We start from the raw sequence: 115,343 nt of genomic DNA, 5'->3' as shown, positions 1-115,343 counted from the left end.
GATTATAAAGAATAGTCGCGATAATACCGACTAAAAGTGCTATTTCAACAGACCATATTCCGATAACCTTTGAAGTATCAATGCTTGGAAAACTCATCCCAATTGACGCAAAATCGAAACCATTTGGATACCATTGTGGAATTAGCGTTGTAAATACCTTGTTTAAAACAGCAACTAATATAACAGGAACAAAAGCAAAAATCTTACGTCCGATACTTTCTTGTTCCGCTAAATTAATGGTTACTTCATTTTCCTCTTTGATTGTTCCGAAGCTATCATAACCTTCTCCAGCCTTTTCTGCTTTTATACGACGAGAGTTTAAATACCACATTCCTAGTACGAAGATAAAAATGGCTCCGATAATCCCAAGCGTAGGTGCAGCATAAAGATCTGTTTTAAAGAAGGAGGTTGGAATTACGTTTTGTACTTGCGGTGAACCAGGCAATGCATCCATTGTAAAGGTGAATGAACCAAGCGCAATTGTTCCTGGAATTAACCGCTTTGGAATATTTGATTGTCTAAAAAGGTGTGCAGCAAATGGATAGACCGCAAATGCTACCACCACTAAGCTAACTCCACTATATGTTAAAATAGCAGCAAGTAAAACGATGGCTAACATTCCTCTTTTTTGACCAACGACTTGGACGATGGTAGAAGCAATAGATTTAGCAAGTCCTGACATTTCTACTACTTTACCAAAAATGGCTCCTAATAAGAAGATTGGAAAATAAAGCTGAATATATTCAACCATTTTCCCCATAAATACATTCGAGTAAAAAGGTAGAATCCATCCGGGTTCTGTCAATAGTACAGCGAATAACGCACAAATAGGTGCAAAAATGATAACCGTAAATCCTCGATATGCAATAAACATCAACATTCCGAGTGCTAATAAAATAATTACTAACTCCATAGTTTTTTCCCCTTTAACTCATGATGTATTTCTCTACGTAAGGGAACTTTAATAACAAAACCTAAACCGCTTACAAACACAATCTAAAAAATTATTATTTCACTTAGTTGTTTGGTGAAAGTGAGAAGCTTATTCCCACTTTCACCTGCTTATGGTTGTGTATTTTTGTTCCCAACATTATCTATTAATCATCTAACTTTTTAGCGATTCTTACTTTTGGCAATTTCCGCTGCTACTTCAACGATCATATCCTCTTGACCGCCTACTACTTTACGTTTTCCTAATTCTATTAATATATCTCGAGAATCTACACCATATCTCTCAGCAGCACGTTTTGAATGAAGGGCAAAGCTTGAGTAAACACCCGCATATCCAAGTGTAAGGCTGTCTTTTGTAATTTCTTGCGGCACTGGTAAAAGTGGCGCGATGATGTCTTCTGCTAAGTCCATCATTTTATACAAATCTACCCCCGTTTTGATTCCCATCCGTTCACAAACGGCTACCAGTACCTCTGTTTGTGTGTTACCAGCACCGGCACCTAAGCAGCGAACACTGCCGTCAATGCGGGTAGCACCTTCTTCAATGGCTACAAGTGTATTCGCCATCGCCAACGATAAATTGTTATGACCATGGAAACCAATGTTAATACCTACAGATTGTTTAAGTGCACGAATTCGTTCGCGAACTTGACCTGGAAGCAGATAACCTGCTGAGTCCACTACATAAACCGTATCCGCTCCATAGCTTTCCATTAATTTTGCTTGTTCTACTAATTTGTCGACCGGAGCCATATGATTCATCATTAAGAATCCAACAGTTTCCATCCCTAATTCTTTTGCATAGGCAATATGCTGTGGAGCCACGTCCGCTTCCGTAACATGAGTCGCGATACGAGCCATCTTTGCACCTAAATTTGCTGCTTCTTTCAATTCGTGTAACGTACCGATACCTGGCAATAAGAGGACAGCAATTTTGGACTTATCTGCAACAGATACTGCAGCTTCGATTAATTCCATTTCATTTGTACGAGAAAGACCGTATTGCAAGGATGATCCAGCTAAGCCATCTCCATGAGATACTTCGATATATGGCACATTTGCATCATTCAATGCTTTTGCTACTGTAAGTACTTGGTCAACTGTATATTGGTGAGAGACTGCATGACTTCCATCTCGTAAGGCAACCTCAGTGATAAGAATATCTCTTTCGTTCGTCATTTTATTTTCCCCTTTCTACCGCTTAAACGGTTTCTTTCTTTAATAGATTTTTAGCAAACTCTTCGGCAATTTTCACACCGGCAGCCGTCATAATATCAAGGTTACCTGAATATTTAGGAAGGTAATCACCAGCACCTTCTACTTGAATAAAGATTGTTACTTTATTTCCTTCGAAAATAGGTTCCGTACGAAGCTGATAGCCTGGAACATAGGATTGAACTACTTCTGTCATTTCAGCAATGGATTTTCTGATACCCTCTTCGTCCATTTTTCCTTCTTCTACAAGGGTATAAACAGTATCACGCATCATGATTGGCGGTTCAGCAGGGTTTAAAATCATAATAGCCTTCCCTTTTTTAGCCCCTCCAACCACTTCTATCGCACGTGAAGTTGTTTCAGTAAATTCATCGATATTCGCACGCGTTCCAGGACCTGCACTTTTACTTGAAATCGTCGCAACGATTTCAGCATATTCTACTGGGCTTACGCGATTTACAGCGTGAACCATTGGAATCGTTGCCTGTCCGCCACATGTAATCAAATTGATATTTTCTTTTTCTAAATGCTCGTCAATGTTAACAGCCGCACATACATATGGACCAACAGCAGCAGGAGTCATATCAATTACTTTTATACCTGCTTCTTTTAACACTTTTGCATTATAAAGATGAGCTTTTGCAGAAGTTGCGTCAAATACAATATCAGCTTCTAATGTTGGGTCTGCAAGAAAACCATCAATACCGGTGTCTACCCCTGCATAACCCATTTCTCTCGCACGGCGTAATCCGTCCGATTGCGGGTCAATCCCAATCACAGCAGTCAACTCTAGTAATTCAGAGCGACCAAGTTTAATCATTAAATCAGTACCAATGTTACCTGAGCCAAGAATAGCCACTTTTACCTTTGACAATATAATTCTCCTCCTAGAAATTAATTTTTTATATGTTTTTTACACGAGCTGATTTTTTATAAGACGTTCCCTTTAAAACCTAAAGATCTTGAAATCTCAGTTGCAGCTTTCTTAATCCCCGCTATTACTTTAGGAAGCTTTTCTTCATCAAGTCTCATTTTAGGTGCAGCACAGCTTATTGAAGCGATTACATTTCCTTTATGATTGAAAATCGGTGCGGCAATACATTTGAGTCCCAGCTCGATTTCTTCATCATCAACCGCGTACCCAGTCTCACGAACAGAAACTAATTGCTTTTTAATTTGATTAACATCGGTCATCGTGTACTCTGTAAAAGCTTCTAAACTTGCTGCTGATAACAGTCTATCAACCTCTTTTTCGCTTAAGTGAGCAAGTATTGCCTTTCCCACACCTGTACAGTGAACCGGGGCTCTTTTTCCAATATGGGAGTATATCGTAAGAGCTCTTGGACCTTCTACTTTTTCAATATAAATAACTTCATCTCGCTGTAATGTAACTAAGTGAACGGTTTCATTTACTTCGTCGGCTAATTCTCTAATAATCGGTCTGGCTATGTTTCCAATATCAAGATGTTTACCCACGAAGTTACCTAATGTGAAAAGTTTTATCCCGAGCTTATACTTCAAATCCTCTGGATTCTGTTGAAGATATCCTCTATGTTCCAAAGTCTTAATAATTCCATGAACGGTGCTTTTGGATAATTGAAGCTTATCACTAATCTCTTTAACACTTAGTTCTGGGCTTGAGGTCAAAAACAATTCAAGGACATCAGCTGCCCTTTCAATCGATTGAATTAAACGTTCAGACATTACAATCCTTCTTTCATTCGCCATTGTCGAACGGCGTTCGTAAATTTTCTAATCGATGTTTTTATACTACATCGCAACTACTAGTATGTCAATAAAATTGAATTCATTATTCTTAAAAGCCCGCTCCAATTCTATTGCAAATAAAAAAGAGCTCACTTTTTTAGAATGAGCTCTTTATAAAATATTAAATTATTTCAAACTGTTTAAACCCCGTTTGATCCGGTATAAAATCCAATTTTTTGTTTCGAAAATAATGACATTCACCTTTGTCGATGATGAAATTTAAATCATCTTTTACTATCTCGCTATCATTTTCTTTAATAGAGTCTTCTAAAGTTAATTTCACTTTCATGAAACAGCTTTTACGCATTTGTAATCGGATAAACTTAACAGAATTTGATAATTCCAACCGATTTTGTAATTCTGTTTTTGCAGCCTCTGTTAGAGTAAACAACGTTAACCCACCTTTAACTCTATATATTAAAAAAACTAACCAATAAATAAGCAATCCATTTGGTTTGAGGATGATTTCGAATATTCTCTAGCAATCCCTTAATAATTGCCCGGCCAAATGTTGGTTCATGCAACTGCTGTTTTAACAGTATTAATGATTCCTTTTCTACAGACTCTTCCATTTCTTCAATTTCTTGATCCATTAGTGAGACAATTTGCTCTTTTGTTAATTCCTCTAATGCCGGTTCTTCAAACACTTTGATTAGCCCTTTTGAAATAAAGGGAACGGTGGAGTGTCTTGCAAGCAGATTTGTTTTTTCCACCAATGATGTTGACAACAAATCCAAATCTAATGGGACGTTATAAAACAAAAATAGCTGAGAATACATACTCATAAAACCTTTGATACAAAACACTAAGTCATATTTTATCTCTTTTACTTTATCATCTCCATACAAACGCTCCACCATCGAAAGAATACTTTTATCCATTAATCTGTCGTAGTAACGCATTTTTAAGATAAAATCCTCATTAAAGGAACGAGATTGTTCCTTAATAAGTATTTTCCCAAAATCAGAATGCTTTTGAAATGAGTGGAATATCGAATAATAAAATTTAAATAGAAGATTTTCCTCATCCTTTGCATTTCTGACTAGATAGTCAATTTCAGAGGTAAATTGAATCATAAAGTGATCGATAATCTCGATAATCAATTCATCTTTCGACTTAAAAGAAAGATAAAAAGCACCTTTAGAAATGCCGCAATGTTCTGTGATTTGCTGGACAGATGTGGCCTCAAAACCTTGTTTAGCAAAGAGCTCTAATGCCTTTTCCATAATTAATTGTTTTTTCATCATTTATTCAACGCTCCTAAGTTCAATCATTGACAGATGACCGGTTAGTCAGTATTATAAATAAATGGGCTAGATAAGTCAATTTAGGGTAGGTGAAAGTGTGAAAGGTTTAGTCAACTTTGTTCTAGGAAACAAACTGGCAGTATGGTTACTTACAATAATTATAACAGTTTCTGGTATTTATTCAGGTACAAAAATGAATATGGAGACAATTCCAGATATTTCAATACCATACTTAATGGTCATGGATGTATATCCAGGAGCAACTCCAGAGCAGGTAATGGAAGACGTATCCAAACCTTTAGAGAAAGCGATAGAAAACCTAAAGGGTGTAAAATCCGTTTATTCTAATTCAAACGCAAATATGTCGAGTATTCAAGTTGAATATGAATACGGTGAAGATATGGACGAAGCAAATCGTGCATTAAAATCTGCATTAGAAGCAGTTAAGCTTCCAGAAAATGCACAAGAACCGATCATTACAGCCATTAGCATGAACATGATGCCAGTTATGGCACTAAGTATAAGTAGTACAACAGAGGATATCGTTGAATTAACATCAACTGTTGAGGATATTATCCTTCCAAAGATCGAGAAAATTGATGGTGTTGCCTCTGCCACCATTACAGGTCAACATATCGAAGAAGTTCAACTTACGTATAACGAAGCAAAGATGGCTGAATATGGCTTAAAAGAAGATACTGTAAAGCAAATGATTCAAGCAAGTGACCTTGCTGTTTCATTAGGTCTTTATGAATTTGAAGAGGGCGAACAAGCCGTAGCAATAGATGGGAAGTTTATGACAGCGGATGAACTAAAGGAAATGCTTATTCCCGTAACACCATCTGCAAATCAACCTTCACCATTTGTGAAGCTTAACGATATCGCTGAAATTGAAGTAGTTGGTAAAGTACAATCGATTTCACGTACGAACGGTGAAAATGCGATTGCGATTCAAATTGTCAAAGGTCAACAAGCAAACACTGTAGATGTAGTAAACAGTGTGAAGGATTTAATCGAGGAACAAAAGGAAAAAATTGATGGCCTGGTCATCGAAGTATCACTCGACCAAGGTGCACCAATTGAAGAATCCGTTAAAACAATGGTTGAAAAAGCACTATTTGGCGGTTTAATTGCAGTATTAATCATTCTTCTATTCCTACGTGATTTTAAATCAACCATTATTTCGATTGTGTCGATTCCAGTATCCATTTTCATGGCATTATTGCTGCTTAACTGGATGGAGATAACTCTCAATATTATGACGCTCGGTGCCGTTACGGTTGCCATCGGCCGTGTAATCGATGACTCCATCGTAGTAGTTGAAAATATTTATCGACGTCTCCATTTAAAAGAGGAAAAATTATCAGGGCGTGCGCTTGTCCGTGAAGCGACCATCGAAATGTTTAAACCTATCCTGTCATCAACATTAGTTACAGTTGCAGTATTTGCACCACTTATCTTTGTTGGCGGTATGGTCGGCGAGCTATTTATGCCCTTCGCATTAACCATGACATTTGCTCTTGGCGCTTCGTTAATTGTTGCGATTACAATCGTTCCAGCGTTGTCTCACTTCTTATTTAAGAAAAAGTTATATGGTGAGAAGACAGAAAGCAGCCATAAAGAAGTTGGTAAATTAGCGAACTGGTACAAAGGTGTCCTTGGCTGGACGCTAAACCATAAGGTGATTACGTCGATAATTGCTGTTGTTCTATTAGCCGGCAGTTTGGGATTAACACCATTAATTGGTTTTAGCTTTATGGGCAGCGAGGAAGAAAAGGTTATGTACTTAACGTACACACCGAAAGCTGGCGAACTTAAGGATGAAACCTTAGCAAACGTTGCAGCAGTAGAAGAAGAAATGCTTAAACATGACGATATCGACATCGTTCAGATTTCTGTAACGGAAGCTGGAGATCCGATGGCTGCAATGATGGGCGGTGGCGGAGATGGTGCGTTAATGTACCTTATTTTTGACCCAGAAATGGAAAACTTCCCGGAAGTCCGTGAAGAAATCGAAGATTATGTGTTTAATATCGGCCAGTCAGGGGAATGGAAGTCACAAAACTTCGCTCCTACATCGATGGCTTCCAATGAAGTCTGCTACACGTTCTACAGTGAAGATTTAGATAAACTAAATGAAGCTGTAAAAATGGTAGAAGGCGTTCTGAGCAAAAATGATCGCCTTGAAGATGTTTCTTCAAGCGCTGAGGAAGCATTCATTGAATATACATTCAAAGTTGAACAAGACGAATTGCTGCAGTATGGTTTAACAACTGGTCAAATCGTTATGATGTTAAACCCAACAAAGACACAAGATGTATTAACGACGGTTGAAAAGGACGGCAACGAATTAGAAGTAATCGTTCAGCAGGAACAAGCTGCACAGCCAAAATCAATTGACGACATTTTAGCAACCCCAGTTCCGACAGCACTTGGTACGACAATGCCACTTTCTGAACTGGTAACAGTTGAAAAAGGTACAACATTAAATACACTTGCACGCAGCAAAGGCGAATACTATGCAACGGTTTCAGGAACAATCCTTGATAAGGATATTTCAAAAGCAACTGCAGAAGTAGATAAAGAAATTGATAAGTTAGATCTACCGAAAGGTGTTACCATCGGTGTTGCCGGTGTTCAGGCAGATATGACGGAGACGTTTACACAGCTTGGTATGGCTATGCTTGTAGCCATTGCGATTGTATACTTTATCCTAGTTGTAACCTTCCGTGAAGGTGTCGCACCGTTTGCGATCCTATTCTCATTACCATTTGCAGTAATTGGTTCTTTTGTTGGTTTATTAATCGCAGACGAAACCATTTCTGTCTCAGTCATGATGGGACTATTGATGTTAATTGGTATCGTTGTAACGAATGCGATTGTACTCGTAGACAGGATTATTCATATGGAACGTGATGGGTTGACGATGCGTGAAGCAGTACTTGAGGCTGGCGCAACACGTCTGCGTCCAATCCTAATGACGGCTATCGCAACAATCGGTGCATTAATTCCACTAGCAATCGGCCAGGGCGGCGGCGGTTTAATCTCCAAAGGTCTTGGTATTACCGTAATCGGCGGTTTAACAAGTTCAACGTTATTAACACTAATTATTGTGCCAATCGTTTATGAAGTATTATCTAAAATGTTTAAGAAAAACCGTAAAGATATTATAGAAGACTAATTTTAAAAGCCCTGCAAGGTAATATAAACCTAGCAGGGCTTGTTTTTTGTTATTTGTTTTAAAAGGATAAAAAATCGCATTAAATCGTTTCTATTTTTACTTGCAGAGGTGAACAGCCTTCCTCATCAAAAATAATCAATTCGTTTTCCTGGTATAAAATACTTGCAGGGATTTTATATTCTTCTTGAGGTCCGATTTGCCAGTATCGGCCTAAACAAAAACCATTCACCCAGAAAGTACCTTTCGATAACCCATCCAAACGTATCTTCACTTTTACATTATCAGTAGATTGCAATGATGTTGTAAAGGTGGTTTTATACCAACATGGTTCAACCTTTTCCTTACTAAATCTATAATCAATCTTTTGCCAATCCTTCGGTTGGTTTAAAAGTGCAGCACTTTGTATTGTCCAATTTTCAATTTGTTTTGTTTCCTTATATAAATAAAGCTTTAATTTCGAAATTCCTTTGAGCCCCTGCCCATCAAATTCAAATTCATTAAAACCATCATTTAAGAGATGACCTGCATCAGCCACTCCATATGGTGCATCAAAACGATTCCAAGCCGTTTCGTTCGTTATGAGCATGACTGGAACTCCATTATTCAAGCGCAATCTTTGAAGTCCTTCTCCAACAAGGATGGCTTTATCAAAGCCTTGATCATTGACAAATTCCTTTAAAAACGAAATTCTTCCCTCGATTTCCGGAACATTTCTTAATGAATGTGCTTTACCGATACCTTCTACTTTCCAGCCATCTAATAAGTCAACAACAATTCCATCAAGACTAGGTGACTCACTTATTCCCTTCGGTTCCCCTAAAGCTTGTGTGAAATTGTAATGACCCATATTTTGAACCAGGAAGCGAAGGCTATTATTGCCTTTTTTAACAGGAAGCTCGATAGAAGCTGCCCCTAAATCATTTGCAAGTCCGATATATTGATTGTTAAGGAATACTCGTGCTGGATCTTCAATTCTTGGGAAAATTAACGTTTTTTGACCCGTTTCGTTCGATTTAAACTGTGCCGTATACGATAAATATCCACTCCATTGTCCAAATGAACTAAAGTCCAGCGGTTTAACAGATTCCCTGCTTATAGACTCATCCATTTTTTCTGACGCCTGATACCAATCTGCTAATGAAAATGTAACCTCCGCTTCAGCATCAATGATTTCGCCATCGTTCTCCACCGTCTTTCGATCATTGACGATGATTTCAAAACAGTCATTTTTACTATCCTTAATGGAAATTACCTGTGATTTTGAGCCGTGAAATAATGTGAATTGCAATTCTCCACTATTTAGCTTTTCATAACGCTGCGGATATGGACAGGAAATCGAAAGTTCATCAACATCTTTTACTTGTAAAACCAGTGAGGATTGCTGCCCAGTTTCATGGTAGACCGTACCGTTATTATTTGAAAAACCAGTTGTATATCCAGTGAGTGCTGAAATCTTCACTGTTTTCCCGGCTAATTTTCCTGCTTTTATATTCTTTACGACAGGTAAAATTCCATCTGGCTCAATGGTAATACTGAGTTGATATTGATCCTCTGGGCTATAAAGTTTGTGAATGGCTCGCTCCGATTTCGAATGGGTAAGAAACGTAATACTTCCAGCTTTACTCTGTACTGTTTTGCCTTGCAGCCCTTCAGGAAGTGCGGTACACTCTTCAATTGTCGTAGGATTTGTTAATACCGGTTCGACCCAATCAATAAAGCTGTGAACTCGTTTTATTACCTGATACTTCGGTGTTTCTTGTAAATATTCCGTTAGGGGTGCATCATAATCATACGATGTGATCATAAATGTATGTTCACCAATCGTACGCCCGCCCCAATGGTCGAAATTCGTTCCTCCGAAAAACATATAATAGTTAATTGCTGTGAACCCTTCTCGCAGCAATTCATATAAAGCTTTTTCTAACATCCCAGCTGTTTTTTGATTAGCTTTCGGTCCGCCCCATTGTTCAAACCAACCAACCCAGAATTCAAGAACTCCTTTTGGCTGGCCTTCGAATCTCTCATCTAATATTTTTGCATGTTCATTTGCATGAGACCAAAAGTTCCGGAACTCAACCGCTCCCTCTACGCCTCCATAACAGGTTACTAATGGAACATTAATCCCTCTTGTAATGAGTCCGTCACGTAAATATTCCATATACTTTTTATCTGGTTTTCCAAGTGCTTGAAACTCATTTTCAACTTGAACCATGATGACTGTACCTGAATTCGTGATCAAATGAGGAAGAATCCGCGGTACTAATTCGTCAAAATACCGATCTACATAGTGTAAAAATGGTTCATGATAACAGCGGTATTTCATATTTTCCTTGGAACTCAGCCACCATGGCAGACCACCGAAATCCCATTCCGCACAAATGTATGGTCCTGGCCGCAGAATGACATACAGATTTCTTTCTTCACACTTCTTTAAAAAAGTTCCCAAATCTTTATCGTTTGCAAAGTCCCATACACCCTCTGCCTCTTCATGCCAATTCCAAGGAATATAGGTTTCAATACAATTACAGCCTGCTTTTTTTACTTTATCTAGCAGTTCATCCCACTCTGCTCGAGGCAGGCGGAAATAGTGAACAGCCGCTGACTTAATGAAAACCCGATTCCCATCAATAATCCAGCTATTTTTATCAAATTGAATACTCGCCATATTGGCTCTCCCCTTCTATAACCACTTTTTGCTCTTCTACATGAGCAAATACCTTCAAAGCTGTTTTCGTTACAATAAAACAATACAAGCTTCCGCTAAAGAAAAATATTGAGCCAGGAAGCAGCAATAAGATGAATCCAATGACCGCCCCGGAAATAATCATGATAACTGTTTGAATTGGGTGTATAAAAGTTAATAAGAATGCTGTTTTTATATATTGAAAGAATGATAAGTCATAATGGACATAGAGTGGTATAAAATATAGGACAACGGCGAAAAATACCAGCGATAATCCGGCAGATAGGATGGAAAGAAAGGTAAATGGCCATCCATCTAGGGATTGAAATAACATTACATCCAGAAAAAAAACAGCAGCAACAAGTAATAATAAGTAACCGTAAAGATTTGCTTTCACAAATTCTTGCTTATATTTATTCCAAAACAAATTAAAAATTGGTACCTCTTCTTCTTCTTCCATAATCAGCTTCCTCATGACGGCAAACATGGCAGCCGTTGCGGGCATGATACCAATTAGCACAAACCCGAGCAGTGAAAACAAGATCCATAAAATGTTTGTATAGGCAATCATCATGACTTTCTCTGAAACTCGATATATCCCTGAAAGCATTCCCTTCGTTTCCATCATCACCACTCCTCTTTTTTAAGTTAAATCTGTCTCTCATGCTAGTACTATTTAATAAGAATCACTTCTTCCTCTGCACCTTTTCTTTTGATGAGAACAATCTCGCCAAAAATCTGAGTCCCGTCAATACAATAAGACATTCGGTGCAGGGATGGCTTTTTATGACAAACGATGATTAAATGCTCCTCTTGCAGATGAGGCATATAAATTTTAATGGCTTGTGCATCTTTGGGGTCAACAATTTCTCCAAATAAATCATAAACTTCAACTGTTTTCACAGTGGGGATTTCGTTTTCGGCTGGTTTCTGCGGATAGATAAGCTGCAGCAAAGCCGTTGGCCCCGTTGATTTGGTTTCATAGTGAACACTGATGTTTTTTTCAACCTGATTGTATTCATACGAGATATTCCCCTCCTTCATTACAGCAGTAACAGAAGTTGGGCTGATCGGAATGAGATGGAGATTTGCTTCCTTTTCATTTTTGGTAACGTAGCTTTTTGTGGTTTCATTTAACTCGATTTCACCAGGTGAAAAGTGAAAGCTCTGTGAGAAGATATGTTCACCTTTACAGTCGAACTCATCCACCAGCAGCCAGTAAAATGGCTTTACAAAAACAATTCTTCTGCGGGTATAAACCGGGTCGTCTAAATGCAGGTAACCATCATGACTGCCTTCAACATAATCAAACTGTTCATTGCTAGTCCACTTTGTCATGAGTGGAGCTGCAATCCTGCCAAAGCCCCAAGTGTCGATACACTCCGTAAATTCTACTCCATCCACGAGAGAGGTATTATGAGCCATTGCGCTTTTTAATTCCCTTCTTAAGGGATAACAATCACTATAATTAAATCTGCCGAGGTCCGTTAAAAATTCTTTTCCGTAGGCATGAACGTCTATATGAAAAAGATCCGCGTGTCCATGGCCGCCACCTAACTGTCCACAGTGAAAATACAGATATAGGGCATCTTCTTCCCATCCGGAGCGCATGAAAAAGTTTCCTGAATCCTCAAATCCAATGGAAAGATCCCTTGGTTTCTCTGCAGGAAGCTTTTGGTAAATATCTATACCCTCTAACCCAAATTCCATTAAGTTTTCAAAATCGATTGCTGGAAAACCACTGAATTTTAAATGGGGATCCCTTAATAGGATAGCCGCCCGAGTAATGATATCCCTTAGGTCGAAGCTGTCACTATCCCCCTTCATCGGCTGATGATGATTAGGTTTCGCCATGAAAACATCTGCATAAGCCATTTTTCTTGTTGCTTCTATTATTAATGGATCGATATCAATTCCATTGTTTTGGCTAAGGTGAACCGTATTTAAATAACATAAAAGAACTTCGTTATGATACATGGGTGACTGCTCCCAATGCATTCCATCTTTCATAATTTGGAGACGTGCAGTCTTCTTTAATCGCTCTAAACTTAAAGTTTGCCAAATGCTGGCATGATTACATTCTTGTAAAAAAATTGATAATTCAAATAAAACTTTGTTCTCAATGACACCCCAGTTACTAATCGCTTTCCAATTCGAAAATTCATCAGCTAGATATTGAGCATGTTCATATAAAGAAAGAAGCATTTTTTCAAAAAGCTCGGTAGTGAAATGGGGACTATTTTTGAAATAATCATAGGCTTTTATCCAGTTGCCGCTCCTTATGCCTGCATCAATGGTTCGCCATGTCAGCGTTGTCGAATTTGATTGTTTAGGATTGGAATCAATCCAATCCGAGAGCAGTTCACAGAAGCTTTTAGCATATCGTTCATTCCCTGTTAACAGGTATGCTTGACCAAGCGGGATAAAGTAACGATGCCTGTTTAACATATACGTCCATTCTGGATCTTCAGATGGGATATAGGTCCAATCGATTTTTGCTTTGAACGTGACAGGGATGTTAGACCGTTCCATGTCCCATGCTTCTTGAAATACAAACACCCGATTGACTACTTGCTCAGCTACAGCACCTACCCGTTCAACATCCTCGCGATAATGCCTTTTTGCCAGCATTACAAGAAGTTCCTTTTCATCATCAGGAAAAGATAAAGGAGGCTTGACTCTATGATTATTCATACCAGTAGCCTTTATGATTTTTCTCAAAACGCATTAAAGCCTCAAGATAATAGTAATCTCCCCAAATCATATAATCATCGATCGCTAGATTACCTCGAACATGATAGGAGCCATGCTTTAGAAGCCCTTCCGCATCTTTTTCATTAATTGTCGAATAATTATCAACAAGTGACTTCATCATTTTAATGACAGCCTCTTCAAAGTATTTTCGATCCGAGTCGTCTTTATTTAAATGGCTGATTATTTCAAGTAATCCACATGCTGCAATTGCGGTTGCTGAACTGTCACGAGGTGTACTTTCTTCTACTTGTGCATTAAAGTCCCAATAGGAGACATAATCTTCTGGTAAATGTTCAATAAAATATTTTGCCACTCTTTTTGCTGTAGTTAAATAAAGTGGATTTTTCGTATAGTGATAGGAAAGGGCAAATCCATAGATTCCCCATGCCTGGCCACGTGTCCATGTCGAACCATTTGTATATCCTTGATGGGTTGATCCACCGATGGGCTCCCCTGTTTCTTGGTTAAAGAAAAACGTATGATAGGAACTGTCATCACCACGAACAAGATAGCGCCTGCTTTTTTCCGCTTGAGCTTCCGCTACATCCCGATATTTAGGATCTCCTGTCTGTTCACTCGCCCAATAGAGAATCGGAAGATTAAGCAGACAATCAATAATGATTCTTCCGCCTTCTTTTTCATCGTTTTTTTGCCCCCACGCTTGCAGATATTGACCTTTTTCACGCCAACGGCTGAGCAGCTTATCTGCAGCCTGCAAAGTTAGTTCTCTTGCTGCCTCGTTTTTTTCGATCATCCATTGGGCTTTAGAAGAAAGCGAATACAAAAATCCAATGTCATGATGATCGAGAACAATATTTTTATTTAAGCGATTTTGAAAGCTTTCAACCGTTTTTTGGGCCTTTTCTTTAAAAATTGGATCATTAGAATATTCATAACACAGCCATAACATACCTGACCAAAAGCCATCGGTCCAATCGTCATTATCGTTCAACTCATATTTTTTGCCATTCATGCTGACATGGGGGAATAAATCACCAAAATGGTCAATATTATTTGTCGTTTTTTCGACTGCATCTTCAATCGCAAATTTCCACATGAATACATTCTCCTAACATTTCAACTTAGATCAAAACTTTTTTCTACTAACCTTTTATACAAAGTGTAATGGGAAACGAGGTTATGTAATATGTGAGATTTACAGAAAAATGTGCACTATTTTTACCTATGAAATGATTTATTTAGTTTTGCCAAAAAGAAGGAGAGAGACATTTCGTGTCTCCCCCCTAGTTATACTAATTGCGATATTCAAATGGTATTAGCAAAGTGATCATAAAAGCAAAATTCATCTAGGAAAGTTTAAGGAAATTAGAAATATCTTCAAGCAACATTTTTGCAAAGGTTGTATCAATCTCTTTACCGGATAAGGCTCGAATTTGATTTTCCAATGCATTTAAACTATTTCGTGTTTGTTGATCTTCACTCTTTCCATTTTGGATGTTGTTTACCTTTGATAGAAGACTAGTAGCTATCCCTTCATCCGTAATCCATTCCTTCTCCCTTCCATAATTAATTGCCTCATCTAAATGATCAATATCCATTTTAACCTTTAGCCTAATGGTTTCGTTCGTAACATTTCCAGCCCGATCGGTTGCGGTAACCTCAATAGTATGATCTCCTATAGATAGTGAAAACGGTTGTATTTCTGGAGTATTTACCACCACTCCATCTAACGTGAATTCTTTACGAGATACACCGCTAAAGGAATCAGAAATCTCAAGCTCCGGATTGACTGAATCTGTACGATAGAATTCTAGTGATTCTGGTGCTAGTACGGTAGGGGATGTTTTATCCACAAATTTGATGGAATGTGTTTTCCCTATCGAACCGGCAACATTCACTTCAACCTTTAGTGTTGGAGATGTTTGTAGAACTGTAATTGTGTCATCCTTTTTATCTACTTCTATGCCTGTTTTGTTTAATTCCACGATAACTTTATCTTGTTTTTGCGTTGGATCAGATACAGAAAGAGTCAACCCATTACTTTCTTCTTGTACCATGACAGATGCAGGGCTTTGTACGGTAATAAAGTCTACTGTTTCTGCTTGATAAAAGTTTGCCGCTGTTATCCCAAGTGTCTTTTCTCTTACTGCTTGAACTGCTGATGTATTTGCAAGGACAATTACATTAGCATCACTACTATATCTTTCTGTTTGGGTAACATCTTTATTGGGGAGAAGTACATACGAATAGGAAGCATCTATAGGCATTTTCCCATGATCAAACGCTAAACTTAAATAGTTTCTTGTAATAGGTTCAGTGGATCCGCCATTATTAATCTCGTTCCAAGTCCCTGTTCTCGATTCACGTAATCCATACAGACTAGTTGATTCAGGGAAATAATAGCCAATATCTGAGCTTTGAACACTTCCCTCTAAGTGAGCCCATTTAACACTGTTTAAGGTCTCAGAATTACCGAGTTGATTTAACTTTTCTTCCCCATTAACGGTCAGCTTATTGTCTCCATTATTATTCAATTGTCGATTTTCAATAATTGTTTCTACCTTAGACTCACCTGAGCTCGAAATACCTGCTCCTAAGGCAACAATCTCATCATCGAACATAAACCAGGATTTTTTTCCTTGTAATGAACTACCAGTCAGTTTTTCAAGGGAGAAATCCATTCCAGCAGTACCATAAATTCCATCGAGAGTAGACCCCCCAACCCATGTTCTTGGGTTATAGTAACTTTCCCAATCCTTCAACGTTCCTTTTGATTGATCAGTTGTTGTACCCGGTAATCGATAACTGTCTACGGTTGGCCAATAAGCATTACTGAATTGCTTTAGGTCATTGTTATATAAATAAGTAGCACCAGCTCCTGTATACCAACCTTTTTTATTTTCTCCATTACCATACTCAAAACCTGAAATTCTATCAGAAAACATACCAATCCCAAAACCAAATCCAGGACGAAGATGAACGACCCGATCCATTCCTGCAAAGACTTGATTCTTTACTAACTCTCCCCTAGGCTCAATCGTAGGATCACTCATTAAAGAATTCAAAAGATTGATTTGATAAATCGATAAACCATTAGCATAATTGGTAAATGTGGTATCTTTTTGAATCCACTCTTTGACCATTCGTTTAATAGCGACTGCCTTCTCAACAGGAGCAGCATCAGCCAAACGAAGTAAACTTAAAATTGTTGCTCTGCCAGTTGCATGTTCATTCGTGCTTTGCCTTGAAATACCTCTTCCCGAAACCATGTCCATCATGGCGCCATTATAAATAAGTGGTTCAAAGGAATCGGTTACCCAGTTAAACACATTACTAACAGTCGGGTCTTTGACATCCCATGGCGAATCTTTTAACAAATACAACATATCAGCTGTACGACCCAGCCAAGTTGCTCCGTATCCGCCCGTATACGCAATATTATAGTGTTGAACAAGAGAACCGTCCCTATAAACACCATCCCCGCTATTCACGTAAAGATATTCTTTACTAATTGAATCACGGCCCTGCAATACTTTCGCACTATTTTTTCCAATTACTCCGCGAACAGATACAACAAGAGCCTTATCCAAAAGGTTGGCACCTGTTTCACGGAAGTCTGGATTATTAAGAGAAGCTCGTGTCGTAGGATCCGGAACAAACCTATCAATTGCTTTTATATACTTATTAATTTGAGTGGAAGATAAATCGTCATACATTAACACAACTATATCATTCAACGCTTGAGGGGTTCCAATTTCCCAATCCCACCAATTTCCATAAACATTTTTATTTTCATTGTAACGATAGGTATACAACCAATCCAATCCACTAAGAATATCTTCCTTTAACGTTTGATTACCATACAAAGATGAACCTTCGATAGAATATGCAAGAGCCATATCTTTTAATCGTTGGTAGGAATTAGTAATTTGAGATGAATCAGTTGTACTTGCTCTATCATTCCACAAGGACGTGCGATTATCTGACTTATTCATCGTATCCCATAAACCTGTTCCAGCATCGTTTGTAACTTTTTCTACTAAACTGCGAATATAGTTGACCGCATCCTGATCGTTAGGATTATATTGTTGGTTGCCCGTTAGTTCATTAAACCAATTGACTCGGAGCTCTTCATAAAATTCTATATCCTCAGCAGAATCTACGCTTACTAGACACTCTGCAATAAATCCACCATCTTTTGATGTTGCCTTAATAGTTGTAACCCCTGGGGCTGCTGCTGTAACAAGGCCCGTTTCGTTAACCCCTGCAACATCAGGGTTGGAAGATGTCCAAAAAACGGTTTTGTCCGTCACATCGGCAGGTGTAAATACCGGAGTTAAGGTCATTGTTCTCCCTATTTCTAACGTAACAGCATTTTCCTGTAACGTAAAATCAGTCACTTTTTTTACTGTTTCCTTCATTGTTACATCATCCATCCATGCTTTACCTTTTGCCGTTTCAAAAAATAGCTCTATTCGTACCTTACTTGCACTTTGTGGAATAGCTAAATTTAATTCCTTTAAGCTCCAGTCATGTGTTCCTTTTATTTTTTCAGTAGCTGGTCCATCACTAACTTTTTTACCATTACTATCAAAATACTGTGTTCGGACAAACAGTCCTCCCCATGATGCTTCAATATTTTCTGTTTTGAACCAAAATGATATTTGATAGTTTCGGCCTGATTTGACGGCAACATCTTGTAGTACATCCGCTCTGCTTATCTGAGAAGCATTGATCGAAATGGACTTCCCACCCTCATGATAGACCTCAGAATCAATCGTTAACACTGGATTACCACTCGGAATCCAAATATCCCAAATTGCAGGCCCAATATTATTTGCCCAATTAATGTTACTGGTTGTTATCTCAAACCCACCGTTTTGTATTAAATTCATTTTTTGTGTTTCTTCAGCTGCAACTTTTTTCACAGGTAAAACCGAACTTATAATAAAGAAAATAGTCAAACAAATACTCATTGCTTTATGCACCTTTTTTCCCCTCCGTTCTAGAATTAAGTGTGATTACTAGTTTCACACTCTCCAACAGTAACCGCTTACAATTAAAATTCTCCTTTCTTTTTTTCTAAAGTTTACTATTGAAAAACAGGGGGAAGGTGTAATATTCTTTGAATTTTAGGGAAAATTTTGACTCTTTTCTTTAACTTATCTTTTTCTATCGAAATATAATTAGATCGTAACTAATAACCTACTTTTGATCGGTACTCCCTCGGCGTCATTTTCGTATATTTTTTAAATACTTTCGAAAAATAAGTTCGATCTGAATAGCCGCATTTTATTGCGACCTCTTCTACTGATTCTCCCGTTTGCTCAAGGATTTTTATGGCGACACCGATTTTAAAACGATGAACATAATCGGTAAAATTTTCGCCCGTCAATCGTTTAAAATAACGGGAGAAGTAACTTGGGTTCATATATAAATGAGCGGCCACATCTGTGGATGTAACATTCTCAGAAAGATTCTGAACAATGTACTGATCAATTTCTTGTAACTTGGGCTCTCTGCTGCTGGCTCCGTCCATTTTTCCATTCCATTGAATAAGCTGTGTAAGCTTGTTTTCTACAAGTTTTACTACATCACTTAGTCTTCCGCATTCCTCAAGAAACGAATAAAACTCTTCATTTCCCGTTTCAATATACTGTAATTCAATTAAACGGATTCTCCGTGCAATAACCTTTTTCAATTCTTCAGGGTCAAGATTCTTTTCCGATGCAGTTTGAGTGATAACTGTTAATATATCTTTTACTCTTTTACTGTCTTTTTCTTTTACAGCGATAATAAGTTCACTCATCTCTTTGTCTAGAAGACGGCTAATCGGGTAAAAAGCGCTTTGTTTGGTCTGCTTATCCCAATTCAAAATCAGTTCAGTATGATAAAAAAAACGATATCGATTGTGAATCATGTGTTGGAAAACATACCCAACATTTTTTATATCAAAGGATTGGCGTCCATAGATAAAAGAAATCTCCAGACCTAATAATTCAAAAATTTTCTCTTGTATCCCTATTAATAAAGATTGAATGTACTGATGATGATCAAATTTTATATTTTGACGATAGTTGTAAACAAAAACAATGGATTCTTCCTCATTAAAAAATGTAATTCCGTGATATTTTTTAGCGACATCACAAGCAATATTATAAAATCCATATTTAATTATGGACAGATCTTGATAGGAATACTTTTCCATAAATGTTGATAAGGATATGTGACCCGTTCCTAAAATAAACGAAGGATACTGCCAACTAATATCAAGTTTTTTTGCAAACTGGATTAACATTTCAGGCTCATCTCTTTTAATAAGACGGTCGAATAACGAATGTTTCAGTATTTCAATATTCCGGTTGAGTATTTCCTTATAGGATAAACCTTCTAAGCTAACAGAGGTTTCGTTAATTTTATTAATCGAATCTTTCAAACTTTCTTCGAGCTGCTCTTTTGTTAGCTCATCCTTAATCAAATAACTATCGGCATTTAGCTGAATGGCTTTTTGTGCATAATGGAAATCCTCATGACAGGTTAAAAAAATCATTCTCACATCTGGTTTGATTTGTTTAAGTTCCGAGGCTAGTTCAAGTCCATTCATTTGTGGTAATCCAATATCTGTAATAACTAAATCTGGTTTAAACTGTTTAAACATCTCTAAGGCTTTTATACTTGAGTAGGATGTTCCCACAACATTTAAGCCAAGTTCTTCCCAATTGATTAGTTGGCGCAGATATTTAATCATTGGTACATCATCATCAACCAGCATAATGTTAATCATCTATTTTTCACCTCTCTTACCATCAAACGGAATTTGAATAACAATCGTTATGCCGCCATTTTCATTTTGCTGAAGCACAATATCTGTATTAGAACCATAATAAAGCTTTAGTCTCTTAGCAATATTCATTAAACCAACTCGATTATAGGAGGTTTGTTCAAAGTCACTCTTTAACATGCGGTTTAACTCAAAAAGTTGATTTTCACTCATTCCTTTTCCATTGTCACTTATCATGATAAAGATTGATTGATCCATTTTATTGGCTCGGATGGTTATTTCTCCAGCTGTTTTTTCAGAAAATCCATGTACAATGGCATTTTCTATAAAGGGTTGTAGTAATAATTTCGGTAAACTAATATTTTTAACTTGATCCTCCATTTCAACTTTCAATTCTACATTCACTTCCGTTCTCATCTTCATGATTTCTATATAATGAGATAACAGTTTGCATTCACTTTCAATCGTGGCAGGTTCATCTATTTTCATATAAGCTCTTAGTAAACTCATTAAGGCGTTAATTTTATCAGCATGTTTATAATCATTATTAATAAATAAACTACATTTGATAGAATTTAAGGTGTTAATCAAAAAATGCGGCCTAATTTGTGCGAATAATGCCTGCAGCTCAATGGCCCGCTTCTCGTTTTGTTCATGCTCAATTTTTTCAATCAACCCATTTATTTCATCTAACATGTGATTAATTGTCCTTCCCAATTCATTGATTTCATCTCTGCCCTCAGGTAAAAAACGAACATCATGTTTTCCTTTACCAAACTGGGTAGCAACGTGGGTCAATTTTTGAATGGGACGATGCAATCTTTTTGCAATTAAAAGTGAAATCAACAAAAAGATAAAAAAGAAAATAGCTATTAATACTGAACTTAGTAAAAAGTTTTTTGTAATTTGTCCTGTTACTTCTTCATTCGAGGTTTCATGAATAAGCCTCCATTTTGAAATCGGAATTAACACTTCGTCCCTTATTTCTCGATTTCGCTTATCTTCATCCATGAAAGATATTGAAGGATCCCCTGCAATCAACTTTCCATTCTCATCAAATAACGCAAGCTTCCCTGTCTTGTCAGATTCAAATAATCTTTTAAAATATTCATTCGAGATTCCTATATTTAATGTAGCTAATGGCCTTCCATTTTCAGGGTGATTAATTACTCGACTAAAGTAGTAATAGGAATTTTCCTCTTGGTTCAAATAATTAACCAGTCCTAATGCTTGTAAATGACTTGACTGATCAACATTTATTCGATTTTGCAACCGATTCCAATGGTCTTTTAAAACAGTTAAGGAAGCATTTCTAACGGAGATACCGTTATTATAAGGAACGATAAACCCTTTATTATTAATCAGAAACATATGAATATCGGCATTTAACATTTTTATTGATATATAGTCAAAAGAAGCAATTACCTTATGATAATTTTGATAATCCCGATACCTTACTATTTTTTCTGTTTCACTAAAATCGTTCAATATTTGAATGGTCTCTTCGTTTTTTACGTAAAAATGAGTAACATAATACAAATCATCGACTAATTTTGTAATATCTTTGGAAACTAAATTTAATACAGAACGATTTGAAAGTTCTATTTTTTCAACCACGTTATCCTTTGTTGTTTTGTAGGACAATATCGATATGATTAATATTGGGAGCAAGATTAGTAGAATAAATGATGACTGTATTTTTTGATAGTAGCTTAATTTGTTCATAATAAATCACTGCCACCCTTTTTAGACTTGATTTCAACGTTGCTATTATTCTACTATAAAAATTCGCTACATGTTGGTTCAAAATTTACCACTTACTATATGCTGGTTAATGGAACAAAAGGCACCCTTTACATAGGCGCCTTTTGCTTATTACATTCTATTTTGTGTTTTCTTTAATTACTTTATTTGCTTCATCAGCCATCCACTGTTGAACTTCTTTTGCGGATTTATCCTCAAGGATAAACTGACTAAATCCATCGCCTAAAATTTTATCTAATTGCGCTGCATAAGTGATGGAGACATCTGATGCTGGTAAAGCTTCCTGACTGTCAAATAAAGTATACATTAGTGAGTCGACATCATATAACTCTTCTTTACCCTCGATCCATTTTTTTACTAATGGTTGCGCCTCTCCATTTTTCCAACCTGGTACCTCTGTTCTTGCATCGGTTAAGTTAGTAGAAACAAAGCGCGCAAATTTAAAGGCAGCTTCTTTATTTTTTGAACTTTCACCGATTGCTAAATAGTGTCCGCCCGTGAAGATATCGGTTTTATCACCTTTTTTCATAACAGGCACTGGTGCAAACGCTGTTTTGAAATCATGTGGATTATTTTGAACATTACCGGTCTCGCCAATCATCCAAGTACCAGATAATAACATCGCCGCGTCACCATTAAAGAATTCTGTACGGTAGTTTAGTTTTGCACCAATTACGTCAGCGTAAGGTTTAATGGATTTATCCGTTTTCTCCATTTGACGTCTTAGATTAAAGAAATACTCATAGGAAGGATCTTTAAAATTTGTTTTACCGTCTTCCGTCATAAATGGATGCTTAAGGTGTACTTGAGCGATTGGATTCGCATATAATCCCCAGTTATGGAAGTATGCACCATATTGTTTTTCAGTGCCTTCTCCCTTTGTTAATTTTTTAGCATATTCACTAAATTCATCCCATGTCCAACCAGCTTTAGGAACTTCAAGACCCGCCTCGTCTAACGCATCTTTATTAAGAAGCACAAAATTGGTAGTAATATTAGTTAAAATTCCATAATTTTTTCCTTTATAGATAGGATTAACCAAGTATTCTTCTTCTGGCTTTAACTTATTTTCTTTATATAAGTCATCCAGTGGTGCAATAACCCCCTGTGCTGCGCGCTGGTAGATATGATCAATAGCTGGGGTCATAAAAACGTCAATTTCCTCACCGGATGCCGTTAATACATCAAGCTTTTTAAGCGATTCAAGTGAATTACCTGGCACAAGCGGTACATGTTCAACATTAATATTTGGATTCTCTTTTTCAAACTGCTCAATATATTTTGCTGTTGAAGCCTGCATTACCTCGTTATCCCAGTTGTAATACTTAATTGTTACTTTTTCTTCCTCTTTAGGCTTTTCACTCTTACTTGAACTTGACTCTGAACCACCTGTACAAGCTGAGAGTAGAGACATTGCTAGAAACGCCGTACTTAAAGCTAAAGTTGCTTTCTTTTTAAACATCATTTGGATCCCCCTCTTTTTTTGTTAATCGCTTACATTTCACATTATACCTACTGTTCGATTTATTGAAGGTGCACAATTTGATACTGTTTGTGCACTTTTTTTACTAGTTTTAATCACCCTCAACCTTTTACACCGCCAAGAGCAATACCTTTAATCACTTGCTTTTGCATGATGATGAAGACAATAACAAGCGGAATAATAGCAGAGAGTGAAGCCATCATTAGAACAGCAAAGTTATCTGCGTAATCGTCTTTAAATAGCTGCAGGCCTAGTGTAATGGGATAAAGTTCTTTATCAAGTAAAAAGATCAGTGGTCCCTGATAATCATTCCAAATCCAAATAAACTTAATAATACCAGCAGTTGCAAGAATCGGTTTACATAACGGTATAATGATTTTCCAAAAGATTTTGAAGTAGCCTGCCCCATCTAATTTTGCAGCTTCGATATACTCATTGGAAATTCCAAGCATGTATTGCCTCATTAGGAAGGTAAAGTAGATAGAGAATAACCCCATTAAGATTAACGCTTCATGTGTATTATAAAGTCCGAGCCATTTTATCAATATAAACCTAGGTACCAAAGTTCCTTGTTCCGGTATAATCATAAAACTAAGGACAAGGGCAAAAACGAAATCCCTGCCTTTAAACTGAAGCTTACTAAAGGCGAATGCCGCCATTGCAGAAAATATCAGTGTCGCCAATGTTTGAATAACCGCTAGTTTAATAGAGTTGAAATAGAATTTATAAAAAGGAATTTCGCTCATCCAAACCGCTTTGAAGTTTTCAACGATATTCCAATCTTTCGGAATCCACTGAATTGGAAATACCATTACATCTTTTTCAAATTTAAATGCTGCCGACAACATCCAAATTAATGGAACGAGGAAAAAGAGTGATAATACTAACATACCAATTGTGAATAAAATTTTACTAATATCAAGCTTTTTTTTCAATTTAATTCACCCCCATCAAGAATGTACAAACCGTTTTTGCAGTTTCCAGCTAATTAAGGTAATAATTCCAACAATGATAAATAATAACCATGAAATCGCGGATGCATAACCCATATTGAATTGTTGGAACCCTTCTTCATATATCCGGAATACTATAACTGTTGAAGAGTTATTTGGACCACCTTGCGTTAAAAAGGCAATTAGATCAAATACCTTAAATGAACCAATCAGTAATGTTATAAATAAAAAGACATTTGTTGGTCCAAGCAATGGAAGGGTAATTTTAAAGAACTGTTGAAGCTGTGATGCACCATCAATACTTGCTGCTTCATATAATTCTTCAGGTATACTTGATAATGAAGAAAGGTAAATAATAATTTGGTAACCAATTCCGGCCCAGATCGTAATAATAATAATTGAAATGATAGAGGTCTTCGGACTTGCTAACCACATTGGCGGATTCTCAATCCCTAACCCAACTAAAAATTGATTAATGGGTCCAAGTGATGGATGGAAGAGTGCACTCCATACAGCGCCAATTGCAATAATGGAGGAAATATAAGGAATGAAAAACGCGATTTTAAAATAGCTTGACATGTAAACCTTCGTATGAATAATGACCGCTAGTACAATCGCAAGGAACATTCCAATTGGAACAGTAAAAATAGTAAAAATGAAATTATTTTTTAAAGCCAACAGTACCTTTTCATCTTCAAATAATTTAATGAAATTATCAAACCCTGCAAAATGTATTGCTTGTAATCCCCCAACTAAATTCCATTCAGAAAAGCTAAGGACAAGTGAAAATACTAGAGGAAATACATAAAGTAGCAAGATTCCAATTATTTCAGGTAATAAAAACAGCCAACCAAATAAAGCTTCTTTTTTATTATTTGTCCAAAATGTTTTTTTGTGTACATAATTAACCGGTAAACTCGTTTTGATCACTTTATTATCCATGGACCATACCTCCTTTTTTATTTATAATTTCACTATAATGGAAAGGCTTACTTTGATTGATACACGATTCTGACTTTAATGTGCACTATTTTTACTTTTCTGTATTTCTATGGACAGAACATATTCGTTGAAAAGAATAATGGATTTCATAGGATTATTAAAGAAACCCCCTAAAATTAGGGGGTCTCATCTTCTGTAATTTACTATTAGAATTGCCTTAGTAGTCCTTTATCCTCTATTTTTTAAAGCTAATCCTTTTAAGAAATTTCTAGCGTATTTATCAAGGCACTGCTTATAATTCTTATGTCCTTCTTTTCTAAGCATGGCGCTTAATTCACCTTTTGTTACCGTAATTCCCGCTTTTTCAAAGATATCGAGCATATCTTCACTGGTTAAGGCCAGTGCTATCTTCACCTTCTTTAATAACTGGTTATTAATACTTTCTTTACTCTTTGAAGGTACTGGTGTATCAGGCTGTCCTGGTTTTGGTTCTTGCTTACCTCTTTTAAAAGTAATAAAGCCATTTAAAAATGACTCCAACATACTATTCGTGCATTTAATATGTTCCTCATCTTCAGCTACATCACCTTCATAATAATCTTCGTCATCGTAACTGTCCTTTGGTTTTGTAAGGATTTTTAGCACTTCTTCCTTTGTTACTTCAACTCCGCCAAATTTAAAAATCTCAACCATATCTGTATCTTTTATATCTAGCGCATATCGTAAACGAATTAATATATCATTATTCTCCATTTATTAACCTCCAATAAGATTGCTATTTGCATAGCACAAGTATATCCGTTTCAAATGTTAAACAGTCATTTTCCAACTGGATAACGCTAACCAGTTCTCCTGTTGCTTATATTCGGGAAGTATTTTACCAACAAGCCTCCAAAAGGAGCGATCATGATTCAGATGGACCATATGGCACATTTCGTGAACGACTACATAGTCAATCACACTCTGCGGCGCCATCGCCAGCCTCCAATTAAAGGTTAACTGCTGCCTCGAATCACAGGTTCCCCAATTCGTCTTATTATCTGTAATCCGGATAGACCGCGGCTTTGATTTAAAATTGCTCTGATAAGTTTTTATACTTCTCTCGACTATCATTTTACATTGTTGATAATAAAACCGTTTTAAAGCTTGTTTTATTTTTTCATCCTCAAGATGTTTCACATAAATATGTAACTTTTCCTCTCCAAACATTACATAGTCTTGCTGGATATTTATATCATGAGAAATCTGAATAGGATATTCGTTGCCTAAATAAAGAAAGCTTTCACCATGTTCATATATTTTCACCGTTGGTCCGAGGGTTCTATCCTTCATTTCTTTTAGTTTTTGCTGGATCCACTCCCATTTTTCCTCTAGAGCCTGAATTACGCGTTCATCGGAAATTCCTTTAGGCGCCTGAACTTCAACATTTCCATACAAATCGATAGAAATGCTCATCGATGTACGCTTTTTATACTTTATTTCAAAACGAATCGTCTGCCCTAAATAATTATGAATCATTTCAACACCTCTTATGAAACAAAACTTAAAAGAATTAATTCCCCTCCGAATCATACTTTGTTTTTTTCCTGCCGGCAACTAGACAGAATACTTAATTTCTTAAGTTTTATCTTTAGTATGCTATGGTTAATTATTTGGGGTACCAAGCTAGAATTATAGAATGAGAGGATGTTTGTCTTTTTTAAAGCGCTTTACCGTTATATTAAAATCCTTTATGGGGGAATGCAGAAAATGAGGAGAAAGTTGAAAAGATTTATTTCATTACTTCTTGTAGCTATTTTGATAATCCCGTCAAGCTGGATTACACAGGCTAGCAGCGGAAACCAACAATGATATTCTAGTTCTACTGTATCATCGAATTGTTGAAAATCCTACTAATGAATGGACGGATACCACCGTTGAAAAGTTTGAACAGACTATGCAGTATCTTAATAATAACGGTTACAATACCTTGTCAGCAGACCATATGTAAACATCATGGAAGGAAGAGAAGCGGCTCCTGTAAATCCGATTCTATTAACCTTTGACGATGCTAAACCTGACTTCAAAAGCCTCACGAATGAACCTAATGTCAGTCTCCAGAATCATTCAAAACTCATGAACAAACCGTGCTTTGGAACTCTAATATAACTAAGGAAGAATCCTCAGAAGAAATTAAAGCAGCAAACCAATACTTAAAGTCTATTACAAATAAAGATCCAGTCCTTATGGCTTACCCATATGGCGCATATAATCCAAACGCGGAAGCAGCAAATCAAGAGAATGGCATCAAATACGCATTTAAAGGGAGGATACATATACTCTTTAAACGCTAGTAGGTTTCTGTCTCATGTAATCGTTCGCTTAATACTTTACCTTCATTGTTTTCCATCTTAGTATTAGCATTTTTTGTACCTCCATTTATTAAATTCCAATCAATAGTTAAATAGACTTTACTCTTGCCATTAGTCTAGATAGCTTTTCAAAAAAAGATACAAGGCTGCGCCTTGTATCTTTATCCCTATTAAGGTTGTTTACCAATGTATGCTAGAATGCCACCATCTACATAAAGGATATGTCCATTAACAAAATTCGATGCCTTAGACGATAGAAATACTGCTGCACCAGCAAGATCTTCCGTTTCTCCCCAGCGGGCAGCAGGAGTCTTGGCAATGATGAACTGATCAAATGGATGACGAGAACCATCCTCTTGTTTTTCCCTCAGAGGCGCTGTTTGTGGAGTAGCAATATAACCAGGTCCTATTCCATTACATTGAATATTATATTCCCCATATTCGGAGGCAATATTCTTTGTAAGCATCTTCAAACCGCCTTTTGCTGCGGCATAAGCACAAACCGTTTCACGACCTAACTCACTCATCATCGAACAGATATTGATGATTTTCCCACCGCCGTTTTTGATCATGTCAGGAATAACTGCTTTTGATACGATAAATGGACCGGTTAAGTCCACATCAATGACTTGACGGAAGTCCTCTGCAGACATTTCAATCATCGGAATCCGTTTAATGATTCCTGCGTTGTTGACCACAATATCAATCGGACCAACCTCTTCTTTAACTTGTTTGACCATTTCTTGAACAGCTTCTTCATCCGTTACATCACAAACATAGCCTCTTGCATCGAATCCTGCATCTCGATAGCTTTGTTGGGCTTGCTCAACAGGGTCTTTTTTTAAGCCATTAAATACGATCTTTGCACCAGCTTTTGCTAAAGCCGAAGCGATTTCGTAGCCAATGCCATGAACAGCTCCTGTAACAAATGCTACTTTCCCATCTAAACGAAATTTATCCATTTCAAATGCCAAAGTCTTTCCCCCTTTACTTTAATTTATCCATTGGAACCATGTCCATGTCTGTGTAAGTGATATTTTCACCGCACATTGACCAAATAAATGAGTAGTTGCTAGTACCTACCCCAGAATGAATAGACCAGCTTGGTGAAATAGCTGCTTGTTCATTGCTCATAACCAAGTGCTTCGTTTCATCTGGTTTCCCCATCATGTGGAAAATGCGAGTATCTTGGTTCATATCGAAATAAACATAAGCCTCCATGCGACGTTCATGCGTATGACTTGGCATCGTATTCCAAGCACTGCCTGGCTCTAATATGGTATAACCCATTTGCAATTGGCAGCTCTCACACTACATTTGGATGAATATATTGATAGATTTTTCGTTCATTTAATGTTAGTGGTTCACCCGTTTCCATCGGTTTGATTTTATCAATACTGATTTTAACGTTTGGATATTTATGGTGAGCTGGTACACAACTAATATAGAATTTCGCTGGGTTTTCTGGATCTACGGATGAAAAGACAACATGACGAGTTTCTTTTCCGATATAATAGCCATCTTGTTTTTTCATTTCTTCCTTTTTACCATCGATTTCGATATATCCCGGGCCTCCAATATTAATCACGCCTAGTTCACGGCGTTCCAAGAAGTATTCCACACCCAATTCTTTATCTAAAACGATTTCCAAAGCAGTTTCTGCTGGTGTTACTCCACCGAAGATCATACGGTCGTTGTGTGTATAAGTTAAGCTAATTTCTCCAGGAACAAACACCTTTTCTACTAAAAACTCTTTACGTAATTGTTCAGTAGAATAATGACGAATATCATCAGGGCTGTGTGTGTAACGTGTTTCCATTTTTTGCATTTTTTCTCTCTCCTATCGAATAATTTTTCCAGAGCCAGCTGCTAAAAAGCTTTCCACTTCTGATTCACTAAATTGATTACAGTCACCATGAACAGTATGTTTCAAGGCAGAAGCCGCAGTTGCAAAGTTAATGATCTCCTGGGGTGCCTTTTGAACTAAGATTCCATGTAGAAAACCTCCAGAAAAGGCATCACCACCACCTACTCGATCCATAATCGGATCCATGAAATGAACCTGGGATTCGTAATAGGTTTGATCCATCCAAAGAGTTCCTACCAGTTGATTAGAACTAGCGGAAATAACTTCTCTTTTAGTAGAGTACAAGATTGAAATATTTGGGAATCGTTTTTGAATCTCTTGATAATAGTAGATTAATTCATTATCAACACCCATGTATTCAGGGATTCCCAACGAATACAGTGCATCCATTTTTCCTGCTGAGCAGTAATCCACATAGGGAAGGATTTTAGCAATTGTTTCTCCCCGCTTCTTTTTGTGTCCATAACTTACCTCGATAATTGATGTCCAAGCTGATTTTACAACCTGCCGATTTAGCGGCTTTGATTAATCGAACTGTATTTTCCTTCCAATGACTTGATAATGCAGGTGTAATACCTGAAACATGAAAGATATCCACATTCTTAAACAAGTCTTCGGATAACCAATCATTTTCAGTCATTAAAGCAAAGCTTGAGCCAGCACGGTCATAAATGACACTTGCCGCTCTTTCTCCGATCCCAGTTTCCATATAATAAGTTCCTAAGCGTGGGCCACCCGTTAAGAGGAAGTCTGTACGAACGCCGTAGCGGTTTAAGTGTTTACGTACTCCTTCACCCAATGCATTTTCTGGTACTTTGCTAGCAAAATATACTTCGTGCCTATAATTGGCAAGCGAGATAGCCACATTTGCTTCTCCACCACCGTAATGTGTATGTAGATTTTCCGTTTGAGCAATACGGACACCAGAATCTGTCGAAAGGCGAAGCATAATTTCACCTAGAGTGACAACTTTTCCCATTCTTATGCTCCTTTGATCTCATGAAATCTATCTATATATTGGCCAGCAATCTCTGTTACTTTGTCAAAATCCCCTTGAGCGGCGGGTGCTAATAAATTCCCTCCAACACCAACCGTAATTACGCCTGCTTTAAACCAGTCTTCCATATTCTCCAAGCTCACACCACCGGTCGGCATAATATTCAATTGTGGCATCGGTGCTTTAAAAGCAGATACGATACTTGGCCCATAAGCACTGCCTGGAAATAGTTTGATGATATCTACACCAGCTTTTAGTGCCTCTTTCATTTCAGTAATTGTCATACAGCCTGGAAGATAGGGAATCTGATGCAAATTACAAATTTCCGCTGTTGCCTTGTCAAAGCTTGGACTTACGATATACTCTGCGCCAGCCATGATGGCAAGACGTGCCGTCACAGCATCCAAAACGGTCCCAGCCCCAACTACAACTTCAGGATCATTTCGATACTCTTCTACAAGCTCGCTGATGGCTTGATCAGCTTGCGGAACAGTAAACGTTACCTCGATTCCTTTCATGCCTCCCTTTACGACTGCATGACTCGCTTTTATGGCTTCTTCCGTACTATTTCCACGGATAACAGCCACTACTCCAGCATCCTTTAAACGTTGTAAAATTTGAACTCGTTTCACGAAACCACTCTTTTCTTATTTGGAAATCTCGTTTTATTATTAGGAAATTCTTGTTTTAATTATACATCGCAGGAAGATAAAAGCAAACGTTTTTATAAAAAAAAAAGTCGCCGAAACGATTTTTAATGAGTCAATACTTGCTCCAACTCATCCTTTGTTTCGGAGACTGCTTGAATAATTTGATTTTTAAAATCCTCTGTTAGGCGATACTTCGGGATGCTCACACTAAAGGCTCCAATAATCACATCTCCTTTTTTCAGAGAAGCTCCCATACAGAAAATATCTTTTTCCATTTCTTCATCATCATAAGCAATTCCTGTTTCTCGAATTTTTTGTAGCTCAGAGAGTAACTTTAAGGAATTCGTAATGGTATTCTCAGTATGAGGAACAAGAGGAGTTGACTCCAGATAGTTCATATATTCCGTATCGTTTAGTTCTGCGAGTACAGCTTTTCCCATCGCTGAGCTATACAAAGGTCTTGTAATCCCAACCTTTGATGACATTGTAATGGTTTGGTGCTTTGGCTCCAGTTTATTGATATATAAAATCTCATTGTCCACTAAAACACCAAGATGTATCGTTTCATCAATTGACTTTTGCAGCTTTTCTAAATACGGCAAAGACAATTCTACCAAATCTGTTTGATTGATATATTGATTGGCATAACGAATAAGTTTTGATCCTAATCGATAGTTTTTAGTTCTATCCCTACTCACATAACCAATTAATAACAAAGTATCCAGTATTTTCAATGTTGTGGAATTAGTCATATCCGTCGCTTGAGAAATATCTTGTAATGTTTTATTTGGGTTATCCGCAAGAAAATCCATAATCTTCGCTGCCTTTAAAAGTACAGTACCGTACGGTTTTGTTTTCTCCATAAAAAACCTCTTTTCCTATTAGGAAATTATATACTATAAGAAAGAAATTTAAAAGTCTACAGATAAGAAAATGTTGTATAAATATAGACGTAATAATTGGCCGTTCAAAAAGTGATAAAAGAGATGCTCTTGTTAACACTGATATGGTCATGAATGGTTACTATTCCTTTATTCGTCCTACTTCAGAGACCTCTGAAAAACTAAAAGTTTTAATGTTTAAACCGTAACATAACGGTTTAACGACTTGTCAGTACTGTCAATCAAATCAACCGTTGGATTGACATTCCTTTAGTTGCCGTAACATATCAATCTCTAACGTGCCAAGGTCTCAGACTCCAAAGAGGTTTTAATCTTCTTGCCATAGCGATGATTAAAATGTTGCTTTCTGCATTAACTAGAACATCAGCCCTTTCCAAATTGACAAACATTATGGAGCTCAATCCCTTCAACCGCTTGACTTTCGTCCCGCTATCAAACTGTCTACGCTTAAAGACTAAAGTTACCTTTAGCCCTCCAAGACTCGCTACGAATGAATGGCTAGTTCTTGCTCGGCGGGAATCCCATCCGCTATATGTTACGACCTATGCTCGGCCGCAAAATTAAACGTTTGATTAAAACATATATATCCGCTTCATAACTAAATTAAATTTTATAAAAGCAAAAAACCTATCGATTAACCTTCCTTTTAAGCAGACATCACTTTTAATAAAAGCATTAAATTCTACATCCTTTGCTATAAATCTACTTATTTGCAAATGAAATTCATTAATTAAACGCTTAATTAAAATCAAGCAAAACTCAGCTTTAAAGCAGTTCCCGGCTAATTTCCCATGCAATAATTGTCGAGGAAATAATTAATTTTTTATTAACCAACGGTTATTCTCTCAGTAAAAACCAAAAAAAAACATTACTTACTAATATCCGACCAATGTTGATATCAATTAAACGTTTGATTAAATTCACAAGGAACCCTTTTATATTAATGGTTCATAGAAAAAAAGCAGCAGAATTTAGCGAAAATTAGTCCACCATGAACTTTTAATCCCTAACCATTTGTCAGCCAGAATTACCATCTGAGATTGCCTTCAGGTATATAGTTTTTCTTGATGATTTGATAAAAAAGGCCGACTCTCTTTCCTGATTTTTTGGCAGGAGGAGTCGGCTTTTTACCTTTATTTATACTCTAAGTATTCATATCACTGCCTCTTTAATGAGTTGTAAAAAATCAAGCTAGAAATAAGTCAGAGGACAGATACCGTTCTCCCGTGTCCGGAGCTAAACAAAGGACCCTAGATGTAGAGGGCAGATTTTTTGCTACCTCGACTGCAAAATACGCGGAAGAGGCTCCTGATGCACCTACAAAGATTCCTTCTTCTGCAGCAAGTCGGCGTGCCGTCACTTGGGCATCTTCATCCTTAATGAGTAGTATTTCATCATAAATAGAACGATTTAATATCTTAGGAATAAACCCAGGTCCAGTTCCAGGGATTTTGTGCGGCCCAGGCTCACCACCTGATAACACAGGAGATCCAAACGGTTCTACTACATAAATTTTCAAGTTGGGAATATGCTTTTTCAGCTCTTCCCCTACACCTGTGACTGTTCCTCCTGTTCCTGCTGTCAACACAAGGGCGTCCAATTTCCCTTCAAAAGCTTCTAAAATTTCAACTGCCGTTGTTCCACGATGTGCATCAGCATTTGCTGTATTTTCAAATTGCATGGGAATAAAAAAATCAGAAATTGATTCAGCCAATCGGTTTGCTTCATCAATAGCTCCTTGCATTCTCAAACTTGCAGGTGTTAGGTGAACTTCCGCCCCGTATGCTTTTAAAATCTTCACTCGCTCCGCAGTCGCGTTATCAGGCATCGTAATAATACAACGGTACCCTTTTACCGCACATACCATGGCAATTCCAATACCAGTATTACCAGAAGTCGGCTCGATTACGGTACTTTTTCCTGGAATTAATTTACCCTCTTTTTCTGCCCGTTCAATCATATTAATGGACGCACGGTCTTTGACACTTCCCCCTGGGTTAAATGATTCCAATTTAATGTACACTTCCCCTCCAGCTGGGTCCGGTAATTTATTCAGTTTTACAATCGGAGTTTTCCCGATTAAGTCAAGTATTGAACTATAAAGTTTCATTGTCTTTCCACCTTTCGATATATTTCAAAAATAATCCCCCATGATAAATTCAGATGGGGGATCACATTTATCCATTTAGTACTTTTTCTAAGTGTTTCACTGTTGGTGTCAAGTTAGCAAAGAAATAGGCTTCGCGTAGTCTTCGAGATGGTGCACTATCCTTTATATATCCTGCACTGCCGTTGTGTAGCATACTTTCTTGGACAGCCTCAAGCGTTAGATAGGCCGTTTCAAGACGAATCCGAGCAATATCTTTGAAGTTTAGGCTATCACCATTATAAAGGGATTGCAATTTTTTCTGGATTTCATGTTCAACTGCACGTAAATCTTCAGGCTGCTTCTTTAAAAATTGATTACAGCCATTTTGTTTTTGACAAACCTTTTCTATTGAAGAAATGGCAGCCTGTGTCACTCCAAGACCAAGCGGAATTTGGTAAGACACGAATGACGGGCGAATCTGTTCAACAAAACCCTTCGCATTTTCAGATAATACCCACTCCTCAGGAACAAATACATCATTAAACGAACATGCATAGGTAGCACTGCCATTAATACCAAGGTAATCGACCTTTTCTTTCAACTTTAGCCCCTCAGTATTACAAGGAATAAAACACATGATATCATTGCCTTCTTTGACGCCGGCAATGCAACCGAACCAATGATCTTCGCCAAGATTTGAAACAGATGGAAGCACTCCTGATATAAGATAGCCTCCTTGTGTTGGCTTTGCACTTAAATGAAGCTTTTCAAGTCCAGCATAATACTTCATTGGGTTTGATAAGCCTGTACCAGCTAATATCTCACCATTTTCAAGTGATGATAACATGTTTTCTTTCAACTTGCTATTTTTTGTTTGACGTACATATGTTAATGCAGCAAGGTGGCACCATAGGCAAAAAGCGGTAGTCATACAAACTTTAGCAGTCTCTTGAACTACATGCATCTCATTTAATAAATATTCCTTTTGCGATTTATTTACAGAAGACAATAATCCAGCTTCTCCAAGCTTTCTTAAAAAGCTCTCTGCATAGAAAGCATCTGTATCAATTTTTTTCACATAAGGCTTTAATTCCTCTTCAATTAACTTTTCAAGTGTAGACGGTTGTTGTAGGACCTCTATATCCACGACTGCCACTCCTGCCTTCTCATTATTTTTTAAACAGTAACACCCTATTACAAATCAATTAATTCCTATTAGTTTAGTTGGTTATAGAGTTATAATATTATACTTTGTTTAAAAAATCAACCATCAATTTTATCCTATAAAAAAGAGGCTAAAGACCATTTCTGGTTTAGCCTCTTTGCATTGGTCCAATAATTTATTCACCTGCTAGTTCAGTAATAGAATCAATTGGAGTGTTTACTGCTTCACGAGCACGCTTTACTGCAGCCTCGTCAGGAGCATCATAGAAGCAAAGACATTTTGACATATCTTCACAAACGTAAGTTCTTGAGAATGCTACTTCAGGAACTTCTTGATAGTGTACAGAGTTTTTCTTTTTACGAGCTAAGTATTGATCCATAGTAATATCTGCTGGAATATTCCATTCCACTAAATAATTAACTACATCGTTATTTTTCTTAACATCTTCTAATTCTTTACCAACAAGACGAACTTCTTTTACTAGTTCTACTGGAATTCCTGCACCTTTTAATGTCTCAGTCGCTGCATTTTGGTCTTCGCCTTCAACAATAAAGAAAGAACGGGAAAAGTCTTTTGATACTTGCACCTCGATTAATGCTGAATTGCTTTCATTCAATTTTGCTTGAAGTGCAGAAACCTTTTGATTCAATTCTTCTTTTGTAGATACAACTTCTTTTAGAGATGATTCAATTAAATAAAGTGCCATTATATTTCCCTCGCTTTTTAATAAAGTGTATTGAAAATTCTATAAGGTTATTTTATTATACTTAGTTTAAAAAATCAACTTTATTAATTTATTATTGTTTATGATAAAATAGATAAAAACACTGAAGGGAATTAACAAATGAAAACCAGATATAATTTACCTTGTAATATTGCGCAATCCCTTAATATCATCGGGGACCGCTGGTCATTGTTAATTGTTCATGAAATTCTAAATGGACAAACAATGTTTAACGAAATTAAAAAGGCGTTACCTGGGATTCCATCCAACCTTCTATCAGAAAGACTTAGATATTTAGAAGAAGAAGGACTTATTTCGGTAGAGCTCTATTCTGAGCATCCCCCTCGCTATCGTTATACATTAACGAAGAAAGGCGAGGAATTAGAACATGTCTTCAACGCACTCATTATTTGGGGAAGCAATAATTTACAAAAATGTTATAAAAAACTGATTGATTCCAAAACAGGTGATGAGGTAGAAATCTCCTATTTCAATAAAAAAACAGGCGAACGTGTTGAACAAATTGAAGTAGTCGCCATTCAAGAAGAGCTTCAAAAGGCTGGAGACTAATGATCCCCAGCCTTTTTCAATTTCCATTCCCTTCAACCCTCTTTTTCACTGTAACAGGGTATGATTCTCTTAGTATCGTTCCCTCCAACCCTCTTTTTTCTGTAACAGGGAACGATTCTCTTAGTATCGTTCCCTCCAACCCTCTTTTCTCTGTAACAGGGCACGATTCTCTTAGTATCGTTCCCCTCCAACTCTCTGTTCCACTCTAACGGGCACGATTCTCCTAGTACTATCTAGCCCCAACGCTTACGCTTTTCCTAAGCTCGTGCCATCATTCCCCATTGCTTACCTATCCATCTTTCAAACAAGGAAATGAAACGATCCAATAGAAATCCGCTCACTCCGATAAAAATAATCCCAGCTAGAACATAATCAAGATTTAACGTATTTCTTGCATCAACAATTAAAAAACCAAGACCTGACTGGGCTCCAACCATTTCTCCTGCTACAAGGAAAATCCAGCCTGTTCCTACCGCAAGACGCATTCCACTCACGATTGACGGGAATGCAGCAGGGAAAATGAATTTTACCATTAACTTTACCTTTTTAATTTCAAGGTTCTCTGCAATTTTTAAATATGATCGTTCAATTTTATTAACGCCTGCTACTGTGGTTAGTAAGACCGGGAAAAAGGCTGAAATAAAAATGATGACAATCGCTGGCATATTTCCAATACCAAACCATAGAACGATAAACGGTGACCACGCTACTGGTGATACCGGCCGCAGCACTTGTACAATGGGGTCAATGACTTGCCATATCCTAGGCAGTCTTCCTAGAATCATCCCTAAAAGAATAGCAGGAATTACGGCTAAAAAATATCCAGCGAGAAACCTGCCCAAGCTGACTTGCATATGTTCAAATAAGGTTCCCTCGACAATAAGAACAATAATGGCTTTCCCAACGCTTAACGGAGAAGGAAGAAGTGCTTCTGGATAGCCCCCAACCCAAATGATTACTTGCCAGATGAACACCAAAGCGACCATCCCTATAAGGAAGTTCACCAGTTTTTTTCCTATTTTCATTCTTTTCACATCGCTTTTTCAATAAATGTATTGTCTACAAATTCTTCATATAATGGCGGTTTTTCCATTAACTCCATCTCTAATAGTAGATTCCGGAGCTTCTCGTACTCCATTTTTTCAATGCGTAATCCATCAAATGAAATCCATTCCAACGATAAATTAAGCACTTCTCTGTCAACTTTCATGAATTGCTCAAAGGATTGATATAAATCTTCATCTTTTTGGTTAGCTTGTTCGCCAGATTTCACATATTGTGTCACCATTGATTGAGCAGCAGTTTGATTGTCTTGAATAAAGTCGTTTCTTAAGACAAGAACACAGCAGTATGAATTTGGCCAAATGTCATCTGAATGATAGAGGACATGACCTTTATCGAGGTTAACTGCTAACGCACCAAACGGCTCCGCCACCACAAACCCACTAATTCGTCCCCCAGCTAATGCGGCTGGCATTTCAGCAGGAGGCATTTCTACAACATTAACATCCTCATACGTTAGGTTTTCTTTTTTTAATGTTTCATATAATAAAAGATTATGAGTCGAATACTTATGTGGGATTGCAAATGTTTTCCCCTTTAATTCACTAGCGTCTTCAATCTCTTTCGAAGAGATTAATACATTTCCATCTTTATGACCAAGTGCAACAGCTTTTAAATCAATTCCTTTTTCAACTGCTTTCATCGCAAGTTGGATCAAAACCGAGGCACCATCTACACGTCCTGTATTTAAGGCATCCATTAAGTCGGGCCAAGAGTTAAATTTGACCATTTCAATGTTATAATCCTCAAATTGCCCACCATGAACATGGGCATCCAAGTACAGCGGTCCTGCATGCGTAATAGGAAGATAGCCAATTTTAATCGTTGGTTTACCTAGATTTCGCTGAGTTGTCTGTCCGCACGACGTAACGAACAATATTACAACAGCTGTTAATAGTGAAATCATCCACATCTTTTTTTTCATCAATGGTCATTTCTCCTTAAATGATAAACTCCGGTTCTTGACGGCTGCCGCTAAGCTCAAAATCTTCCAATATTCTTTTTCGGTAGTAATGAAAGTCTTCCCCCGCCCGGTCTCGAGGCTTAACTAACTTAATCGGAACATCCTTAAAAATTTCCCCTGGGTGAGAGGTCATAATTAATATTCTGTCAGATAAGTAGACAGCTTCATCTATGTCATGTGTAACCATTAAGATGGTCGTCTTTAACTTTTCCTGAATGCGCAGAAGTTCGTCCTGTAAGAGGTAGCGATTGAACGTATCTAGTGCAGCAAACGGTTCATCCATCAAAATAACATCAGGCTGCATTGCGAGTGCCCTGGCAATTGCTACACGTTGCTGCATCCCACCGGACAATTCATGCGGAAATTGATGATGATGATTTTCAAGCCCGACAAGCGTTAATGCGTCGTTTACCCGCTGGTTCATTTCCTCAATCGAAATTCTTTCCTCTTCAAGTCCTAGTTGGACATTTTTTAAAACCGTTCTCCAAGGGAGCAGATTAATTTGCTGGAATAGCATGATACATTTTCTTGTTGGCTGCCTAACTTCATTTCCATCAAGAATCACCATCCCTCCATTCGCTTTTTCAAAACCACCCACCATATTCAAAAGAGTACTTTTACCGCACCCGCTTTTGCCAAGTAAGGTGACAATTTCCCCTTTCTCAACCTGAAATGATATATGGTCAAGTACATGAATGGATTCCTTTCCATTATTGAATTCCTTATCAACATCTCTTACTTCAATCATATACTTTGACACATCTAAACCTCCCTATTTCGCAATCCTCTTAATTCCTATTAGTTTACTTAGTATTGTAGGTTATTTTATTATACTTCCTTTAAAAAAACAACCTTCTAATTGGAATTTTCCGAACTTTATTACTAACAGGTACTCCTTATTTATCTTTTCTTATTAGATTGTTCTAAAAAAAACAATATAGACAGCAAGAACAGACAACTAAAAGCTATAATCAAGCAGTTTTGGAGAATGTTTTTTATTATTGGGGAGATTAAAATAGAATGTAATATTGTTAACGCTTACTTAATTAGGGGTGAGTGTTTTGGATGGAATCCCAAAAGCATTATCCATCCAATTCTGCAAAATGCCAAGAGTCTTTTATATACTAAGGAGAGATACAATGAATAAATCGCTAAATATGACTCATCGTCCCCCGTATGGGATTCTTGCTGTGCTTATGATCGGCACATTTATTACATTTTTAAATAATACATTATTAAATATCGCACTGCCATCGATAATGGAGGACTTAGATATTGACACAGCAACCGTTCAATGGTTAACGACAGTCTTTATGTTAGTGAGTGGAGTTTTGATTCCAACAACTGCATTCTTATTTCAAAAATTTTCAGTCCGGCAATTATTCTTGGCAGCAATGAGCATATTTGCATTTGGGACGATTATTGCCGGCAGTACCGATTTCTTTTCCATCTTATTAATTGGACGGATTCTTCAAGCCGCCGGAGCAGCAATCATGATGCCGGTATTAATGAACGTCATGCTAGTGAGCTTCCCAATTGAAAAGCGCGGGGCAGCCATGGGAGTGTTTGGTTTAATTATCATGTTCGCTCCAGCAATAGGTCCTACTTTATCAGGGTGGATCATTGAACACTATCACTGGAGAATGCTTTTCCACTTTATCACGCCTATCGCAATTGTCGTTATTTTGATTGGCTTTTTCTCGCTCAAAGACAAAAAGGATAAAACAAATATTAAACTTGACTTATTTTCGCTTTTGTTATCAAGCATTGGTTTTGGAGGGTTACTATTCGGTTTTAGTTCTGCCGGCAGTAAAGGCTGGAACAGTGCGCTAGTGTATATGCCTCTTATAATTGGAGTTATCTCTCTAATATGGTTTATCTTACGGCAAACCAAGCAAGAACTTCCCATGCTTAATTTTCGTGTGTTTAAATACCCAATGTTTTCGCTATCTGCAACGATTACGATTGTGCTTAATATGGCAATGTTTTCAGGGTTTTTACTTCTGCCTATCTATGTCCAAACAATACGCGGTATATCGCCGTTGGACACCGGATTATTGCTGCTTCCAGGAGCGATATTGATGGCCATTATGTCACCCCTTATAGGAAGATTATTTGATAAGTTTGGGGGGCGTATGTTAGCGATAATCGGCCTAATTATCACAACGATTACAACCTATTATTTCAGCAAATTAACTTTTACAACCCCCTACAATTACTTAGTGTTTTTACATGCTGTAAGGATGTTAGGCATATCAATGGTGATGATGCCAGTTTCAACAAATGGTTTAAATCAGTTGCCAGCTAGTCTCTATCCACACGGTACGGCCATGAACAACACTATAAATCAGGTATCCGCGGCCATCGGTACTGCCCTTTTGGTCACAGCTATGTCTACTTATTCGAAATCATACACGGCTCAATTAACAGAAGAAGCTTTAAAAACTGCACCAGAAGCCGGGATGGCTGAAATACACGGGGAAATTGCCATGAAAGCCATGCTTGAAGGAATCAATTATACTTTCTTTTTGTCAACTGTAATTGCATGTTTCGCCCTGCTTCTCTCCTTCTTTATCAAACGGGCACTACAGGAAGAAGATCAATTTGCAGGAAAAACATCTAAAAAAAAGTCTACACGTAAATTGGCATAGAATTAGACGTTCCCGTATGGAAGAAAAAAGTCCCCAGTAGGAATACTCGGGACTTTTTCACAGTTTAAATTATTTGCTATCTTAATTATCTTTCGTTACTAATTTCAATGGTGCGGCTATTGTCTTCTCAACCTTTTTTCCCTGTAATACATCTCTGGCGGCACCCACAGCAAGCTTACCAATTAACTCTGGCTGTTGAGCAACTGTCGCTTCCATGTTTCCTGATTGAATCGCATTTAGTGCGTCATCATTTCCATCAAATCCAATAACCATAATTTCCTTCCCAGAACTATTAATGGCTTCAATAGCCCCTAATGCCATTTCATCATTATGAGCAAATACAGCTTTTACATCAGGATTTGCTTGCAGGAGGTTTTCCATTACCGTTAATCCCTTCGTACGGTCAAAATCAGCTGCTTGTTTCGCCGTTACATTTAATTTTTGATCTGCTACGTTATGAAATCCCTGACCTCTTTCACGAGTGGCCGATGCCCCAGGAACTCCCTCTAATTCAATAACTGGTGTATTTTCACCAAGCTTTTCAATCATATAGTTTGCAGCCATTTCCCCGCCTTTTATATTATCTGAGGCTACTAATGCTTCGACTTTCCCTTTATCTGCTGAACGGTCCAACGTAACTACCGGAATTCCAATATTATTTGCTGATTGAACAGCCGTTGAAATGGCAGCGGAATCCGTTGGGTTAATGAGCAGAGCATCTACACCTTGCTGAATTAAATCCTCCACGTCATTCACTTGTTTTGCAGAGTCATTCTGTGCATCTACAATAATAACTTCCATACCCAACGCTTCTACTTCTTTAACCACTCCATCCTTCAAGGAAACAAAAAATGGGTTATTTAATGTTGAAACAGATAAGCCAATTTTAATATCTTCTAAGCTTTCTTTTTTATCCGGTTTTGCCCATCCAGGCGGTTGCATAGAACAAGCACTTAGGAGCAAAAGTGTTAATGACAGACATATAGCTATTAATTTTTTCATGATATTCTCTCCTTATGCTACTTTTTACGGTCAAGTAATACTGCAATTAAAATAACAATCCCCTTAACTACCATTTGATAGAAAGATGATACTCCAAGAAGATTTAATCCATTATTTAAGGTACCGATAATTAAAGCACCGATCAGTGTACCAAAAATTCTTCCTTTTCCTCCTGATAGGCTTGTCCCTCCTAATACAACTGCCGCAATCGCATCAAGTTCATATGAAGTACCAGCAGTCGGCTGTGCTGAATTTAATCGAGATGTTAAGATTGCACCCGCCAGCGCTGCAAGCATACCTGAAAGACTATAAATCATAACTTTAACTTTAGGCACTTTAATCCCTGAAATTAATGCTGCTTTTTCATTACCACCGATTGCATATGTTTTACGACCGAATGGAGTTTTATGAAGAATAATAAATAAAATCACAAATGTAAGAATCATCGTTATCGCTGGTACAGGTATTCCTAGAAAATAGCCTCGGCCAAATAACTGAAACAGATAATTATCCCCAAGACCAGTAATCGGATTTCCCCCAGTATAAACAAGAGTTAGTCCTCTGAAGATCGTCATTGTTGCTAGAGTTGCGATAAACGGAGCCATTTTCCCCTTGGTAATGAGCAATCCGTTTACCGTTCCCATTAAGCCCCCTAGAATACATCCAATTAGTATCGCAAGAATCGGGTCAATGCCCGATACCATCATCCCTGCTGTCAAAGCGCTCGATAAAGCAAGAATAGCCCCGACAGATAAATCAATTCCCCCTGTTAAAATAACAAACGTCATACCAAACGCAATTAGTGCATTAATAGCCACTTGTCTTAATAAATTTAATATATTTAAAGGTTCGAGAAAACTGGGATTTAATATTGATACAATCACAACTAATATAATCAAACCAAGTAACGGTCCTAGTTTTTGAGTGATGGCATTCATCATATTCGTCTTAGGTTTTGTCACTGCATTAATAGAATTCATCCTACTGACCTCCTGTTGCCAATGTCATAATTTTTTCTTGGGTGGCATTTTCTCTCATTAATTCACCATTTATTTTTCCTTCATGAACAACTAGGATTCGATCACTCATCCCAAGGACCTCAGGCAATTCTGAAGATACCATGATGATCGCTACACCCCGATCTGTTAATTCATTCATTAGTTGATAAATCTCTCTTTTCGCACCAACATCGACTCCTCGAGTTGGTTCATCTAAAATAAGTAATTTTGGCCCTATTCCGACCCACTTTGCAATGACCACTTTTTGCTGATTTCCCCCTGATAGCTTTCCAACTGCAATATCTGGGGACTCTGTTTTTACAGTCAAGCGTTTGATTAGCATATTAACAAAGTCTGTCTCACTTTTTTCATTGATGATCCCTTTTGGAGCGAAGCTATAGAGGGTTGGCAATACCATATTATCTCTAATAGAGAAATCTAGAATTAATCCCTCATCTTTTCGATCTTCTGTAATGAATCCGATTCCTGCCTTGACAGCCTGATCAGGTGTTTTAATCGTTACTTTCTCGCCTTTCAGCCAAATTTCACCGCTATCAATTTCATCCAAGCCATAAATTGCCCTCATTATTTCTGTTCGGCCAGCTCCCATCAAGCCGGAAACCCCGACTATTTCTCCAGCACGAACCGAAAAATTCACATCTTTAAAATGTCCCTTTTTTGTTAAACCCTTTACCTGAAGAACGGTTTCACCAGGGGTAGGATTACGTTTAGGAAATCGATCGGTTAATTCCCTGCCAACCATTTTCCTGACGACCTCATCAAAATTTGTATCTGGAATCGCCTTCGTGTCAACGGTTTTTCCATCACGCATGACGGTAATCCTGTCACAGATAGAGAAAATTTCCTCCATTCGGTGAGAAATATATACAATCGATACTCCTGCCATTTTTAATGAAGAAATAACATCAAAAAGTTTGCTGATTTCCCTTTCTGTCAATGCAGCAGTAGGCTCATCCATAATAATCACTTTTGCTTCTGTCATTAAAGCTTTAGCAATCTCAATCATTTGCTGCTCCCCAACAGAACAACTTCCTGCCTCTTTATCTAACGGAATGGATACTGCTAATCTATCAAACTGTTTCTTTGCCAACGCTTTCATTTCATTTATTTTTAAAAGTCCGAAAGAATTCTTTAATTCCTTGCCAATAAATAAGTTTTCCAGAACAGTCATATCAGGCCAAATATTTAACTCCTGATGAATAAAAGTGATTCCACTTTGCTCCGCTTCCTTTGGGTTCTTAAAATAGGTCTCTTCCCCATCAATTGTGATGACACCTGAATCACGAGCATGCATACCTGTAAGTACGTTCATCATCGTTGATTTTCCTGCGCCATTTTCCCCCATTAGGGCATGTACTTCTCCATCTAATAAATCAAAATCAACGCCTGTTAAAACTTGATTCGTTCCAAATGCTTTATGAATGTTTTCCATCGTAATCCGCATGTTTAACACCTCATCTTTTTAGAAAAATACTCCAGATTGTAAAATACAGTTTGCATATGGTGTAATTTCACCCGTACGAATTACTGCTTTAGCTTGTTTTGTTAATTGTTTAAACTCCTCATGGGAAACATACTCTATTTCCGTATCAGCAAATTTATCATTTAAATAGTAAGCATGTTCGGGATTTCTTCCTTCTATTTCAGAGGCTATTATCACTTTTTCGATAACCATATCCTCTTCAATCGCATTCACTACATCTATAAACGAAGGCATGCCTGATTTGACTGCTAGATCGATCTTTTTAACACCCTCAGGAATGGGCAGCCCAGCATCCGCTATCACAATATAATCAGTATGACCAAGATCAGCTAATACCTTTGATATGTGGCTGTTTAAAATTCCATTACGTTTCATTTTATAAACTCCCTTCTACTTCTTCTCTTGTTGGCATACCACCCTGTGCACCAAATTTTGTTACTGACAATGATGCAGCCCGATTAGCAAAACGAATACTCTCTTTTATACTTTTGCCTTCCGCAACCGCAACAGCAAATGCTGCATTAAAGGTATCGCCTGCACCTGTTGTATCCACCGCATTAACAACATAAGCCGGGACAAGCACCTCATTCTCGCCATCATAATAGCGGACTCCGTTTTTACCCTCTGTAACTAATAATTTATTAGGATACTCTTTTAACGCTTCATGAATGTCCCTGTTCTCAAAAAGAACAGAAGCTTCCCATTCATTTGGTGTAATATACGTGGCCTTTTCAATCACATTTTTACTTATTGTTCTTGCGGGTGCAGGATTCAGTAATAAAGGCACATTATTTGCAAAGCAAATTTCAGTTACATATTCTACTGTTTCCTCAGGAATCTCTTGCTGGATTAGTACAATATCCGATTCACGTATTACATCCAGAGCCTTTTCAACAAAATCAGGAGTGACATAATTATTAGCACCTTTAACTACAATAATGCTGTTATCACCATCTGCAAGGGTAATATGTGCTGTTCCTGTTTCAGAATGTGTAACCGGTTTCACATTGGTTGTAAAAACTCCATTGGAGATGAAGTTTTTAATTATTTCTTCACCAAACACATCGTCTCCTACGCATCCCACCATATACACTTCAGCACCAAGCCTGGCGGCTGCGACAGCCTGGTTCGCACCTTTGCCGCCAGGGACTGTCTTAAAGCTTTCCCCTATAATCGTTTCTCCTTTATTTGGCCGTTTTGAAGCGGTTACAACCAAATCCATAGAAGAACTCCCGATAATCGTCATTTTAACCATTTTTCTCCACCTTTCTTGTCGTTTGCCTTTCAATAAAGGTAACAGGCATTTGAATATAATTTTGCTCTAACGGTTTTTTATTAATAATGTTCATTAATAATTTCCCTGCTTCTCTTCCCATGTCATAGGCTGGCTGCCTAATGGTAGAAAGTGGCGGGAACAGCAGTTTGCTAAGCGGTATATCATCATATCCGATTATTTGTAAGTCATCCGGAATTGATCGCCCTATTCGCAGCGCCTCATGCAATATGGCTGCTGCACTGAGATCGTTGCTGGCAATGATCCCATCTGTTTCAGGAAATCTCTCAAATAAGGTTTTAGCCATTTTTTCTGCGTCGTGAAAACTAAACGATGACGTAATCACCTGAAAGTCCACATTAGCATTACACAATTCATCCACTGCACCTTTGAATCTGTCTTGTGCTGTCCTTACTTCGATAGGTCCTCTAAGTAAAGCAATTCGCTTACTTCCCCTTTTAATCATTTCTTGTGCAGCTATTTTCCCTCCATCCAATCCGTCTGAATAAACTGAAGGATGACTATTAGTTGTTCGATCAAGGAAAACAACCGGAATGGATAAGTCTTCATATAGACTTGTTTCAGCTTGATTTGTTGCTGAAATGATGCCTATTACATTATTTTGTTTAAACGTTTGTATATAATCTATTTCTTTCTTAGGTTTTTCATCGGCATTTCCGATAATCAAGTGGATGCCTTGCGCTTGCATTTCATCCTCTACTCCACGAGCTAGCTCAGGAAAGAAAGGATTTCGAATATCCGGCAGCAATAATCCTATTAATCGTGATGTTTTCTTATAAAGAGATCTTGCCACTTCATTTGGTTTGTAGTTTAATTCTTTAATTGCCTCGTTCACTAGCCTTCTGGTATCTTCATGTGCATAACCTTTATTGTTTAATACTCTTGAAACGGTTGCCACAGATACTCCAGCCTTTTTTGCAACATCACGTATAGTAGCCATTGATTAATTCACCTCATATGTGTAACCGGTTACATGTATAGTAACATAGTATTTTTTTGTTTGCAATAAAAAAGGTGAAGAAAGAAAAATTGTTCCTTTCTTCACCTTTTTATAATTCTCTCCATTTCTTCATCCTGCATTCTACTTTGCAATTTCCATATATTATTTATGTATTCTCAAAAGAAGTTGCTGTCACTCAAAAAATTCATAATATTTTAAGATAGCCAATAAGTAGTTATGTAATGATTTTTTCTGTAGGTTTTTGGGGAAATCTAGAGTTAGTGATACTTTTTTCATGATTTTTTAAAGAAAGGAGAAAAAAGAATGGAATCAATATGGCTGGAGTATGCTTGGGCATTGTTAATTCTAATAGGATTGGAAGGATTGTTATCGGCTGATAACGCCCTTGTACTAGCGGTAATAGCCAAGCATTTACCCGAAGACCAGAAAAAAAAGGCGATTAATTACGGCATTATTATGGCATTCGTCTTCCGGTTTGCTGCACTTTTTGTCATTTCTTTTATCGCTAACGTCTGGCAGATACAGGCGATTGGAGCGGCTTATCTTCTTTACCTGGGATTAAAGCATGTCATACAGGCAAAGTTCGGAAAAGCTAATAAGAATATCCATAAAGACGATGAAAAGGAAGCAAGAGGAAAAGGTTTTTATCCAACGGTAGGGAAGATTGCCTTAGCTGACCTCGCATTTGCAGTTGACTCGATTCTCGCTGCGGTTGCTCTTGCCCTTGGTCTCCCGGATTCACCGCTTGGCGATTTCGGAGGCATGGATGGAGGACAGTTTATCGTTGTTTTACTAGGTGGTATTGCCGGACTCGTTTTGATAAAGTTTGCAGCAACCTGGTTTGTGCAGCTTCTTGAAAAACGTCCAGCTTTGGAAACAACAGCATATGCCATTGTTGCCTGGGTTGGTGTAAAACTAGCTGTCATTACCCTTGCGCATGAGGATATTGGTATCTTAGATCATGATTTTCCTCATGGTACCACTTGGACAATCATCTTTTATGGGGTATTAGTCGGTATTGCCCTAATCGGTTGGTTTGCACCTCGAAACAAGCCGTTAAAAGAAGCTAGGTCTTAAAGATAAACAATTGAAAAATGATAAAAGGACAGTACCTGTTTTTCATGGGTACTGTCCTTTTTTCATATGGTTAGTTGCCTCCGATGTAATGGTGTTTACCCAATTTTGAGACGTTTTTCTGTTCTCATTTCTTTTTGATTTTGTTTTGTAAATATCCCAAATGGTTTACCTACTGGTAAAACAACTTGCCCAAAGTGTGTATTTAAAACAGCTGCAGCAGAACCATAAAATGATAATAAAGCAATGAGCAATTCAGAGATTGCTGCGAGCATATGTGAAAATTTATACATAATATCAAATGAACTTAGGGACAATCCGATAAATAAGAAATCAATTAGCACAAAAATAAAAAACAGTACTTTATGGGTTTCCATTGCACCGATCGTCATAAATAAGCTAAAGATTAGATAACCGACGAATGCAACACCTAGCTGTTTCGCATCCGCGTTAGCAAGGACCTTTTCACCTAAAGCACCTATTTGAATCAACCATGTTGTTCCGACACCAAGCCAAAATAATCCAAATGCTCCAAATGCCGTTGTTCCAAATACATTATTCTTTTTTGAATCTAGGAAGCTTGCAATTAATTGTGCAAAACCACCTAAATAGAAAGCCCATGGAAGGATTAAAGCAGTGCCTTCTGTAAGACCTAACTTTTGTGATGATGCTACAAGTGTAACCATTGCTAAACCAAACAGCCCAAGTGCAGATGGATCAGCCGTAATAATTTTTACTGAGGTGTGATTTTGATTATTCAATGATGTATAATTCCTCCTTAGTAATATGCCTTCCTAAAGATACAGAAAATCGTCTTTTTTGTCTATATTAAAATGTATTATTTACGACCCGCAGTTTTGGTAAAAATTCCAATTTCTCGCTTTTGTGAGGCATGGACAGCATCGCACGAATATGGTCAATTTTCAACATTCCCATAGGTTCTCTTGCCTCTTCCATTGTCACTTCAATACCAGCATTTTTAAAAATATCAATAAACACGTTTACTGGTGCAAAGCAGCCAAAATCAACTGCTGTACCCGCACTTATTGAAAAGGAATGGTTGGAAAAAGTGCCGGGAGCCATTTCAAGAAAATATTAAGTTAAACACACTACATAAAAACCGGGCCCGGTCCTTTTGGTTTAGCGAATACCAACTACCTTTTCACTCCAAAAATTGAATAAATGCAGCAGGTATCCCTTACTTGGGTCCTGCTGCCTCTTTTATAACTATCTGCGAGACGCACTCAACGTGTGTAGAGTGTGACTACTATTAAGATAATGCCTGGGTAGACATTTTAGTTCTAATTACATGTACTATTCTAAGGTAAATTTGTTTTATCCATTAAATATCGATCACACTCCCTAGCAGCACCTCTTCCTTCATTTATAGCCCAAACGATAAGACTTTGACCACGACGCATATCACCTGCAGCAAAAACCCCTTCGATATTTGTTTTATATTTTCCATACTCAGCCTTTACATTTGAACGATTATCAGTCTCGACGTTCATTTTTTGAAGTAAATCCTGCTCTGGACCACTAAATCCAATCGCAAGTAATACTAACTGAGCGGGCCAGATTTTTTCTGTACCAGGGATTTCTTTTCGAATTCTCTGTCCGTTTTCATCGGTTGTGGTTTCAACGTTAATGGTATGAATTTCTTTGACATACCCATTTTCATCCCCCACAAACCTTTTCGTCATCACCGCATAGGCTCGAGGATCATCACCGAACGTGGCTGCGGCTTCTTTTTGGCCATACTCCACTTGATGGATAACGGGCCATTGCGGCCATGGATTATCATCTTCCCGAATTTCGCCCTTTTTCTGATAAATATCAAATTGTGTTAAGCTTTTGCATTTATGACGTACAGAAGTAGCTAAACAATCTACACCTGTATCCCCACCGCCAATGACAACCACATCTTTGTCTTTTGCGGATATATACTCACCGTTCTCAAGGTTGGAATCCAATAAACTTTTTGTATTGGCATGAAGAAAATCCATGGCAAAATAGATTCCTTTTAGCTCTCTTCCTTCTACTTGTATATCACGATGTTTTGTTGCACCGCCGCATAGAACAATCGCATCAAATTCCGATTGTAACTTAGTAATGGGATAGTCCTTGCCCACGTCTGTATTTGTTACGAAGGTAATCCCCTCTTCTTTAAGAATATTGACCCTTCTCTCAACAACAGAATAAGGAAGCTTCATTTCAGGTATCCCATACGTTAAGAGACCCCCAACACGATCATGACGCTCAAAAACAGTGACACGGTGTCCAGCTTTATTAAGTTGGGCTGCACAAGCCAATCCGGCTGGACCCGAACCAACAACTGAAACCTTTTTATCCGTCCGGTTCTTTGGAGGCTCCGGTTTCACCCGACCTTCCTTAAAGCCTCGATTAATGATTTCCAGCTCGATTGTCCTTATGGCAACCGGTGACTCATTAATTCCAAGGACACAAGCTCCTTCACACGGGGCCGGACAAGCTAGTCCGGTGAATTCTGGAAAGTTATTCATTTTATGCTCTCGCTTCAGGGCTTCCTCCCATTGGCCTTGGTAAACTAAATCATTCCACTCCGGTATAAGGTGATGTACGGGACAACCTGAAGTCATCCCGTTTATCATAATACCCGTATGACAAGTTGGAATCCCGCAATCCATGCAACGAGCACCTTGTTCTTTTAATTCATGTTCTTCAAGAGGTAACGTATAAACATCCCAATCATCCGTTCGTGTCTTAGGGTCACGTTCGTGCCTTGATTGGCGTTCGTAGTCCATAAAACCAGTTGGTTTTCCCATCGCTCACCCTCCCTCTTTTATCGCTTTCACTGCTTTTTGGCTTTCTTCAAATGCTCGGAGTGCTGCTTGATGTTCACTTAACCCTTCCTCTAGCAGTCGCTTTATACGCTCTTTCATTTCCAAATAGTCCTTCGGAATGACTCTGACAAATTTCTTGCTCATGTCTGCCCAGCTATTTAACACTTTCTCCCCAAGAGGACTATGCGTATATTGAACATGCTTTTCAATCATTTGGTGGACAAGTTGGAGTTCTGACTCATCTTGAATGGGGTCGAGATAAACTTGAGCCTGATTACATCTGACTCGAAAATCGTTTGTTATATCCAAGACATACGCAACACCACCCGACATACCGGCTGCGAAGTTTTTCCCTGTTTCCCCCAGTACAATCACTGTTCCACCTGTCATGTATTCACAACCATGGTCGCCCACACCTTCTACGACCACATTTGCTCCGCTATTCCTCACACAAAAGCGCTCTCCGGCAATTCCGCTGATATAGGCTTCTCCTGCCGTTGCCCCGTAAAAGGCAACGTTTCCGACAATGATATTATTTTCCCAGGTAAAGGTAGCCCTCCGAGAAGGGCGAACAATAATTTTCCCCCCCGATAAACCTTTACCGATAAAATCATTAGCATCTCCTACTAGTCTCATCGTTAATCCGGGTGGAATAAAGGCAGCAAAGCTTTGTCCGGCAGAGCCTGTAAAAGTTAGGTGAATCGTATCCTCAGGCAGCCCCTTGGCACCATACCGTTTTGTTATTTCACTCCCTAACATGGTCCCCGCGACTCGGTTAATGTTCCGTATCGACAAAGTCGCCTTAATAGGTTCCTGGTCTTCAAGCGCTTCTTTACATAAAGGGATCAACTCTTGTTTGTCCATTGTTTTATCAAGTCCATGAACCTGTTCAACCGTGGCATAACGGCTAGTATTTTTCGGAACTTCAGGCTGATAGAGAAGAGCAGAAAAATCTACCCCTTTTGCTTTCCAATGGTTAATAGCTTGATTTGTCTCTAAAACATCAGTCCTTCCAATCATTTCATTGACCGTACGGAATCCGAGTTCGGCCATAAGCTCTCTTACTTCCAAGGCGATGAATCTCATAAAGTTGATTACATGCTCCGGTTCACCCGTAAATTTTTTCCGTAACTCGGGGTTTTGTGTGGCAACGCCTACCGGACAAGTATCGAGGTGGCATACCCGCATGATGATACATCCTAATACAACTAACGGTGCCGTTGAAAATCCATATTCCTCTGCCCCAAGTAAGGCAGCAATTACAACATCCCGGCCCGTCATCAATTTCCCATCCGTTTCCACGACGATTCGATCACGAAGACGATTTAACAGCAATGTTTGATGTGTTTCGGCTAAGCCCAGTTCCCACGGCAATCCTGCATGCTTTAAGCTTGTCCTTGGCGCAGCCCCCGTTCCGCCGTCATATCCACTAATCAGAACAACATCGGCTCTTCCTTTGGCAACACCTGCTGCAATGGTTCCGACACCGGCTTCCGATACAAGCTTGACACTAATTCTGGCGGATGGATTTGCATTTTTTAAGTTATGAATTAATTCCGCTAAGTCTTCAATGGAATAAATATCATGGTGGGGCGGCGGAGAAATCAATCCTACGCCAGTTGTTGAGCCCCTAACCTCGGCAATCCATGGATATACTTTTTTTCCGGGAAGATGTCCCCCTTCTCCCGGCTTGGCACCTTGGGCAACCTTAATTTGGATTTCATCAGCATTTACAAGATAATGACTGGTCACTCCGAATCGGCCTGATGCTACTTGTTTAATCGCACTGCGCCTCAATTGCCCATTTGGATCCGGTGTAAATCTTGCCGGGTCCTCTCCACCTTCTCCTGAGTTGCTTCTTGCCCCAATTTTGTTCATGGCAATGGCAAGTGATTCGTGGGCTTCACGACTAATAGAACCGTATGACATCGCTCCCGTTTTAAACCTCTTACAAATTTCTTCAACAGACTCTACCTCGTCCAACGGTATAGGTTCCCGTTTTTTAAAAGCCAACATGCCGCGAATGGATTGAAGATTGTCGCTAGGGTCTGTCAATAATGCTGAATACTCTTTAAAAAGTTTATAATTATTCGTTCGGCATGCATGCTGTAATAGATGAATGGTCCGAGGGTTGTATTGGTGATCTTCTCCGTCATGGCGCCACTGAAAATCATCACCTGAATCCAATGTCCTCTCCACGCCTCTTGTCGGATCAAATGCTCGTTTATGCCTCATCATCACTTCTTCGGCAATGATATCCAACCCAATACCCTCTATTCTTGAAGACGTTTCAGTAAAATATTTCTCGATTACGCCTTGATCAATCCCGATTGCCTCAAATATTTGTGCCCCAATATAACTTTGAATTGTTGATATCCCCATTTTCGATAACACCTTAACGATTCCATCGGTTGCTGTCAAAATGTATGTGTTAATAGCCTTGTCGACTTCTGTTTCGCGTATATCACCGATTTCAATCAAACCCCTTAGTGACTCAAAGGCTAAATAAGGATTGATCGCTTCCGCCCCGAAACCAAGTAATGCTGCCAAATGATGGACCTCTCTTGGTTCCGCCGATTCAACAATGATGCTTACCTTTGATCGTGTTCCTTTTCGAATTAGGTGATGATGCAATCCCGAGACTGCGAGCAGAGCTGGCAACGCGGCATATTCGGCATCGACTCCGCGATCAGATAAAACCAGTAAAGAAATACCATTGTCGATGGCGGTGTCAGCTTTTAAAAATAAGCTATTTAAAATTTTTTCAAAATCGGGTGTAGCTGTTTCAACAGGAAACAGGATGGATAGTGTTTTCGTTTTAAAGCTTGAATAGTGAAGTTTTTCTAACTGATTATTCGTCAAAATCGGTGTCTGAAGCTGAATTTGTTGACAACTTTCAGGCTCAGGTTTAATTATGTTTTTCTGTGGTCCAATTGTTGTTAAAACGGAAGTAATAATCTTCTCCCGAATGGCATCAATCGGCGGATTGGTTACCTGGGCAAAAAGCTGTTTGAAATAGTTATATAGCAACTGTGGTCTTTTTGATAAAACAGCAAGGGGAGAATCGTACCCCATCGAACCAATGGGATCATGCTTATCTGTAACCATCGGCTTCAAAATTTTATTGAGGTCTTCGTTTGTATACCCAAATGCAAGTTGCTGTTTGAGTCGTTCATCTGTATTAATAACTTGTTGATGACTGTCCGTTTCAGGCAGATCATCAATATGAACTAAATGTTCTGCTAACCAATCTTTATATGGATACTCTGAGGCGATTTGCATTTTAATATCTTCATCCGGAATAATTTTGCCCTTTTCCAAATCAACAAGGAGCATTTTCCCTGGGAGAAGTCTGCCTTTATATTCAATATCCTCAACAAAAATATCCAATGCACCTACCTCAGAACCCAAAACAATCATACCGTCTTTTGTTATATAATAACGGGCAGGGCGCAGCCCATTCCGGTCAAGACATGCCCCGATTTGTTTTCCATTCGTAAATACAACAGCAGCAGGACCATCCCATGGCTCCATTAAACAGCTATGAAATTGATAGAATGCCTTCTTAGCTTCATCCATTTTTTCATCATGTGCCCATGGCTCAGGAATCATCATCATCGCTGTATGCGCAAGTGAACGTCCTGAAAGATGCAGAAATTCAAAACAATTATCAAACATGGAAGAATCACTGCCATCCGTATCGATGACCGGAAATAACTTTTGATAATCCTTGTCTCCAAATAACTTAGATTCACAAAGAGCCTCTCTAGCCTGCATCCATTTAACATTTCCTTTAATCGTATTAAATTCTCCATTATGGATCGTAAACCGGTTTGGATGAGCTCTTTCCCAGCTAGGAAATGTGTTTGTACTAAATCGCGAATGAACAAGGGCTAGTGCAGACTTAAAATCACGATGATTTAAGTCAACATAAAAGGAATCCAGCTGTTCAGGAATTAACATGCCTTTATAGACAATGGTTCTTGAGGATAAACTGCAAACATACATCCCTTCTTGATGTTCCTTATCTGAAGGGCACACTTCTTTTTCTAACCGTTTACGGATCAAATATAATTTTCTATCGAAATCATTTTGATCATGTGGATTAAGAGAAGAAGCAATAAACATTTGACGGATAAACGGCTTTGATTTTTTGGCCATGTCACCAACAAAAGAATCATTAACCGGAACAGTCCTCCAACCTAGAAAGACCTGCCCTTCCTCTTTAATGACGTTTTCAATTTGTTTTTGAGTTTTTTTTCTAACTTCTGGATCCTGTGGTAAAAAGATCATACCAATCCCATATTTCCCCGCTTCAGGGAGTTCAATATTTTCTTTTTCGCATTGTTTCTCAAAAAATGAATGGGGAATTTGGGTAAGAATCCCTGCTCCATCCCCGGTACTCGTGTCTGCTGATTGTCCGCCCCTGTGTTCCAAATTACATAAAATCGTTATAGCATATTCAACAATATCGTGCGACTTTTTCCCATTTATATTAGCGACCATTCCAATTCCACAAGCTTCATGTTCATATTCAGGGTGATACAAACCTTGCGGACCAGGATACCCAGGATTTTTCATGACAACATCCCTTCTTAAAGAACTTGTATTTCTATGTTCAAGCAGCCTTGTTATGCACAACTTTTACTAGGTATATATTTCTTCATACAAAAATAATGTATACATTCCATTTCTATTTATCCTATTGCAATAAAAAATCCATAGCTGTCAAAACCGATATATTCAAGCTACTTACACAAAAATAACTCGTTTATAAATGTGAAGAACCTTGTTGAACCTACAGCAATACTGTTACGCCCAATAATAATAAAAAGAGCCTTTTTAGAAGGAAAGGCTCTTTACTCACTGTTGCATCTCATATTAATCTTTTCTTACAAGTAGTGAACAGCACTCCACATGTGTGGTCTGTGGAAACATATCTACTGGTTGAACTTCCACGGTTTTATAACCACCGTCTTCTAGGATTCGTAAATCACGTGCAAGTGTGGCTGGGTTACAAGAAACATAAACCACCTTTTTTGGTTTCATTTCGATAATGGTTTGTAAAAAGGTTTCATCACAGCCCTTGCGCGGTGGGTCTACAACCAGCACATCAGCAGAATTTCCTTCTTTATACCACTTCGGAATTACAACCTCTGCTTCGCCGGCTTCAAACTCTACATTGGCCATACCATTTAACTGTGCATTCCGTTTTGCATCTTCAATTGCTTCTGGAACGACTTCTACACCGAAAACCTTCTTGGCCTTTTGTGCTAAAAACAGTGATATCGTTCCAATCCCACAATAGGCGTCGATTACGGACTCTTCCCCGCTTAGCCCTGCATATTCAAGTGCCTTATCATAAAGTACCTTCGTTTGAACAGGATTTACCTGATAAAAAGAAAGAGCAGATATCGCAAACTTCACGTCACCTATTAAGTCATAAATCACTTCATTGCCCCAAAGGACGGTTGTTTTTTCGCCAAGGATTACATTTGTCCGTTTTGAGTTAACGTTATGTACAATCGATTTTACCTTCGGAAGGCCGGAGATAATTTCCTCAACTAATTTGTCCTTGTTTGGAATATCATTCGTTCTGGTAATCAGCACAACCATCAGCTCACCTGTTTGCTGTCCATAACGAGCCATGATGTGGCGTAGAACACCTTTATGTGACTCTTCTTGATAAGCTGAAATCCCTAACCCGCTACAAATTTCTTTTACAGCTTGAACTGCCTCATTAATTTCCGGCAGCTGGATCAGACTTTCATCGGTATCAACGATTTCATGACTTCTAGGCTTGAAAAAACCAGCAATCAACTTACCATCTTTTTCACCGACTGGCACCTGTGCTTTATTCCGGTAATGCCATGGGTTGTCCATCCCTAGAATGGGGTGTACGATTACATCCTCTAGTTTTCCAATCCGGGTCAGCACCTGTCGTACTTGATTTTCCTTATATTTCAGCTGTCCTTCATAGCTGATGTGCTCAAGCTGACAGCCGCCATACTTGTGAATTTCACTGCTTGGAACTTCTACGCGATATGGGCTTTTTTCATAAATTTCAATCAAACGTCCAAATCCGTAGCCTTTGTTTACTTTGATTACTTTAACCTGTGCCTTTTCACCGGGCAGACCGTTTGGAATGAACAACGGAAAACCTTCCACCTTTGCGACCCCTGCACCATCATGAGTTAAATCCTCAAATACAACATCTATATAATCATTCTTTTTAACCGGTATCGTTTTTGTCATATTTTACTTCCTTTACTCCGATTTGACTAGCAAGATTGTATCATAAACCTAGTCTAATTGCGAAATCAGCCATAATTTGATTGTATACGATTTACTATTTGCGTAAAATGTCGGAGCATTTTAATTTAACAATTTAACTAATGTGTTTATAATGAAAACAATCCCATTAAAAGGAGGTGGTTACGATCAAGAAGTTAAATATTCTACCAATTGCTTTTCTCCTTACTTTCTTATCCTTCACTATTCTTCATCATTCCAATGTATTAACGCATACCCATCATGTCGATAAAGCAGTGCTGATGATTGATGGTTGGACTATGAAATCCCTAAGCGACGATGAAGAAAAGCATTTATTTCATTTTCACTTTGTGGGCGTCCTTGTTTTAATTTCATTAATCGTAGTCATCCTTCACAAAACCTTTTCTAGAATACACAATAGGATATTCATTTTCCTTACTCCTGTTTTCCATCAAGCGAACTATGTGATCTACTCCCATGCATTGTTAAGGTAAAACTTACAAAAAGGGAGGAAAATTAAATGTGGATTCGCTTCTTAATGATTGGTGTATTTTCATTAACAGCAGCAGGAATGCTTACGTATCAAGGCATAGAAATTTACCATGCTTTCATGGATTTCTTTAAGAATAAATATTAAGGTTTAATCCCGCGGGTTTTAGAAATAATCCCGCGGGATTTCTTATTTATTCCGCGTGAAATGGAAATAATTCCGCGAACTTTAGACATATTCCCCTGCCTTTCCACAATAATCCTGCGAAACCTATTTTTCCGTACAAAAAAACACCCAAAACTGGGTGCCTTACACTTACCTATTCTGCCTTCATTTCAGCAACTTTTTGTTTTACTTCTTCAATATTCCTCATTTTGTTATCCCAGCATTTTTGGCTAAGGTCGACTGGATATTCCTCAGGATTCATTGTACGTTTATACTCATCCCATAGGGCAGCAAGATTTTGCTTTACATATTCACGGGATTCTTCTAGACATGGCATTTCATAGACAAGCTCACCTTTAGAAAAAATCACTTCATGAAGCTCTTTTGCCGTAAAGTTTGTCACGATCTTATTCATAAAGGTATGCGTTGGGTGGAACATTCTCAGGCGCTTCTCCGGCAATTTTTCATCCTCTAGCGTAATGTAATCCCCTTCTGCATGGTTATTTTTATTATTAATAATACGGTAAATTTTCTTAATCCCAGGAGTCGTGACTTTTACCGGATTGGAAGAGATTTTAATCGTATCCTCCATATTGCCGTTCTCGCCTTCTATGGAAACAATCTTGTAGACAGCCCCTAGTGCGGCTTGTTCGTAAGCGGTAATTAGCTTAGTCCCAATTCCCCAGCTGTCAATTTTTGCATCCTGTGCTTTCAAGTTGAGAATCGTATATTCGTCGAGATCACTTGAAGCAAAGATTTTCGCATCCTTAAATCCTGCATCATCGAGCATTTTTCGTGCTTCCTTTGAAAGATAAGCAAGGTCACCGCTATCTAAACGGATTCCTATGAAATTAATAGAATCGCCCATCTCCTTGGCAACCTTAATCGCGTTCGGAACACCCAAACGGAGAGTATCATATGTATCAACCAAAAAGACACAATCCTTATGAGACTCAGCATATTTTTTGAATGCGATATATTCGTCTTTATAGGCTTGAACCATCGAGTGAGCATGTGTACCAGAAACAGGAATTTGGAATAATTTACCTGCGCGAACATTACTAGTTCCATCGAAGCCTGCTAGGTAAGCTGCTCTCGTACCCCAAATAGCGGCGTCCATTTCCTGAGCTCGGCGAGTACCGAATTCCATTGCAATTTCACTACCAAGAACCTGCTTAATCCTAGAAGCCTTTGTCGCAATTAATGTTTGATAATTAATGATGTTTAATAGTGCCGTTTCAATCAATTGAGCTTCACAAAGTGGGGCATCCACGCTTAATATCGGCTCATTTCCAAAGACAAGCTCGCCTTCTTTCATACAGCGGATGGTGCCTGTAAAGCGCAAGTCCCTTAAATATTCTAAAAAGTCATCCTGGTAGCCTACTTCATTTTTTAAATAGTCCAGATCATCTTCAGTAAAGCGGAACCCCTGGATAAACTGAATGACTTTTTCCAAACCGGCAAATACCGCATATCCATTCCCAAATGGAAGTTTACGGAAAAACAATTCGAATACTGCGCGTTTATTATATCTGCCGTCTCTCCAATACGTTTCTACCATATTGATCTGATATAGATCAGTATGTAGTGCAAAGCTATCATCCTGATAAATGTTTTTCATCCTAACCCTCCGAACAACCTACTTTTTCAACATATTAAATAATTTTACCATTATAAAATCTATTTAACCAGCGCTCCAAGTGATTGTTCAAAGTGCCCTAATGCCCATTCATGCCCCTTTTGATTAAAGGAAGCAACAGCCTCTTTATAAACTATGATTTTAAACCCCTTATTGTAGGCGTCTACAGCTGTGTGAAGAACGCAAATATCTGTACAAACTCCAACAAGGTGCAGCTCTGTAACTCCCCGTTCCCGCAGCTTAATTTCAAGGTCCGTGCCTGCGAAAGCAGAGTACCTTGTTTTATCCATGTAATGGACATTTTCTCGCTCTTTACTCACCTCATAAAGTGTTTGCAGCGAGCCAAACAAATCTCTTCCTGAAGTACCACGAAGATTATGCGGCGGGAATAGTTTTGTTTCTGGATGAAAAGAGTCCCCTTTATCATGAACATCAATAGCAAAGACGACATAATCATCGTTTTCGATAAACTCACGAGTTATCTGAACAATCCGCTCTTCAATGAGCCGCCCCGGTTCGCCACAGGTTAACGCTCCGGCATCAGCAACAAAGTCGTATGTATAATCAATATTAATAAGTGCCTTTTTTTCCATCCCACTGCCTCCTCTTTCTCACTTATCTTATTACTATTCTGCACCAAAAATCTTTTTTCCTCTAACAACAGAAAAAGCTCGCTCCACAATGGAACGAACCTTATCAGCTATATCTCTGTCCCGTTACCCAATCGGTTGGTTTATCGAGTGGACGAATGTCATCGAGTGGTACAAATACTTCTAAGTGCCTGTACAAATTAGCGAACTCTGCAGGCAGCAATCCGCCAAATTCACCGTCAAGATTTAATTGTACCTTTTCATTGGAATGTACTTTGATCCTGCTTGCTTTTGCATAAATAACATTCGGATCATTCACATGCTCACCACGGATGGCCAACGTTGCAACCCGAATAAACTCGGCCAAATTAATTTTTTTCAAGATAAGCAACGAAAATAGGCCATCATTAATCGATGAATCTGGAGCGATTTTTTCAAAGCCGCCGATTGAATTCGTCAGTCCCACAAGGAATAACATCGCTTCCCCTTCAAATAGCTTGCCATCATACTCGATACTAATATCTGACGCCTTAATGGAAGGGAGCATTTCCATCCCTTTTAGATAGTAAGCAAGCTGCCCAAGCATCGTCTTTAATTTGCTTGGAACTTCGTATGTAAGCTCTGTGATTCTTCCTCCGCCAGCAATATTAATAAAATAACGATCATTAATTCGGCCAATATCCACCGGAATTCGATCACCTTTTGTGATAATATCAACTGCTGCACCAATATCTCTTGGTATATGGAGAGCTCTCGCAAAATCATTTGTTGTACCTGATGGTATAATTCCTAATTTCGGCCGGAATTCCTGCTCCGCAAGACCGTTCACCACTTCATTTATGGTACCATCCCCTCCAGCAGCTATAACAACATCATACTGTCGTTCAACTGCTATTCGAGCGGCCGCCGTTGCATCACCTGAACCCGTCGTGGCGTGGCAAGAGGCCTCATATCCGGCAATCTCTAGTTTCTCTAGTATCTCTGCTAGATGGCGCTTAAGAATTTCCCGCCCTGAAGTAGGATTATATATTAATCGTGCTCGTTTCATCATTCATCATCCTATTTTATGAAATCAATAAATGGCATCTGATGGACCTCTTGTATATTCTACCAATTTGCCCCTTGGCTTACAATTATTAACCCAAGTAACAAATATTATTCTGTCCATAACTCTGCCGTCTACTATCATACCTTTTTTTTATTTTTTTGCAAAAAATAAAATGAGAACTAGTTATTATTTAAACTAACATAATGGGTATTCGAAATGCTAATCTGGTACTTACCCTCACCAGACTGGTGAACAGCATCTACACGATCCCCTTGATTTGTATCACCTTTTTTCGTTATATTCCATGCGCCCTCGGCACCGGAAACCCCATCTACATCAACAGCTTGAATTTTCAAATTGCTCATTTCAGCAACCTTTACATCTAATGACGAGGCACCTTTAATACTCCAATCATTCTCAAGTTCCCTCGGGTTTAATGTAATGTCCGCTCCGGTGCTAATTACCTCAAGCTCCACACCCTTGGGAATCAGAATGGTTGAAGCCAATTCTGTATGACTATAAAAAGGTCCCACCTCATTCGGAAGTGTCTTAACATTTACAAAAAGGGTATCTCCCTTTCTTTTCGCATACACATAATCATCCGCACTCGCTAAAAGCTTCTCCTTTTTAGTGGTCTGGGTCCTGTAAGTCCCAAACATTGACACCTCTTTTTCTTCGGTTGCTTCAATTGTTGTTTGGTAGGCTGTCGTTCTAAGGATAACTCGTTTAATACTATCATCCATTTGATAGGAGAAGTCCGGCAGCTCAAAGGAACGTTCCTCTCTAGCTACTACTTCCTCCACTTTTCCCATAATACCGGTAGCACTAAGTGTCGCAAACAAAATTCCTGCCACTCCGAGCAAACCGACAAAGAGAATACTAACAAAATCATATTTTAAAATTGGCTTCTCCTGTTTTGAGAAGAATAAGTAGAGTAGTATTTCAATCCCGAGAACGATTAACAGAATTGGCCACCATGCCGACATCACATGGACAAGATCAAGACCCATGAACCTTGAGAGAAAAAGGAAGAGGCCCAGGAAAACAAGTGAGGCCCCCATCGAAAACGTACCAACACGCCATGATCTCATGCCTGATCCTCCTTTCTTTTTTTAAAAAGGAACCCAATTCCAGCCTCCATTAACAGTACCCCTGTTAGTGTGTTTTTCCACCTTTTCATGACTTCTTCTCCTCCCTTTTATGCTTGCTGCCGGCTAAAAGCTTGATACCGCCGCCAATTAACAGCACACATACTATCCCCGTTTGAAAATAACTTTGTACCCAATACATTAAATCGATTTGGATTACATTTGAGAGCATTGGGGCAAAGACAGGAATAACCACATTCATGAATAGGTAATAAACCCCCAGCACGACTAGACCAATTCCAACCCACTTTTGATGATTAATTAAGTAAGAAATAATCGGAACATCCTCGATTTCTTCCTCACCGTATTTGGAAACCTTTTGTATGGCATCAAAAAAGCTGTAAAACCAGATAATCGGAATCAGGAACAAAAAGATTCCAAGACGTAAAATATCTAAAATATAAATGGAAAACAGGAAAGCTGCCATTAACGGTCATCCAAGTCTTAAATCCTTGATTTTCATATTGGGAGAGAGAGGAATATATTTTCATAAATACTTCCTGAGCGGCGTCCTCTGCTTCCTTTTGATCACGAAGTACAGCAAAGACAGTCCGGAACACATCATTGCGGTACTTCTCAACTAAAAGTCGAAAGGCATGGTCACTGCCGTCCATTCCTTTTTGTAATAAAGCTGAATCACTAATCGCACTCTCCCCCTTTCTAACTGACCTTCACCCTAATAGACGAAATGATAGTTACAAACCCCTACACTTTGTAAAAAAATATTTTTTTTGCCAACCATATCATAAAAAAACGTGCGAACTGGTCGCACGTCTAAGGAATGACTTTATTCTTGCAGCCTTAATATACAAACATTACATTCGTGTGGAATTACATAGGAATCTTGTTCGGATAGGACAGCTGTTAAATCTTGAAGTGTTTTTTTCCTTACACCCGCTTCTAACCCTGCGAGCCAGGAGATGGATTCCACTCTTTCTATCCATGTCTCCTTTGTAAAGGTAACGTTATAATTAAGACTATAAAAGTCACTTAACTTGAATCCATTGGTCTGCCATTCCTCGAACCACTCAGCCGGAAGACCGTTAATCCTCTGCCTGGATTGTGCCTTTGTCCCTGCTGGTTTAAGTCCTCCACTTACATATTTTGATAAGACTTCGAATGTCTTTTCAACCACTGATGGTCCTGCAAGAAATCCAGAATCTATGACAATTAGTGTCCCTTTTGCTTTTAATATTCGCTTTATTTCTGCCATTGCTTTTTCACGTTCAAACCAGTGCCAGGCACGCATGACGGTTACCATATCAAACTTAGAATCATCTAAACCCGTATTCTCAGAGGTACCTTGCAGATAAGGAATGTTATAATTTTTTGACTTATTTAACGCCACTGCATGTTGTAGTAATTCTTTTGATGGATCCACCCCAGTAACATCTGCTTTCCTCATAGCAATTTTCCTTGTTAAAGCTCCTGTCCCACAGCCAATATCCACAACCTTTTTCCCATCAAGAAAAATACCTCGGACATAAAGACTATCCATTAAACTTACGGGAATATCTTCTCTTGCTTTCGCATAACTTTTAGCAACTTGACCAAAATCTGTCTGTTCCATTCTAGTCGCCCCTTTAATATTTCCTATTTTAGGAATTATTAAAATAATACCATTGAAGTGTGATAAAATGCTATTGTTGTAGAAGATACTCTCACAAAGGAATGATGATATGCTCTGGTTGTTGCTCCTTTCCTCCTATTTGATTGGAAGCATTCCGACTGCGCTAATTGTGGGCAAGCTGGTTTACGGGATTGATATTCGTGACCATGGCAGTAAAAATCCTGGTGCCACCAACACATTAAGGGTACTTGGAAAAGGATCAGCTATTATCGTGGTACTTGTTGATATTGGTAAAGGAGCACTCGCTGCTTATCTGCCTTTATACTTCAACCTTGATGTTGAACCACTTTACTTTGGTCTGATTGCTGTAGTGGGACACTGCTTCCCTATTTTCGCTGGCTTTCGTGGTGGAAAAGCTATTGCCACTACTGCCGGAACCTTAGCAGTAGCGAATTTTCCTTTAGCTTTAATTGCGTTTATTACCTTCTTTTTAGTCATCTTTATAACAAAGTACGTGTTTTTCGGCTCCATCTCAGTTGGTCTCAGCCTATTGATTTACTCTTTCATTTCTCCTGAACAGGATTTTGAACTTATCTTTTTATTTTTTACATTATTTTTAATTTATCTTCACCGCTCTAATATTCGTAACCTTATTCTAGGAATCGAACCCAAAATAAATGATAAAAATCTTATTAACGACCGGATTCCTCCGAAAAATAACAATTTAAAATTGTAAAAAGAATCCCTGGCTACTTTGCCAGGGATTCTTTTTTATTACAAAAAGGAAGTCATAATACTGTTTGCAACAGTTTGCCAAATCGATGAGTCAGTCTGATAAGATTGACCGAGACGCTTATATAACGCCATCTGCTTCTCCTGGAAGTCCGGAGCATCCTTATCAGGCAGTTCTGCTCGGCCTTTTTCTACAAGGGCTTGCATTTCTGGCGCACGAGGTCCCCATACTCCAACTTCATTTCCTTCTTGATTAATGAAAATAAAAATAGGTATTGCTCTCGAGGTGCCATTTGTTAAATATTGGTCCATTAGTTCAAGATTCTGGTCACGCAGAACAAACCGGACCTGCATCTCAGCAGCTTCAGCCAGTTTTAGCAATACTGGATTGTTAAGCATAGCGTCACCGCACCAATCTTCCGTTAGAACAATAGCTCGTAATTTTTTTGACTGAACTGCTTCAAGTTTCTTCTTATCCTCTTCGGTTACCTCAAAGCGATTGTAAATAGAAGTCATTTCTTCTTTATTGCGAGTCATTGAACTTATGTACTCATCTTTCGTTAAACCCTTTTGAAACCAAGAATTCAATTCCAAATTAAACACTCCCTTCTATTTCTTTTATCATAGCCCTTTCATTTCTTTGTTACAAATGAAAGGATTTACAACTTTTGTACTGATATTCCAAGAGTACTTTAACTTATTTTAGGAAAGTAAAAAAATTCTAGTGGATATAGTTATATCCTGTTGATAGAATATTTTATATATAAAAAAAATTATCTTAGTTGGTTTTTAACATAATAAAGGGGGAAAAAGTATGTCCAATGAAACACTACAGCTTGTTTCGATAGGAATTTACCTTGCGATGATGCTTTTTATCGGTTGGTATTCCTATCGTAAAACTAACAATCTAACAGACTATATGCTTGGAGGAAGGTCATTAGGACCCGCTGTCACCGCATTAAGTGCTGGGGCTGCTGATATGAGCGGCTGGCTATTAATGGGATTGCCAGGAGGAATTTATGTAACAGGTTTAGCGGACGCATGGATTGCGATTGGTTTAACCATTGGAGCCTACCTTAATTGGTTATTTGTTGCACCTCGTCTTCGCTCCTATACTCAGGTTGCCAACGATTCGATAACGATTCCAAGTTACCTAGAAAATCGTTTTAAAGACAACACCAAACTGCTCCGGATTGTGTCCGGTATTGTTATTCTGATTTTCTTTACGTTTTATGTTTCTTCAGGTTTAGTATCCGGAGCAGTCTTTTTTGAGAGTTCCTTTGGAACAAGCTATCTGACAGGACTTTTAATTGTTGGCGGTGTTACCATTGCCTATACATTATTCGGAGGATTTCTAGCTGTTAGTTACACCGACTTTATTCAAGGATTAATGATGCTGATTGCCCTGCTTTTAGTTCCGGCGATTGGAATTTTTACAGTAGGAGGCCCTGCAGAAACGTTTGATACCGTTCGAGCTATTGACCCTGCCTACCTTGATTTCTTTAAAGGTACAACAACATTAGGAATTATTTCAGCAATGGCTTGGGGACTTGGTTATTTTGGCCAGCCGCATATCATTGTGCGCTTCATGGCCATTACAACAATACAAGAAACAAAAAGCGCACGCCGAATTGGAATGGGCTGGATGATATTTTCACTGCTGGGTACCATCTTCACTGGATTCATTGGAATTGCTTACTTCCATAATAATCCACAGCATGTATTAGAGAATCCAGAAGCGGTTTTTATTGAACTAAGTCAGATTCTATTCCATCCTTTATTCGCTGGATTTGCTTTAGCTGCCATTCTTGCAGCCATCATGAGTACCATTTCATCACAATTAATCGTTACATCGAGTGCACTAGTGGAAGACTTATACAAAGTAGTCATGAATAAAAAAGCCACAGACAAACACCTCGTCTTCCTAGGAAGAATGGCTGTTCTTTTGGTAGCGGTCGTTGCTGGCATCCTTGCTCTTGATCAAAATAGCACCATTCTAGACCTTGTCGCATATGCATGGGCAGGATTCGGTGCTGCATTTGGTCCCATCATTATTCTAAGCTTATTCTGGAAGAAGATGACCAACTGGGGTGCTCTTTTTGGAATGATTGTAGGGGCTGTTACCGTTATCGTTTGGAAAAACATTGGACTCGGAGAAACACTTTACGAAATCGTACCTGGCTTTGTTTTCAACTTGATTGTTGCTTATATCGTCAGCTTACTTACGTATAAGAAAAATGAAGTGATTGAAAAAGAATTTGATGAAAGTGTCAGCTTATTAAAAATGAAATAGAACCTTTCAGAAATGCCTGGATAGCAAAATCCAGGTGTTTTTTTTTATCTATCAGTCTGACAATTTCTCCTTTTTCATTGTTAACCAAACGTTTGATTAGTTTTGATTTAACACTTACTATTAAAGGTTTTTACATTGAAAAACGGTAGAATTATGTCATTTAATTAATCATTTGATTAAATAGCGGGGAAATGCCTAAACAAAGGGCTTTCTGCTCAAATTATAATAAACAGATTGTCGATTTATGAGCCCAAATCTAATAAATTATTATTTCGGCTGACGAGTTGGGTCCCATTCGACATTGTTCCCCAGCGTCACTACTAATTAAACGTTTGATTAAAATAGGCCTCAACCCTAATTATTACAAGTTTTTCTCAAAAAAGAGGGATGAATGATGTCGACTAATTAAACGTTTGATTAGTTTGATTCAATCCCCTATGTTTAACGAGTTTCCTGGGAAATCTTTAAATAGTATTTGTCGAGATATTTTCGACAAAAAAACTGGCAGAATCATATCTGCCAGCTTAGGATATTTTATCGTTTGCTTAATTCCTGATTCAATAATTGGTTTACTAATTGTGGGTTAGCCTGCCCTTTTGTTGCCTTCATTAGCTGCCCAACGAGGAAACCTACTGCCTTATTTTTACCATTTTTGAAATCTTCAACTGATTGTGGATTTGCATCGAGAACCTCAGATATGATTTTCAACAGTGTTCCTTCATCTGAAATTTGTACGAGCCCTTTGTCTTTAACGATTTTCTCAGCATCACCGCCGTTTTCAATCAACTCTTTGAAAACAGTCTTAGCAATTTTGGAAGAGATGGTTCCATTTTCGATTAGCTTAATCATACTAGCTAAGCCTTCAGGTGTTAAAGCAATTTGATGAAGTTCTTTCCCCTCAGCATTCAGGTAAGCAGAAACATCTCCCATAATCCAGTTGGAAGCCAATTTCGCCTCTGCACCTGCAGCTACTGTACCTTCAAAGAAATCAGCCATTTCTTTCGTTACAGTTAAAACCTTGGCGTCATAGACAGGTAATCCCAACTCTTCCACATAGCGCTTTTGCCGCTGATCTGGGAGCTCTGGTATTTCAGCTGCAATACGAGCTTTCCATTCTTCATCAATAAATATATCTAGTAAGTCTGGTTCTGGGAAGTAACGATAATCATCAGACCCTTCTTTTACACGCATAAGTAAGGTAGCACCTGTCGCTTCATCAAATCGACGTGTCTCCTGATCGATTTTCCCGCCGTTAGACACAACCTCACGTTGACGCTTCTCTTCATATTCCAGCCCTTTTCGAACAAAATTGAAAGAGTTTAAGTTCTTTAATTCTGTCTTGGTTCCAAACTCTTCTTGCCCAACCGGACGAATGGATATATTGGCGTCACAGCGAAGAGAGCCTTCTTCCATCTTACAATCTGATACTCCAGTATATTGAATAATCGATTTTAATTTTTCAAGATAGGCATAGGCTTCATCCGGTGTACGGATATCAGGTTCTGATACGATTTCCACAAGCGGTGTTCCCTGGCGGTTATAATCGACTAACGAATAGCCATTCCCGTGACTGAGCTTCCCTGCATCCTCTTCTAAGTGGATTCTTGTGATTCCAATTCGTTTGGTATAGCCATTTACTTCAATTTCAATCCAGCCATGCTCCCCGATTGGCTTATCAAATTGAGAGATCTGATACGCCTTCGGATTATCTGGATAAAAATAGTTCTTACGGTCAAACTTCGTATGAGTGGCTACCTGGCAATTTAAGGCCATAGCTGCCTTCATTCCGTATTCAACGGCCTTTTTATTAAGGACCGGCAGCACACCAGGATAACCAAGGTCAATGACACTTGTGTTTGTGTTCGGCTCAGCCCCAAAATGGTTTGGGCTGGCTGAAAAGATTTTCGAATCCGTTTTTAACTCAACATGAACTTCAAGACCAATCACTGTTTCAAACTCCATCTTATTCACCTCCTATAGTCCTGGCTTTTGTTTATGATAATCTGTTGCCTGTTCAAATGCATGTGCGACACGGTAAATCGTCTCTTCATCAAAGTGCTTGCCGATGATCTGTAAACCTAGCGGCAATCCATTATCAAATCCACAAGGTACGGAGATTCCTGGTACTCCTGCTAGATTCACGGGAATCGTTAAGATATCATTCACATACATCGTTAATGGATCATCAATATTTTCACCAATTTTAAACGCAGGCGTTGGAGTCGTTGGACCAATAATGACATCATATTTTTCAAAAACATCTTCAAAGTCCTTCTTAATTAACGTACGGACTTGCTGTGCCTTTTTGTAATAAGCATCGTAATAACCTGAACTTAATGCAAAGGTACCAAGCATGATACGGCGTTTTACCTCATCACCAAAACCTTCCGCTCTTGATTTCTTATATAAATCAAGTAAATTATCAGCATTTGGTGTCCGGTAACCATAGCGGACGCCGTCAAAACGGGCAAGATTGGCAGACGCTTCCGAAGAAGAAAGCAAATAATAGGCTGCTAATGCATATTTAGAGTGAGGCAAGGAAACCTCTTCCCAAACTGCTCCCTGTTTTTCAAGCACTTTTAACGCATCGAGTACGGACTGACGAACACTTTCAGTAACACCCTCACCTAGATACTCTTTAGGCACCGCAATTTTTAACCCTTTTACATCTCCAGTTAAGGCAGAGACGAAATTCGGTACATCAACATTCGCTGATGTGGAGTCCATTTGATCTAATCCGGATATTGCTTGCAAAAGGTAAGCATTATCCTCAACTGTTCTTGTAATTGGTCCAATTTGGTCAAGCGACGACGCAAATGCTACTAGCCCGAAACGGGAAACACGGCCATAAGTCGGCTTTAACCCTACTACCCCGCAAAAAGCAGCTGGCTGTCGGATGGATCCCCCTGTATCGGAACCTAATGAAAACAGTACCTCACCTGCCGCAACGGAAGCAGCAGAGCCGCCTGATGAGCCGCCTGGTACTCTATCAAGATCCCATGGATTGCGCGTTTTTTGGTAGTGGGAATTTTCATTAGAAGAACCCATCGCAAACTCATCCATGTTTAATTTTCCAATCGTTACAGTCTCATGCAGTTGAAGTTTCTGGACAACAGTCGCATCGTAGATGGGATTAAAGTTTTCTAGGATCTTACTCGCACAGGTTGTCCGAAGTCCTTTTGTGACAATATTGTCCTTTATACCAATTGGCATCCCAAACAACAAACCACTTTTGGAGTCCGTGGCAAGCTTGTCATCAAGGGAACTGGCTGTTTGCCGAGCTTTCTCTTCATCCAATGTTAAAAATGCCTTAACCTTTCCCTCTACTTGGGCAATACGTTTATATGACTCATCGATAAGATCAGTAACCTTTAGTTCCTTCTTATGTAAAAGTTCATGAAGATCTGAAACTTTATAATCAAATAAGCTCATTTTTTCCCTCCTTTATTTAGCTCCAGCAACTAGGATTTACTCCCCTATAATTGCTGGAACTTTAATTTGGCCATCCTGATGGTCAGGTGCATTTTTTAATACTTCTTCACGCGGCAATCCCTTTTCTTTACTGTCCTCACGGAATACATTTTTCATATCGAGTACATGGTAAGTTGGTTCAACATTTGTTGTATCCAGCTCATTTAACTGTTCTGCAAATGTAATGATAGCATCGAGTTGCTTTGTGAACCTTTCAACCTCATCCTCCGATATTTCTAACCTTGCTAGGTTTGCTACATGCTTAACCTGCTCGTTTGAGATTCGTGTCATTTTTCAATCCCCCGTTCCCTTTGTCTTAGTTAATTTACTATTGATAATAACAAACTTTTCCGCTTCACCGCAATGATTCCCTCATCAGTATAGACATTTTAAGTACTTTTAGATAGATAGCTACAAAAAAAAAGGAGCATTTGCTCCCTGAATTATGTATTCGTTTATTGTTGAGGAATAACCTCACCATTACCATTTAAAGCTCTAACCTGCGGACGGAAGCCTATTCCCACATAGTAGCGTTTGCCATCTTTCTCAATCATCTTTGCTTTTTTATAATCTTCGGTTTCCTGATTGGCAATTTCAATGGTAATGATAGTCTCATTATTGATTTCTCCAAACACAACATAGATATCTTTCAGGACATTCCCTTTGTCATCATACTTTGTATAATTTTCATTGTAAATGGAATAGGTTTCGCTCTCTGCATGCTCCCAGCCATTGGGACCATCATTTTTCCATCCCTTTTCATCGTTCCCTTCAAAGAAAGAGACACCTAGAACCGGATCTTTTATATGATCCACTTCTTTTCCTTCTGCTTTCGTGGTGTATAAGACGATTGTTATCCCATCACTTTTTGTCTTGTACAAAACTTCTTTAACTTTGAATGGAATCGTTTCTGCAATGGCTTTTTCTAGTGTTGGATATTTGCACCCCGTAAGAATAAACATTAGAACAATCGCGATAAAAAGAACTTTACATTTTCTCATAATTCTCTCCTCCTAGACTTGGTCAGAATGTTTATTAGTAATCTAGTAATCTCTAGTAAAAAGTAATAGGGAAATGTAATCCCCACTTCCTACCTGACCATTTTTCTTTTCGTTCTCATTATGAGTATCTCGGTCCCCCTTATATTAATAGACCTAAATGGTAGTCTCCTTATAGATAATAATATTCCAATTTTTCATATAATTCCAGTTATATCCAAATGAAAGTCCAAGTACCCTAATAAATAATAAAAGCAGTCCAATTGACTGCTTGGTTGCTTGCCTATTATCGTTTAAATAATTTCGCAAAAAGTCCTTTACTTTTTGGGGGTTGGGGCTGACTGATTTCTTTTTGAGTGATATAAATATCTTCCTTATCAATGGCATGGTCCATCGCCAGCAGTAGGCCGATATCTGTATCTCGTTCCTTATTGGTTACAATCTTATGTTCAATCTTGTGTTTGGCGGCTAACTTTACATATTTGGATAAGGCTGCGTATTCGATATTTCCATTTAATAAGAGATTAGCTTGAGGATTTTTTTTCATTTCCCTCTCCACTTGAGGGTAAATCGTTGCTTCTGCGACTTGGTTTTTCTTAAGAGCAAGAATAACCCGTTCTCGTAATGTTCCTAAGAATTCCCGCCTTTCATCCGGCTTTGTCTCTAAAGGACCGTGAATTCCCTGTTGAAGGACATCCTCCACACTCTGCTTTTTCAAAAAGATCAACTCCATTAAAAGGGCTACTATTATGTATGATAATACCCTAAAAAGTGTTCATTTCCAAAAAAGCTTGTCTGATGTGGTTATCCGAGAGTGTTTTCAGCCAACCGCAAGTATTTTCCGCTATCCACAAGTATTTTCCGCTATCCGCAAGTAACCTGCCTAAATAGCAATAAACCCCTTCTCCAAATCGGAGAAAGGGGTTCATACCACTAGATTTATTTTGTAAACTGTTCTTCCTCTGTTGAACCTTTTAACGCGGTTGTGGAGGATGTACCACCTGTAATTACCATGGATACTTGATCAAAGTAGCCTGTTCCTACTTCACGCTGGTGTCTTGTTGCTGTGTAGCCGTATTGCTCGCTGTCGAACTCAGCTTGCTGCAATTCGGAGTACGCCGCCATACCACGCTCTTTGTAGCCGCGAGCTAGTTCAAACATGCTGTGGTTCAATGCATGGAAGCCAGCAAGTGTAACGAATTGGAACTTGTAGCCCATTTTTCCAAGCTCTTGCTGGAATTTGGCAATCGTATCCTGATCAAGTTTCTTTTTCCAGTTAAAAGACGGAGAGCAGTTGTAAGCAAGCATTTTTCCAGGGAACTTCTCATGAATCGCTTCAGCAAAACGTCTAGCTTCCTCAATATTTGGCTCAGATGTTTCACACCAGATTAAATCTGCATATGGTGCATAAGCTAAGCCGCGGGCAATCGCCTGATCAAGTCCTGCCTTTGTCCGGAAAAAGCCTTCTGCAGTGCGCTCTCCTGTAATGAACGGTGCGTCGTTCATATCAATATCACTGGTAATTAAATCAGCGGCATTTGCATCTGTCCGCGCAACCAATACAGTTGGAACACCCATAACGTCAGCCGCCAAACGAGCTGCAATTAAGTTACGAACCGCCGTTTGTGTTGGCAATAACACTTTACCACCTAAGTGACCACATTTCTTCTCAGAGGAAAGCTGATCTTCAAAGTGAACACCTGCAGCTCCTGCTTCAATCATTCCCTTCATTAATTCAAAACAGTTTAGCTGTCCGCCAAAGCCAGCCTCTGCGTCTGCAACAATTGGCACAAACCAATCGATAGAATTATCACCTTCTGAATGGGTGATTTGGTCAGCACGCTGAAGTGCTTGGTTAATTCGTTTTACAACACTCGGTACGCTGTTGGCTGGGTATAAACTTTGGTCTGGATACATATGTCCAGAGAGGTTGGCATCTGCTGCTACCTGCCATCCGCTAAGATAAATGGCTTTTAATCCTGCTTTGACCTGCTGAACAGCTTGATTTCCTGTAAGTGCTCCTAAAGCATTAATGTATTCTTCTTCATTCATTTGCTTCCACAGCTTTTCTGCTCCACGTCTAGCCAATGTATGCTCGATGTCAATTGAACCACGAAGCTTGATAACATCCTCAGCAGTGTATGGTCTAGTAATTCCATTCCAACGTTTATCCATTTCCCAGCTTTCTTGTAACTCCATCGCTCTTGAATTTGTCATTTTAAATTCCTCCTATTAATCTATTAGAATTTTTATAGAAGCTGATATCCAGGTAAAGTTAAAAATTCAACAAATTTACCATTTAATATCATGCTGTCAAACAACTCAACCGCTTCAATAAAACGCCCAGTTTCATAGGCTTCCACGCCAATTTCCTGCCTGATTTTCGCCAACTCCTCAGCCTTGAACTGTTCATACATCTCAATGTTCACTTTCCTGCCATCGGCAAGGATCCCTTTTGGATGGCGAATCCACTGCCATAATTGAGCACGTGAGATTTCAGCCGTTGCTGCGTCCTCCATTAGGTTATGGATGGGTACAGCTCCTCTTCCAGATAACCAGGAAGCAATGTATTGAATCCCAACATTGATATTAGCGCGTACACCCTCTTCGGTAATCCTACCGCTTGGCGACTCAAGTAAATCACTGGCCGTTATGGTTATCTTTTGCTGTTTTGTTGAATAAATCTGGTTAGCCATCGGCATTTCTCTATCGAATACTTCAAGCGCTACTGGGACCAGACCGGGATGTGCTACCCATGTACCATCATGACCATCCCTTGCCTCACGTTCTTTATCCGCACAAACCTTCGCAAATGCTTCCTTGTTTGCCTGTGGATTGTCGCGAATAGGTATTTGTGCCGCCATCCCTCCAATCGCCGGTGCCTTACGGCGGTGACAGGTTTGAATGGTAAGTAATGAATAGGAACGCATGAATGGTACAGTCATGGTTACCTGAGATCGATCTGGGAGAATGATATTTTTATGGTTACGCAGTTTTTTTAAGTAACTAAAAATATAATCCCATCTGCCGCAGTTCAATCCTGCTGAGTGCTCTTTTAATTCGAATAAAATTTCATGCATTTCGAATGCCGCCATTATTGTTTCAAGTAAGACAGTTGCCTTAATGGTTCCTTGAGAAATTCCAAGCCTGTTTTGCGCAAAAATAAAGACGTCATTCCACAGCCGCGCCTCTAAATGACTTTCCAGCTTTGGCAGGTAAAAATAGGGCCCTGTTCTTCTTGCTAGCAGATTTTTTACATTGTGGAAAAAGTACATTCCAAAATCAAAAAAGCTCCCAGAAATAGGCTTGCCATGAAGCAGCACATGTTTCTCTTCTAAATGAAGTCCGCGTGGTCTTATAAATAAGACAGCTGTTTCCTCATTTAGTACATATCTTTTTCCATTTTGATTTTCATAGGAAATCGTCCGATTTACTGCATCTCTTAAGTTGATTTGTCCTTCGACGATATTTTCCCAGGTTGGTGAAGTAGCATCTTCACAATCTGCCATAAAAACCTTTGCACCCGAATTTAAAGCGTTGATGACCATCTTTCTATCGGTTGGTCCGGTAATCTCCACACGGCGATCCTGAAGGTCTTTCGGTAATGGCGCAATTGTCCAGTCACCATTTCGAATTTGCTTTGTTTCAGGAAGGAAATCAGGAAGTTGCCCGTTATTGATTTCCACTTGCCGTTGTTGCCTGTACTGTAACAGCTCAAGCCGCCTTGCCCCAAATTTTTGCTCCAGCTCCTCAACAAATTTCAGCGCTTCGGGTGTTAAAATCTCATTGTAATGCGCTTTGAGGGCTCCAACTACTTCAATACCTGTTGTTTGCGTCGACACGGACTAGTTCACCTCTTTGTTATAATACAGTGTATTACCATGTGTTGTATTATATAACACGAATTTCAAAAAAGGAACCAGTTTTCAGAAAATTTTATAAAAATAGGTAAAATAATACATAAGTCCTATTTTTCCAATAAAAGGAGACTGTTGAATTTATCAACAGCCTCTTCTTATTACATTAATGCGTCATATCGCTCTTTAGCCAGGATATACATAGCGCTTCCCCATCCTAATGGGGTATTAGAGTTGTATCTTTGGGATTGAGCAAAATACAATTCAGGTAAGCTGCCATCATCAAGCATTACCTTTTCAGTTTGTGTTATATACTGTTTTGCTTTTTTGACATTACCAAACTCTAAGTGGCATAGTGCCAGCCAAGGCAATCCAAATGTCCACTCTGCCTCAGTACCATAATAAAAAGATAAATCGTGGTGCCTTCCCATATGTTCAATGGTCGAATAATAGGAATCTCCCTTGTAGCGGATTACGCCTCGTTCCCGCAAGAGGTGCGTTTCAATTTGGTCGACAACCACTTTCGCTTGTTCCCCCGCCAAAACCCGATATGGATAGATTAAACTCAATTGAGCTAAATCGTATGGGCGCTGGTTACTTTCTTGTGGATAAATATTAGATAGGGTTTGATACCCATTGGTAATCCATTCTCCTGGGACAAATACAATATCTCTTACTGCTTGAAGGCCTGCGACACAGGCACCGACTGAGCTCGAATGGACTTCCCTCCATTCTTCCCACATCCCATTATCCTCGTCTTCCCAGTATCGAACACAGCCTAAATAGCCAACCAGCTTTTGAACAATCTCATGATCCTTTGCATCTCTAATAATCTTTTTTCCCTTCTGCTGTCCCATTCCAATCCCCCATAGTATCGCTCCAATGGCATCGTGCTGAGCATGTCCCCATGGGGTATCCATTTCCCTTACTTCCGAAGCAGAATACCTGGAATGAAGGTATTCCCATTGCTCCCTCGGTCTCTGAACGGTATGAATATCCAGCTTCCATTCGTACTCTCTAAATAAGTCCAGAATCCGATGATAGGTCATTTCATAAATGTGATTGTTTTGCTCCAAATAAGGCAGTGACATATAAAAAGAATCTCGCAACCAAACATATTGATAGTCCTGGGACGAAGAAGCTAAATACAAACCATGCGGCAAACGTAACTGATCTAGAATTTGATAACTATTGCTTATTTTTTCGTTCATAATTCACCCTCGCAGCCTTTTTCTATCTTTCTAGCCATTTGATGAACTTTTTATACAAGCAAAATGATGTATAAACTAGTAAAAACTTGCCCATGCTGAAGCTATAGAAATAGATTAGGAGACTAGGGAAGGAAAAATCAAAATGGGGAGTGATCATTCATGAGCGTTGATGAATTAAACAAAATTATGGCTGTAAAAAAGATGGATTTAGAGGAATGTGAACACGAACTTAATAATCGATATTACCCCTCGATCGTAAGAATAGCGATGATGAATTACATAATAAATTTACAAGAACAATTAGAGGAGTACGATAACGACGTAATAAATTTATAAAAAAATGACGTGTGGGGGTTCACACGTCATTTCTTGTGTTTTGCAATAACCGTAAAAACTCAGCTTCACGATCTTGACTATTCAAAAACTCTCGACTAGCAATTGCTGATAACATTTTTCTTTTTCTAGTGGCATTTTTCACTTCTTTTAAAACCCGCTGCCTGGCTGAAAATAAAAATTCTAGATACTCTTCAAATCCTTCATCAAATTGGTTTTCTAGCTGTTCCCTTATTTTCCTTGCCAATGTTGGACTGGCTCCGCCCGTTGATACCGCAATACTCAATCGTCCCCGCTGAATATGCGAAGGAACATGAAAATCCGATCCTTCCGGGTCATCGGCAATGGTGACAAGCTGTTGGTCACTCGCCGCCATTTTTATATACTGATTTACCTCATTGTCGTTCGTTGCCGCAAAAATTAGGAACGCACCATCCAGGTCCTCTTTTGAGAAGGATTTTTCAAGCCACTCGATCCTTCCAGAGCCAGCTAGCCTTTTAAGTTCATCTGTAGTATGGGGGCTAATCACAGTGATGCGCGAACCCGTACCAAGGAGGCCGGTAACTTTTCGTTCTGCCACCTTTCCGCCGCCTACAATGACTGCCTTTTTACCCTCGAGCTTTAACATAATTGGATAATTCGAATTCAATCAAAAACCCTGCCTTTCTTAAACAATCGGACACTGGATTAAGTATGCAACCAACGCTTCCCTGGTTGGAGAAACAGGCATTCCAACCGATTCTAGCCCAACACGTTCAACTTGTTCTTTTGTATGCTGACCCATACAAACCACTTGGACATCTTTTAAAAGGTCGAAAACGTCAATACCGCATTTCTTTAGGCCTTCGATAAATACATCCACCGATGCCCCGCTTGGAAATACCATCGTATTCACTTCAGATTCCTCAAGCATACGTTGAAAAATTGGCAGGAATTGCTCGTCGAGCTCTTTTTTGCTAGTGAATATAAAATCAGCATTTTCCATCTGAAATTTACGATCGTCTCCGACAACCAGCAAGCTTCCTTCTTGTGGCATGTCCCCAATGAGGCTGGCCATAAACCCACGTTCTTTTAAGGCATTAATAGATTTGCTGGAGCCGCCATAGAAATCTGCCTTTATTTTTCGAATATCGATTCCCTTTTTAATAACTGCCTCAAAAAATTCTCCAACACTTTCAGGGGATGTAAACAAGATTTTATCGTAATTTGTCACATTCCCGACCTCTACAGGTAAAATCGTTTTTTTCCATTTTGGAAATTCGATTACATCAGCACCCTGCTCGATTAATCCTTTTGCCAATCCGCTGGCACCTTTACTTGTACGGGCTAATATAATTTGTCTGCCGTATAATGGCATTTTTTCAAACCAGCTAATTTTTTCACGAAGGGAAATGACTTGTCCTACAAGGATAATCGACGGGTTGCTCAACTTAGCCTCAAGGACCTTTTCAGAGATATCACTTAATGTTCCCTGAAGGGTTTTCTGACGTCCAAATGTGCCCCATTGTATTAATATAACTGGAGTGTTAGAAGGCTTTCCATGAGCCATCATATTTTCACAGATAAACGGAAGATTCCCAACACCCATGTAAAAAGCAATCGTATCGACTCCGCGGACAAGACCTTCCCAATCAAGCATGGGTTTGCCATCCGTAGATTTATCATGCGCTGTTACGACGGCAAACGATTCAGCATGCTCGCGATGGGTAACAGGGATTCCTGCATAAAGGGGGGCTGCAATCCCCGATGAAATCCCAGGTACAATTTCAAATGGAATTTGATAGAGAGCAAGAGCGGCTGCTTCTTCACCAACACGGCCAAAAACGCCAGGATCTCCGCCTTTTAACCGGACCACTACTTTACCTTCCAGCGCCTTTTCTACTAAAAGGTCGTTGATATTCTCTTGACGTAATGTATGGCGGTCAGGTAATTTTCCGCAGTAAATCAGCTCGCAATCAGCTGGAGCAAACTCCAAAAGCTTTGGATTAGCAAGCCTATCATATAAAATGACTTCAGCATGCTTAATTGCATCCAATCCTTTTACTGTGATTAATCGAACGTCCCCTGGCCCTGCCCCTACTAAAAATACTTTTCCTGATTTCATCCTGCAGCCATCCTTCCAAACTCTTTATATAATAATATAAACGTTATCGTCTTTGACTTCCACTTGATAAGTTTTTATTTGACCTTCGTCTGGTGCCTGTACTTTTCCGTCACGTAAGGCAATCTTCCAATCATAGACAGGGCAGAAAACATATTCACCGCTTACTAAACCTTCCGTTAAGACTCCGCCTTTTGGATGCGGACTGCGATTTTCTATAGCATATACCGTACCATTTGTTACTTTAAATAAGGCAATTTCCTCATCATTCATTTTTACAGAATATCCTGACCTTACAGGAAGGTCAGAATAATTAGCTACTAGAGTCCGAATTTTTGTTATGATCATTTATAATCACTCTCCAGCCTTAAAAGTGTGTACTGCGTAATATTTATCTTTAATGTTTTCACATTCAATTGCCTCATTCCAAGGCTCAATGTATTTCTTTAACGTTTGGTCCATACGCTCATTTAATTCTTTTCTAGTTTCTGCGTTTGCTAGGACTTCTTTTACATGCTCTAAGCCAACACGTTCTACCCACTTAGAAGTACGCTCCAAGTAATTTGCTGTTTCACGGTAATATTGCAGGTAAGCACCGGTCAATTCCATTACTTCCGCTTCTGTTTTCACTGTAGCTAAAAGGTCTCCTGCACGAAGGTCTACACCGCCATTACCGGCCACATAAATTTCCCAGCCTCCATCAATTCCAACGAAGCCGATATCCTTAATTCCAGCCTCTGAGCAGTTTCTAGGGCAGGCTGACACACCCATTTTTACTTTATGAGGAGTATCAAGACGTTCAAATTTTTTCTCAAGTTCAATCCCCAATGACATCGAATCTTGTGTTCCGTAGCGGCAGAACTGTGCCCCTACACACGTTTTTACAGTGCGCAGTGTTTTTCCATATGCATAGCCAGATGGCATATCAAGCTCTTTCCACATACTAGGAAGATCTTCTTTTTTGACCCCGAACAGGCCAATACGTTGTCCTCCGGTTAGTTTTACAAGTGGGACCTCATATTTTTCCGCTACTTCGGCAATCTTTTTTAAGTCTGCAACATTAGTAACACCACCATACATTCTTGGTACGACTGAGTATGTTCCATCCTTCTGAATATTCGCATGCATTTTCTCGTTTACTAGACGTGAATCACGGTCATCCAAGTACTCATCCATGTGAATCATACCTAGATAGTAGTTTATGGCAGGACGGCATTTCGTACAGCCTTCCTCGTTATTCCACTCTAGAACATTCATCACTTCTTTAACACTGGTTAAACCCTTTTCTTTAATTTCGGCAATCAGCTCTTCACGGCTGATGGTTGTACATCCGCAAATGCTTGTTTTCTGTGCGGCGGCTGCGTCAAATTGATCACCTAATGTATAAGCTAGAATATCATTAACCATTGGCTTACAGCGCCCGCAAGAACGGCCGGCATTTGTACAATGACTAACTTGATCAAGAGTTGTCAGACCTTGTGCATTAATCGCTTCAACAATTGCTCCCTTTGTCACACCATTACAACCGCACACCAATTCATCATTCGGCATGGAAGCTATATCACCGCTTCCGCCTTCAGCTGAACATTGTGCTTCAAAAATCGAGATTCCTGTAATATCTTCCTTTTTCGAAAGCATTCGGAACAGTCTTGTACTATCTTTGGTATCGCCATAAAGAACGATTCCAACAATCCTGTTATCACGAACTAAAACCCGCTTGTAAATCCCTTCATATTCGTTATAGACCATGATTGATTTTGTTGTACCAACTTCAAATATCTCACCTGCTGAGTAAAGGTCTACTCCTGCGACTTTAAGTTGAGTACCAGTTACTGAGCCTTCATAAGGTGCTGTTTCTTTTCCGCAAATTCTTTCAGCTAGAACTTTCCCCTGCTCGTATAATGGTGCAACCAGCCCATAAACAATCTCTCTGTGCTCGGCACACTCTCCCACTGCATACACATTTGGTGCACTTGTTTCCATTAAATCATTGACGACAATTCCACGATTAACATAAATTCCGCTTTCTTTCGCAACCATTGTGTTCGACTTAATTCCGATTGCCATTACAACCAGATCTGCTGGAATGAGGGACCCATCTTTAAAACGAAGACCGGCAACGTGCTCATCTCCAATAATTTCAACGGTTTCCTTTTCCATTAAAAATCTCATACCTTGAGATTCGAGCTCTGCTTTTAATAGACTAGAAGCAATTGGATCTAACTGGCGTTCCATTAAATTCGGCATTAAGTGTACAACATCGACCTTCATTCCAAGATTCAGTAATCCTCGTGCTGCTTCAAGTCCAAGAAGCCCTCCGCCAATTACCACAGCTTTATTATAGTTTTGTGCTGACTTGATCATCATTTCACAATCTTTTATATCACGAAATCCGGTAACGCCAATTTTGTCAGCACCTGGTATAGGCAGAATGAAAGAACTAGAGCCTGTTGCGATGATTAATTCATCATACTCTACTTCCCGGCCTTGGTCGGAAATGACCTTCTTTGCTTCTACATCAACCTTCGTTACTGCTTCTCCAGTAAATAATTGAATTTTATTTTCTTTATACCAATCTAGTGGATTAATAATGATTTCTTCAAAGCTTGTATCCCCTTGAAGGATATTCGATAATTTTATGCGATTATAGTTAGGATATGGTTCTTGTCCAAAAATAGTAATTTCAAATTGATTTGGTGAGAGTTTAAGAATTTCCTCAATCGTTCTAACTCCAGCCATCCCGTTCCCAATCATCACTAGTTTTTTCATATTGGATCGCTCCTTATAAGTGGTTTATCTATGAATTTAAGTTAATTATGTTTTTCTCTATAAATACATTGTAAATGCAGAAGTCTAAAAAAATTGTGAAGTACGTCACAATTTACTATTAGTTTGTGAATCATTTCACATTATTGTCAAATATTAAGATGAGATTGAGAGGGTGGTTGAAGTTTTGGACTATTTTGGTGGTGTTTTGGACTATTTTTATTGGGTTTTGGACTATTTTCAGAGGGTTATGGACGTTTTTTTACTAGTTATGGACTTTTTCCAAGGGGTTTTGGACTTTTAGACATTATTTTCCATAAATTCCCCAAACCAAAACCCCTCCTCTAACCGAGAAGGGGCTCCAAAATAGAATTAATACATCTCAGATGTAGTCTTAGCCTGCATATGAAGCAGCAAATAGTCAGGACCGCCTGCTTTGGAGTCCGTTCCAGACATGTTGAAACCGCCGAACGGCTGATAACCAACAATGGCTCCTGTACATGAACGATTGAAATATAAATTTCCAACATGGAAGTCTTCACGAGCCTGCTCTAGGTGTTCACGATTTGTTGTGATAACCGCACCTGTTAAGCCATACTCAGTATTGTTCGCAATTTCAATTGCTTCCGTAAAATCCTTCGCCTTCGTAAAACCAACTACTGGGCCAAAAATTTCTTCCTGCATGATACGTGAATCTGGTGCAAGGTCAGCAATTACTGTTGGTTGAATAAAGTAGCCTTTTGAATTGTCTCCTTCGCCCCCAGTCATTAACTTCCCTTCTTGCTTGCCAATTTCAACATATTCCATAATCTTCTTGAAAGCATTGTTATCGTTTACCGGCCCCATGAACGTTCCTTGCTCAGTTGGGTCACCTACTGTTAATTGGTTAGTCAATTCAACAACACGGTTTAAAACCGTATCATAGACATCCTCAACGATTACCGCACGGGAACAGGCTGAACACTTTTGACCAGAGAACCCAAAAGCACCCGCAACGATTGATTGTGCAGCCAATTCTAAATCTGCTTCTGAGTCAACAACAATCGTATCTTTTCCGCCCATTTCAGCAATTAGACGCTTCATCCAGATTTGACCAGGATTTACTTTAGAAGAACGTTCGAAAATACGAAGTCCAACATCACGTGAACCAGTGAAGCTTATGAAACGAGTATCTTTATGGTCCACTAAGTAGTCCCCAACTTCTGAACCACTTCCTGGTACGAAGTTTAAGACACCTTTAGGCAGACCTGCTTCTTCCATGACTTCAACGAATTTCGCTGCCACAATTGGAGTGGTAGAAGCTGGTTTTAATAGAACGGTATTACCTGTAACAATCGCTGCTACTGTTGTACCAGCCATAATCGCTAAAGGGAAATTCCAAGGTGAAATGATGATTCCAACACCTAGTGGAATGTAGTTATAACGGTTAAATTCGTTTGGACGGCTATTAACAGGAACGCCATCTTTAAGTGCCAGCATTTGGCGGCCATAATATTCAAGGAAATCAATTGCTTCTGCAGTATCTGCATCCGCTTCCTTCCACGGTTTACCTGCTTCCTTTGTTAAAAGGGCAGAGAACTCATGCTTACGGCGGCGGATAATTGTCGCTGCTTTAAATAAAACATCAGCACGTACTTCAGCCTTAACTTTTTTCCATGTTTTGAACGCCTCAACCGCTGCTTGCATTGCTTGTTCTGCAAGATCTCTGCTAGCTTTTGAAACGCTTCCAATTACTTCTTCTTTATTTGAAGGATTATATGAAATGATTTTATCTTCCGTTGTAATTCTTTCGCCGCCGATTACTAGTGGGTAATCTTGGCCTAAATAACTTTCAACTGTCTTAATACCTTTAAGAAAAGCTTGACGGTTTTCTTCAATTGAAAAATCTGTGAATGGTTCATGCTTATAAGGTTGTACCATGTCTCAAAACCTCCCTATGTATTAAAAACATTACATCCTTGTTCATTCTAACATGTTTCTTTTATAGCTATCAACGGATAGCCGCAAAGGTATATTTTCGACAAAAATAAAACCTGACGATTACGTCAGGTTAATATATATGTACAAACGGTTCAGCTTCATTTGCTTTACGGACGATTAATGCCTCAGGTCCATCAACAGATGTAACACTTACCGAAATAGATATATAATTTGGAAAATGCTCAAGAACAAGACCGGTTACATATTGAGTAAAGCCAATTGCCTCGGATTTTCCATAGAACTGGATTGGAATGGTGATATCCAAATCAGTAAATTGATCCCCAATATAGAAGGCGCGGCCAATGACACCATTAAAGTTTGGAAAATATTCCTCCACATCCTGCTTAAAGTTTAAAAATGCAGTTACGTCATCACGGTGTTCTTCTTGTGCCTCAGTAGATGGGAATAGGAAATACTTTTCTGCAACTGGCTCCCACGAATTAATCGTTGAGCTTCCTTTATCGACATTGGTATAGGTAAAAAAGGTGCCAGGCACCACAGATGATCTGCTTTGCTGTTCAAACAGAGCAATGGTGATCGGAACATCCTTCAAATTTTTCATGGCGCGCAGACGTTTAAGGACCTCTTCGGCAATCTTTTTCCCTTCCCGTTCCATTTCAGCAAACTCAATCTTCCGCTCAAAGTAGGGTTCACCTACTGCAGTACGATAATAATGGACAGAATTTAGTGCTAGTCCAATCACAACACCGCCCAATTTGACCGTATCGTTTTCTCCTTTGATTAGATAATTGTGCTCTAAGATATGGGCTAAATAAATAGGACTATTATTATTCCCCTGCTGAAAATCTGAACCGTCCTCTAAAAGCGGGTTTAAACCAATGTTTTCTTCTTCCTTTAAACCCTCTTCCGTTAATTGTGCTTGTGTAAATTTGCGGTTCAACCACAATCTAACGGTATTACGCTTTAACTCTTGTCCTTCACGGAACAAATAGGTCTTGGGATCAAATTGATGCTGAGCAATCCTCATCAATCCTGTTTCAAATTCGTTAATGTCATATCTAGTATTAATATTTCCAACGATTAATCCACGTGCTTCCCCAGGCTCGAACGGTAAAATGGTTCGATAATAGTTGTCAGAAATATTATATTTCGGAATAATTGCTTTCTCTTCCGCCTCTTCTTTTGTTTGGACAACGTTCTCCTGCTTTTGAAAGTTTGGTGCACATCCACTTAGCAGTAAGATAAGGGAAAGAGCGAGCAATGAGAGTTTTCTCACGTCGATACACCTCTTATTTATTTAATTCTACTAAAAGCTTCTCCTCGTCCCACACTTCAATTCCCAGCTCCTCGGCCTTGGTAAGCTTCGAGCCGGCGTCTTCGCCAGCAATAACAAGATGCGTTTTCTTGCTGACACTTCCAGACACGTTGCCTCCGAGTGCTTCAATCTTCTCCTTGGCTTCATTTCTAGAGAGCTGCTCCAGTTTCCCTGTTAAAACCACTGTCTTCCCAGCAAAAATGCTGTTGGATTCCTCAACAGAAACTGGTTTAACACCTTTATATTCCATGTTAACACCGACAGAAACGAGTTCCCTTAACAGTTCCTTTGCCTCTTCCTGTTCAAAAAAGGCAACGATAGAATCTGCCATTTTATCACCAATTTCATTGATCGCAACCAAGTCTTCCTTTGTTGCAACGGCCAGTTTGTCCATCGTATCAAAGCTTTGCGCAAGTGTTTTCGCTGCCTTCGCACCAACATGGCGGATACCGAGTCCAAATAATAGCTTTTCTAATGAATTAGTTTTAGATGCTTCAATTGCTTTTAACAAATTTGTAACTGATTTTACTCCCATTCTCTCTAAGGCTATCAACTGATCATAGGTTAGTTTATAAATATCAGCAACATCCGAGATTAATTTTTCCGCAAAAAGCTGGCCGATTACTTTTTCACCAAGACCCTCAATATTCATCGCGTCTCGTGATACAAAATGAATCAACCCTTCACGGATTTGAGCAGGGCATTTAGGGTTAATACAACGTAACGCAACTTCTCCCTCAAATCTTACAAGCTCGCTTTCACACTCCGGACAATGTGTTGGCATTTGAAAGTCACGTTCATCACCAGTTCGTTGTTCTGCCAGTACATTGACCACTTCAGGAATAATATCTCCTGCTTTTTTTACAACCACCTGGTCGCCAATCTTAATATCTTTTTCGCGGATTAAGTCTTCATTATGCAAGGACGCACGCCCAACGGTGGTACCAGCTACCTTAACAGGCTTAAGTATCGCAGTTGGCGTGACAACCCCTGTCCTGCCGACACTTAATTCAATATCTAAAAGAGTGGTAACGACTTCTTCTGCAGGGAATTTATAAGCAATCGCCCAGCGCGGGCTTTTCGCTGTTGTTCCAAGCTTACTCTGATGCTCATAGGAATCTACCTTAATCACAATGCCATCTATTTCATATGGTAAATGCGGGCGCTTATCGACCCAGCTATTTACATACTCAATTACCTCGTTTATCGTAGGGCATTTTCGGCGCTCTTTATTTGTTTTAAAGCCAAGATGATCTAAGTAATCTAATCCTTCACTATGAGACGCTGCATTTACAACACCGCCGCCAATTCCATATAAAAAGACATCAAGGTTCCTTGTTGCAGCAATTTTTGGATCAAGCTGTCTTAATGATCCAGCAGCCGCATTTCGTGGATTTGCAGCTAACTCTTCCCCGCGTTCTTCCTTTGCTTTATTTAACGCCTCAAAGGAACGCTTCGGCATGTAAGCCTCACCGCGAACCTCTAATGTTGCATTTTCACGTAAGCGGAGCGGGATGGATTTAATTGTCTTTAAATTTGCGGTGATATCTTCGCCAATGGTTCCGTCTCCCCTTGTTGCTCCTTGGATAAACAAGCCATTTTCATAGCGTAAAGACACAGCGAGGCCATCAATCTTTAATTCACAAACATAGGAGACATTATCCCCGACTGCCTGACGAACACGGCGGTCGAAATCTTTTAAATCCTGTTCGTTAAAGGCATTACCCAAGCTTAGCATTGGAGTTCGGTGCTCTACTTTTTCAAATAAATCCAGTACATCACCGCCAATACGAACAGAAGGTGAATCTGGTGTTTTTAATTCTGGAAAATTTGCCTCTAGCTCTAAGAGTTCCTGCATTAAACGATCATATTCTGCATCAGGTACTGAAGGTTTATCAAGCACATAATATTCGTAGCCATATTGATTTAAAAGGCTCCGTAGTTCATTGATTTTCAATTCCGCCGTTTGAAGGTCCATAAATCCAGCCCTTTCATGGTAAAATAATACGAGAATAGCCCCATAACAGGGGCAATTCTTTTTTATTGTCTAGCTGCAGCGCCTAGGGGCTTACGCTTTTCTTTAAACTTTTTTTGTTATGGGTGCAAATTTTGCAAGTAGGCGCTTAATGCCGGTTGGGCTTGGGAATGCAATGTCGAGCTCTGTTCCTTCGCCTTCTCCTTTAACACTTACTACTGTTCCAATACCCCATTTACCGTGTTCAGCCTTATCGCCGACTTTCCAGCCGACCGTATCCCCGCCAGTAGAAGCAGCGATTGGTCTCATAACTGGTTTTCTAGTAACTGGTGTTCCGAAGGATGTTGTAGTTGAACCAGAAGCGCTTCGTCCAAAAGAGGTACCCCCTCTTGTTGAGCCAAACGGAGTATTCCTGCGTTCCTCTTTTTCCACACCTTCTAGAAGTTCTTCCGGGATTTCACGGATAAACCGGGATGCAGGGTTCATGCTTGTGCGCCCAAATAACGTTCTCATCTGTGCATTAGTTAAGAATAGCGTCTGCTCTGCTCGAGTAATTCCCACGTACGCCAAGCGGCGCTCTTCTTCCATCTCAGCTTCTTCCATTAAAGAACGACTGTGAGGGAAAACTCCTTCTTCCAATCCAATCAAAAAGACGACCGGAAACTCTAATCCCTTTGCCGAGTGCAAGGTCATAAGAGTAATGGAGTCTGTTTTTTCACCGTCTTCATCTAAGGAATCAATATCAGCCACTAATGCCAAATCCGTTAAGAATGCAACTAAGCTCTTGTCTTCACTTGCTTCTTCAAAGTTCTTCGTAACAGATAATAATTCGTCTAAGTTCTCTAATCTGCTTTGGGCTTCGATGGATTTCTCTGCCTTTAGCATTTCACGATACCCCGACTTATCTAAAATCTCCTCAACCAGTTCCGTTACAGATAAAAACTCTTGCATTTGCGTATAGTTTTTAATTAAATCTCTAAATTCCCTGGCACCCTTGGTGATTTTTGGACTAAGACCAAGTAACTCAACAGAATCAAGTGCTTGAAAAATAGAAATATCATGCATAGCTGCAAAATCAGCCATTTTATCTACCGAGCTCGATCCAATTCCGCGTTTTGGCACGTTAATAATACGCTGTAGGCTAATATCATCATCATTATTAGCAATGAGCCTTAAATAAGCAAGCATGTCCTTAATTTCTTTCCTGTCATAGAACTTGGTTCCGCCGACGATGCTATACTCAATATTTGATTTTAACAGCACTTCCTCCATTACACGGGACTGCGCGTTAGTCCGGTAAAGTATGGCAACGTCGGAAAGCTTGTACTTTCCTTCGCGTGTTAATTCTTTAATTTTACCCGCAACAAACTGAGCTTCTCCTTGCTCGCTATCTGCACGATAGTATACAAGTTTGTTACCTTCTGGGTTTTCCGTCCAAAGATTCTTAGCCTTTCGGGTTACATTATTTTCAATAACCTTATTTGCTGCTAGAAGAATCCTTTTTGTAGAGCGATAGTTTTGCTCAAGTAAAATGACTTTTGCATCCGGATAATCTTTCTCGAAGGAAAGGATATTAGCAATATCCGCTCCACGCCAGCGATAAATGGACTGGTCGGAATCCCCGACTACGCATAGGTTCTTAAACCGGTTTGCGAGAAACTTAACTAGCATATACTGAGCTCTGTTTGTATCCTGATACTCATCCACATGAATGTATTGAAATTTTCGTTGATAATATTCCAATACTTCAGGTACACGTTGAAACAGTTGAATTGTCATCATAATCAAGTCATCAAAGTCGAGTGCTTGATTTTTCCGTAACCGTTTTTGATATTCGGTATATATATCGCTGACCGTTTGTTCGAAATAGCCTCCAGCAGTTTTTGCATATTCTTCCGGGTCAATTAATTCATTTTTAGCGGAACTAATTGCACCTAAAATCGCCCGCGGATCATTTTTTTTAGGATCAAGGTTCTTATCCTTAAGGATTCCTTTAATCACTGATTGCTGGTCACCTGTATCCAAAATTGTAAAGTTACGGTTAAAGCCCATTCTGTCAATGTCTCTGCGCAGTATTCTTACACACATCGAGTGAAACGTGGAAATCCAAATTTCTTCTGCGGCTCCGCCCATCATTTTCCCGATTCGTTCTCTCATTTCACGAGCGGCTTTATTTGTAAAGGTAATCGCTAAAATATTATAAGGATTTACACGTTTTTCAACTATTAAATAAGCGATACGATGCGTTAGTACTCTTGTTTTACCACTACCTGCGCCGGCCATAAGTAAAAGCGGGCCGTCCGTTGCTTTTACTGCATTTTGTTGTTCTGGGTTTAAACCATTTAAAAGCTTTTCTGATAAGTATTGCAATTCCTTCACCACCATACCAAACATTTGTTCTTATTTTAACTCTTTCTATTCAATTAAGCAAATTTTCAACGTACGCTCTTTACTGTTGCTAATGCTTGGTCGAAATCATCATAAATGACATTTCCAACCACAATAACATCCGCATGCTCAGCCATTTCCGCTGCTTGTTCAAGCGTTGAAATTCCCCCGCCATAAAACAGGACCGTTTCCTCAAGCACCTTCTTAACCTCAGATACCACTTCCACATCTCCATATATGCCACTATATTCAAGATAAAAGATTGGTAAATGAAACATTTTCTCTGCCATCATCGCGTACGCCTTTACTTCATCTGTTGAAGCATTTGCATTGGCAGACGTCAATTTTGCGGCTTTGCAATCTTGATTCAAGATGCAGTAGCCTTCCATGACAATTTCTTCCCAATCCATAATTTCACCAAATTCTTTTACCGCCTGATGGTGCAGTCCCGTTATCCACTTTGTATCATTGCTATTTAAAATTGTCGGAATAAAATAAAGGTCAAATCCAGGGGTAACTATTTCAATACTTGAAACTTCGAGGACACATGGAACGGTGTAGCGGCGAATTCGAGCCATTAAATCAAGGACTTTTTCCAGGGTTACCCCATCAGTTCCTCCAACCATTACCGCGTCTGTTCCAGATTCGCATATTCTTTCTAACTGTTCATCACTTATCTCTTTATTTGGATCGAGTTTAAACACATGGCGCCACTCGCGAAAATCGTACATCCCAAGATCCTCCCATTCTTCGTACATTACACCATTATAGCATTAGCTCATTCGATAAAAAAAGAAAACACTAAATCAATTATTAGAAATGTTAACCAAAATAAAAAGCGGAAGCGCCTTGGTTCAGGGGCGACAGGCATAAGACGAGCCGGCTAGAAGGTTGCTCTTTAACCTTCTTGACGGATTGTCAGAAATGTGGAGGCGACTGCCCTGGGACGAAGGCATTAGACGAACCCTGTAAGAAGGCGCTCTTTGCCTTCTTCAGGGGGCGGCTTATGACTCTAGTCCCAAGGAGCCGGAACTAGACAAGCTTATGACCCGAGCCCCTAGGCGCTGGAGCTGGATTAAAAAAAGAAAAACCGAAGAGCAGTCTCTTCGGTTTTGATTATTTCTCTTCGGTTACGGTTTCTGTTTTGATTCGCTCTAATACCATTTCATACGTGTCATTACCGAAATTCAAGCAGCGCTTCACACGAGAAATGGTTGCTGTGCTTGCACCTGTTTCAGTCTCAATTTTATGATAGGTATTTCCTTCACGCAGCATTCTTGCTACGTCTAGACGCTGTGCTAAGGATTGAATTTCATTAATCGTACATAAATCATCAAAGAAGCGATAGCATTCTTCAAGGTCCTTCAGTGAAAGAACAGCTTGAAATAACTGGTCAAGCTCTTTTCCACGCAGCTTATTAATTTGCATATATTTTACCCCTTTAATTAGTTAAGATTAGTTTACATTAAATGAAACGCTTGATTGCAGTCCAGGCTTCGTCGGTATCACGTTCACCCAAGTCTTTCCTTGAACAAACGGAACTACTTCTCCATTCCTTATTGGTACAAGCAAACCGTTATCATTTTTCCATTCTACTTCCATTGCCTTACCCTTTTGCACTAAGTAACCAGATCCCCCTGATTGTAAATCAATTTCCTTATGTGCAGCCTCATCAATAACTTGATGAGTAGTCTCAATGATAAACAAATTATCTAACAGAATCGGTTCTTTTGTTTCATAATCTGTGGTTTGATCCCCATCAGAGTAGCGTTTGTATTTTCCAACTAATTCATCATACTCGTAGGTGGAATTGAAAACGCCGCTAGCAGAGTATGAAATCTTGACTGATATCGCATTGTTTCCCGTTACCGATTTACTATCTTCCTCTGATAAAAATTGAAACGCAGGCGGAGATTGGTTCATCGAGTATTTCTTTTCTTTGGCGCCCTTTAAGACATTCCCATACGTAATATAGGAATTATGAGGTGCTTCACGGAAGCTTGCTCTTTTAAACAATGTACCATCATAGACCATACCATTTAAATTATCAACAAAATCACTTTCGAGCAATTCTCTTGCCTCTTCACTATAGCCGTGGGCGATAAAAAGAGCATCCAGACCTTTTGCAAGATCAATGTAGTAGTCCCTCGCACTTCGAACTGGGCCCATTTTATCTGGCTTTTCACTTTGGAAAACAGCTAGGAATCGGGTAACATCACCTTCTGCTAGAAGTTCATAGACAACATCAGCTTTGTGTAAGCCAGATTGTGGTCTAGCTTTTGGATGATTGTTTATCATTACCGCCACTGCTCTCCCATCTGTCTCAATCTCTGAACCCAGCCCTGTTAATGGGTAGTGATAAGGGAGTTCATGGTCTACCTCTTCCTGTATCACTTCTTCGGATTCTTCTTTTTCCGGCTGTTTTGGTCCATTAGCCTTTTCTTTATCGTTGCAGCCGGAGAGCAGGAAAAGAACTACTGTAATGGCAACAGCCCATTTCTTCATTTTTTAAAAACACTCCTATCGTCTTTTCTCAGAAGCGGTTTTATCCAATTAATTACTTTTATAGTTTAACGCATTATCGACGGAAAGAGAACAGTTTTGTTCATTACATCGTACATACCCTGTTGGGTGATTCGGATATAAGGTAAATGAGTAGCCGAAAAGAATAATAAACTGTATACAGGATCCGAGAAGGAATACCCACGATCCTTTAATTCAACCAGTAATTTCTTTTCTTCGTTTATTAATTCCTTAATCGGGAGGTTTGACATAATTCCATTAAGTTTTAATGGAATCTCACATACCACTTGCTCTTCCTCGACCATGACAATACCCCCGCCTAACTCCTTCATCCTATCGAAAGCTGCAAGCATATCACGTTTGTTTTTTCCAATTAAGATAATGTCGCTTGTATTGGAAAATGAACTTGCCAATGCAGAAAGATTTGTAGCAAATCCTTTTAATAATGTATTTATCCGCCACTTACCATTTCTGTCGATCAGGGTAAAGAAACATTCATCATGGTCTGTTGATAATTCATCATACGAGGCATCAATGGCAATGGAATACGGCTTCGTAATAACCGAATTCTCCATTTTTATCCCAAATGGCATTGAAAATTGTAAATCGTCAATGCTTAGATTCCAATCCAATTCCATTGGCTTAAGTCCATAATCATCCCAATTAATCGAGTGATACGCCTCGACCATTTGACCGTCACGTTTTACCCATTTACCTTTCGCTAGTACAGAATGGGGTGTCGGATCTTCGATACTAGATAGGAAGTTAATATTTGCGACACGCCCAGTTGCAATATTGCCATGTAGATGGTCAATATTGTAATAACGTGCAATATTGACTGTAGCCATGTTATAAGCGTCAATCACTGGTACACCTTTATCAATGGCGATACGAATCATTTGGTCGGTGATACCTTGTTCATAAAACGTGGATGTGGAACCATCTGTGTTAAACATTAAACGATCATAGGCTTCAATTCCTAATCGTTTCATATCATCCAGCAAGTCTGGCAGGTCAGGACGAATAGAAGAATATCTAAGTGAAACCATATAGCCCTGCATTAGGCGGTTATATACTTCTTCCCCTGTCATTGCCTCATGGTCGCTATCTGAACCTAACAGCATCATTTTAGCTAATGTTTTCTCTGAGGCACCCGGAAAATGACCTTCGATCTTTTTGTTCATTCTTTTCGCCTCTTGAATCCAATGCAGCATCATATCATCGCCGTCTAACAATTTAGGCCAGCCAGTCAATTCACCGCCTTGGAGAACAGCATCATGCTCTAACCACGATTTAATATTACTATGTGAAAAAACATCTTCTTCATTTAAAATTTCTGTTTGCGGGTCAAACCGGCACCACCAGTACATGGTTGTCGGTATGGAACGCAAGTCTTTTAATAAAGAAAACGCTTCCTTTTTCTTTAAATTCATAATCAATGACATGTTGTCATTGATTATTGTCGTTGTTCCAAACTGGGATGCATAAGCCGCCAGCGTATGGGGATTATATAATTGATAAGGATGGGCATGTGGCTCGATATACCCTGGAACAAGAATTTCATTAGTACAGTCAATGATTTCACAGTTTTCCACTTTCGTCGGTAAATTATCGCCAACATATACAATCCGATCTTCATATATCCAAATATTCCCGCGCATCCACTGGCGGAATGTTTGATTTAAATACAAGGCATTTTTTAATAAAATGGTTGGTGAAGTTTTTCCATCTAAAACGGATACATGTATGCGTAAATGTTTATTTTTCCATCGATAACGTTGTTCGAGCATACGATACCCTCCCTTTCTTAGAAGCTATATAACTAGTAAGAATGTTGATCTTCCAATAAAGAAAGCCCTTACAAAAATTAGTTTATCTCCATACTACCATATTTTATTGTTTAACGCATTAAAGAATTGGATAATTCCTGTAAAAATATTGTGAAGGAGTGAACAATGTGAACATTACTAAAAATATTGGAATCCTTAATGCATTAATAAGGATTACACTTGGGCTTACCATCCTTTCTTGGAGTACCGCTAAAATGGTGAAGTTTCCTTGGAGGGATTCCTATTTATTTGTTGCCATTTGCGGAGCGATGAAGGTGGCAGAGGGAATCGTTCGTTTTTGCCCTGTTACAGCGCTATTTGAACGATATCAGGAAATGGAAAAGGAAAAACCCTTGTCACTCGGTGATGGGTCAAACAATGGCGAGGTTGATGAGGTACTGCCATATAACCCAACATAAATTTATCCGCTTTTTCCAAAAAGGGTTACGGATATCCGGAATCGTGCCCTTCTCTTTAATTTTTTGTAGTTTGTGGTAACGATTCTCCACTAATCGTTCCCTTCTCTTCAACTTTTTGAGGTTTACGGTAACGATTAGCAACAAAACAAAAAATTAGGGCTGACCGTGGTTGGTCAGCCCTCCAAAAGGAAGGTAATCTGTCATGTTTTGGGAATATTTATTGGATATGTCGTTCGTGCTTATCAGCTTAATAGGCGGAATCGTTGCTCTTTTATTTGTGTTTATCCGCCGCTCTAACCGAAGACGCGCCCGATAGCCTTAAAGCCGATATCTTTTCGATAAAAAACTCCGTCACATTTTAATTTATCAAGCTCTTGGTAGACAATATCTTGTGCTTCCTTTAAGCTTTTAGCTTTTGCACCAACCAAGAGAACTCTGCCTCCAGCAGTTTCAAACTCACCTAATTGATTTTTGTTTGTTCCTGCATGGAAAGTATAGACCTCATTAGAGAAGTCAGATAAACCATTGAGAACAGCACCCTTTTCATATTCCTCGGGGTACCCTTTGGCTGCTACAACAACCCCAACCATGGATTGTTCGTCCCAAACTAACTCTGGGGCCTCACCGGCTAATACATCTAAGATAGTCTGAACTAAATCGGATTTTAATCTTGGTAAAATTACTTGTGTTTCCGGGTCACCAAAGCGGGCATTAAACTCGATAACCTTTGGCCCCTTATCCGAAGCAATTAAACCAGCATAAAGAATCCCGCAAAAGCTTCTTCCTTCTTGAACCAAAGACTTCGCCGCAGGCTTAAGGATGGTTTCAATTGCTGTTTCAACTGTCTTATTGGCAATATGAGGGACCGGAGAGTATGCACCCATTCCGCCTGTATTAGGACCTTGATCCCCATCAAAGGCACGTTTATGATCTTGGGCAATTTCTAGAGGGATCACAACTTCCCCATTCACAAACGCCATAAGGGAGAATTCTTCACCGCTCAAAAACTCTTCAATTACCACGCGTGCTGAAGCTTCGCCAAATTTTTGCCCAACGAGCATTTCTTCCGTACTTTGTAATGCCTCTTCTAGTGTTAATGCAACTGTAACGCCTTTTCCAGCTGCTAATCCGTCAGCTTTAATAACGATGGGAGCACCTTTTTCTTCAATATACTTCTTTGCTTCATCGTAGTTGGTGAATACAGCATAATCTGCAGTAGGGATTTCATATTTCCTCATGATTTCCTTTGCGAACGACTTACTGCCTTCAATTTCAGCTGCCAATTTTCGTGGTCCAAACACTGCTAGACCTTCAGCTTCAAATTTATCTGCTAACCCTTCTAGTAAAGGCACTTCTGGTCCGATAATTGTTAAACCAATTCCTTGTTCTGTCGCGAATTGAATAAGTTGTTCATGGTTACTTTCGTCGATCGCAACACGTTCTGCAACATCTTCCATCCCGTGGTTACCAGGAGCAACAAATACTTTTTCTACTAGCGTGCTTTCACTTACCTTTCGGCACAGTGCATGTTCTCTTCCGCCTCGGCCAATGATTAGAACCTTCATTCCAACTCACCTCATTTTAATGTTTAAAATGTCTAACTCCGGTAAAGACCATAGCAATTCCATATTCATCCGCTTTTTTGATAGAATCTTCGTCGCGGATGGAACCGCCAGGCTGAATGATTGCTGTAATTCCCGCTTTTGCTGCAGCTTCTACGGTATCATCCATTGGGAAAAAGGCATCGGAAGCAAGTGCTGCTCCTGCGGCTTTTTCACCTGCTTGTTTTAAGGCGATTTCAGCGGCACCTACCCGGTTCATCTGACCGGCACCAATTCCAACTGTCATATCCTCTTTGGTCACGACAATTGCATTCGATTTAACATGTTTTACGACCTTCCAGCCAAGCTTTAATGCTTCCCATTCCTGCTCAGTTGGCTGTCTTTTTGTTGGTACAGAGATTGTTGCATTTTCTAATGTAAAGCGGTCTTGTTCCTGTGCTAATAGTCCGCCCTCGATTGTTGTCAGCTTCATCTCTGGTTTTTGTACACCAGAAAAAGGAATCGTTAGTAAACGTAAGTTCTTTTTCGCTGTTAAAATCGTTAATGCTTCCTCAGAGAAAGATGGAGCAATAATGATTTCTAAGAAAATCTCATGAAGCTTGCCAGCTGTCTCGGCATCCACTTCACTATTAAAAGCAATAATACCGCCAAAAATGGAAATAGGATCTGCAGCAAATGCTTTTTCAAACGCTGTAAAACTGTTAGAACCTGTTCCAATACCGCATGGATTCATATGCTTTACTGCAACCGCTGCAGGCTCTGTAAATTCCTTCACAATCTGCAAGGCCGCATCCGCATCGTTAATATTATTATAAGAAAGCTCTTTTCCATGAAGCTGTTCTGCATTAGCAATGGAGAACGTTGAACCAAGAGGTTTTTTATAAAAAGCAGCCTTTTGATGTGGATTTTCCCCGTAACGGAGCGACTGCTTCAGCTCATATGTAACGGTTAATTTTTCAGGAGTTTCTTCTTGTGCGAGTTCTGTCATGTATTCAGCGATTAAGGCGTCATATGCTGCTGTATGACGGAAAACCTTGGCCGCCAGCTTTCTGCGTGTTTCTAGCGTGGTTTTACCGTCTGCTTTTAATTCCTCAATTACCTTATTATAGTCAACCGGGTCAACAACCACGGTTACATATTGATGATTTTTTGCAGAAGCACGTAACATTGTTGGACCGCCGATATCAATATTCTCAATCGCGTCCTCCGTTGTTACATCTGGCTTTGCAATTGTTTGTTGAAAAGGATAAAGGTTAACACAAACAATTTGAATAGGATCAATGTTATGTTCTTCAAGCTGCTTTTGGTGTTGTTCGTCATCATGTTTAGCTAGTAAGCCTCCATGAATAAACGGATTTAACGTCTTTACACGTCCTTCCAATATTTCTGGAAAACCGGTTACTTCACTCACGCTGAGAACAGGAACTCCTTGTTCTTGAAGCGCCTTTTTCGTTCCGCCCGTTGAAATAATTTCAAAACCTAAGCTGACTAATTCTTTAGCAAAATCAAGAATACCATTTTTATCAGAAACACTAATAAGTGCGCGCTTTTTCGTCATGTTGAACTTCCCCTCTCGTTAACAGCATTTGCAGGATGGATGGATAAAGCTTATGCTCGATATCTTGTATTTTCCGTTGCAGACTCTCTCTTGTTTCCTTTTCACTAAGGCGGACGCGTTCCTGGACGATGATGGGTCCAGTGTCCATTCCTTCATCAACGTAGTGGATGGTAACTCCGCTCCATTCCGCTTTTGCAGCCAAGGCTTGACCAATGGCATCTTTACCAGGAAAAGCCGGAAGAAGCGAAGGATGGATATTAACAATACGTCCAGCGAAATCTCCGAGCAATGTTGGTCCAATCAGCCTCATATAACCGGCTAGAACAATAAACTCGACACCAGAACTCGCTAATTTTTCCAAAATCGCCTTTTCATAAGCTTCTTTAGAGCTATATTCCTTAGGGCTAAAAGCAAAAGTTGGGATACGAGCAGCATTGGCACGCTCGATAGCAAAGGCTCCCGGCTTGTCACAAACAAGAATTGCGATGTCCGCTTCAAGTTCTCCAGATTTCACTACATCAATGATCGCTTGAAAATTGCTTCCGTTTCCTGAGGCAAAAACAGCAATCTTTTTCATTGGCGGCCACCAATTGTAATGCCTTCTTCTGCCGTTACAACACCGATTTCATAGGCAGTTTCTCCGGATTGTTTTAAATGGTCCATCAAATCTGCAGCGATCTCCTTATCAACTGCAATCACCATGCCGATACCCATATTAAAGATATTATACATTTCTTGTTGGTCAATTTGTCCAACCGTCGTGATTAGATTGAAAATCGGCGGGATTTCCCAGCTTTTTTCAAAGAAGGCTGCTCCAAGTCCATTAGGAAGCATCCGAGGGATATTTTCAATAAAACCGCCTCCAGTAATGTGAGCCATCCCTTTTAGGTTGAACTTTTTCAACGCTGAAAGAATTGGTTTTACATAGATTTTCGTTGGTTTTAATAATTCTTCGCCCAAGCTTGTGCCAAGCTCGTCAACATATTCTGTTAACGCCCAGTTATTAAAAACCTTCCGAACAAGGGAATAACCATTGCTATGAATTCCGCTTGAAGCTAAACCAATTAGCACATCGCCTGGCTTAATATTTTCTCCTGTAATTAGTTGAGATTTTTCACAGGCCCCAACCGTAAATCCAGCAAGATCATACTCATTTTCACTGTATAGTCCAGGCATTTCAGCTGTTTCTCCACCGATAAGTGCACATCCTGCCTGCTCACAGCCATCTGCTATGCCCTTAACAATCGCTTCAATCTTTTCAGGATCTGCTTTTCCGGTAGCAATATAGTCTAAAAAGAACAAAGGCTCTGCACCTTGAACAACGATATCATTGACACACATTGCTACTGCATCAATGCCAATTGTTTCATGTTTATCCATCCAAAAAGCAATCATCAGCTTGGTACCAACGCCATCTGTTCCTGATACAAGAACTGGTTCTTTCAAATTTAACGATGATAAATCAAACATACCACCGAAGCCGCCGAGACCACCTATTACGCCAGCTCTGGCTGTTTTTTGTACATGCTTTTTCATTCTCTCAACAGCTTCATAGCCTGCTTCGATGTTTACCCCTGCCTGTGTATAAGCATTCGCCATGATGGTCCCCCCTATTTTTGATAGTAATATTGGAGTGTGTCCGGATATATTTCTGTTGGATAATTACCTGTAAAGCAGCCAACGCAGAAACCTTCTGTTCCTTCGGTTTTGACAATGGCCCCTACCATCCCCTCCGTACTTAGGAACGTTAAGGAATCAGCACCAATCAGCTGTCTAATTTCTTCTACTGATTTATCTGAAGCGATTAATTCTTCTTTCGATGATGTATCAATTCCATAGAAACATGGATTTTTTATCGGCGGTGAGCTGATGACAACATGCACCTCTGTCGCTCCTGCCTCTTTTAGCAAACTTACGATTCGTCTGCTCGTCGTTCCACGAACAATGGAGTCATCAACCATGACGACACGTTTACCTTCAACGACACCGCGAACCGCAGAAAGCTTCATCTTTACACCCTGCTCCCGTAATGATTGGGTTGGCTGAATGAAAGTCCGGCCGACATATTTGTTCTTAATTAATCCCATCTCATAAGGAATGCCCGCCGCTTCGGCATACCCAATCGCTGCAGAAATACTAGAATCAGGAACTCCCGTTACGACATCCGCTTCAATTGGTGCTTCTACTGCCAATCTTTTACCCATGTTTTTACGGGCTGTATGAACATTGATTCCTTGAATATTACTATCAGGTCTTGAAAAATAAACATATTCCATTGTACAAATGGACTTTGTTGAATTGAACGCAAATTGTTCTGATGTGATTCCCTCTTCATTGATGATTAATAATTCTCCAGGTCTGATATCGCGGATAAATTCTGCCCCGACAACATCAAAGGCACAGGTTTCCGAAGCAACCACATAGGCGTCTCCAAGACAGCCAAGTGAAAGTGGTCTTAATCCATGAGGATCGAGAGCAACCATTAATTCCTTCTCTGTTAAAATTAAATAGGCATAGGCTCCTTTTAACATCGAAAGCGCATTTTTCACCTGATCCTTCAACTGGGGATATCCACTTCTCCTGATTAAATGAGCTAAAACTTCTGTGTCAGAGCTTGTTTGAAAAATACTTCCTTGTGTTTCAAGCTGGTGTTTTAAGAAATTGGCATTTACTAAATTACCATTATGAGCAAGTGCCAGGCTTCCAGTTTGGGAATGGAACAGCAAGGGCTGGACGTTCTCATAACCGCCGCCCCCTGCTGTTGCATAGCGAACATGCCCAATTGCAGAAGTACCTTTTAAGTCTTCCATCACGTTCTCTGTGAAAATCTCTGAAACTAATCCCTCACCTTTCACCACTTTAAGCTTATCTCCGTTAGATACGACAATCCCTGTACCCTCTTGACCGCGGTGCTGCAGGCTATGGAGTCCGTAATAGGTAAGTTGTGCAGAGTCTGGATGTCCCCAGACACCAAAGACTCCACACTCTTCGTTTAATCCCTTGATTTCAGCAAGCATGGGATAGCTCCTTTCCAGGCATCCTTCAATTCGTTAACTGAAGCTTCTAAAATCGTGTTATTATCAGCATTCACTTTTAATGTTGCTGTATCATTTACTTCACCAATCAATTTGGCAGCTACTATACTTTCAAACTCTGCTTGGTGTTCTTTTTTCACAGTTAGTAGGAAGCGGGATTGTGTTTCGCTAAATAGTGCAGTTACTGGGTTGCCTTCGATTGTGATCGTTGCCCCAAGCTGTTCTTGGCCAAAAAGACTTTCAGCCACCGCTACACCAAGACCACCTTCAGAAAGGTCGTGCGCCGATTGAACAACTCCTGCACGAATAGCTGCTAACACTTGATTCTGTCTTTCTTTTTCTAGCTGGACATTAAGTTCTGGAGCCTTACCGAAAATACGTCCGTTTTGCAGTTTCTGTAACTCACTGCCGCCAAATTCCGGCTTTGTTTCTCCGACTAAGTAAATAAGGTCGCCGCTCGTTTTAAAGTTTTGAGTCGTAATATGGTCAATATCCGTTACTAAGCCAACCATTCCAATGACCGGTGTTGGGTAAATGGCTGTTCCGTTTGTTTCGTTATATAAAGAGACGTTACCGCCAATAACTGGAGTTTCAAGAACTCGGCAAGCCTCGCTGATTCCATCTGCTGCTTTTTCAATCTGCCAGAACACTTCTGGCTTTTCTGGATTTCCAAAATTCAAGTTATCTGTAATCGCTAATGGTTCTGCACCTGAACAAACAATATTACGTGCCGCTTCAGCAACCGCAATTTTCCCGCCTACTTCAGGGTCTAAAAACACATAGCGTGAGTTACAATCAGTCGTCATTGCCAATGCCTTACGGGTTCCACGGATTCTGACAACAGAGGCGTCTGAACCAGGTGAAACGACTGTATTCGTACGTACCATATAATCGTATTGATTATAAACCCATTCCTTGCTTGCCACTGTAGGCTGGCTAAGAATTTGTTTTAATGTTTCATTTAAATCTTCAACCTGTGGGACTTCCACTTCTAATGCCTGGAATTCCTGATAATAAATTGGTTCTTTTGATGGCTTATGATAAACAGGTGCGTCCTCAGCTAATGCATCTACTGGAACATCTGCGACGATTTCGCCATGCTGCAGCAAACGTAGTTTCTTATCATCTGTTACAGTACCGATTGCTACTGCTTCCAAATCGTATTTAGTAAATAGATCTTTGATTTCCTGTTCTCTTCCCTTTGTAACAACAATCAGCATACGCTCTTGTGATTCAGAAAGCATCATTTCATAAGCAGTCATACCAGTTTCACGCTGTGGAACGAGGTCTAAATTCATTTCAATACCCATTCCCGCTTTACTTGCCATTTCAGCTGAAGAACTTGTTAATCCCGCAGCACCCATATCCTGAATACCGACAAGAGCATCTGATTGAATCAATTCAAGGCATGCTTCTAGTAAAAGTTTTTCCATGAATGGGTCGCCAACCTGAACCGCTGGACGATTTTCATCGGACTGGTCTGTTAGCTCTTCAGAAGCGAACGTTGCACCATGAATTCCGTCACGGCCTGTTTTCGCTCCAACATACATCACTGTATTGCCAACACCTTGGGCAAGACCTTTTTTAATATCTTTATGATCGATTAAACCAACACACATCGCATTTACTAACGGGTTGCCCTCATAACATGGTTCAAATTGAATTTCGCCGCCAACCGTTGGAATTCCGATACAGTTACCGTAGCCAGCGATTCCAGCTACAACTTCTTTGAATAGGTAGCGTACTCTAGCGGATTCATCAAGTTCTCCGAAACGAAGTGAGTTTAATAGAGCTATAGGACGTGCACCCATTGAAAAAATATCGCGGATAATTCCGCCAACACCTGTAGCCGCCCCTTGATATGGCTCGATGGCTGATGGGTGGTTATGACTTTCGATTTTAAACACAACCGCTTGATTATCACCGATATCAACAATTCCTGCCCCTTCTCCAGGTCCCTGAAGAACACGCTCACCCGTCGTTGGGAATTTTCTTAGGACTGGTTTAGAGTTTTTATAACTGCAATGCTCAGACCACATAACCGAGAAAAGGCCTGTTTCAGTGTAGTTCGGTGTTCGGCCAAGAATGTTTTCAACCTGGGTGAATTCTTCATCGGATAAGCCCATTTGCTGATAAAGTTTTTCTGTCTTTACTTGATCTGGTCTTGGTTCATGCTTTAACAACATTTGCTTCCCTCCAGCTTCTTACAATCGATTGAAATAATTTGAGTCCATCTGCTCCGCCTAATAACTCATCAACGGCTCTTTCAGGGTGTGGCATCATCCCGAGGACATTTCCTGTTTCATTGATAATTCCTGCTATATCTTCTAAACTTCCGTTCGGGTTATCTTGGTAAGTAAAAACGATTTGGTTATTTTCTTTAAGCTTAGCAAGCGTTTCTTCATCACAATAGTAGTTTCCTTCACCATGAGCGACAGGGATTGAAATGGTTTCACCTTGCGTGTAGACAGCAGAAAACATCGTCTGATTGTTCACTACTTTTAAATCAACTGGCTTACAGATAAATGATAGACTTTCATTTCGTCTCATGGCCCCAGGCAGCAATCCTGCTTCCAATAAAATCTGGAATCCGTTGCAAACACCTAGAATCGGTTTCCCTGCTTCTGCTGCTTTTACGACTGCTTGCATGACCTTACTAAAACGTGCAATGGCTCCTGTACGTAAATAATCACCGTATGAAAAGCCGCCAGGAAGTAAAATTCCATCAAACTCATCTAAGCTCTCAGTGTCATGCCAAACATATTCAACCTGTTCACCAAGTTCATCCTTAATCGCATGGTACATATCGATATCACAGTTAGACCCCGGAAAAACGATGACTGCAAACTTCACTGAGGAACACACTCCTCTACTTCATAACGGTAGTCTTCAATGACTGTATTGGCTAATAGCTTGCTGCAAATCTCATTGATCACTTCATCAAGGTCGCGTTCTGATTTTTCGATCGTTAGTTCCATATATTTACCGATTCGTACATCGGATACTTCTGGATAATTTAATGAATGCAGTGAATGCGTTACTGCCTTACCTTGTGGATCCAATACACTTTCTCTTAACGTGACATATACCTTTACCTTAAACATGCTGTTTTCCCCCTAATCTCGCTAAAATGGTTTCATATGCTTCTGTTAAACTGCCAAGGTCACGACGAAATACATCTTTATCGAGCTTTTCATTTGTCTTTTTGTCCCAAAGTCTACAAGTGTCTGGTGATATCTCATCTGCTAATAAAATGCTGCCTTCAGCGTCTTTACCAAACTCAAGTTTAAAGTCTATAAGATTAATTCCTAATTCGTTAAAAAAGCTTGATAAAAATGTATTAATTTTTAGGGCTTTTTTCTTTAGGATGGTAATTTCCTTTTTTGTTGCTATGTTCAATTCATAGATATGGGGTCTGGTTAGTAATGGGTCACCAAGATCATCATTTTTCAAATAAAATTCAACTAATGGCTTTGTTAATTCCTTACCCTCTTCGATTCCTAATCGCTTTGAAAGACTTCCGGCAGCGATATTGCGAACGACCACTTCAAGCGGGATAATGGTTACCCTCTTTACCAGCTGTTCTGTTTCAGAAATACGCTTAATGAAATGCGATGGGATGCCCTGTTCCTGAAGCTTTAAAAATAGCAAACTAGTAATTTCGTTATTCAAACGACCCTTGCCAGTAATATCTGCCTTCTTCTGCCCGTTGAAAGCTGTTGCCGAATCCTTATATTCAATCAAAACTGTTTGCTCATCTTCCGTACTAAAAATTCGCTTCGCTTTACCTTCATAAAGAAGTTCTTTCATAAAGAATCACTCCTAATTTCAAATATTGGGAATCTTCAAGATAAGTAAAGGGTGCTTTGCACCCTTATTATTTTTTAATTAACCATTTAACCCTAATCGGTCAAAGATGGTATTAACATGTTGCAGGTGATAGTTGTAATCAAAGCAGTCAGCGATTTCTTCTGCTGAAAGCAGGCTTGTAATTTTTGGCTCTTCTTCAATCAAACCGCGGAAAGGAACTTGCTTTTCCCATGATTCCATTGTTTTTGGCTGAACGGTATCATATGCCTCTTCACGAGATAAACCTTTGTCGATTAACGCCAGAAGAACTCTCTGAGAATAAATCAAACCGAGCGTCCGGTCCATGTTACGTTTCATGTTTTCCGGATAAACTGTTAGGTTTTTAATGATGTTGCCGAAACGATTCAACATGTAGTTCAAGGCAATCGTCGCATCCGGTAAAATGATACGCTCTGCAGAAGAGTGTGAAATATCGCGTTCATGCCATAGTGGAACATTTTCATAGGCTGTCATCATGTAGCCGCGAATCACACGGGCCAAACCAGTCATATTTTCAGACCCAATTGGGTTTCGTTTATGAGGCATGGCAGATGAGCCTTTTTGTCCTTTTGCAAAAAACTCTTCTACTTCACGCGTTTCACTTTTTTGTAATCCGCGAACTTCCACGGCGAATTTTTCAATCGAAGTAGCAATCAATGCAAGAGTGGACATATAGTGTGCGTGACGGTCGCGCTGCAAGGTTTGGGTGGAAATTGGTGCAGGCTGGGTACCAAGTTTTTCACACACATATTGTTCAACAAACGGGTTGATATTAGCGTAAGTTCCAACTGCTCCGGAAATTTTCCCAAACTCGACGCCAGTAGCAGCATGATTAAACCGTTCCAAGTTACGTTTCATTTCTTCATACCAAAGAGCAAGCTTTAATCCAAAAGTAGTCGGTTCAGCATGTACCCCGTGCGTACGACCCATCATGACAGTAAATTTATGCTCGATCGCTTTATTCTTTAGGATTTCAATAAAGGTTTCAAGGTCCTTCCGGATAATCGCATTGGCTTGCTTTAATAAGTAAGAAAGTGCGGTATCAACTACATCCGTTGAAGTTAAACCGTAATGCACCCATTTGCGCTCTTCCCCTAATGTCTCGGATACTGCGCGAGTAAAGGCAACCACATCATGTCTAGTTTCTTCTTCGATTTCCTTAATCCGGTCAATATTAAAGGATGCATTTTCACGAAGCTTCTTTACGTCTTGTTTCGGAATCTCACCTAACTCTGCCCATGCTTCACATGCAAGAATTTCAACCTCAAGCCAAGCTTTAAAGCGGTTTTCCTCTGTCCAAATCGCACCCATTTCAGGTCGTGTATAACGATCAATCATCTTTTGGCCTCCAAACTTTTTTCTTCCCAAATGTAACTGTTATTAACTGCTTCAAGGGCATTCTCAACAGAATCACAAAGTATCGTTACATGCCCCATCTTTCGTTTTAGTATTGCCTCTTTTTTACCATATAAATGAACTTTCCAATCATTTACTTTTGTAAGATTATCTAACATGTTTTGAACATGCTCTCCTAGTATGTTAACCATGACCGCTGGCTTTAATAGCTCTGTTTTACCAAGGGGCAGGTTACACACAGCCCTGATATGTTGTTCGAATTGTGATGTTTCACATGCTTCAATTGTATAATGCCCAGAATTATGCGGTCTAGGAGCGAGTTCATTTATATAAATGATATCCCCCGCTGTTAAAAACATTTCAACCGCTAGTGTTCCAACTAACTCAAATGCATTAGCGAGTTGTATTGCGGATTGAATGGCTTTATCCTCCGCCTGTTTACTAATACGTGCTGGAGCAATCGTTTGGTGGAGAATATTATCCTGATGAATATTTTCTCCAACCGGAAATACTGCACTTTCACCATTTGAATTTCTTGTGATAATGACGGAAATTTCTTTAGAAAAAGAAATCCATTTTTCTAGAATACATTGTCCGTTATCAAGAAGTACTCTAGCCTTTTCAATATCCTGATGACTTTTTATAACAACCTGCCCTTTGCCGTCATAGCCGCCTCGTGCAGTTTTCAATACAAGAGGATAGCCAAGCTGTTCACAATGTTCATGAAGGTCATTCAGAGAATTGATGACTGCATATGGTGCCACCTTGACGCCTGCGTTTGCAATTGCACCTTTTTCTTTCACCCGGTCCTGCGTAATTTCAAGTAAACTCTTACCCTGTGGCACATATGCTTGATCACAAAGCCATTCAAGTGCTTCAGCATCGATATTTTCAAATTCGTAAGTAATGACATCGCTGACTTCCGCTAGTTTCCTAATCGCCTCTAGATCATCATAGTCCCCAATTACCTTATAATCCGCCACCTGGCCGCAAGGAGAATCTTCAACAGGGTCTAATACAGCAATTCGATAACCCATTGCTCTAGCAGAAAGAGCCATCATCCTTCCCAGCTGACCACCGCCAATAATTCCAATTGTTTGTCCCGGCAAAATAGTTTTATTAGACAAGCTCATCACTACTTTCTATTGCTGCCATTTTTGCTTCTATGCGGACTTGCTCGAGTCGTTCTTGTAATTTCAATTCGTTAATCGATATAATCTGAGCTGCTAGTAACCCGGCATTTGTTGCTCCTGCTTTTCCGATTGCTACCGTTGCCACCGGGACCCCTGCAGGCATTTGTACAATCGATAATAGAGAATCCATTCCATTCAATGCCTTCGATTGAACAGGAACGCCAATCACTGGCAATGTCGTCTTTGCAGCAACCATACCTGGCAGATGTGCAGCGCCGCCTGCACCAGCGATGATTACCTTAATACCTCTTACCCTGGCATTCTCAGCAAATTCAAACATCAAATCAGGAGTGCGGTGGGCTGAAACCACCTTTTTTTCATAAGGAACCTCTAACCGGTCAAGGATTTCACAGGTATGCTTCATCGTTTCCCAATCGGATTTGCTTCCCATTATAACCGCCACAATCGGATTCATGTTCTCTCCCCTTTGTCTAACGCAAGCTGCCATGGAAAAAATGAACTGCATTTTTCCCTAGGAAAAAAGTAGTTCATTTTTTCCCCGGTGCTTACGCTTTTCTTACTTTACCAATATAAAAAGCCCAAAACAGATACTTCCCCAATTTCATGAAATGAGAGAAAGCAGTCTGTCCGGGCTGAAATCGGCACAGTAAATGACCATGAAACGAGTAAACGTTTCAGGCACTTCCACTTCCCCTCATAGTCCAATCATTTACGGTAATTGGGTAGATACTTATGGGCCATATTCCCATTATTATACGAGGGTGTTACGTTATATATTTTTTTGACACCTTTATATTACAATTTAAGGCGCAAATGGTCAATAAAAACGAACGATTTTATTTCTGGAAATTATAATGTTCGTTTTTACTCGGCATGGATAGCTTCAAATACAATCTGCCTTCCGACCGGTTCATAGGAAGTTTCCTTCCCATTCACTACCTCCTGAAATACCGGTTTTTCCGTACGGCGAACAGGTATATACCCCTGTTTTTTCATCCGTTCCAGGCAAGCTTCAATACTTTCATTTTCCTGAACTTCAAATTGCATTTTCTTTTTACTCATGAAAATAGTTTCCCTCTTTTCACCGATTTTACCCAAAATCCCCCATGGATTGCTTTTGGTTCATAGGAGATGATGAATGCTTTTGGGTCCAAACTTTTTATCGTTTCATATAATTTGAGTTCAAATTTTCTTGGTGTCAATATTTGAAGTGCCATCCGATCTCCCTCGAGCCCATGAGCAGCCCAATCGGTCACCCCAAATCCCTTCTCCCTTAATACCTTAGGTAAATTTATATCATATTCCTTTGTAATTACATTTACCGTAATATAACCTAAAGCCAGTTTTTCTTCAATTTTCATCCCTACGATGACACCAATCCCATAACCAACGGCGTAAGCAATTAGGTTTTGAACTTCATTTAAGTTATTTAAAACAAGACCAAGACCTAAAACATAGATCACCACTTCAACCATACTCAAGCCTGCAGCCAAATACCGCTGACCCTTTAACGTTAGAATCATTCTTATCGTAAAAAATGAAACATAAACAATGTTAATAAGTAAAATAATCACTACCATCATAAAACCATTCTCTAACATTTATACCCTCCTGTTCTCCTCTTGCCCATTTATTAGTTGTACCTGTTAGTTTAACCTTTTTTAATAAACTTTTCATTTCATTTAAACAAGACCTGCCATTTGACAGGTCAAAGCCTAGTATTATTTCACTATTATTCTTTTTGAGCCTCGACCTCGGGGTGGTAAAGTTTTCCCTGAATTTCTAATAGCTTTTCAAGATCATCTATAGATAAAAATTTAAAAACATACTTTTACCCTTTTATTGGGAATTATAAGATTTAAAGATAATAGGTGGTGACATTCGTGCTAAAAAAGATACTTTTATTGGCTATTTTGGTATTTTCCTTTTTTTCTGTTGCTGCCTCAGCGGAACCTAAGGAAAATTTAAAAGCCGCTTTTGTAAGAAACAATCATTTATGGATAAAACTAAAAGATAAAGAAATAATGCTAACAGGTACGGGATATGTAAGATATCCGAAATGGTCATTCGATGGCAGCTGGGTTGCTTATTTAAAGGGCGCCATGGAAGGGGATATGATGAATCTCTGGCTCTACAATATAAAGAGCAACAGACATTTTAAGGTAAAAGAAAATGTTGGTGGGAACTTTCAATGGTCCCCAAATGAAAATACAATTGGATTCCAGGTTGCAAGTAAACTTTATATTTTACATACCAGCCAATTAGGTCAATTTATGCCTATTCGGAAGAATATAGAAAGTTTCTCTTGGCTCCCAACCGGCAATGGTTTACTTATTTCAACAAAAAAAAGTGCAGACCCTCAATCTGATATTATTTTATCAAATGTGATTTTGAGAAAAAAAGAAAAGCCTGCTGTTAAGCATTTTTATACGATTAAGATTGGCGAAAATGAAGTATTTGCTTCTACTAGTGCATTTAAATGGTCAAATGATAAGAAGTGGATTAGCTTTTTGTTAATTCCTACCGCCTCCTTATCGGCTGATGGAAACACGTTATGTGTCTTATCAACTAACGGAAAAACATTTCAAAAGATGGATGAAATGTTAAATGAATCTGCATGGTTCCAATGGGCTCCATATAATGGATTGTTGGGCTATGTAAGTGGTGGTGGGCGAGAAGCAACTTCCAATAAAAGAACGCATGTTTTAAGAGTCCCATCTATGGAAAATGACACCCTCACTCCAAGGGGTTTTGTAGATCGTGATTTGACATGGCAAAATAATCGAACCATAATTGTGTCTCGTTCGAAGGAAAATGATTCTGAGGAAATAGACGAAACAGCATTACCAAGCCTATATAAGATCAATCTTTTAGATAATAAACAAACCCAAGTCACTTTTCCTTCTGAAAAAAATGGAGATTTCAGACCAGAAATTGTTAAGAATAATTTGATCTGGATTAGAACTGACCGAAAGAATGCAGATGTGATGATTTCTCCCACCTATAAATCTGGAGAGGCCGTATGGATAAAAAATATCAATCTCGGGAGTTCCTTTTATGAAAAGTGGAGTTGGGATGAGGTGTTTAGTTTATATACGGGGCGCTAATTATTGGAGGACCAGGCAAGTTAATTGCCTGGCTCTCACCTAAAAATTATTTTTCTTCAATTAATGTATTAGTTAGTGTACCTAATTTTTCAACTTCAACGGTTACTACATCACCAGGCTTTAGGTAAATTCTCTTTTCCTTTGGATAGCCTATGATTACACCCGCTGGAGTACCAGTAAGAATCACATCTCCAGGTGTAAGAGTCATGTGCTGTGAAATATAGCTGACAATTTCATCTACATAAAAAATCATATCAGACGTATTTGATTCTTGCCGTATTTCACCATTTACATAGGTTTTTAATTGTAAATTATTAGGATCGCCGACTTCATCCGCTGTAACTAGATATGGACCGATAGGACTGAAGTCGTCACATGTTTTTCCAAGTAACCATTGGTGTGTCCTTTTTTGCAGATCACGTGCTGATAAATCATTTGCTGTACAGTAGCCAAATACATAATCTAATGCATTTTCTTTACTTACATACTTCGCTTCCTTCCCAATTACAACCCCCAATTCAACCTCGTAATCCAGCCTTTGGGTCACTTTTGGCACAGCAATCTCACATTTATGTCCTGTTAATGAATTATTAAATTTACTAAACAATATTGGTACTTCTGGATATGGAGACTTTGTTTCATCAGCATGTTTGCGATAATTTAAACCTACACAGATAATCTTGTTCGGTTGTGTGACACAAGGTCCCCACTCAACATCATCTTCATTTTTGAGATAGCTTGTTTTATTTTCTATTGGCAGGTTCGAAATATAGTCCTCGAGTGCAGAGATGACTTCATGACCACCTGCGATAACCTCCATGATATTTGTATGTACTTGATTGGCGGGGCTCTCTTTTAGTGCTTCTTCAAGGTCAATTATGCCATTCTCCACTTTTACTCCTAACACGTGCTTGCCATTTTTATTAATAGTTACTAGTTTCATTGAATCATTATCCTCCTTTATTTGGGCTTCTAAACATCTGATTTCTCTATTACATCCTTTTTATCCTTCTTTCTCCTTTAATTAATTAAAGTGTTTTTTTGTAATTAGCAGTTACTTTATCAAATAGTGGGGTTTGATTCCGTTGGCGTTTAATCGTTACCAATTTCACTGATAATGGCATTAAACGGGCACGAATCTGAATTCACTTTTTTACTTTCAACCTTTTCCTTTCAGACAGCAAAAAAAACACAACCTTAATCAGGTTGTGTTTCAGTTTGCCTGGCAACGTCCTACTCTCACAGGGACAAAGTCCCAACTACCATCGGCGCTGAGAAGCTTAACTTCCGTGTTCGGTATGGGAACGGGTGTGACCTTCTCGCCATTATTGCCAGACTATTAAATTGAGGTATCATTCCCTCAAAACTAGATAATTTCAGAAGAAGTTTGTAAAACGAGTTCACCTTAAAAATTGGTTAAGTCCTCGAACGATTAGTATCAGTCAGCTCCACATGTTACCACGCTTCCACCTCTGACCTATCAACCTGATCATCTTTCAGGGTTCTTACTAGCTTGACGCTATGGGAAATCTCATCTTGAGGGGGGCTTCATGCTTAGATGCTTTCAGCACTTATCCCGTCCGCACATAGCTACCCAGCGATGCCTTTGGCAAGACAACTGGTACACCAGCGGTGCGTCCATCCCGGTCCTCTCGTACTAAGGACAGCTCCTCTCAAATTTCCTGCGCCCACGACGGATAGGGACCGAACTGTCTCACGACGTTCTGAACCCAGCTCGCGTACCGCTTTAATGGGCGAACAGCCCAACCCTTGGGACCGACTACAGCCCCAGGATGCGATGAGCCGACATCGAGGTGCCAAACCTCCCCGTCGATGTGGACTCTTGGGGGAGATAAGCCTGTTATCCCCGGGGTAGCTTTTATCCGTTGAGCGATGGCCCTTCCATGCGGAACCACCGGATCACTAAGCCCGACTTTCGTCCCTGCTCGACTTGTAGGTCTCGCAGTCAAGCTCCCTTGTGCCTTTACACTCTGCGAATGATTTCCAACCATTCTGAGGGAACCTTTGGGCGCCTCCGTTACTCTTTAGGAGGCGACCGCCCCAGTCAAACTGCCCACCTGACACTGTCTCCCACCCCGATCAGGGGTGAGGGTTAGAATTTCAATACAGCCAGGGTAGTATCCCACCGACGCCTCCACCGAAGCTGGCGCTCCGGCTTCTCAGGCTCCTACCTATCCTGTACAAGCTGTACCAAAATTCAATATCAGGCTACAGTAAAGCTCCACGGGGTCTTTCCGTCCTGTCGCGGGTAACCTGCATCTTCACAGGTACTATAATTTCACCGAGTCTCTCGTTGAGACAGTGCCCAGATCGTTACGCCTTTCGTGCGGGTCGGAACTTACCCGACAAGGAATTTCGCTACCTTAGGACCGTTATAGTTACGGCCGCCGTTTACTGGGGCTTCGATTCAGAGCTTCGCTTGCGCTAACCCCTCCTCTTAACCTTCCAGCACCGGGCAGGCGTCAGCCCCTATACTTCGCCTTGCGGCTTCGCAGAGACCTGTGTTTTTGCTAAACAGTCGCCTGGGCCTATTCACTGCGGCTCTTCGAGGCTATTCACCTCAAAAAGCACCCCTTCTCCCGAAGTTACGGGGTCATTTTGCCGAGTTCCTTAACGAGAGTTCTCTCGCTCACCTTAGGATTCTCTCCTCGCCTACCTGTGTCGGTTTGCGGTACGGGCACCTTTTATCTCGCTAGAGGCTTTTCTTGGCAGTGTGGAATCAGGAACTTCGGTACTATATTTCCCTCGGCATTACAGCTCAGCCTTAATGGTAAGCGGATTTTCCTACTTACCAGCCTAACTGCTTACACGCACATATCCAACAGTGCGCTTACCCTATCCTCCTGCGTCCCCCCATCACTCAAACGATAAAGAGGTGGTACAGGAATATCAACCTGTTGTCCATCGCCTACGCCTTTCGGCCTCGGCTTAGGTCCCGACTAACCCTGAGAGGACGAGCCTTCCTCAGGAAACCTTAGGCATACGGTGGATGGGATTCTCACCCATCTTTCGCTACTCATACCGGCATTCTCACTTCTAAGCGCTCCACCAGTCCTTACGGTCTAGCTTCAACGCCCTTAGAACGCTCTCCTACCACTGACACCATACGGTGTCAATCCACAGCTTCGGTGTTACGTTTAGCCCCGGTACATTTTCGGCGCAGAGTCACTCGACCAGTGAGCTATTACGCACTCTTTAAATGGTGGCTGCTTCTAAGCCAACATCCTGGTTGTCTAAGCAACTCCACATCCTTTTCCACTTAACGTAAACTTTGGGACCTTAGCTGGTGGTCTGGGCTGTTTCCCTTTTGACTACGGATCTTATCACTCGCAGTCTGACTCCCACGGATAAGTCTTTGGCATTCGGAGTTTGTCTGAATTCGGTAACCCGATGAGGGCCCCTAGTCCAAACAGTGCTCTACCTCCAAGACTCTTACAACGTGAGGCTAGCCCTAAAGCTATTTCGGAGAGAACCAGCTATCTCCAAGTTCGATTGGAATTTCTCCGCTACCCACACCTCATCCCCGCACTTTTCAACGTGCGTGGGTTCGGGCCTCCATCCAGTGTTACCTGGACTTCACCCTGGACATGGGTAGATCACCTGGTTTCGGGTCTACGACCACATACTCATTCGCCCTATTCAGACTCGCTTTCGCTGCGGCTCCGTCTCTTCAACTTAACCTTGCATGGGATCGTAACTCGCCGGTTCATTCTACAAAAGGCACGCCATCACCCATGAACGGGCTCTGACTACTTGTAGGCACACGGTTTCAGGATCTCTTTCACTCCCCTTCCGGGGTGCTTTTCACCTTTCCCTCACGGTACTGGTTCACTATCGGTCACTAGGGAGTATTTAGCCTTGGGAGATGGTCCTCCCAGCTTCCGACCGGATTTCACGTGTCCGGCCGTACTCAGGATCCACTCAGGAGGGAACGAAGTTTCAACTACAGGGTTTTTACCTTCTATGACGGACCTTTCCAGGTCGCTTCATCTACCCCGTTCCTTTGTAACTCCATGTTGAGTGTCCTACAACCCCAAGAGGCAAGCCTCTTGGTTTGGGCTATGTCCCGTTTCGCTCGCCGCTACTCAGGGAATCGCGTTTTGCTTTCTCTTCCTCCGGGTACTTAGATGTTTCAGTTCCCCGGGTCTGCCTTCAATACCCTATGTATTCAGGTAAAGATACTGCTCCATTACGAGCAGTGGGTTCCCCCATTCGGAAATCTCCGGATCAAAGCTTACTTACAGCTCCCCGAAGCATATCGGTGTTAGTCCCGTCCTTCATCGGCTCCTAGTGCCAAGGCATCCACCGTGCGCCCTTTCTAACTTAACCTAAATGGTTATACTCTTATTAAATAAGAGAGAAAAACTAAAATGGCGATTCTCGGTTTTACTTTGACTTCTTCTTACGATTATCTAGTTTTCAAAGAACGATTAAAAAAAGCTTTGAGAGAATTACTCCCTCAAAACTAAACAAACAAGTAACAGTCAACGTTTTATCAGTCCACAAGGACTGCATTATCCTTAGAAAGGAGGTGATCCAGCCGCACCTTCCGATACGGCTACCTTGTTACGACTTCACCCCAATCATCTGTCCCACCTTAGGCGGCTGGCTCCTTGCGGTTACCCCACCGACTTCGGGTGTTACAAACTCTCGTGGTGTGACGGGCGGTGTGTACAAGGCCCGGGAACGTATTCACCGCGGCATGCTGATCCGCGATTACTAGCGATTCCGGCTTCATGTAGGCGAGTTGCAGCCTACAATCCGAACTGAGAATGGTTTTATGGGATTGGCTAAACCTCGCGGTCTTGCAGCCCTTTGTACCATCCATTGTAGCACGTGTGTAGCCCAGGTCATAAGGGGCATGATGATTTGACGTCATCCCCACCTTCCTCCGGTTTGTCACCGGCAGTCTCCTTAGAGTGCCCAACTGAATGCTGGCAACTAAGAACAAGGGTTGCGCTCGTTGCGGGACTTAACCCAACATCTCACGACACGAGCTGACGACAACCATGCACCACCTGTCACTCTGTCCCCCGAAGGGGAACGTCCTATCTCTAGGAGTGTCAGAGGATGTCAAGACCTGGTAAGGTTCTTCGCGTTGCTTCGAATTAAACCACATGCTCCACCGCTTGTGCGGGCCCCCGTCAATTCCTTTGAGTTTCAGCCTTGCGGCCGTACTCCCCAGGCGGAGTGCTTAATGCGTTAGCTGCAGCACTAAAGGGCGGAAACCCTCTAACACTTAGCACTCATCGTTTACGGCGTGGACTACCAGGGTATCTAATCCTGTTTGCTCCCCA

Annotated in this window: 93 protein-coding genes, 3 rRNA genes, 3 pseudogenes and 1 riboswitch (2 of these 100 cut by a window edge); of the genes and pseudogenes, 12 read left to right on the top strand and 87 right to left on the bottom strand. The window is 39.6% G+C overall.

Annotated features, from left to right (window positions below):
- The 6 genes from QFZ28_RS24230 to QFZ28_RS24205 all read right to left on the bottom strand — a co-directional run.
- Positions 1 to 913: the 5' portion of a GntP family permease gene (locus QFZ28_RS24230; protein ID WP_307197199.1), read on the bottom strand. It extends 497 nt beyond the left edge of the window; the window shows 913 of its 1,410 coding nt (coding positions 1–913); its start codon is at positions 911 to 913; its stop codon lies beyond the left edge, outside the window.
- Between the two features lie 200 nt (positions 914 to 1,113).
- Complete coding sequence (gene dmpG, locus QFZ28_RS24225) at positions 1,114 to 2,130, bottom strand: 4-hydroxy-2-oxovalerate aldolase (RefSeq protein WP_307197198.1); 1,017 nt, start codon at positions 2,128 to 2,130, stop codon at positions 1,114 to 1,116.
- Between the two features lie 22 nt (positions 2,131 to 2,152).
- Positions 2,153 to 3,040: an acetaldehyde dehydrogenase (acetylating) gene (locus QFZ28_RS24220; protein WP_307197197.1), complete on the bottom strand. Its 888-nt coding sequence runs from the start codon at positions 3,038 to 3,040 to the stop codon at positions 2,153 to 2,155.
- Positions 3,041 to 3,096: 56 nt separating this feature from the next.
- Positions 3,097 to 3,870 carry an IclR family transcriptional regulator gene (locus QFZ28_RS24215; RefSeq protein ID WP_307197196.1) on the bottom strand — a complete coding sequence of 258 codons (774 nt, stop codon included), beginning with the start codon at positions 3,868 to 3,870 and terminating at the stop codon, positions 3,097 to 3,099.
- 184 nt (positions 3,871 to 4,054) lie between these two features.
- The gene (locus QFZ28_RS24210; protein WP_307197195.1) at positions 4,055 to 4,324 is read right to left on the bottom strand and encodes an iron-sulfur cluster biosynthesis family protein; all 270 of its coding nucleotides are present in this window, start codon (positions 4,322 to 4,324) and stop codon (positions 4,055 to 4,057) included.
- A 19-nt stretch (positions 4,325 to 4,343) separates the two neighbouring features.
- Positions 4,344 to 5,180: a TetR/AcrR family transcriptional regulator gene (locus QFZ28_RS24205; protein ID WP_307197194.1), complete on the bottom strand. Its 837-nt coding sequence runs from the start codon at positions 5,178 to 5,180 to the stop codon at positions 4,344 to 4,346.
- 97 nt (positions 5,181 to 5,277) lie between these two features.
- On the opposite strand from QFZ28_RS24205, the gene QFZ28_RS24200 reads away from it, so the two are divergent.
- Positions 5,278 to 8,361, top strand: coding sequence for an efflux RND transporter permease subunit (locus tag QFZ28_RS24200; RefSeq protein ID WP_307197193.1), 3,084 nt, complete (start codon positions 5,278 to 5,280; stop codon positions 8,359 to 8,361).
- Between the two features lie 79 nt (positions 8,362 to 8,440).
- Here QFZ28_RS24200 and QFZ28_RS24195 read toward each other — a convergent pair whose 3' ends face one another.
- The 12 genes from QFZ28_RS24195 to QFZ28_RS24140 all read right to left on the bottom strand — a co-directional run bounded on the left by QFZ28_RS24195 (position 8,441) and on the right by QFZ28_RS24140 (position 27,200).
- Positions 8,441 to 11,026: a beta-galactosidase gene (locus tag QFZ28_RS24195; protein ID WP_307197192.1), complete on the bottom strand. Its 2,586-nt coding sequence runs from the start codon at positions 11,024 to 11,026 to the stop codon at positions 8,441 to 8,443.
- Positions 11,007 to 11,669 carry a YesL family protein gene (locus tag QFZ28_RS24190; RefSeq protein WP_307197191.1) on the bottom strand — a complete coding sequence of 221 codons (663 nt, stop codon included), beginning with the start codon at positions 11,667 to 11,669 and terminating at the stop codon, positions 11,007 to 11,009. The genes QFZ28_RS24195 and QFZ28_RS24190 overlap by 20 nt, the downstream gene beginning before the upstream one ends.
- A 47-nt stretch (positions 11,670 to 11,716) precedes the next feature.
- Entirely contained in the window at positions 11,717 to 13,765 is a 2,049-nt protein-coding gene (locus tag QFZ28_RS24185; RefSeq protein WP_307197190.1) for an alginate lyase family protein, read from the bottom strand.
- Positions 13,731 to 14,855 (bottom strand): glycoside hydrolase family 88 protein, encoded by a 1,125-nt coding sequence (locus QFZ28_RS24180; protein WP_307197189.1) that lies wholly within the window; start codon positions 14,853 to 14,855, stop codon positions 13,731 to 13,733. The genes QFZ28_RS24185 and QFZ28_RS24180 overlap by 35 nt, the downstream gene beginning before the upstream one ends.
- Before the next feature lie 250 nt (positions 14,856 to 15,105).
- Positions 15,106 to 18,654, bottom strand: a complete 3,549-nt coding sequence (locus QFZ28_RS24175; protein ID WP_307197188.1) for a polysaccharide lyase family 8 super-sandwich domain-containing protein — start codon at positions 18,652 to 18,654, stop codon at positions 15,106 to 15,108.
- Between the two features lie 302 nt (positions 18,655 to 18,956).
- Positions 18,957 to 20,543, bottom strand: a complete 1,587-nt coding sequence (locus QFZ28_RS24170) for a response regulator transcription factor (RefSeq protein ID WP_307197187.1) — start codon at positions 20,541 to 20,543, stop codon at positions 18,957 to 18,959.
- Positions 20,544 to 22,265, bottom strand: a complete 1,722-nt coding sequence (locus tag QFZ28_RS24165) for a sensor histidine kinase (protein ID WP_307197186.1) — start codon at positions 22,263 to 22,265, stop codon at positions 20,544 to 20,546.
- A gap of 157 nt (positions 22,266 to 22,422) precedes the next feature.
- Positions 22,423 to 23,766, bottom strand: coding sequence for an ABC transporter substrate-binding protein (locus tag QFZ28_RS24160; RefSeq protein ID WP_307197185.1), 1,344 nt, complete (start codon positions 23,764 to 23,766; stop codon positions 22,423 to 22,425).
- A gap of 122 nt (positions 23,767 to 23,888) precedes the next feature.
- Positions 23,889 to 24,677, bottom strand: coding sequence for a carbohydrate ABC transporter permease (locus QFZ28_RS24155; RefSeq protein WP_307197755.1), 789 nt, complete (start codon positions 24,675 to 24,677; stop codon positions 23,889 to 23,891).
- Positions 24,678 to 24,737: 60 nt separating this feature from the next.
- The gene (locus QFZ28_RS24150) at positions 24,738 to 25,682 is read right to left on the bottom strand and encodes a carbohydrate ABC transporter permease (RefSeq protein ID WP_307197184.1); all 945 of its coding nucleotides are present in this window, start codon (positions 25,680 to 25,682) and stop codon (positions 24,738 to 24,740) included.
- 228 nt (positions 25,683 to 25,910) lie between these two features.
- Positions 25,911 to 26,435, bottom strand: coding sequence for a YehS family protein (locus QFZ28_RS24145; protein WP_307197183.1), 525 nt, complete (start codon positions 26,433 to 26,435; stop codon positions 25,911 to 25,913).
- A 57-nt stretch (positions 26,436 to 26,492) separates the two neighbouring features.
- Positions 26,493 to 27,200, bottom strand: coding sequence for a M48 family metallopeptidase (locus QFZ28_RS24140; protein ID WP_307197182.1), 708 nt, complete (start codon positions 27,198 to 27,200; stop codon positions 26,493 to 26,495).
- A 608-nt stretch (positions 27,201 to 27,808) separates the two neighbouring features.
- Here QFZ28_RS24140 and QFZ28_RS24135 point away from each other — a divergent pair.
- Positions 27,809 to 28,015 (top strand): polysaccharide deacetylase family protein, encoded by a 207-nt coding sequence (locus tag QFZ28_RS24135; RefSeq protein WP_307197181.1) that lies wholly within the window; start codon positions 27,809 to 27,811, stop codon positions 28,013 to 28,015.
- Between the two features lie 188 nt (positions 28,016 to 28,203).
- Here QFZ28_RS24135 and QFZ28_RS24130 read toward each other — a convergent pair whose 3' ends face one another.
- The 9 genes and pseudogenes from QFZ28_RS24130 to QFZ28_RS24090 all read right to left on the bottom strand — a co-directional run bounded on the left by QFZ28_RS24130 (position 28,204) and on the right by QFZ28_RS24090 (position 36,409).
- Positions 28,204 to 29,007: a gluconate 5-dehydrogenase gene (locus QFZ28_RS24130; protein WP_307197180.1), complete on the bottom strand. Its 804-nt coding sequence runs from the start codon at positions 29,005 to 29,007 to the stop codon at positions 28,204 to 28,206.
- 13 nt (positions 29,008 to 29,020) lie between these two features.
- Positions 29,021 to 29,852, bottom strand: a pseudogene (gene kduI, locus QFZ28_RS24125) (5-dehydro-4-deoxy-D-glucuronate isomerase).
- Positions 29,853 to 29,873: 21 nt separating this feature from the next.
- Positions 29,874 to 30,314 carry a PfkB family carbohydrate kinase gene (locus QFZ28_RS24120; RefSeq protein ID WP_307197179.1) on the bottom strand — a complete coding sequence of 147 codons (441 nt, stop codon included), beginning with the start codon at positions 30,312 to 30,314 and terminating at the stop codon, positions 29,874 to 29,876.
- 13 nt (positions 30,315 to 30,327) lie between these two features.
- Complete coding sequence (locus QFZ28_RS24115) at positions 30,328 to 30,879, bottom strand: sugar kinase (protein WP_307197178.1); 552 nt, start codon at positions 30,877 to 30,879, stop codon at positions 30,328 to 30,330.
- A 2-nt stretch (positions 30,880 to 30,881) separates the two neighbouring features.
- Positions 30,882 to 31,529, bottom strand: coding sequence for a bifunctional 4-hydroxy-2-oxoglutarate aldolase/2-dehydro-3-deoxy-phosphogluconate aldolase (locus QFZ28_RS24110; RefSeq protein ID WP_307197177.1), 648 nt, complete (start codon positions 31,527 to 31,529; stop codon positions 30,882 to 30,884).
- A gap of 122 nt (positions 31,530 to 31,651) precedes the next feature.
- Positions 31,652 to 32,410 (bottom strand): IclR family transcriptional regulator, encoded by a 759-nt coding sequence (locus QFZ28_RS24105; RefSeq protein WP_307197176.1) that lies wholly within the window; start codon positions 32,408 to 32,410, stop codon positions 31,652 to 31,654.
- Positions 32,411 to 33,635: 1,225 nt separating this feature from the next.
- Positions 33,636 to 34,559, bottom strand: a complete 924-nt coding sequence (cysK, locus tag QFZ28_RS24100; protein WP_307197175.1) for a cysteine synthase A — start codon at positions 34,557 to 34,559, stop codon at positions 33,636 to 33,638.
- A 67-nt stretch (positions 34,560 to 34,626) separates the two neighbouring features.
- Positions 34,627 to 35,685 carry an acyl-CoA dehydrogenase family protein gene (locus QFZ28_RS24095; RefSeq protein WP_307197174.1) on the bottom strand — a complete coding sequence of 353 codons (1,059 nt, stop codon included), beginning with the start codon at positions 35,683 to 35,685 and terminating at the stop codon, positions 34,627 to 34,629.
- A 193-nt stretch (positions 35,686 to 35,878) separates the two neighbouring features.
- Positions 35,879 to 36,409: a DUF4242 domain-containing protein gene (locus QFZ28_RS24090; protein WP_307197173.1), complete on the bottom strand. Its 531-nt coding sequence runs from the start codon at positions 36,407 to 36,409 to the stop codon at positions 35,879 to 35,881.
- A 138-nt stretch (positions 36,410 to 36,547) separates the two neighbouring features.
- On the opposite strand from QFZ28_RS24090, the gene QFZ28_RS24085 reads away from it, so the two are divergent.
- Positions 36,548 to 36,997, top strand: coding sequence for a winged helix-turn-helix transcriptional regulator (locus tag QFZ28_RS24085; protein ID WP_307197172.1), 450 nt, complete (start codon positions 36,548 to 36,550; stop codon positions 36,995 to 36,997).
- Between the two features lie 257 nt (positions 36,998 to 37,254).
- On the opposite strand, the gene QFZ28_RS24080 is transcribed toward QFZ28_RS24085, so the two are convergent.
- The 3 genes from QFZ28_RS24080 to QFZ28_RS24070 are packed head-to-tail and all read right to left on the bottom strand — an operon-like array spanning position 37,255 to position 39,771.
- Positions 37,255 to 38,022: an ABC transporter permease gene (locus QFZ28_RS24080; protein WP_307197754.1), complete on the bottom strand. Its 768-nt coding sequence runs from the start codon at positions 38,020 to 38,022 to the stop codon at positions 37,255 to 37,257.
- A 5-nt stretch (positions 38,023 to 38,027) separates the two neighbouring features.
- Positions 38,028 to 38,984 carry an ABC transporter substrate-binding protein gene (locus tag QFZ28_RS24075; RefSeq protein ID WP_307197171.1) on the bottom strand — a complete coding sequence of 319 codons (957 nt, stop codon included), beginning with the start codon at positions 38,982 to 38,984 and terminating at the stop codon, positions 38,028 to 38,030.
- Between the two features lie 16 nt (positions 38,985 to 39,000).
- Entirely contained in the window at positions 39,001 to 39,771 is a 771-nt protein-coding gene (locus tag QFZ28_RS24070; RefSeq protein ID WP_373428165.1) for an ABC transporter ATP-binding protein, read from the bottom strand.
- Between the two features lie 391 nt (positions 39,772 to 40,162).
- Between QFZ28_RS24070 and QFZ28_RS24065 the strand changes: the two genes are divergently transcribed.
- On the top strand, positions 40,163 to 41,674 hold the full coding sequence (locus tag QFZ28_RS24065; protein WP_307197169.1) for a DHA2 family efflux MFS transporter permease subunit: 1,512 nt from the start codon (positions 40,163 to 40,165) through the stop codon (positions 41,672 to 41,674).
- Positions 41,675 to 41,755: 81 nt separating this feature from the next.
- Here the strand turns inward: QFZ28_RS24065 and rbsB are convergent, their stop codons facing one another.
- The 6 genes from rbsB to QFZ28_RS24035 are packed head-to-tail and all read right to left on the bottom strand — an operon-like array spanning position 41,756 to position 47,412.
- Positions 41,756 to 42,676 (bottom strand): ribose ABC transporter substrate-binding protein RbsB, encoded by a 921-nt coding sequence (gene rbsB, locus QFZ28_RS24060; RefSeq protein ID WP_307197168.1) that lies wholly within the window; start codon positions 42,674 to 42,676, stop codon positions 41,756 to 41,758.
- A 17-nt stretch (positions 42,677 to 42,693) separates the two neighbouring features.
- Positions 42,694 to 43,656: a ribose ABC transporter permease RbsC gene (rbsC, locus tag QFZ28_RS24055; protein WP_307197167.1), complete on the bottom strand. Its 963-nt coding sequence runs from the start codon at positions 43,654 to 43,656 to the stop codon at positions 42,694 to 42,696.
- Position 43,657: 1 nt separating this feature from the next.
- Entirely contained in the window at positions 43,658 to 45,139 is a 1,482-nt protein-coding gene (locus tag QFZ28_RS24050) for a sugar ABC transporter ATP-binding protein (protein ID WP_307197166.1), read from the bottom strand.
- Between the two features lie 18 nt (positions 45,140 to 45,157).
- Complete coding sequence (rbsD, locus tag QFZ28_RS24045; RefSeq protein ID WP_307197165.1) at positions 45,158 to 45,553, bottom strand: D-ribose pyranase; 396 nt, start codon at positions 45,551 to 45,553, stop codon at positions 45,158 to 45,160.
- Position 45,554: 1 nt separating this feature from the next.
- Positions 45,555 to 46,433, bottom strand: a complete 879-nt coding sequence (gene rbsK / locus QFZ28_RS24040; protein ID WP_307197164.1) for a ribokinase — start codon at positions 46,431 to 46,433, stop codon at positions 45,555 to 45,557.
- On the bottom strand, positions 46,426 to 47,412 hold the full coding sequence (locus QFZ28_RS24035) for a LacI family DNA-binding transcriptional regulator (RefSeq protein WP_307197163.1): 987 nt from the start codon (positions 47,410 to 47,412) through the stop codon (positions 46,426 to 46,428). Before QFZ28_RS24035 ends, rbsK begins: the two co-directional genes overlap by 8 nt.
- Positions 47,413 to 47,736: 324 nt before the next feature.
- Here QFZ28_RS24035 and QFZ28_RS24030 point away from each other — a divergent pair, with 324 nt between their 5' ends.
- Complete coding sequence (locus QFZ28_RS24030) at positions 47,737 to 48,510, top strand: TerC family protein (protein ID WP_307197162.1); 774 nt, start codon at positions 47,737 to 47,739, stop codon at positions 48,508 to 48,510.
- A gap of 95 nt (positions 48,511 to 48,605) precedes the next feature.
- Here QFZ28_RS24030 and QFZ28_RS24025 read toward each other — a convergent pair whose 3' ends face one another.
- The 5 genes and pseudogenes from QFZ28_RS24025 to rlmD all read right to left on the bottom strand — a co-directional run bounded on the left by QFZ28_RS24025 (position 48,606) and on the right by rlmD (position 57,584).
- Positions 48,606 to 49,268 (bottom strand): acetate uptake transporter, encoded by a 663-nt coding sequence (locus QFZ28_RS24025; protein WP_307197161.1) that lies wholly within the window; start codon positions 49,266 to 49,268, stop codon positions 48,606 to 48,608.
- Between the two features lie 118 nt (positions 49,269 to 49,386).
- Positions 49,387 to 49,590, bottom strand: a pseudogene (locus QFZ28_RS24020) (hypothetical protein); the annotation flags it as partial.
- A 236-nt stretch (positions 49,591 to 49,826) separates the two neighbouring features.
- A complete protein-coding gene (locus QFZ28_RS24015; RefSeq protein ID WP_307197160.1) occupies positions 49,827 to 51,311 on the bottom strand; it encodes a glutamate synthase subunit beta in 1,485 nt (494 codons plus the stop codon).
- Positions 51,312 to 51,314: 3 nt separating this feature from the next.
- Entirely contained in the window at positions 51,315 to 55,910 is a 4,596-nt protein-coding gene (gene gltB / locus QFZ28_RS24010) for a glutamate synthase large subunit (protein ID WP_307197159.1), read from the bottom strand.
- Between the two features lie 300 nt (positions 55,911 to 56,210).
- Positions 56,211 to 57,584: a 23S rRNA (uracil(1939)-C(5))-methyltransferase RlmD gene (gene rlmD, locus QFZ28_RS24005; protein ID WP_307197158.1), complete on the bottom strand. Its 1,374-nt coding sequence runs from the start codon at positions 57,582 to 57,584 to the stop codon at positions 56,211 to 56,213.
- A gap of 176 nt (positions 57,585 to 57,760) precedes the next feature.
- Between rlmD and QFZ28_RS24000 the strand changes: the two genes are divergently transcribed.
- On the top strand, positions 57,761 to 58,096 hold the full coding sequence (locus QFZ28_RS24000) for a hypothetical protein (RefSeq protein ID WP_307197157.1): 336 nt from the start codon (positions 57,761 to 57,763) through the stop codon (positions 58,094 to 58,096).
- Between the two features lie 315 nt (positions 58,097 to 58,411).
- Here the strand turns inward: QFZ28_RS24000 and QFZ28_RS23995 are convergent, their stop codons facing one another.
- From QFZ28_RS23995 to QFZ28_RS23965, 7 genes and pseudogenes are all read right to left on the bottom strand, one after another.
- Positions 58,412 to 59,878, bottom strand: a complete 1,467-nt coding sequence (locus tag QFZ28_RS23995; protein ID WP_307197156.1) for a nicotinate phosphoribosyltransferase — start codon at positions 59,876 to 59,878, stop codon at positions 58,412 to 58,414.
- A gap of 59 nt (positions 59,879 to 59,937) precedes the next feature.
- Positions 59,938 to 60,489 (bottom strand): cysteine hydrolase family protein, encoded by a 552-nt coding sequence (locus QFZ28_RS23990; protein WP_307197155.1) that lies wholly within the window; start codon positions 60,487 to 60,489, stop codon positions 59,938 to 59,940.
- Between the two features lie 103 nt (positions 60,490 to 60,592).
- Positions 60,593 to 61,534: a diacylglycerol kinase gene (locus QFZ28_RS23985; protein WP_307197154.1), complete on the bottom strand. Its 942-nt coding sequence runs from the start codon at positions 61,532 to 61,534 to the stop codon at positions 60,593 to 60,595.
- Between the two features lie 179 nt (positions 61,535 to 61,713).
- Positions 61,714 to 62,625: a LiaF transmembrane domain-containing protein gene (locus QFZ28_RS23980; protein ID WP_307197153.1), complete on the bottom strand. Its 912-nt coding sequence runs from the start codon at positions 62,623 to 62,625 to the stop codon at positions 61,714 to 61,716.
- Between the two features lie 85 nt (positions 62,626 to 62,710).
- Positions 62,711 to 63,112: pseudogene (locus QFZ28_RS23975) on the bottom strand (hypothetical protein); the annotation flags it as partial.
- Positions 63,012 to 63,296 carry an RNA polymerase sigma factor gene (locus QFZ28_RS23970; RefSeq protein ID WP_307197152.1) on the bottom strand — a complete coding sequence of 95 codons (285 nt, stop codon included), beginning with the start codon at positions 63,294 to 63,296 and terminating at the stop codon, positions 63,012 to 63,014. The gene QFZ28_RS23970 and the pseudogene QFZ28_RS23975, both read right to left, overlap by 101 nt.
- Positions 63,297 to 63,469: 173 nt before the next feature.
- Positions 63,470 to 64,252, bottom strand: a complete 783-nt coding sequence (locus tag QFZ28_RS23965) for a class I SAM-dependent methyltransferase (protein WP_307197151.1) — start codon at positions 64,250 to 64,252, stop codon at positions 63,470 to 63,472.
- A 109-nt stretch (positions 64,253 to 64,361) separates the two neighbouring features.
- Between QFZ28_RS23965 and plsY the strand changes: the two genes are divergently transcribed.
- Complete coding sequence (gene plsY / locus QFZ28_RS23960; protein WP_307197150.1) at positions 64,362 to 64,988, top strand: glycerol-3-phosphate 1-O-acyltransferase PlsY; 627 nt, start codon at positions 64,362 to 64,364, stop codon at positions 64,986 to 64,988.
- Positions 64,989 to 65,026: 38 nt separating this feature from the next.
- On the opposite strand, the gene QFZ28_RS23955 is transcribed toward plsY, so the two are convergent.
- The gene (locus QFZ28_RS23955) at positions 65,027 to 65,578 is read right to left on the bottom strand and encodes a thioredoxin family protein (protein ID WP_307197149.1); all 552 of its coding nucleotides are present in this window, start codon (positions 65,576 to 65,578) and stop codon (positions 65,027 to 65,029) included.
- 220 nt (positions 65,579 to 65,798) lie between these two features.
- Between QFZ28_RS23955 and putP the strand changes: the two genes are divergently transcribed.
- Positions 65,799 to 67,277, top strand: a complete 1,479-nt coding sequence (gene putP / locus QFZ28_RS23950; RefSeq protein WP_307197148.1) for a sodium/proline symporter PutP — start codon at positions 65,799 to 65,801, stop codon at positions 67,275 to 67,277.
- A gap of 534 nt (positions 67,278 to 67,811) precedes the next feature.
- Here the strand turns inward: putP and gatB are convergent.
- The 8 genes from gatB to QFZ28_RS23910 all read right to left on the bottom strand — a co-directional run bounded on the left by gatB (position 67,812) and on the right by QFZ28_RS23910 (position 76,814).
- The gene (gene gatB, locus QFZ28_RS23945; RefSeq protein WP_307197147.1) at positions 67,812 to 69,239 is read right to left on the bottom strand and encodes an Asp-tRNA(Asn)/Glu-tRNA(Gln) amidotransferase subunit GatB; all 1,428 of its coding nucleotides are present in this window, start codon (positions 69,237 to 69,239) and stop codon (positions 67,812 to 67,814) included.
- A gap of 12 nt (positions 69,240 to 69,251) precedes the next feature.
- Entirely contained in the window at positions 69,252 to 70,709 is a 1,458-nt protein-coding gene (gene gatA, locus QFZ28_RS23940; protein ID WP_307197146.1) for an Asp-tRNA(Asn)/Glu-tRNA(Gln) amidotransferase subunit GatA, read from the bottom strand.
- 36 nt (positions 70,710 to 70,745) lie between these two features.
- Positions 70,746 to 71,039: an Asp-tRNA(Asn)/Glu-tRNA(Gln) amidotransferase subunit GatC gene (gatC, locus tag QFZ28_RS23935; protein WP_307197145.1), complete on the bottom strand. Its 294-nt coding sequence runs from the start codon at positions 71,037 to 71,039 to the stop codon at positions 70,746 to 70,748.
- 164 nt (positions 71,040 to 71,203) lie between these two features.
- The gene (locus tag QFZ28_RS23930) at positions 71,204 to 71,749 is read right to left on the bottom strand and encodes a hypothetical protein (protein WP_307197144.1); all 546 of its coding nucleotides are present in this window, start codon (positions 71,747 to 71,749) and stop codon (positions 71,204 to 71,206) included.
- Between the two features lie 283 nt (positions 71,750 to 72,032).
- Entirely contained in the window at positions 72,033 to 72,464 is a 432-nt protein-coding gene (locus tag QFZ28_RS23925; RefSeq protein ID WP_307197143.1) for a YueI family protein, read from the bottom strand.
- Positions 72,465 to 72,685: 221 nt separating this feature from the next.
- Complete coding sequence (gene aceA, locus QFZ28_RS23920; RefSeq protein ID WP_307197142.1) at positions 72,686 to 73,963, bottom strand: isocitrate lyase; 1,278 nt, start codon at positions 73,961 to 73,963, stop codon at positions 72,686 to 72,688.
- 32 nt (positions 73,964 to 73,995) lie between these two features.
- Positions 73,996 to 75,588, bottom strand: a complete 1,593-nt coding sequence (gene aceB / locus QFZ28_RS23915; protein WP_307197141.1) for a malate synthase A — start codon at positions 75,586 to 75,588, stop codon at positions 73,996 to 73,998.
- 176 nt (positions 75,589 to 75,764) lie between these two features.
- On the bottom strand, positions 75,765 to 76,814 hold the full coding sequence (locus QFZ28_RS23910; RefSeq protein WP_307197140.1) for a glycoside hydrolase family 15 protein: 1,050 nt from the start codon (positions 76,812 to 76,814) through the stop codon (positions 75,765 to 75,767).
- 159 nt (positions 76,815 to 76,973) lie between these two features.
- Between QFZ28_RS23910 and QFZ28_RS23905 the strand changes: the two genes are divergently transcribed.
- Positions 76,974 to 77,150: a hypothetical protein gene (locus QFZ28_RS23905; protein ID WP_307197139.1), complete on the top strand. Its 177-nt coding sequence runs from the start codon at positions 76,974 to 76,976 to the stop codon at positions 77,148 to 77,150.
- 19 nt (positions 77,151 to 77,169) lie between these two features.
- Here the strand turns inward: QFZ28_RS23905 and QFZ28_RS23900 are convergent, their stop codons facing one another.
- The 12 genes from QFZ28_RS23900 to QFZ28_RS23845 form a co-directional block, all read right to left on the bottom strand.
- Positions 77,170 to 77,775, bottom strand: a complete 606-nt coding sequence (locus QFZ28_RS23900; RefSeq protein ID WP_307197138.1) for a precorrin-2 dehydrogenase/sirohydrochlorin ferrochelatase family protein — start codon at positions 77,773 to 77,775, stop codon at positions 77,170 to 77,172.
- 39 nt (positions 77,776 to 77,814) lie between these two features.
- On the bottom strand, positions 77,815 to 79,251 hold the full coding sequence (gene cobA / locus QFZ28_RS23895; RefSeq protein WP_307197137.1) for a uroporphyrinogen-III C-methyltransferase: 1,437 nt from the start codon (positions 79,249 to 79,251) through the stop codon (positions 77,815 to 77,817).
- Positions 79,252 to 79,275: 24 nt separating this feature from the next.
- The gene (gene nirD / locus QFZ28_RS23890) at positions 79,276 to 79,596 is read right to left on the bottom strand and encodes a nitrite reductase small subunit NirD (RefSeq protein WP_307197136.1); all 321 of its coding nucleotides are present in this window, start codon (positions 79,594 to 79,596) and stop codon (positions 79,276 to 79,278) included.
- Between the two features lie 6 nt (positions 79,597 to 79,602).
- Positions 79,603 to 82,017, bottom strand: a complete 2,415-nt coding sequence (gene nirB / locus QFZ28_RS23885; protein ID WP_307197135.1) for a nitrite reductase large subunit NirB — start codon at positions 82,015 to 82,017, stop codon at positions 79,603 to 79,605.
- A gap of 369 nt (positions 82,018 to 82,386) precedes the next feature.
- Positions 82,387 to 83,934, bottom strand: coding sequence for an L-glutamate gamma-semialdehyde dehydrogenase (gene pruA / locus QFZ28_RS23880; RefSeq protein WP_307197134.1), 1,548 nt, complete (start codon positions 83,932 to 83,934; stop codon positions 82,387 to 82,389).
- Positions 83,935 to 84,064: 130 nt separating this feature from the next.
- Complete coding sequence (locus tag QFZ28_RS23875; protein WP_307197133.1) at positions 84,065 to 85,231, bottom strand: CamS family sex pheromone protein; 1,167 nt, start codon at positions 85,229 to 85,231, stop codon at positions 84,065 to 84,067.
- A 13-nt stretch (positions 85,232 to 85,244) separates the two neighbouring features.
- Entirely contained in the window at positions 85,245 to 87,248 is a 2,004-nt protein-coding gene (gene ligA, locus QFZ28_RS23870) for an NAD-dependent DNA ligase LigA (RefSeq protein WP_307197132.1), read from the bottom strand.
- A 102-nt stretch (positions 87,249 to 87,350) separates the two neighbouring features.
- Entirely contained in the window at positions 87,351 to 89,615 is a 2,265-nt protein-coding gene (gene pcrA / locus QFZ28_RS23865) for a DNA helicase PcrA (RefSeq protein WP_307197753.1), read from the bottom strand.
- 65 nt (positions 89,616 to 89,680) lie between these two features.
- On the bottom strand, positions 89,681 to 90,364 hold the full coding sequence (locus QFZ28_RS23860; protein WP_307197131.1) for a heptaprenylglyceryl phosphate synthase: 684 nt from the start codon (positions 90,362 to 90,364) through the stop codon (positions 89,681 to 89,683).
- A gap of 385 nt (positions 90,365 to 90,749) precedes the next feature.
- On the bottom strand, positions 90,750 to 91,061 hold the full coding sequence (locus QFZ28_RS23855; RefSeq protein WP_307197130.1) for a YerC/YecD family TrpR-related protein: 312 nt from the start codon (positions 91,059 to 91,061) through the stop codon (positions 90,750 to 90,752).
- Between the two features lie 27 nt (positions 91,062 to 91,088).
- Positions 91,089 to 92,138, bottom strand: coding sequence for a DUF3048 domain-containing protein (locus QFZ28_RS23850; RefSeq protein ID WP_307197129.1), 1,050 nt, complete (start codon positions 92,136 to 92,138; stop codon positions 91,089 to 91,091).
- A 65-nt stretch (positions 92,139 to 92,203) separates the two neighbouring features.
- The gene (locus QFZ28_RS23845; RefSeq protein WP_307197128.1) at positions 92,204 to 93,946 is read right to left on the bottom strand and encodes an adenine deaminase C-terminal domain-containing protein; all 1,743 of its coding nucleotides are present in this window, start codon (positions 93,944 to 93,946) and stop codon (positions 92,204 to 92,206) included.
- Positions 93,947 to 94,113: 167 nt separating this feature from the next.
- Here QFZ28_RS23845 and QFZ28_RS23840 point away from each other — a divergent pair, with 167 nt between their 5' ends.
- Together QFZ28_RS23840 and QFZ28_RS29890 are read left to right on the top strand one after the other, a co-directional pair.
- Complete coding sequence (locus tag QFZ28_RS23840; RefSeq protein WP_307197127.1) at positions 94,114 to 94,404, top strand: YgaP family membrane protein; 291 nt, start codon at positions 94,114 to 94,116, stop codon at positions 94,402 to 94,404.
- Between the two features lie 202 nt (positions 94,405 to 94,606).
- Complete coding sequence (locus QFZ28_RS29890) at positions 94,607 to 94,720, top strand: EYxxD motif small membrane protein (RefSeq protein WP_373428158.1); 114 nt, start codon at positions 94,607 to 94,609, stop codon at positions 94,718 to 94,720.
- Here QFZ28_RS29890 and purD read toward each other — a convergent pair.
- The 14 genes from purD to QFZ28_RS23770 form a co-directional block, all read right to left on the bottom strand.
- On the bottom strand, positions 94,698 to 95,969 hold the full coding sequence (gene purD / locus QFZ28_RS23835) for a phosphoribosylamine--glycine ligase (protein WP_307197126.1): 1,272 nt from the start codon (positions 95,967 to 95,969) through the stop codon (positions 94,698 to 94,700). The genes QFZ28_RS29890 and purD overlap by 23 nt on opposite strands.
- Before the next feature lie 16 nt (positions 95,970 to 95,985).
- Entirely contained in the window at positions 95,986 to 97,524 is a 1,539-nt protein-coding gene (purH, locus tag QFZ28_RS23830; protein ID WP_307197125.1) for a bifunctional phosphoribosylaminoimidazolecarboxamide formyltransferase/IMP cyclohydrolase, read from the bottom strand.
- Positions 97,499 to 98,101, bottom strand: coding sequence for a phosphoribosylglycinamide formyltransferase (gene purN / locus QFZ28_RS23825; protein ID WP_307197124.1), 603 nt, complete (start codon positions 98,099 to 98,101; stop codon positions 97,499 to 97,501). The genes purH and purN overlap by 26 nt, the downstream gene beginning before the upstream one ends.
- Entirely contained in the window at positions 98,098 to 99,123 is a 1,026-nt protein-coding gene (gene purM, locus QFZ28_RS23820; protein WP_307197123.1) for a phosphoribosylformylglycinamidine cyclo-ligase, read from the bottom strand. The genes purN and purM overlap by 4 nt, the downstream gene beginning before the upstream one ends.
- 11 nt (positions 99,124 to 99,134) lie before the next feature.
- The gene (purF, locus tag QFZ28_RS23815; RefSeq protein WP_307197122.1) at positions 99,135 to 100,541 is read right to left on the bottom strand and encodes an amidophosphoribosyltransferase; all 1,407 of its coding nucleotides are present in this window, start codon (positions 100,539 to 100,541) and stop codon (positions 99,135 to 99,137) included.
- Positions 100,517 to 102,745, bottom strand: a complete 2,229-nt coding sequence (gene purL, locus QFZ28_RS23810; RefSeq protein WP_307197121.1) for a phosphoribosylformylglycinamidine synthase subunit PurL — start codon at positions 102,743 to 102,745, stop codon at positions 100,517 to 100,519. Before purL ends, purF begins: the two co-directional genes overlap by 25 nt.
- On the bottom strand, positions 102,729 to 103,412 hold the full coding sequence (purQ, locus tag QFZ28_RS23805) for a phosphoribosylformylglycinamidine synthase subunit PurQ (RefSeq protein WP_307197120.1): 684 nt from the start codon (positions 103,410 to 103,412) through the stop codon (positions 102,729 to 102,731). Before purQ ends, purL begins: the two co-directional genes overlap by 17 nt.
- Entirely contained in the window at positions 103,409 to 103,663 is a 255-nt protein-coding gene (purS, locus tag QFZ28_RS23800) for a phosphoribosylformylglycinamidine synthase subunit PurS (RefSeq protein WP_063254695.1), read from the bottom strand. The genes purQ and purS overlap by 4 nt, the downstream gene beginning before the upstream one ends.
- Positions 103,656 to 104,369, bottom strand: coding sequence for a phosphoribosylaminoimidazolesuccinocarboxamide synthase (gene purC / locus QFZ28_RS23795; RefSeq protein ID WP_307197119.1), 714 nt, complete (start codon positions 104,367 to 104,369; stop codon positions 103,656 to 103,658). Before purC ends, purS begins: the two co-directional genes overlap by 8 nt.
- A gap of 78 nt (positions 104,370 to 104,447) precedes the next feature.
- On the bottom strand, positions 104,448 to 105,746 hold the full coding sequence (gene purB / locus QFZ28_RS23790) for an adenylosuccinate lyase (RefSeq protein ID WP_307197118.1): 1,299 nt from the start codon (positions 105,744 to 105,746) through the stop codon (positions 104,448 to 104,450).
- On the bottom strand, positions 105,743 to 106,897 hold the full coding sequence (gene purK / locus QFZ28_RS23785) for a 5-(carboxyamino)imidazole ribonucleotide synthase (RefSeq protein ID WP_307197117.1): 1,155 nt from the start codon (positions 106,895 to 106,897) through the stop codon (positions 105,743 to 105,745). Before purK ends, purB begins: the two co-directional genes overlap by 4 nt.
- Positions 106,884 to 107,372, bottom strand: a complete 489-nt coding sequence (gene purE, locus QFZ28_RS23780) for a 5-(carboxyamino)imidazole ribonucleotide mutase (RefSeq protein ID WP_307197116.1) — start codon at positions 107,370 to 107,372, stop codon at positions 106,884 to 106,886. Before purE ends, purK begins: the two co-directional genes overlap by 14 nt.
- A 223-nt stretch (positions 107,373 to 107,595) precedes the next feature.
- A riboswitch (purine riboswitch) is annotated at positions 107,596 to 107,697 on the bottom strand.
- An 85-nt stretch (positions 107,698 to 107,782) separates the two neighbouring features.
- Positions 107,783 to 107,980, bottom strand: coding sequence for an NETI motif-containing protein (locus tag QFZ28_RS23775; protein WP_307197115.1), 198 nt, complete (start codon positions 107,978 to 107,980; stop codon positions 107,783 to 107,785).
- Complete coding sequence (locus QFZ28_RS23770) at positions 107,977 to 108,519, bottom strand: DUF2179 domain-containing protein (RefSeq protein WP_307197114.1); 543 nt, start codon at positions 108,517 to 108,519, stop codon at positions 107,977 to 107,979. Before QFZ28_RS23770 ends, QFZ28_RS23775 begins: the two co-directional genes overlap by 4 nt.
- Before the next feature lie 282 nt (positions 108,520 to 108,801).
- Here QFZ28_RS23770 and QFZ28_RS23765 point away from each other — a divergent pair, with 282 nt between their 5' ends.
- Complete coding sequence (locus tag QFZ28_RS23765) at positions 108,802 to 110,025, top strand: hypothetical protein (RefSeq protein WP_307197113.1); 1,224 nt, start codon at positions 108,802 to 108,804, stop codon at positions 110,023 to 110,025.
- Between the two features lie 46 nt (positions 110,026 to 110,071).
- On the opposite strand, the gene QFZ28_RS23760 is transcribed toward QFZ28_RS23765, so the two are convergent.
- The 4 genes from QFZ28_RS23760 to QFZ28_RS23745 all read right to left on the bottom strand — a co-directional run.
- Positions 110,072 to 110,968: a fumarylacetoacetate hydrolase family protein gene (locus tag QFZ28_RS23760; protein ID WP_307197112.1), complete on the bottom strand. Its 897-nt coding sequence runs from the start codon at positions 110,966 to 110,968 to the stop codon at positions 110,072 to 110,074.
- Between the two features lie 277 nt (positions 110,969 to 111,245).
- Positions 111,246 to 111,361, bottom strand: a 5S ribosomal RNA gene (rrf, locus tag QFZ28_RS23755).
- Positions 111,362 to 111,437: 76 nt separating this feature from the next.
- Positions 111,438 to 114,375: ribosomal RNA gene (locus tag QFZ28_RS23750) — 23S ribosomal RNA — on the bottom strand.
- A 195-nt stretch (positions 114,376 to 114,570) separates the two neighbouring features.
- Positions 114,571 to 115,343: ribosomal RNA gene (locus tag QFZ28_RS23745) — 16S ribosomal RNA — on the bottom strand (it continues 777 nt past the right edge of the window).
- The 16S, 23S and 5S rRNA genes sit together here, the layout of an rRNA operon.

Origin of the sequence: Neobacillus niacini (genome assembly GCF_030817695.1) — a bacterium.
Classification (GTDB): domain Bacteria; phylum Bacillota; class Bacilli; order Bacillales; family Cytobacillaceae; genus Neobacillus; species Neobacillus niacini_F.
This window is presented reverse-complemented; position numbering and strand designations above follow the sequence as displayed.

Excerpts from the sequence above, each read along its gene's own strand:
- QFZ28_RS24015 (WP_307197160.1), bottom strand. The coding sequence starts at position 51,311 with ATGGGAAAACCAACTGGTTTTATGGACTACGAACGCCAATCAAGGCAC.
- rbsK (WP_307197164.1), bottom strand. The coding sequence starts at position 46,433 with ATGGTTAAAATGACGATTATCGGGAGTTCTTCTATGGATTTGGTTGTA.
- nirB (WP_307197135.1), bottom strand. The coding sequence starts at position 82,017 with ATGAAAAAACTAGTGATGATTGGGAACGGGATGGCTGGAGTTAGAACG.
- aceA (WP_307197142.1), bottom strand. The coding sequence starts at position 73,963 with ATGACAAATTCAAGAGCGATGGAGTTACAAGAAAGCTGGGAAATGGAT.
- purK (WP_307197117.1), bottom strand. The coding sequence starts at position 106,897 with ATGAGCTTGTCTAATAAAACTATTTTGCCGGGACAAACAATTGGAATT.
- QFZ28_RS23900 (WP_307197138.1), bottom strand. The coding sequence starts at position 77,775 with ATGTTAAAGCTCGAGGGTAAAAAGGCAGTCATTGTAGGCGGCGGAAAG.
- gatB (WP_307197147.1), bottom strand. The coding sequence starts at position 69,239 with ATGGAGTTTGAAACAGTGATTGGTCTTGAAGTTCATGTTGAGTTAAAA.
- QFZ28_RS23860 (WP_307197131.1), bottom strand. The coding sequence starts at position 90,364 with ATGTACGATTTTCGCGAGTGGCGCCATGTGTTTAAACTCGATCCAAAT.
- cobA (WP_307197137.1), bottom strand. The coding sequence starts at position 79,251 with ATGAAATCAGGAAAAGTATTTTTAGTAGGGGCAGGGCCAGGGGACGTT.
- QFZ28_RS23985 (WP_307197154.1), bottom strand. The coding sequence starts at position 61,534 with ATGAAACGAGCACGATTAATATATAATCCTACTTCAGGGCGGGAAATT.
- rlmD (WP_307197158.1), bottom strand. The coding sequence starts at position 57,584 with ATGACAAAAACGATACCGGTTAAAAAGAATGATTATATAGATGTTGTA.
- purL (WP_307197121.1), bottom strand. The coding sequence starts at position 102,745 with ATGTTGTTAAAGCATGAACCAAGACCAGATCAAGTAAAGACAGAAAAA.
- QFZ28_RS24205 (WP_307197194.1), bottom strand. The coding sequence starts at position 5,180 with ATGATGAAAAAACAATTAATTATGGAAAAGGCATTAGAGCTCTTTGCT.
- QFZ28_RS23855 (WP_307197130.1), bottom strand. The coding sequence starts at position 91,061 with ATGCAAATTAATAAGCTGCGTGGAAAAGAGCTTGACCAGTTATTTCAA.
- QFZ28_RS24195 (WP_307197192.1), bottom strand. The coding sequence starts at position 11,026 with ATGGCGAGTATTCAATTTGATAAAAATAGCTGGATTATTGATGGGAAT.
- QFZ28_RS23770 (WP_307197114.1), bottom strand. The coding sequence starts at position 108,519 with ATGTTAGAGAATGGTTTTATGATGGTAGTGATTATTTTACTTATTAAC.
- purE (WP_307197116.1), bottom strand. The coding sequence starts at position 107,372 with ATGAATCCGATTGTGGCGGTTATAATGGGAAGCAAATCCGATTGGGAA.
- gatC (WP_307197145.1), bottom strand. The coding sequence starts at position 71,039 with ATGACACGAATCTCAAACGAGCAGGTTAAGCATGTAGCAAACCTAGCA.
- QFZ28_RS23980 (WP_307197153.1), bottom strand. The coding sequence starts at position 62,625 with ATGAGATCATGGCGTGTTGGTACGTTTTCGATGGGGGCCTCACTTGTT.
- cysK (WP_307197175.1), bottom strand. The coding sequence starts at position 34,559 with ATGAAACTTTATAGTTCAATACTTGACTTAATCGGGAAAACTCCGATT.
- QFZ28_RS24070 (WP_373428165.1), bottom strand. The coding sequence starts at position 39,771 with ATGATTGAAGTAAGAGATGTTGATAAGGAATTCAATAATGGAAAGGAA.
- purD (WP_307197126.1), bottom strand. The coding sequence starts at position 95,969 with ATGAAGGTTCTAATCATTGGCCGAGGCGGAAGAGAACATGCACTGTGC.
- QFZ28_RS24075 (WP_307197171.1), bottom strand. The coding sequence starts at position 38,984 with ATGAAAAAAAAGATGTGGATGATTTCACTATTAACAGCTGTTGTAATA.
- QFZ28_RS23995 (WP_307197156.1), bottom strand. The coding sequence starts at position 59,878 with ATGAAAAACATTTATCAGGATGATAGCTTTGCACTACATACTGATCTA.
- rbsC (WP_307197167.1), bottom strand. The coding sequence starts at position 43,656 with ATGAATTCTATTAATGCAGTGACAAAACCTAAGACGAATATGATGAAT.
- QFZ28_RS23990 (WP_307197155.1), bottom strand. The coding sequence starts at position 60,489 with ATGGAAAAAAAGGCACTTATTAATATTGATTATACATACGACTTTGTT.
- QFZ28_RS24175 (WP_307197188.1), bottom strand. The coding sequence starts at position 18,654 with ATGAATTTAATACAAAACGGTGGGTTTGAGATAACAACCAGTAACATT.
- purC (WP_307197119.1), bottom strand. The coding sequence starts at position 104,369 with ATGAAAGAACTTCTTTATGAAGGTAAAGCGAAGCGAATTTTTAGTACG.
- rbsB (WP_307197168.1), bottom strand. The coding sequence starts at position 42,676 with ATGAAAAAATTAATAGCTATATGTCTGTCATTAACACTTTTGCTCCTA.
- QFZ28_RS29890 (WP_373428158.1), top strand. The coding sequence starts at position 94,607 with ATGTTTTGGGAATATTTATTGGATATGTCGTTCGTGCTTATCAGCTTA.
- QFZ28_RS24115 (WP_307197178.1), bottom strand. The coding sequence starts at position 30,879 with ATGGGAAAAGTTGTCACTCTAGGTGAAATTATGCTTCGCCTTTCGACA.
- purF (WP_307197122.1), bottom strand. The coding sequence starts at position 100,541 with ATGCTTGCTGAAATCAAGGGATTAAACGAAGAGTGTGGAGTCTTTGGT.
- rbsD (WP_307197165.1), bottom strand. The coding sequence starts at position 45,553 with ATGAAACGTAATGGAATTTTAAACAGCCACATATCAAAGGTATTAGCT.
- purN (WP_307197124.1), bottom strand. The coding sequence starts at position 98,101 with ATGAAAAAGATTGCTGTTTTTGCCTCAGGAAACGGAAGCAATTTTCAA.
- ligA (WP_307197132.1), bottom strand. The coding sequence starts at position 87,248 with ATGGACCTTCAAACGGCGGAATTGAAAATCAATGAACTACGGAGCCTT.
- QFZ28_RS24065 (WP_307197169.1), top strand. The coding sequence starts at position 40,163 with ATGAATAAATCGCTAAATATGACTCATCGTCCCCCGTATGGGATTCTT.
- QFZ28_RS23760 (WP_307197112.1), bottom strand. The coding sequence starts at position 110,968 with ATGAAACTAGTAACTATTAATAAAAATGGCAAGCACGTGTTAGGAGTA.
- QFZ28_RS23905 (WP_307197139.1), top strand. The coding sequence starts at position 76,974 with ATGAGCGTTGATGAATTAAACAAAATTATGGCTGTAAAAAAGATGGAT.
- plsY (WP_307197150.1), top strand. The coding sequence starts at position 64,362 with ATGCTCTGGTTGTTGCTCCTTTCCTCCTATTTGATTGGAAGCATTCCG.
- QFZ28_RS24080 (WP_307197754.1), bottom strand. The coding sequence starts at position 38,022 with ATGAAAATAGGAAAAAAACTGGTGAACTTCCTTATAGGGATGGTCGCT.
- QFZ28_RS24145 (WP_307197183.1), bottom strand. The coding sequence starts at position 26,435 with ATGGAGAATAATGATATATTAATTCGTTTACGATATGCGCTAGATATA.
- QFZ28_RS24180 (WP_307197189.1), bottom strand. The coding sequence starts at position 14,855 with ATGTGGAAATTTGCGATTGAAGATGCAGTCGAAAAAACGACAAATAAT.
- QFZ28_RS24165 (WP_307197186.1), bottom strand. The coding sequence starts at position 22,265 with ATGAACAAATTAAGCTACTATCAAAAAATACAGTCATCATTTATTCTA.
- QFZ28_RS23775 (WP_307197115.1), bottom strand. The coding sequence starts at position 107,980 with ATGAGTAAAAAGAAAATGCAATTTGAAGTTCAGGAAAATGAAAGTATT.
- pruA (WP_307197134.1), bottom strand. The coding sequence starts at position 83,934 with ATGGTACAACCTTATAAGCATGAACCATTCACAGATTTTTCAATTGAA.
- QFZ28_RS24085 (WP_307197172.1), top strand. The coding sequence starts at position 36,548 with ATGAAAACCAGATATAATTTACCTTGTAATATTGCGCAATCCCTTAAT.
- QFZ28_RS24170 (WP_307197187.1), bottom strand. The coding sequence starts at position 20,543 with ATGATTAACATTATGCTGGTTGATGATGATGTACCAATGATTAAATAT.
- QFZ28_RS24155 (WP_307197755.1), bottom strand. The coding sequence starts at position 24,677 with ATGTTAGTATTATCACTCTTTTTCCTCGTTCCATTAATTTGGATGTTG.
- purM (WP_307197123.1), bottom strand. The coding sequence starts at position 99,123 with ATGGCGAATGCTTATACACAGGCAGGGGTAAACATCGAAGCAGGCTAT.
- gatA (WP_307197146.1), bottom strand. The coding sequence starts at position 70,709 with ATGAGCTTATTTGATTATAAAGTTTCAGATCTTCATGAACTTTTACAT.
- nirD (WP_307197136.1), bottom strand. The coding sequence starts at position 79,596 with ATGATCATAACAAAAATTCGGACTCTAGTAGCTAATTATTCTGACCTT.
- QFZ28_RS24150 (WP_307197184.1), bottom strand. The coding sequence starts at position 25,682 with ATGGATAATAAAGTGATCAAAACGAGTTTACCGGTTAATTATGTACAC.
- QFZ28_RS23850 (WP_307197129.1), bottom strand. The coding sequence starts at position 92,138 with ATGAAGAAATGGGCTGTTGCCATTACAGTAGTTCTTTTCCTGCTCTCC.
- purH (WP_307197125.1), bottom strand. The coding sequence starts at position 97,524 with ATGACGAAAAAGCGCGCACTTATTAGTGTTTCTGATAAAAATGGTATT.
- QFZ28_RS24030 (WP_307197162.1), top strand. The coding sequence starts at position 47,737 with ATGGAATCAATATGGCTGGAGTATGCTTGGGCATTGTTAATTCTAATA.
- QFZ28_RS24090 (WP_307197173.1), bottom strand. The coding sequence starts at position 36,409 with ATGGCACTTTATTTAATTGAATCATCTCTAAAAGAAGTTGTATCTACA.
- QFZ28_RS23930 (WP_307197144.1), bottom strand. The coding sequence starts at position 71,749 with ATGAGAAAATGTAAAGTTCTTTTTATCGCGATTGTTCTAATGTTTATT.
- purB (WP_307197118.1), bottom strand. The coding sequence starts at position 105,746 with ATGATTGATCGTTATACACGACCTGAAATGGGTGCGATTTGGACAGAG.
- QFZ28_RS24160 (WP_307197185.1), bottom strand. The coding sequence starts at position 23,766 with ATGTTTAAAAAGAAAGCAACTTTAGCTTTAAGTACGGCGTTTCTAGCA.
- purS (WP_063254695.1), bottom strand. The coding sequence starts at position 103,663 with ATGTTTAAGGTAAAGGTATATGTCACGTTAAGAGAAAGTGTATTGGAT.
- gltB (WP_307197159.1), bottom strand. The coding sequence starts at position 55,910 with ATGAAAAATCCTGGGTATCCTGGTCCGCAAGGTTTGTATCACCCTGAA.
- QFZ28_RS23910 (WP_307197140.1), bottom strand. The coding sequence starts at position 76,814 with ATGAACGAAAAAATAAGCAATAGTTATCAAATTCTAGATCAGTTACGT.
- QFZ28_RS23845 (WP_307197128.1), bottom strand. The coding sequence starts at position 93,946 with ATGCTCGAACAACGTTATCGATGGAAAAATAAACATTTACGCATACAT.
- QFZ28_RS24050 (WP_307197166.1), bottom strand. The coding sequence starts at position 45,139 with ATGCGGATTACGATGGAAAACATTCATAAAGCATTTGGAACGAATCAA.
- putP (WP_307197148.1), top strand. The coding sequence starts at position 65,799 with ATGTCCAATGAAACACTACAGCTTGTTTCGATAGGAATTTACCTTGCG.
- QFZ28_RS23965 (WP_307197151.1), bottom strand. The coding sequence starts at position 64,252 with ATGGAACAGACAGATTTTGGTCAAGTTGCTAAAAGTTATGCGAAAGCA.
- QFZ28_RS24215 (WP_307197196.1), bottom strand. The coding sequence starts at position 3,870 with ATGTCTGAACGTTTAATTCAATCGATTGAAAGGGCAGCTGATGTCCTT.
- QFZ28_RS24105 (WP_307197176.1), bottom strand. The coding sequence starts at position 32,410 with ATGGAGAAAACAAAACCGTACGGTACTGTACTTTTAAAGGCAGCGAAG.
- QFZ28_RS24035 (WP_307197163.1), bottom strand. The coding sequence starts at position 47,412 with ATGGCTACTATACGTGATGTTGCAAAAAAGGCTGGAGTATCTGTGGCA.
- QFZ28_RS23970 (WP_307197152.1), bottom strand. The coding sequence starts at position 63,296 with ATGGACGGCAGTGACCATGCCTTTCGACTTTTAGTTGAGAAGTACCGC.
- QFZ28_RS24190 (WP_307197191.1), bottom strand. The coding sequence starts at position 11,669 with ATGGAAACGAAGGGAATGCTTTCAGGGATATATCGAGTTTCAGAGAAA.
- dmpG (WP_307197198.1), bottom strand. The coding sequence starts at position 2,130 with ATGACGAACGAAAGAGATATTCTTATCACTGAGGTTGCCTTACGAGAT.
- QFZ28_RS24140 (WP_307197182.1), bottom strand. The coding sequence starts at position 27,200 with ATGATTCATAATTATTTAGGGCAGACGATTCGTTTTGAAATAAAGTAT.